This window comes from Sphingobium ummariense RL-3, assembly GCF_000447205.1.
In the GTDB taxonomy this organism is placed as follows: Bacteria; Pseudomonadota; Alphaproteobacteria; order Sphingomonadales; family Sphingomonadaceae; genus Sphingobium; species Sphingobium ummariense.
This window is the reverse complement of record NZ_AUWY01000120.1, coordinates 1-112,277: the sequence shown is the minus strand read 5'-3', so window position 1 is coordinate 112,277 and position 112,277 is coordinate 1. Positions and strand designations below refer to the sequence as shown.

Here is a 112,277-nt window from a genome sequence, read left to right as displayed (position 1 = left end):
AGGACGAACGGATGGGAGCCCCCCCGACCCTTCCCCTTTTCGGCACATTGCTCTAGGCGCATCCCCATGAGCGACACCGAATCCTACAGCTACGCCAAGGCTGGCGTCGACATCGCCGCCGGCAACGCGCTGGTCCGCGCCATCGCCCCGCTGGCGAAGGCCACCCGCCGCCCCGGCGCTGATGCGGAACTGGGCGGCTTTGGCGGTTTCTTCGACCTGAAGGCCGCCGGCTATGACGATCCGCTGCTCGTCGCCGCCAATGACGGCGTCGGCACCAAGCTCAAGCTTGCCATCGACCATGACCGCCATGACGGCGTCGGCATCGACCTGGTCGCGATGTGTGCCAACGACCTCATCGTCCAGGGAGCGGAGCCGCTCTTCTTCCTCGACTATTATGCCACCGGCCGGCTGGAAAGCGGCGTCGCGGAACGGGTCATCGCCGGCATCGCCGAAGGATGCCGCCAGGCCGGCTGCGCCCTCATTGGCGGGGAGACCGCCGAAATGCCGGGCATGTACGCCGATGGCGACTATGACCTCGCCGGCTTCTGCGTCGGCGCGGTGGAGCGCTCCAAGGCGCTGACCGGCAATCGCGTGAAGCCCGGCGACATATTGCTGGGCCTCGCCTCCTCGGGCGTCCACTCCAACGGCTATTCGCTGGTCCGCCGCCTCGCCGCCGACAAGGGCTGGAAGCTCGATCGCCCGGCCCTGTTCGACAATGAGGTGCTGCTGATCGACGCGCTGATGGCCCCGACGCGCATCTATGTGAAGAGCCTGCTGCCGCTGGTGCGTGCGGGCATGATCAACGCGCTCGCCCATATCACCGGCGGCGGCCTCCTCGAAAACATCCCGCGCGTCCTGCCGGACGGCGCCCACGCCGTCGTGAATGCCGACGCCTGGCCGCAACCGCGCCTGATGGCCTTCCTCCAGGCGCAGGGCCATATCGAGCCGGAAGAGATGGCGCGTACCTTCAACTGCGGCGTCGGCATGGTGCTGGCCGTGGACGAAGTCCATGTCGCAGCCGTCGCCAAGGCGCTGGAGGATGCGGGCGAAACCGTCTTCACCATCGGCAAGGTAGAGGACGGTGACAAGGGCTGCACGGTCAAGGGCAGCACCGAGACTTGGAGCGCAAAGGCCGACTGGTCGGCGACGCATCTGGGCTGATTATAAGAACCGTTCGTGCTGCGTAGGGACTGAGCGAAGTCGAAGGCCCGTATCGAAGCATCGCGCGGAACCTACCCTTCGATACTTGAGCGACTGCTGCAAGCAGTCAGTCGAAGGGCTCAGCGGCTACTCAGGGCGAAAGGAGGTTGTGATGACCAAAGCAAAAGTCGCCGTCCTGATTTCCGGCCGCGGGTCCAACATGGCCGCGCTGCTCTACGCCGCCAAGGCGGAAAGCTGCCCCTATGAAATCGTGCTGGTCGCCGCCAACGATCCCGATGCCCCCGGTCTCGCATTGGCCGCGGCGGAGGGGATCGCGACCTTCGGCCACAGCCACAAGGGCCTGAAGCGCGCCGAATTCGACGCGATCATCGACGCGGAACTGAGGAAAGCGGGCGCGCATTATGTCGCCCTCGCCGGCTATATGCGCCTGCTCTCGCCGGAATTTGTCGCCGGCTGGGAAAACCGGATGCTGAACATCCACCCCAGCCTGCTGCCGAAATATAAGGGCCTCGACACCCATCAGAAGGCGATCGACGCGGGCGACAGCCATGCCGGCTGCTCGGTCCATATCGTCACGGCGGAGCTGGACGACGGCCCTGTCCTCGGCCAGACGCCGGTAGCGATCCTGCCGGGCGACACCGCCGACACGCTCGCCGCGCGCATCCTCATCGCCGAGCACCAGCTCTACAGCCGCGTCCTCGCCGACTTCGTCACCCGCGAGCGCCAGCCCGCCTATATCCTCAACCAGGTGCGCGAACGCGCCCTCGCCCTGCCCCAGGCCGATGAGGTCACCTCGCATGGCATGCCCTGCTTCGGCATCGTCAAGGGCAAGAAATTCGCCTGGTTCACCCAGGACCATCATGGCGACGGCGTCGTCGCGCTGATCGTCAAGACCACCGCGCCCGAGGAGCAGGCAACCCTGATCGAGGCCGACCCCGAACGCTATTACCGCCCCGCCTATTTCGGCGACGGCTGGATCGGCATCCGGCTGGACCGGGGCGACACCGACTGGGATCATGTCACCGACCGCCTCCACCGCAGCTGGCGCACGGTCGCGCCGAAGAAGCTTCTCGGCCTGATGGACATCGCGGATCAGTTCTGAACCTGCCGAAACGCCGGCCTTGGCGGAAAACCGACTGGATCGGCCGCTTTTGGGTGGTTAGCCGCCATTACCCCCGTCATCCCGGGCTTGACCCGGGATCCCGCTTTCTTCCTCTACGCGCCGTTGGAAAGGAAGCGAGACCCCTTCCAAAATAGGATTTCCCCTGATCTACCCTCGGCAATGAACCAGCCCAATCCGCCCTGCACCCTGTCGCCTATGTGTCGCGTCGGTGGCGCGAACCTGTCGCGTCACTGTCGCTTCACTGTGGCGTCAGCGTGACCCAACTGTCGCGTCGGCGTGACTTTGCCGGTACTTTTGCCCCGTATCCGGCCCGAACAGCCCGACAACACTGTGAACTTCGAACTGGCGCGTCGCCGATCATGCCGGCAATGCAATGAGAGCCCTTCCTTTCGCCGCCTTCGATCCCCATAGAGATCAGCCATGACCGACAGCCCCGCCCCAGTCCCCGCTATCGAGATCACCGACCTCACCAAGGTCTATGCCGGCGGCAAGCGCGCGCTCGACGGCATCAACCTCACCATCCCCCGCGGGCAGATCTACGGCCTGCTCGGTCCCAACGGCGCGGGCAAGTCGACGACGATCAACATCCTCGCCGGGCTGGTCAACAAAACGTCGGGCACCGCGCGCATCTGGGGCTTCGACATCGACCAGAACCCGCGCAACGCGAAGAACTCGATCGGCATCGTGCCGCAGGAAATCGTCTTCGACCCCTTCTTCACCCCGTTCGAGACGCTGGAGAACCAGGCCGGCTATTATGCCGTGCCCAAGGAGCGCCGCCGCTCGATGGAATTGCTGCGCGCGGTGCATCTGGAGGACAAGGCGAACGCCTATGCCCGCACCCTGTCCGGCGGCATGAAGCGCCGCCTGCTGGTCGCCAAGGCGATGGTGCATTCCCCACCGATCCTGGTGCTGGACGAACCCACAGCCGGCGTCGACGTGCAGCTGCGCCAACAACTCTGGGCCTATGTCCGTGAACTCAACCACCAAGGCGTCACCATCGTCCTCACCACCCACTATCTGGAAGAGGCCGAGGAGCTGTGCGACCGCATCGGTATCATCAACCACGGCCGCGTCATCACCGACAAGCCCACCCGCGAGTTGATCGCCATGGCGCAGGAGAAGGTCGTGCAGGTCACCGTCGACCGCGACGTCGCCGTCCTCCCCGCCGATCCCAGCTTCGAGAAAGTCGAGCTGGCTGACGAGCGCACGCTTACCATCACCTATCTCAAGAACCGCGCCAATGCCGGCCAGGTGCTGAACGCCGTGCAGGCGAGCGGCCTCTCGATCGTCGACGTGGTGACCCGCGATCCGGACCTGGAGGACGTGTTCCTCAACCTGACGGCGGCGGCGTGACAAGCTGATCCTTCTGCACCGTTCGCCCTGAGCTTGTCGAAGGGCCTCCTTTTCTTCAAGACAGGGTGGGGCTTCGACAGGCTCAGCCCGAACGGATCAAGAAACCAGAACAAAAATGACCACCACCACCCACGACGTCGTCATCATCGGTTCCGGTGCCGCCGGCCTCACCGCCGCTATCAACCTGGCGCAAGACCGCAAGGTCGTGGTGCTGGCAAAGGGCGCACTCGACGGCGGCTCGACCAACTGGGCGCAGGGCGGCATCGCCGCGGTGCTGGACGCGGGCGACAGCTTCGAGGCACATGTCCACGACACCATGGTCGCCGGCGCCGGCCTCAACAATCGGGAAACCGTCGAGTTCGTCGTGTCCGAGGCCCCGGCGGCAATCGACCGGCTGGCGCAGCTCGGCGTTCCCTTCAACGGCGGCGAGGAATTCGGCGAGCGCTGGCACCTGACTCGCGAGGGCGGGCACAGCCATCGCCGCATCGTCCATGTCGACGACGCCACCGGCCAGGCGGTGCAGGTCGCATTGCTCAAGGCGGCACGCGCCAATCCCAACATCACGCTGCTGGAGGACATGGTCGCCATCGACCTCATCACCTCCCGCCATGGCGAGCGTTATTCGGGCGACGGCCATGTCTGGGGCGTCTACGCCTTCAACAAGCGGACCAACCATGTCGACGCGCTGCTGGGCAAGGCGACGATCCTGTGCACGGGCGGTGCTGGCCGCACCTATCTCTTCTCCACCGCGCCGCGCGGGGCGACCGGGGACGGCATCGCCATGGCCTGGCGCGCGGGCTGCCGCGTGTCGAACATGGAGATGAACCAGTTCCACCCGACCTGCCTCTACAATCTGGAGGTCAAGAATTTCCTCATCACCGAAGCGGTGCGCGGCGAGGGCGGCCACCTCAAGCTCCCCCCCGGCGTCCCCGGTGGCGGCGAGCGCTTCATGCCCCGCTTCGACCCGCGCGCCGAACTCGCGCCGCGCGACGTGGTGGCGCGCGCCATCGACCATGAGATCAAGCGGCTCGGCCTCGACTATGTCCATCTGGACATCAGTCACAAGGATCCCGAGTTCGTGAAGCACCACTTCCCGACCATCTATTCCCGGCTGCTCGACCTCGACATCGACATCACCAAGGAGCCGATTCCGGTGGTCCCGGCCCAGCACTACACCTGCGGCGGCGTCATCATCGACCTGGACGGCCGCACCGACCTGCCAGGCCTCTACGCCGCCGGGGAAGTCAGCGAGAGCGGCCTGCATGGCGCTAACCGCCTCGCCTCCAATTCGCTGCTCGAATGCTTCGTCTTCGGTGAGGCGGCGGCGAAGCACATCCGCGCCAACTGGAACGACCTCCCCGCCCCGCCGCCGATCCGGCCGTGGGATGAAAGCCGAGTCACCAACAGCGACGAGGAAGTCATCGTTCAGCACAACTGGAAGGAAATCCGCCGCTTCATGTGGGACTATGTCGGCATCGTCCGCACCACCAAGCGGCTGGAGCGCGCCCAGCATCGGGTCGCGCTGCTGGCGCAGGAAGTGGACGATTATTACGGCAATTTCCGCGTCACGCCGGACCTCATCGAGCTGCGCAACCTGCTGGAGGTGGCGCGCCTGGTCGTCCGGTCCGCCCTGCACCGCAAGGAAAGCCGGGGCCTGCACTATACGCTCGATTATCCCGACACCCTGCCGCAGGCGGTGGACACGGTGCTGGCGCCCTGAAAAAAATGGCGCGGCGCCAAGGAAGGCGTCCGCGCCGAGAGGGAGGGGTTGACACGCGGGAAGCGCATCGGGGCCTTCCTTCTCTCCCGCAACCGAACGCGCCGCATTGACCCCGATCAAATCGGCTCGAGAAATTTCCGCAGCGCGGCGTTGAAACGATCCCGCTGGTCCGCCATCACCAGATGCCCGCTCGGCCCCAGCGGCAACAGCGTCGCGCCCTTCTTGCCCGCATAGGCAGCGCGGAAGCGGCGGGTGATCTCCACCGCCTGGCCCTGGTCCGCGCCGACGGCATAGACCACCTCCAGCGGCACCGTCATCCGCGGCAGCTGCGGGCCCAGATCCGTATTGGCAAGGTCGCGCAACGCATTGGCGATGACGTCGGGATCGCTTCCCTGCGCGCCCGGCGTGCGCGCTACGATATCGGCCAGATAGCGCCGCCCGGCACTTGTCTGCGTGAAATACAGGCTGAGCTGGTCGGCAAGATAGCCCATGCCCCCCGCCGTGCCGCCCAGCATCGCCGCGCCGGCGGGCAACATGTCTACCACCATCACCCTGCCAACGCCGCCCTTCAGGCCCAATATCATCGCCAGCATGCCGCCCATAGAGTGCCCTACCACCGCCGGGAGCTTCAGCCCGGACAACGCCGCATAGCGCGCGATTTCGTCGGCCACCGGCTGGAGCAAAGGTCCGCTGCGGTTGATTCCGGGCGGCAGGCCGGCAAAGCCCCGGACCTGGATCAGGTGCAGGCGGCGGCCCGGCAGCGATCCGACGACACCGTTCCACACCCCGGGCCCGCTGGCGAGACCCGGGATCAACAGCACATCCTTTCCCTGCCCCCGCACCGTCACGGCAATGCGCTGGGACGCAAAGGCCGGCTCCGCAGCCACGGCTCCGGTGCTGTGCAGCACCAGCATCCCGGCGCCCGCTCCAAGCAGCCACTGCCGCCTGTCCATCATGATATCGTTCATACCATTCCCCTGCAGGACTGCGGCTTAACCCCTTCTGAGCGGCCACTTTCCTCCATTCAGACTCCTTACATCGCAAATGGGGAATCATTCGTCGCATGAATCTTGCCAGCGTCCCGGCAACAGGCCGTTACTATGCCCTCGGAGAGCGGGGAAATAGATGAGTTCTCATGATGCCCGGGGCGGTTCCGCACGCCTCGTCCTGTTGATCGCTGCACTGTCGGCCTGCGTCAGCGCGCCGCCGCCCCCTCGCGCGCAGGCTGCTGCAGCGCGGCCGGCGCAACGGGTCCAGCCCACGACCAATACATGGCCGATCAAGCCGGTCGCCAACCCGCCGCGCCCCTTTCAAGAAATCGACCAGCGCGAAACGCCTTCACCCGCGCTGGTCAGCGTGGTGCGGAACCTGGGGCAGAGCTTCAACGGTAAAGTCGGCATCGCCGTCCGGCGGATCGGCTCGGACTGGACCGTTGCCTGGAACGGCAACCAGCTTTTCCCGCAGCAGAGCGTGTCGAAGCTTTGGGTATCCATGGCCTTCCTCGACGCGGTGGACCGGGGCAAGTTGCGCCTTGCCGACACGACGACCATCACGAAGAAGGATCTGACTCTCTTTCACCAGCCGACTGCCGCGCTGGTCGGCAACACGGGTTGGACGACCACCTATGCCGACTTGATGAAGCGGGCGATGACGCAGAGCGACAACACTGCCAACGACACGCTGCTGCGCGCCGTGGGTGGCCCCGACGTGGTGCGCGGCTTCCTCGCACGGCGGCTTATCAAGGATATCCGCTTCGGACCGGGCGAACGGCTGCTCCAGGCGACCACCGCCGGACTCGACTGGCGGCAGGATTATTCGCTCGGCCGGAATTTCTACGCGGCCCGCGCGAAGCTGCCTATGGCAGTGCGGGTCAAGGCGCTGGACAATTATCTCGCCAATCCGCCGGACGGCGCGGCACCCAGCTCGATCGTTGCCGCGCTCGCGAAGCTCAAGGAGGGAGACATGCTTTCCGCCGGTTCCAGCCGGCTGCTCCTTTCCCTGATGGAAGAGGCCAAGACCGGGCCGCAGCGGATCAAGGGCGGCGTCCCGGCCGGATGGCATTATCTGCACAAGACCGGCACGGGGCAGGATCTGCCGCCGCGCTCGACCGGCTTCAACGATGTCGGCATCATGACCGCGCCGGACGGCACCAGCTATGCGGTCGCGGTGATGATCGGCAGCACCACCGAGCCGATCCCCGTGCGCTGGCAATTGATGCAGGCCGTCGCGAAGGCGGTCGCAGCGAACCACGAGAAGCGGTAGGCCTCGGCCCCTCCCCCTGGGGAGGGGCAGCACAGCAATTGAGCCAGGATTCGAGCCCGGCGCACTGGAGCCTGCGCGCCCAAGCCGCTATCTCCCTCTCCATGTCCCAGAATCATCTCTATCTGGTGGACGGCTCGGGCTACATCTTCCGCGCCTATCACCAGCTCCCGCCCCTCACCAATAAGCATGGCCAGCCCGTCGGCGCGGTCTATGGCTATACCACCATGCTCTGGAAGCTGGCGGAGGAGCTGGGCAAGGCGGAGGGGCCGACCCATCTTGCCGTCGTGCTCGACAAGGGCAGCCATACCTTCCGCAACGACATGTACGACCAGTACAAGGCGAACCGCCCGCCGCCGCCGGAGGATCTGGTTCCCCAGTTCCCTATGATCCGCGACGCGACTCGCGCCTTCTCCCTGCCCTGCATCGAGGAGGAAGGCTTTGAGGCGGACGATATCATCGCCAGCTATACCAAGGCTGCGGTTGCCCAGGGCTGGCATGTCACCATCGTCAGCTCCGACAAGGATCTGATGCAACTGATCCAGCCTGGCGTCGACATGTACGACACCATGAAGAACGAGCGGCGCGGGCCTGACTATGTCGTGGGCAAGTTCGGTGTCACTCCCGACAAGCTGGGCGATGTCCTCGCGCTCATGGGTGACAGTGTCGACAATGTGCCGGGCGTCCCCGGCATCGGCCCCAAGACCGCAGCCAAGCTCATCACCGACTATGGCAGCCTGGAAGCGGCGCTGGAAGCCGCGCCTTCGATGAAGAAATCGAAGATGCAGGAAAACCTGATCGCCCATGCCGACATGGCGCGCCTTTCGCGCCGGCTGGTAACGCTGCACGATGCCATGGATCTCCCGGAACCGCTGGAGGATTTCAGCCTCAAGGGCATTCCGACGGAGCCGCTCCAGGCCTTTCTGGAGCATCACGGCTTCCGTTCGCTGCTGACCCGCCTTGGTGCGCCCGCCGCCGCCGTGGCGGTCGCGACCGCCGCCGCGGCCATGACCGAGGCGACCCCGCCGCCCAAGCCACAGGTCGCGCCGGAGCCGCCGATCGACCGCAGCCTCTACGAGACGGTGGTGACGGAGGACGCGCTCGATCGCTGGATCGCTGCCGCCCATGCGGAGGGCGTGGTAGCGGTCGATACCGAAACCGACATGCTCGACTGCGTGTCCTGCGCGCTGGTGGGGATCAGCTTCGCGGTCGGGCCCAACGCCGCCTGCTACATTCCGGTGGGCCATGGCGGCAGGGACATGTTCGCCGAGCGGCCGGCGCAGCTTCCCAAGGAGCTGGTGCTGGCGAAGCTCAAGCCGCTGCTGGAGGACGACAGCGTCCTCAAGGTTGGCCAGAACCTCAAATACGACCTCACCGTCCTGCGTCGCCACGGGATCGATATCGCGCCCTATGACGACACCATCGTCATGAGCTTCGACCTGGACGCCGGGCAGAGCCTGGCTGGCCACGGCATGGACGAGGCGGCGAAGGTTCATCTCGACCATGTCTGCATCAGCTTCAAGGACGTGACAGGCACCGGCAAGAGCCAGATCAGCTTCGCCGAAGTCCCGCTCGACAAGGCCACCGAATATGCGGCCGAGGATGCGGACGTCACGCTGCGCCTGTGGAAGCTGTTCAAGAACCGCGTCGCGAACGAAGGCGCAACCCGTATCTACGAGTTGGTCGACCGCCCGCTCGTGTCGGTCATCGCCCGGATGGAGCATGAAGGCATCAAGGTGGACCGCGAAGCTCTCTCGCGCCTGTCGGCCGAATTCACCGCGGGCATCGCTGCGCTGGAGACGGAAATCCATGCGCTCGCTGGCCAGCCCTTCGCGATCGGATCGACCCAGCAGCTGGGCGCGATCCTGTTCGACAAGCTGGGCTATAAGGGCGGCCGGAAGGGCAAGTCGGGCGCTTACTCTACTGACGTCAATATGCTGGAGCAGTTGAAGGCACAGGGCGCGGAGATCGCGGGCAAGGTGCTCGATTGGCGCCAGCTTTCGAAGCTCAAGTCCACCTATACCGACGCGCTACAGGCGCAGATCAACAAGGATTCGGGGCGCGTCCATACCAGCTATTCGCTGTCCGGGGCACAGACCGGGCGCCTGTCCTCGACCGACCCCAATCTCCAGAACATCCCGATCCGCACCGAAGTCGGCCGCCAGATCCGCCACGCCTTCGTCGCAGAGCCGGGCAACGTCATCCTGGCCGCGGACTATAGCCAGATCGAGCTGCGGCTCGCCGCCCACATGGCCGACGTTCCGGCGCTGAAGGAAGCGTTCGCCAACGGCGAGGACATTCACGCAGCGACCGCCCAGCAGCTCTTCGGCGAGGTCAACCGCGACACGCGCGGCCGCGCCAAGACGATCAACTTTGCCATTCTCTACGGCATTTCCCGTTGGGGGCTCGCCGCCCGGCTGGAGATCGGCGCCGACGAGGCGCAGGACATGATCAGCCGTTACTATGAGCGCTTCCCCGGCATCAGTCTCTATATCACCGAAACGATCGAGAAGGCGCGCTCACGCGGCTATACGGAGACACTGTTCGGCCGGAAGACCTGGTTCCCGCGCATCAAGGCGCCGGTCCAGCACGAGCGCCAGGGCGCCGAGCGCGCGGCGATCAACGCACCGATCCAGGGCACCAGCGCCGACATCATCAAGCGCGCAATGGCCCGGATGGGCCCAGCGCTGGAGCGCGAGGGGCTGGAGAATGTGAAGATGCTGCTCCAGGTCCATGACGAACTGGTGTTCGAGCTTCCCGAGGCCGATGTGGACGCCGCCAGCACGGTCATCCGCCATGTGATGGAAAGCGCCGCCGAGCCGCTGGTCAAGCTGAGCGTGCCGTTGGGCGTGGAGATCGGGTTTGGCGCGAGTTGGGGGGCAGCGCACTGATACGAGCATATCGCCCAAGAAAATGGGCAGGCCGCACTCGCTCCACGGAAAAGGCCGGTCCCTTTAGAGTCTGTCCTGATGAAGCTGAATCGATTGGGGATTCTCAAGGCGGTTGGATTGTGATTCAAGCTGCTGGCTGGGCAGGAGGCCAGCAGGGATGGCACGAGCCTATTCTGACGATCTTCGGGAACGGGTGGCGGTGGCGGTTTTGTCAGGCCGATCAAGCCGCGAGGTTGCAGCGACTTTTGGGGTAAGCGTGGCGAGCGCGGTGAAGTGGTCGCAGCGGTTGCGCGATACCGGCAGTGCCGGTTCCCGGCCGATGGGCGGTCACAAGCGGCGGGTTCTGGCGGGCGAGCAGCAATGGATGCTGCTGCGGCTTGAGGAATGCCCGCATCTGACGGTTCGGGGGCTTGCAGTGGAACTGGCCGAGCGCGGTTACCAGGTCAGCCCGAACACGGTGTGGTCGTTGCTGCGCAAGGCCGGTCACAGCTTCAAAAAAAAGCCTGTTCGCCAGCGAGCAGGATCGCCCGAAGGTGGCGCGGCGGCGGACGCAGTGGAAGAAGTATCAGGGTCGGCTTGATCCCCGCAAGCTGGTCTTCATCGACGAGACCTGGGTCAAGACCAACATGACCCCGCTCAGGGGCTGGTCAAAACGCGGCAGCAAGCTCGTCGCCAAGGCCCCGTTCGGCAAGTGGAAGACGCTGACCTTCGTGGCGGCGCTGCGTTGTGACCGGATCGACGCACCATGCGTGCTCGACGGCCCGATCAATGGCCAACTCTTCACCGCTTACGTCGAGCAGTTCCTCGTGCCGACCCTGTCGCCCGGCGACATCGTGATCATGGACAATCTGGGCAACCACAAGGGTCAAGCCGTGCGAAAGGCGATCCGGGCGGCAGGTGCCAAGCTCCTGTTCCTGCCGCCCTACAGCCCCGACCTCAATCCGATCGAGCAGGTCTTTGCCAAGCTCAAGCTGCTCCTGCGCAAGGCCGCCGAACGAACCGTCGAGGCAACGTGGCAACGCATCGGCCAACTGCTCGACGCCTTCCCGCCCCATGAGTGCGCAAACTACCTCAGGAACAGCGGCTATGCTTCAATATAAACAGGACAGACTCTAGACCGGCCTTCCTTCAATCGAACAGTTCTTCCAGGAAGCTCTTCTTCCGTTTCCTGTGATAGTGCCCGTCGTCACGATAGTCCCGGTCCGGCCGATAGCTCGCCGAGGGCGGGGGCGGCGCCTGTCCCGCCGACCGCTCGATGATCTTGTCGAGCTCGCCCCGGTCAAGCCAAACGCCGCGACATTGCGGGCAATAGTCGATCTCGACCCCCTGCCGGTCCGTCATCTGGAGACCCACATGACAGACGGGGCAGAGCATCGCCGATACCGCAGCCTGATCGCGCATCCGGGTTACTCCCGCTCGCCGGTCAGGCTGAGCAGCATCTGGAACAGGTTGACGAAGTTCAGGTACAGCGACAGCGCGCCCATCACCTGCATCTTCTCCGCCACTTCATGGCCGGCATAGGCAAAATATTCCGACTTGATGCGCTGCACATCCCAGGCGGTGAGGCCGGTGAAGATCACCACGCCCAGGATCGAGATCACCATCGCCATCGCCGAAGAGCCGATGAAGAGGTTGATGAGGCTCGCCACCAGGATGCCGATCAGGCCCATGATTAGGAAGCTGCCGACCTTCGTCAGGTCGCGCTTCGTCGTATAGCCCCACAGCGCCATCGCAAGGAACATGACGGCCGCCGAGAAGAAGGCCTGCGCGATGCTGCCGCCGGTGAACACCAGGAAGATGCTCGCCAGCGATACGCCCATCACGGCAGAGAAGGCCCAGAAAGCCATACGCGCGCCGGCGGTCGTCATCTTCTCGATGCGGAAGCTGAAGAAAAACACGAAGGCCAGCGGCGCGAAGATCGCGACCCACTTGAGCGGCGTGCCGAAGATCGCGGCGGCCAGCACCGGCGTATTGCCAATGAAGGCAGCGACCAAGCCGGTGATGACCAGGCCGATGCCCATGTTGCGGAAAACGCCCAGCATATGCGCGCGCAGCCCGGCGTCGGTATCGACCGTCCGGCTCGCACCATAGCCCGGCATGCGTACGGGATTGTTCACGTCAAAACTCCATCCAACAAAGCGTGGATCGAGTGGCCCGGCGCGGTCTTCGGAGGATCATAGGGGGGCGTGATCCCCCGAACCTGCACCGAGCACACTCGATGCGGTCCGACATCGCGGCGGATTTGCATCCACCGCCAGAGGGGCCCGGCCCGCATCGGCAATATCGTGAAGGGAACGCCGTCGCGCAAGGGATGGGACCGTTGGAAATCTTTTGTTACAAAGCGCTGCGCCATCGGCACAACAGCGGCGAAGGACTGTTGACCACTGCCCCGTCTCGCCGCATGGCTCGGGCCATGTCCGAAGACCAGCACAACGCCGCCCCGCTGCGCCTGTTCAACAGCCTGACCCGCACGGTCGAGCCCTTCGTGCCGATCGAAGCCGGCCATGCCCGCGTCTACAGCTGCGGACCGACGGTCTATAACTATGCCCATCTAGGCAACCTGCGTGCCTATGTCTTCACCGACACGCTCCGCCGCACCCTGCTGTGGAAGGGGCTGGACGTCACCCACATCATCAACATCACCGATGTCGGCCACCTGACGTCGGACGCGGATGCAGGCGACGACAAGATGGAGGCTGCGGCCCGCGCGCAGGCCAGGTCCATCTGGGACATTGCTGCCCATTATACCGACGCGTTCAAGCGGAACATCGCCGATCTCAACATCATCGCGCCCAGCGAGTGGACGGTCGCCACGGACTATGTGCCGCAGATGATTGCTTTTGCGGAGAAGATCGCACCCGCCCATTGCTACGAGCTGGAAAGCGGCCTCTATTTCGACAGCGGCAGCGTGCCCGATTATGGCGCGCTGGCCGGAGGCCGGGACGATGCGGCCCATGGCCGGATCGATCCTGTGGCCGGCAAGCGCAACCCCAGCGACTTCGCCATCTGGCGTAAATCGCCTCCCGGCGAGCAGCGGCAGATGGAATGGGACAGCCCCTGGGGCAAGGGCGCGCCGGGCTGGCACCTCGAATGCTCGGTGATGAGCGAGGCGCGCCTAGGCCATCCGTTCGACATCCACACCGGCGGCATCGACCATCGCGAAATCCACCATCCCAACGAGATCGCCCAGAACCAGGCCTTCCATGCCGTCTGCTGCGGCGTGCCCGATGCGGCGACGGCGGGCTTCACGGGCGCGCGCTGGTGGATGCACAATAATTTCCTGGTCGACAGGCAGGGGAAAATGTCGAAGTCCAAGGGCGGCTTCACCACCCTGTTCTCGCTGATCGACGCCGGCGTGCACCCCCTTGCCTACCGCCTGCTGTGCCTGGGGGCCCATTATCGGAGCGAGCTGGAATTCAGCGCCGAAAGCGTCGGCGCGGCCCTTACCCGCCTCAAGCGCCTGGTCATGGGCGTGGAGAACCTAAAGGCGCGAGCGGAGGGGATCACCTGGCAATCGCCCCGGCTCGACTATCTCCGGGCGAACCTGCACCCGAAGCTGGTGCCGCTGCTGGAGCAGTTCGACGCCGCGATCAGCGACGACCTGATGACTCCGCGCGCCTTGCCGCTGCTGGAGGAGACGATCGGGCTGAAGAAAGTGCCGGCGGATGAGAAGCTCTGCCTGCTGGCCGCCTTCGACCGGGCGCTGGGTCTCAACCTGCTGAATCTGACCCGGGCCGAGCTGCGGCTGCAACCCAAGGATGCGCAGATCACGCCCGAAGAGATCGAAACTGAACTCGATCGGCGCCAGACGGCACGGGCGGACAAGGATTTCGCGCTGTCCGATGAGATCCGCGACACCCTCATCGCGCGCGGTGTGGAGGTGATGGACGGCGACCCGCTACGCTGGGACTGGCGCCTCGCTCTGGGCTGATCGGCGGGGCTCAGGCATAGCAGCCAGGGCCAACGCGCTTTAAGGTCACGAGCGAGGGACGCGGCGGTTCGGCGGTTCGCACCGGCCGATCGCGCAGCACCGCCAGTGGCTCGACGCCCTGCTCGAGCAGCAGGCCGCATTGCTCGCCGCGCAACCAGATGATCGAACCGCACACCTCCAGCCCGTCCGTGATCAGCACGATTCGCGTACCGACCGGGGGCAGAAGGGCACCCACCAGCATGGCGCCGTAGATGGAGATGTTGCGTATCCGCACGGGCTGGCTCACGCTATCCCACACCAGCCGTCCTTCAAGATCCGCCAGGTAGCGGCGTTCCTTGCGTCGCTCCTGCATCAACTCAGTTCTCGTCAATCCCATGGCACTCTCCAAGTGCCCCCTGGGTAAGGACTTTCCTCCTATTGGCTTACCACCCCGATAATCTCCAAGGTTAAGCGGGAAGATAGGATAAAACCGCGGTTTTCTGCGCCCATCCGTGTCGTCTCAGCGCCGGACCGGCATGGACAGGCTGCCATGATCGCTGCACATTCCGCCGCGATCCCAAATGGTTTGGGCGGGAAATCCTTCATCATGTCTGCGCTTCTGCTTGCGTTGCTGGCTGTCGTTGCTGGTCAGCCCCAGCCTGCTGAGCCTTCCTCGGGAGGACGCGCCGTCATGTTCGAAACCGGCGCCACCCTGCTTGCCAAGTGCCGCAACAAGGCGCCCGAATATGCTCTGGCCTGCACCGCCTATGTCGTGGGAGTCGTGGACGGCATCCGCAAGGACGTATTCATCGGCCGCGCCCGCCCCGTCTGCTGGCCCGACAGTATGTCCGCTGTCGAAGCGCGCCGTCTGACCGTCGCCTATCTCGAACGCTGGCCCGACCAGCGATCGGCGCCTGCCTCCGTGCTGGTCAGCGTTGCGCTGAACGAGCGCTGGCCCTGCCAGAAATAGCCGCGTCCGATCAGACTGATCGGACAAATCCTTGCGTGTTCAGGGGCCTTGACCGCTATAAACTTGCCTTGATCGTCGCATCGGCGTAGGTGCGGCGCCTATTTTTATCTGTGAAGGAGACTCGACGTGGCGGCGAAGTGGACGCCGGAAAGCTGGCGCAGCCATAAGGGCATCCAGATGCCCTTCTATCGGGACGCGGAAGCGCTCGCCTCGGTCGAAAGCCAGCTCAGCCAGTTTCCGCCGCTCGTCTTTGCGGGCGAGGCTCGGCACCTGAAGGCCGACCTTGCGAAGGTCTCGGCCGGCGAAGCCTTCCTGCTTCAGGGCGGAGACTGCGCCGAAAGCTTCGCCGAGTTCCACCCGAACAACATTCGCGACACCTTCCGCGTACTGCTCCAGATGGCGGTAGTGCTGACCTTCGCGTCGAAGCTGCCGGTCGTGAAGGTCGGTCGCATGGCAGGCCAGTTCGCCAAGCCCCGCTCGGCCGACACCGAGACGATCGGCGGCGTCGAGCTGCCCAGCTATCGCGGCGACAATGTCAACGACATCGCCTTCACGGCCGAGGCCCGCGAGCCGGATCCGTCGCGGATGGTCCGCGCCTACAACCAGTCGGCCGCGACCTTGAACCTGCTGCGCGCCTTTTCGACCGGCGGCTATGCGTCGCTCGACCGGGTGCATGGCTGGATGCTCGATTTCATGGGCCGCTCGCCCTGGGCCGCCAAGTTCGAGGCAATGGCCGACCAGATCGGCCAGGCGCTCGACTTCATGCGGGCCTGCGGTCTGGACGCCGATACCGTGCCGCAACTCGGGGGCACCAGCTTCTACACCAGTCACGAAGCGCTGCTGCTGCCCTTCGAGCAGGCGCTGACCCGGCAGGATTCGCTGACCGGCGACTGGTACGATACGTCGGCGCACATGCTCTGGATCGGGGACCGGACCCGGTTCGAGGGAAGTGCCCATGTCGAATATCTGCGCGGCATCGGCAATCCGATCGGTATGAAGTGCGGGCCTAGCCTGGAGCCGGATGCGCTCATCCGCCTGCTCGACGTGCTGAACCCGTCGCGCGAGGCCGGGCGCATTACGCTCATCACCCGCTATGGCCACGACAAGATCGAGGCAGGCCTACCGAAGCTTGTCCGCGCCGTGCTGCGCGAAGGGCATCCGGTGGTGTGGTCCTGCGACCCGATGCACGGCAATGTCATCAAGGCGGCGAACGGCTACAAGACCCGCCCCTTCGATCGCATCCTGGCCGAAGTGCGCGGCTTCTTCGCCGTTCACCGGGCCGAGGGCAGCTTCGGCGGCGGCATCCATGCGGAAATGACCGGGCAGAACGTCACCGAATGCACCGGTGGCGCCGTGGCGATCACCGACGAAGGCCTGGCGGACCGCTATCACACCCACTGCGATCCGCGCCTTAACGCGGCGCAGAGCCTGGAACTCGCTTTCCTCCTCGCCGAGATGCTGAACGAGGAACTGAAGGAACGCCGCGCGGCGGCGTAGAAGCGTTCGCTTACTTTCTCCGCCCGTTCGGGCTGAGCTTGTCGAAGCCTTCTTCTCTTCTTCAGAGGAAGAAAGGTCCTTCGACAAGCTCGGGACGAATGGACCAATTTAGGACGCAGGCCTTACCGCCCCCGGATGAATGAGCGGATATCACTGCTCAGCTTCGCCAGATCCTCGGGCCGCACGTACATCATGTGGCCCGCATCATAATAATGGAACTGGATGCGCGCCGGGTCGAAGCCCGGCCGGTTCATCGCATATTCCGCGCCGAAGAAGGGCGTGGCGAAATCATACCAGCCCTGCCCGACGAAAACGCGCAGCCCGCTATTCTCCCGCATCGCGCGGCTGAGATAGGGGGCGACGTTCACATAGACCTCGCCGTCGCGGCCGCCCTGCCCCTGGAGCTTCCAGTCCCAGCCGCGCACCCCGCCGATGGTCACATAGTCGCGTTCCATCTTCAGCTTCAGGTCATCGCGCAGGTAGCTGTTGATCGCTGCCGTATAGGCGCCGTCGATGGCATAGAAGCTGGGGTCGTTGTCGGGCTCCTCGCCCGCCCGGTCATAATCGACGCCGGTATAGCGGGTGTCGAGCCGGCCGATGGTAAGCCCCCGGTCGCGCAGCAACTCCTTGTAGAAACGCCCCGGCGTCACGCGCAGGTTGGCGTTATCCACGAACTGTTCGGAAAGGCCCGTCAGCCGCGCCAGCTCCGCCCGAACCCGCGCCCGCTCCTCGCCGGCCAGCGCGTTGCCCTTCAGCAGCGCGGCGGCATAGGGGCCGATCGCGAAATCGCGCGCCTGCTGGGCGATCTCCGCCGGCGTCGCGGGCGGGTTGGCGATCTTGTGGTGATACAAGGCAGTCGTCGCCATCGAAGGCAGGTTCAGCACATAGGGCATTTCGTTGCCCTGCACTTCCGCGGGCGCGGCGAAGTCGAGGATCGTCGAGATGAGGATGATGCCGTTGACGGCGACGTCGTTGTAGCTGGACTCCAACTCGTTGATGAGCGCGACGGAGCGCGTCGTGCCATAGCTTTCGCCGCCGATATATTTGGGCGAATTCCAGCGGCCGTTCTCGTTCAGCCAGATGCGGATGAATTCCGCGATCGACTTGGCGTCGGCCGACACGCCCCAATAATCCTTGGGATCCTTCTTGCCGAGCGCATGGGCGAAGCCAGTGCCGACCGGATCTATGAAGACGATGTCGGTGACGTCCAGCAGCGATTCGGGGTTGTCGACGATCGGATAGGGCGGCGCGCCATCGTCCTTCGCATCGGGCAGCACCACCCGCTTGGGACCGAAGGCACCCATGTGCAGCCACAGTGACCCCGATCCGGGCCCGCCATTGTAGAGGAAGGTGATCGGCCGCGTCTTCGGATCGCCGCCGTCCTTCACATAGCTGGTCGCAAAGATCGCGGCGAGCGGCTTGCCGTCCTTGTCCTTGAGATAGGTTTCGCCGGTTGTGGCGGTGTAGCTGACCGCCTGTCCACCGAACATGCCCTTGTGCTTCGTCACCGACACAACGGGCGGGGGCACGTCCTTTTCGGGCGCACTTTCGGCCGCGTCGGACTTCTTTTCGTCGGCGGCGAGCACGGGTTGGACGGCGAAGGCCAGCGCGACGGCGGCCGGGCAGAGCGGAAAGCGCATGGAAGGACCCCTTGTTTGCGAAGAGGTTAGCGAAGCCAGGGAAAATGGGAAAGGGGCTGCAACCGAGAGATGTCGAGCCGCGGTAAAGCAAATGTCAGGGCTTTGGGGATACACCCGCCCGATGCACGGCGCGGCACCCCCAGGACAGAGCAAGGCGGAGAGCGAGGCGGTCACTTGTTATCGCTCCGACATCGATGGCCTGCGGGCGCTCGCGATCCTGCCGGTGCTCCTATTTCATGCACATATTCCTGGTTTTTCAGGTGGTTATGTCGGCGTCGACATCTTCTTCGTCATTTCCGGCTATCTGATCACCGGCATCATCGCGCGGGAAGTGGACGGCGGGACTTTTTCGCTGGTCCGGTTCTACGAGCGGCGCTTCCGCCGGATCATCCCTGCGCTCAGCCTCATGATCCTGGCGGTGCTGGCGGCTGCCGCCTGGCTCTATCTTCCCGGCGACTTGGAGGGCGTGCCGCGATCCGCGCTGGCAGCGACGCTCTTCGCCGCCAATCTCTGGTTCTTCACCGACACCGGCTATTTCGCGGGCGGCGCCGACGTGAAGCCGCTGCTGCACACATGGTCGCTGGGTGTCGAAGAACAATTCTATATCGGCCTGCCCATCCTGCTGCTGCTCCTTGCCCGCTTCGCACCCCGTCGGCGCAGCATCGTCATCGGGATCGTCGCCCTGCTCTCCCTCGGCCTGGCGATCGCGTTCCAGCGCGACACCAGCGGCTTCACCTTCTATCTCCTTCCCGCCCGCGCCTGGGAGTTGCTGGCGGGATCGCTGCTGGCGCTCGGCGCGGTGCCAATGCCGCGCAACCGCGCTCTGCGGGAAGCGATCGCCTGGGCCGGTCTTATGGCCGTCTCGCTGGCCGTCTTCTGCTACGACCGCGACACGGTCTTTCCCGGCATCGCCGCCATGGCGCCGGTGCTGGGAGCCGCCGCCCTGCTGCATTGTGCGCCCGGCACCACCGCCGGGCGCGTGCTGACGCTGCCGCCGCTCACCGCCACCGGCCTGCTCTCCTACTCGCTCTATCTCTGGCACTGGCCGCTGATCGTCTTCACAGAATATGCGACCGACGCCCCCTTGTCCGGCTGGACGCGGCTGGCGGTGATCGCGGCGGCCTTCCTCGCCGCCTTCCTGTCCTGGCGCTATGTCGAGCGACCTTTCCGCGATCACCGCCGTTTCTCCTCCCGCGCTATTTTCCGTTTCACGGCGGCGGCAATGGCGCTGCTGTGCCTCCTCTCGACTGCACTGATGGCGGCGGGCGGCTGGCCGCAGCGTTTCCCGCCCCACGCGCTGCGCCTCGCCGAAAGCCGCGCCGATATCAGCCCGGAGCGCGGCCGCTGCCACGACACATTCGCGCGGAGCGCCGCGCCCTGCATCCTCGGAGCGCCGGTGAAGCCCGACGCTATGCTCTGGGGCGACAGCCATGGCGTAGAACTCGCCTATGCCCTGTCGCTGCGCGCAGCGGCCGGGGGCCGTTCCCTGGTCGAACGCACGACCTCCAGCTGCCCGCCGGTGCTGGGTTATGACCCGCCCAAGGATCCCCGCTGCGCCCGCGCCAACCGCGCCGCCTTCGACGCGATACGGGCCGATCCGGGCATCCGGCAGGTCTATCTCGTAGCCTTCTGGGCCAATGGCCAGTTCGACGATCCCGCCTTCGTCGCTGCGCTGGACCGCACGATCGGCGCGATCCGCGCACAGGGACGGGAAGTCGTGCTGATCGGCCCGGTCCCGCCGCAACCCTTCGACGTGCCGCGACGGCTGGCGCATCTGGCCCTTTCGGGCGATCCGGGACGGGCGACAGGCGCAGCGCGTTCAGCGATCGAAGGGCGCACGGTTCATCTGCGTGCCCTGTTCGCCCGGCTGCGTCGCAACGGCGTGCAGGTCGTCGAGCCGATGGCCGCACTGTGCACCGATGGGCATTGCGCCCTGATGCGGGACGGACGGCCGCTTTATTTCGATTCGCATCACCTGAGCGTCGCCGGTGCTCGGCTGGTGGTGAATCAGTCGCGCCTGCGTTGAGGCGGCCTTACTCCGCCGCCTGGGCGTAGCCCGTGCGCGGCAGTTCGTTCGCCAGCGCCTGGACGATGCCGGCCACCAGCACACGCGTCCGCGCCAGCCCCGGCCCCGGCTGGTCGAGCGCGGCATCGAGGTACAGCGCGCGGTCGATCTCCAGCTGCACGGCATGCATGTCCCTTTCGGGCCGGCCGTGCCGTTCGATGAGGTGATCGCCGGCATAGGGATGATTCTGCGCCGCGAGCACTCCATGCCCCGCCGCGACGTCCGCCGCCAGCGCCAGCAGGCGCGGCGAAGCCGACCGGCCGAATCGGTCGCCAAGGACCAGCCCCGGCGCCCGCTGCCCCGCGCCGGGCGGCGGCAGGGGCGGCATCGAGTGCAGGTCGATCAGGATCGCATGGCCGTGCACTTGCCGCGCCGCCGTCATCAGCCGCGCGACGGCGGCATGATAGGGGCGATGGAGCCCTTCGACACGCCGCTGCACCTCGTCCCACGGGATGGGGCCGCGCCAGAGTTCGGGCGCCCCCACGATGCGGCGGGGAAGAAGACCAAGGCCGCCGCGCAGCTTCTGGCTGCTCTGCAATGCGATCGCGTGCGGCACACCGGTCACCATCGCAGGGTCGATCTCCCGCTCATGCCGGTTGAGGTCGATGCAGGCGCGTGGCGCACGCGCGACGAGGACGGAAAAGCCCGCGGCGATCAGCGGGTGGACCAGCAGGTCGGACCAGCGATCCTCCAGCCGCCGCAACATTTCGGGCCGGACGCGTGCCTGTGCCAGCAGCGCCGGATCGTAGAGGCGGCCGGCATGGGGAACCGACAGGATGATCGGCATGTCGGGAATGTCGGGGCCAAAGCGGTCATAGGCCAGCATGCGCTCGGCAGGCTCGGCCGGAGCGGCGTGGTCGATGTCCGGCGCTATGCTCATCGGCTCCAAAAATGGTTACCCGGCTGGATAATATTAAACGCTTGTCGCATATATCACGGCTTCGCGCCACCCGCGTGGGACGGCGGAATGCAAGGGCACTGGGGAGTGGCCCGTTCGGGGATGAGTTGGGATGGTTCGGATCCTTCTGGCGGAAGATGACGAGAGCATGCGCGCCTATCTGGCGCGCGCGCTGGAACGGTCGGGCTATGAGGTGATCGCCGTGGCCACCGGCACGCAGGCGCTGCCGCACATCGAATCCGACCGCTTCGACCTGCTGCTGACCGATATCGTCATGCCGGAGATGGACGGAATCGAACTTGCCCAGCATGCCGCGTCGGTCGCGCCGGACATGCGGGTCATGTTTATCACTGGCTTTGCCGCCGTGACGCTGCGCGCAGGCAAGGCCGTGCCGCAGGCGAAGGTGCTTTCCAAGCCCTTCCACCTGCGCGACCTGGTGCTGGAGGTCGAACGCATGTTCGGCAGCGAGAGCGTGACCGGCCTCAGCTGAAGCCGGGTCAGTCGGGGATCACTTCCTCCGTATCCGGGGTGGGTTCCAGCGGCAGGCCCGCCATCGCCGCGTTGAACCGCTCGCGATCCAGCCCCTTTTCCCAGACCGACACCACGACCGTCGCCACGGCGTTGCCGATGAAGTTGGTGAGGCTGCGGCATTCGCTCATGAAGCGATCGACCCCCAGGATCAGCGTCATGCCCGCGACCGGCACCGACGGTACGATCGAGAGCGTGGCCGCCAGGGTGATGAAGCCCGCTCCCGTTACGCCCGCCGCGCCCTTGCTGGAGATCATCGCGACCAGCAGCAGCAGGATCTGCTCCTCCAGGCCGAGGTGGACGTTGGTCGCCTGCGCGATGAACAGCGCCGCCAGTGTCATGTAGATGTTCGTGCCGTCGAGATTGAAGCTGTATCCGGTGGGGACGACCAGGCCGACCACCGACTTGCGGCACCCCGCCCGCTCCATCTTCTCGATCAGGCTGGGCAGCGCGGCTTCGGACGAGGACGTGCCGAGCACCAGCAGCAGTTCCGCCTTCAGATAGCGGATGAGGTGCAGGATGTTGAAGCCGACGAGGCGCGCCACGGCGCCGAGTACCAGGACGACGAACAGGATCGACGTCAGGTAGAAGGTCGCCACCAGCCCCGCCAGATTGGCCAGCGTCCCGACGCCATATTCGCCGATGGTGAACGCCATCGCCCCGAAGGCGCCGATCGGCGCCGCCTTCATCAGGAAGGCGACGAGCTTGAAGACCGCATGGCTGGCCGATTCAAGCACTGTCATCAGGGGCTGCGCCTTCTCCCCGATCATGGTGAGCGCGATGCCGAACAGGATCGCGACGAACAGCACCTGCAGGATATTGCCGTCCGCCACGGCCGACACGAGGGTGGAAGGGATCACGCTGAGCAGGAAGCCGGTGAGCGTACGCTCGTGCGCCTGGTGCGCATATTCCGCCACCTTGCCGCCATCCAGCGTGGCGGGGTCGATGTTGAGGCCGTGCCCGGGCTGCACGACATTGGCGACGATCAGGCCGACGACCAGCGCAAGGGTGGAGAAGGTCAGGAAATAGGCGAAGGCCTTGGCCGCGACCCGGCCGATCGCGCCCAGTTCCTTCATCCCCGCGATACCGGTGACGATGGTGAGGAAGATGACCGGCGCGATGATCATCTTGACCAGCTTGATGAAGGCTTCACCGAGCGGCTTGAGCTGCACTCCGGCCGAGGGGAAGAAGTGGCCGATCAGCACGCCCAGCGCGATCGCCACGAGAACCTGGACATAGAGCTGGCGATAAAGGGGCAGGCGCTGCGCCGTCTGAACTGGCGACGTGGTCGATGGCATCATGAGTGTGGCGTCCCCCTGTTTGCACCGCAACATATGGCCTCCATCGACCCTGTCCAGCCGATAAGGCACAAGCCCGCAAATTCCCGCTTGCGCAAGCAACAGGCCAACGCTATTGGCCCAACTCCCGTGGGCGTGTAGCTCAGTGGTAGAGCACTGTGTTGACATCGCAGGGGTCGCAAGTTCAATCCTTGCCACGCCCACCATTACAAAGCCCGCCAGTCTCCGGACCGGCGGGCTTTCTCTTTTGCACCAGAGAAGGTCGTGGGTTCCGGCTATTCCTCGGTGAACTCGTCGGGCGTGCTGCGCGCCCTTTCTGCCAGTTCCAGTTCCGCGGCCAGCAACAGCCCGTCCGCGGCGGTAAAGCCCGAAGCCTCGTCGATGGTGCTCACCGGATCGTAGCGATCCAGAAAGGCCTGAAAGCGGCCCAAGGCAGCGGCGATGTCGTCGGGCATGGGAATTCTCCTGCAATCGAGCCCCGGCTGGTGTTTTCGAATCGGAAGGCTTGGGGCCCAGATCACCCTGCGCTATCAGCGGCGGGATCAACATAGGAACCATGCATGGCAGAATGCGAAATCGTCGCGGGCCGCCGCCTGCTGTTCGTCATGGCGCTGGAAGCGGAATATGGCACGCATCTGCGACGCCGTTTCACGCCGCTGATGACCGGGGTGGGGCCGGTCGAGGCCGCGATGGTGGCCGGTATCGCGCTCGCAGAACTGAAGCGCGGGGATGCGCTGCCCGATCTCGTCATCTGCCTGGGCTCCGCCGGATCGCGCCAATGTACGCTGGGCGAGGTCTATCAGGTGTCGAGCGTCTCGTGGCGCGACATGGACGCCTCGCTGCTGGGCTTCGCCAAAGGGGTGACGCCATTCCTGGATCATCCCGTCGACCTGCCGCTGGAAACGCCGCTCCCGCTGCCCACCGCGCGCCTGTCGACCGGCGCGAACATCGTGGGTGGGGATGCCTATGCGGCGATCGACGCGGACATGGTGGACATGGAAAGCTTCGCCGTCGCGCGCGCCTGCCAGCGGTTCGGCGTGCCGATGATGGGCCTGCGCGGGATTTCGGACGGTCCGGGCGAACTCACCGGCATAGCGGACTGGACGCAATTGCTCGCGCTGCTGGACGAAAGGCTGGCGGCGGCGGTGGACATGCTGCCGGATGCGCTGGCATCGCAAGCTCTTTCGCAGGCGATGGCGGGACAGGGCTAACTTCCCCCGCTGTCACGCAATGATCCACGGATGGCGCGTTCAAGCGCAAAAAAGGGGCCGCCGGGCAGGCGACCCCTTTTCTATTCTTTCATCCCGGCGGGAGGATGAGGAACGATCAGTCCGCCTTCGCCTGAAGGTTGACGGCCGCATATTTGCCGCGGCGGTCGACTTCCAGCTCGAAGTCGAGGCGATCACCCTCGTTGAGGGCGGACATGCCCGCCCGCTCCACGGCGCTGATGTGGACGAAAGCGTCCGGCTGGCCATCGTCGCGCTGAATGAAGCCGAAGCCCTTCATCGCGTTGAAGAACTTAACCGTGCCGCTGGCACGCTCACCGGTCAGCTGGCGCTGCGGGCCGCGATCGCCGCCGCCGAAGCCGCCGGCGCCACCAGGAGCACGGGGCTCGCGCGGAGCGCGGTCGGTGACGGGAAGCGGCTCGCCCTCGATCTTGAGGTCGGTCGCCGAGACCTTGCCGCCGCGATCGACGAGCGTGAAGCCGAGCGGCTGGCCCTCGGCAAGGCCGGTGAGGCCAGCCTGCTCGACCGCACTGATGTGGACGAACACGTCCTCGCCGCCATCGTCACGGACGATGAAGCCGAAGCCCTTCTGTCCGTTGAAGAATTTGACGACGCCCTTGCCTTCGCCGACGACCTGCGCGGGCATGCCGCGACCACCGCCGCCGCCGCCGCCAAAGCCACCGCCGCCGCTGCGGAAGCCGCCGCCGCCGCCGCCGAAACCACTGCCACGGTCGCCGCCGCCGAAGCCGCCGCGATCACCGCCGCCGAAACCACCACGGTCGCCGCCGCCAAAGCCGCCGCGATCACCGAAGCCACCTCGATCGAACCCGCCGCCGAAGCCGCCACGACTACCTTCGTAGAAACTGTCCTCGCCGAAACCGTCGCGCTTGTCCTTGCCGCGCCCGCCGCGGCGCCCTCTGTCAAAACTCATGCCCTGTTAGTCACTTTCGCTTCGCCCCAAGACAAATCGGACAAACATGTCGGGCGAATGACATGCAGAATCCACCGCAAAGACGCGGTTTGGGAATCACTATATCAAGTTTTCAGGGCAGCGCGAATGATTTTAGCCCGATTGCCGCCACATTCCTGAACGGCCTGTTTTCGGGGCGAGCGGGCGAAAAGCGCCGATTGCGGCAGGACCGCTTTCGCCATAAGGGGGTAGGATGACCGTACACTTTCATGAAGAGGATCTGCCCGAGGGCGTGCTCGCCCCCGGCCCCGTCGCCATCGACACCGAGACGATGGGCCTCATCACACCGCGCGACCGGCTGTGCGTCGTCCAGATCAGCGACGGCAAGGGCGACGAGCACCTCGTCCGCTTCAACCCCGGCAGCGACTATGCCGCGCCCAACCTGAAGGCGGTGCTGGCCGACCCGGCGCGCCTGAAACTCTACCATTTCGGCCGCTTCGACATCGCCGCGCTGCGCCATTATCTGGGCGTGGTGGCCGCGCCCTGCTATTGCACCAAGATCGCCTCGCGCCTGGTGCGGACCTATACCGACCGCCACGGCCTGAAGGAGCTGGTGCGCGAACTGCTGGGGCAGGAGCTCAGCAAGCAGCAGCAGAGCAGCGACTGGGGCGGCCCGGTGCTGTCGGACGCGCAGAAGGATTATGCCGCGTCCGACGTGCGCTACCTGCACCTGCTGAAGGCGGAGCTGGACAAACGGCTGATCCGCGAAGGGCGAATGGAACTGGCGCAGGCCTGTTTCGATTTCCTGCCGCATCGCGCGGAGCTGGATCTGGCAGGCTGGCCGGAGATCGATATCTTCGCGCATATGTGAGGGGGAACGGATGTCCGTCCAGGCCGAACAGCAACGCCACGCGCGCCGGCATTGGGCGCGGCCGGGCGGCAGCCACGACCGGCTGGTGCGCCTGCTCAAGAACTGGCTGCCCGTCGCGATCGGCGTGCTGGCGGCGCTGCTGGCGACCGCGCCCTTCACCGGGCGGGACAAGGTGAGTTTCGTCCTGGACAAGAACAAGGTCGAGGTGGCGAAGGAGCGCATGCGCGTGACCGAGGCGCTGTATCGCGGCGAGGACAGCAAGGGCCAGCCCTTCTCGCTGCGGGCCGGATCGGCCGTGCAGAAGAGCTCGCGCGAGCCGATCGTCGACCTCAATGACATGTCGGCGCGAATCCTGCTGCCCGAAGGGCCGGCGGTGCTGACGGCGCAGACCGGCCGCTACGACATGGATACCGAGCGGGTCGCGATCATCGGACCGGTCCAGTTCCAGGCAGCCAACGGATATCGGCTCACCACGCGCGACGTCGGCGTCGACCTCAAGACGCGGCGGATGCGCAGCGCAGGGCGAGTGGACGGGCGGATCCCGATCGGAACCTTCAGCGGGGATCACCTGGAAGCGGACATGACCGCGCGGACGGTGACGCTCAATGGCAGGGCGCGCTTGCGTATCGAACAAAATGGCCTCAAAGGGCGGAACTGATGAGACGGCCTCTCTTTCTCCTTTCGCTGGGCGCCCTCTGCGGCGCCGGTGCGCTGTTCGGCGGCGCGAGCGCGCAGGTCCTGAGGAATCATGACAGCAATGCGCCGGTCAACTTCTCCGCCGATCGAATCGAGGTGCAGGACCGTGCGGATCGCGTGGTCGTGTCCGGCAATGTCGAAGTGACGCAGGCCGGAATGACGCTGACCGCGGCGCGCATGACGGTTGCCTACCGCCAGCAGCCAAACGGCGGAAGCAGCGGCAGTTCAGGCACAAGCGGTGTGGAGATCGACCGGATCGACGCGTCGGGCAATGTCGTGGTAACGAAGGGCAATGAAGTCGCACGGGGCAATGTCGCGATCTACGACCTCAACAGCCGGCTGATTACGATGCTCGGCAATGTATCGCTGACCCAGGGCGCCAACCGGCTGACCGGCGGACGGCTGGTGATCGATCTTGCCAGCGGTCGCTCCACGGTCGACGGCCGCTCTTCCGGCGCGCCCGGCGTCGCGGGCAGCGCCGGCGGGCGGGTTTCCGGCACCTTCACCGTGCCGCAGCGCCAGACGAACTAGACTCGATCGAGCTCTGATCGAAGCAGATCGAGTTCATAGCGCGTTTCCTTCGGTTTGAACCTTGCCGTTCACCGGCGAAGGACGGGGCTCGGTCCCGCGCTCTGAACTGGACCCCGGTCTTCGCCGGGGAACGATTCATCCGAGTGGAACAGGCCCTAAGGCCGCACGTCCCAGCGAACGAGGTGAGCCGGGCCTTCAGGCGCGATTTCCAGTTCGCCGAAGGCGCCGGTGCGCAGCTTCAGCGTGGCGGGCGCGAGGCCGAGAGCCAGAAGCGCGAAGCGAGCCGCGCCGTTGCTGGTGACGAGCAGGTCAGCCCCCTCCCCTCCTTCCGCGAAGAAGGCGCGCCAGGCAGTCAGGCGCGCGTCCGAGTCCACGATCCAGTGCTTCGGGGCGATCCCCTGCTCGTCCCAGGCGGCGAGAGCATCCGCGCCGACGCGGGCGACGACCTCCGTCTCGGGCAAGCCCTCGTCCGGTCCATGGTCGATCTCGCCCAGCCAGGACAGGGCGCCCTCAGGCGCTTGGCCGATCGCGGCACCGATGCGCGCAGCGGTCTGGCGGGTGCGGAGCAGCGGGCCGGAGAAGAGGCGGACGACGGGAAACGCCTGCGCAGCGAACCAGGCACCCAGCGCATCGGCCTGGACCTCGCCGCTTTCCACGAGCGGGATGTCGGTGCGGGCACCGATGCGGCGCGGGCTTTCACCCGGCGCGAAGGTGTTGCCATGGCGGATGACGAAGATGCGGCGAGTCACGGCAGAGGCGGCGTAGGATCACCGTGGAGAGCGATCAGCGCCTCCACGCGCGTGATGTCCGCCTCCGTATCGATGCCGGAACTGTCGAACAGCGGCGGGTCGATGGGAACGGTAGTGACCGGAATGCCCAGCTCCAGCAGGCGGAGCTGTTCCAGCCCCTCCAGCCTTTCCAGCGCGGTGGGCGGCGTCGCCTCGAACCGCTCCAGCGCGGCGCGCGCATAGCCGTAAAGGCCGACATGGCGCCATACAGGCGAGAGCGGTTGCGCCTCCCGCCGCTTCGCTTCGTCGCGAATCGCAGGGATGATCGCCTTGGAGAACCAGAGCGCACGGCCGTCCTCCGCCCGAGCGCAGGTCGTGCCGCTGAACGGCGATCGGACCTTGTGGTCGCGCAGCGCATCCAGCGCCGACCAGCTGAGGGCGATGACGGGCGTCGCCACCTGCGCCCCTGTCCGCAGCGCCGTGATGACGGCCCCCAGCGCGCCGTCCGGCTGGAAGGGCGAATCGCCCTGAAGATTGACGACCAGATCGGGTAGTTCCGCCTGTACCTGCGCCGCAGCAAGCGCGCGGCCTGACCCGGTGCTGATGGCGCTGTCGGTCATAACGGCCTGGCACCCCACCTCTTCGGCATGGTCGGCAATTTCCCTGTCGTCCGTGGCGACGACCAGGCGGACATCCGCTAACCCATGCGTGGCCGCGCGCGCCATGGCGATGGTCCGGTGCAGCAGGGTGCGCCCTGCGATCAGGCGGAGCGGCTTGCGCGGCAAGCGGGTCGATCCGGCCCGCGCGGGGATGACGACGAGTAGGCTCAGGCGACCCCGGCGTGCAGCAGCTCATGCATGTGGATCGCGCCGATCAGGCGATCCTTTTCGCAGACGAAGAGCAGGGTGATATTCTTTTCATGCATGATGCGCAGCGCATCGGATGCGAGCTCATCCGGCCCGATGGATAGCGGGGTGACCGTCATGAAACGGCCGACCGGATCGGTGAGGTTCTGCTTGCCTGTGACGGTGCGCCGCAGATCCCCATCGGTAAAGGCGCCGATCAGCCGCCCCGCGCGGTCGACGATCGCCGTGCCGCCCAGCCGCGCCCGCGTCATCTCGATAGTGGCGTCGAGCAGCGAGGCATCTTCCGGCACCGTGGGCACGTCGCCATTGGTGACCATGAGTTCGCGTACCTTGACGAGCTGCGCGCCCAGCCGGCCATTGGGATGGAATTTGTGGAAGTCGTCGGCAGAAAAACCGCGCATTTCCATGAGCGAAACCGCGAGCGCGTCACCGAACGCCATCTGCACCGTCGTCGACGTGGTGGGCGTCAGTGCGTTGGGGCAGGCCTCCCGCACCTCCGGCATGTCGATGCAGATGTCCGCCGCGAGCGCAACGGTACTGTCCGGTCGGGCAGTCATGGCGAGCAGCGGAATGGAGAAGCGCTTGCAATATTGGATGATCGGACCGAGTTCCGTCGACTCACCCGAATGGGAAAGCATCAGCACCACATCGTCCGGCGTGACCATGCCAAGGTCGCCATGGCCCGCATCGGCGGGATGAAGAAAGATCGCGGGCGTGCCGGTGGACGTCAGGGTCGCGGTCATCTTGCGCGCGACGATACCGCTCTTGCCTATGCCGGTGACGATCACCCGGCCGCGGACATTCATGATGACGCCGACGAGGCGGAGGAAAGTCGCTGCAAAATCCCGCCTGGAGAAGCGGGCTTCCAAGGCTCCCAACCCTTCGGCTGCCGTCGAAAGGCTCTGGCAGGCCATTTCAACAATGCGCCCCCCGGAACCGAATGGCACAATCTTCGATGCTGTCGACACGCGTTTGCCCTTTTTTCCGCACATCGACCAAGGTCGCAACCATGGACGATGGACGGCCGAGGATCCGCCGCTGTTCGGCGTTTCACCCTGTTCCCTTGTTCCGCGACCGAGCCAGTTTCCCTACCAGCCGGCAACTGTCTACGCCGTTTCAGGCACTTATGGCAATCTATTTTGCAGATGCGAAGGGCGTTCCAGCAAAAAATCCGCTTAATTTACAGCAAGGTCACTAGGCGAAACGAGCCTTGATAGCGATCAGTCGAGGAACTTTTTCAACGGTGGAGCGTGCAATGGCGGTTTTCTAGGCGCTGTGATAGGCGCGATACCAGGATACGAATCGCGGAACGCCCTGTTCGATTCCCATGGTGGGGGCGAAGCCGATATCATCCGCGATCGCCCCGATGTCGGCGAATGTGGCATGCACGTCTCCCGGCTGCATCGGCTGGAAATCCACTTCTGCCTTCCGGCCGCAGGCGTCCTCAAGGACGGCAATCAGGTGCATCAGCTCTTCGGGTCGGTTGTTGCCGATATTGTAGAGCCGATGAGGCGCACGGCTGCCGCCCGCCTTGGGAGAGCCATCGTCGGGCGGCGGGCTTGCGAGGCAACCCAATATGCCGCTGACGATATCGTCGATATAGGTGAAGTCGCGTTGCATGCGGCCATGGTTGAATACCGGGATCGGCTCTCCGCGCAGAATCTTCGACGTGAAGATCCACATGGCCATGTCGGGCCGGCCCCAAGGACCGTAGACGGTGAAGAAGCGCAGGCCCGTCATGGGGATGCGGAAAAGATGGGCGTAGGTCTCGCTCATCAGCTCGTCGGCACGCTTGGTCGCAGCGTAGAGCGAAACCGGATGGTCGGCGCGATCCTCGACCCGGAAGGGCAGACTGTCATTGCCGCCATAGACCGAGGAGGAAGAGGCATAGACCAGATGGCGCACCCGCCGCTCCCGCGCCAGTTCCAGCATGTTGACATGGCCGGCGAGGTTCGAACGCACATAGGCATGCGGATTGATCAGGGAGTAGCGCACGCCGGCCTGTGCCCCCAGGTGCACGATCGATTCGATCGTCTGGTCGGCCAGTGCGGCCTGAAGCGCGCCCATGTCGGCAAAATCGAGCTCCAGGAAGGTGAAGAGCTTGCCATGCCTTTCCGACAGCGCGGCGATACGGTCGCGCTTCAGCGAAACGGCATAATAGTCGTTCATATTATCGATGCCGACGACGGCGCTCCCGGCGGCCAGCAGGCGGTCGGCGACATGCATGCCGATGAAGCCGGCGGCGCCCGTCACCAGGATGGTCATCGGGCGGTGTTCCCGCAACGACCGGTCGATAGTCCCATGTTCCTTTCCCCCTGATGCGCCTGCATGCCTTCCTGTCGGCCAAGGCCGAGGGGCGTGTAAAGCCCTTTCGATGGGAAGCCTTGCCGTGATCGGCCTTCCCTGCCGGTCGAACTTAGGCTTTCCCTAATCTTTGGCGGCTAAGGCGGAGCGATGGACATGGCATCGCACCCCCTGCCCCCGGCCGCGCGACCCTTTGGCCCTGCGCAGCGCGCCCGCTGGGCGGGGCTGGCGCAGGATGCCGCCGAATCCAACGCTTTCTATGCCCCCGACATGCTGGGCGCGGCGCTCGACCATCTGGAAAGCGGGTCCGTCAAACTGGTGGAGGCGCTGAAGGGCGAGGTGCTGATCGGGCTGCTGCCGGTCGCCGTCACGCCGCGCCATGGCCGGCTGCCGATCGCCTGCACCGCCAACTGGATGCATGACCATTGCTTCTTCGGCGCACCGATCCTGCGAAAGGGGCAGGAGATGGAAGCGTGGCGGAGCTTTCTGGAACAGCTCGACGCGGCTCCCTGGGCGCCCTCCTTCCTCCATCTGCAGGGACTGGACGCAGCGGGGGCCAATGCCGCCGCGATCGAGGCGCTGTGTGTCGCCGATCGGCGCGGCTGGCGCGAGATTCACCGTTATGACCGCGCGATGCTGCGGTCCACGCTCGCTGCAGACGCCTATTGGGAAACCCATGTGCGCGCCAAGAAGCGCAAGGAGCTGCGGCGTCTTCAGAAACGGCTGGCGGAGTTGGGGACGGTCGAAACGCGGCAGCTTGCTGCGCGCACCGAGCTGCCGCGCTGGTGTGCGGATTTCCTGGCGCTGGAGGCATCGGGATGGAAGGGGCAGGAAGGAAGCGCGCTCGCCTGTCGCCCATCCCATGCTGCCTTCTTCCGCGCGGCCTGCGCCGCCGCCTTCGACGGGGGGCGGCTGCATTTCCTGCGTATCGACCTGGACGGGCGTGCCATCGCCATGCTCGCCAACTTCCGCCATGGCGAAGGCGCCTTCTCCTTCAAGATCGCCTTCGACGAGGAGCTTGGCCGTTTCTCGCCCGGCGTGCTGATCGAGATCGCCAACCTCCACGCGGTGCAGGGTGATCCGGCCATTGCCTGGATGGACAGCTGCGCCGCCGCCGACCATCCGATGATCGACAGCCTGTGGGCAGAACGTCGCAGCATCGTGCAATATCGCATCGCCCTGCGCGGCACCGGCATGCGACGGGTGCGGCGCTCCGCCGCCTTCGCGATCGCCAACGGGGTCGAGCGCATCGCCAGCTTCGTGAAAGGACAGAGATGAACGCCCATAGCCCCATTGCGCCGGCACCGGCGCAGCCGCTCTTCCCGGAGGACGCGCGCGCGGCCTTCGCCGCCGCCTATCCCGACCGGCCGGTAAAGCTGAGCCACAGGCTGATGGATCATCCGCTGCTGAGCCTCGACGCGCTCGCCGCGCTGGCGGAGCGCATGCCCGCCGACCGGGTCGAGTATAATCTGGGCAGGATGCCGTTGGGCGTCCGGCCGGAGGACACCCCGGAAAACGGGCTGACGCTGGGCGAGACGATCCGCACGATCGAAACCAACGGCAGCTGGGCGGTGCTGAAGAATGTCGAGGCCGATCCCGCCTATGCCGCGCTGCTGGATTCGGCGCTGGATGAGATCGCGCCGATCGTGGCGCGCAGCACCGGACCGATGCTGCATCGGGAAGCGTTCATCTTCCTGACCTCGCCGGGCAGCATCACGCCTTTCCACATGGACCCGGAGCACAATATCCTGCTGCAGATCAGGGGCAGCAAGACCATGACGGTCTTCCCCGCCCGCGACGAGGAAATGGTGCCCGCGCAGAAGAGCGAGGATTTCCACGGCGGCGGGCATCGCAACCTGGAATGGAAGGACAGCTTCCGCGCGCGCGGCATAGCCGTGCCGCTGGCGCCTGGGGACGCGATCCACATGCCGGTCAAGGCGCCACATTTCGTCGAGAACGGCCCCGCCGTCTCGGTCAGCCTGTCCGTCACCTGGCGGTCCGAGCGCAGCGTGGCGGAGGGCGAACTGCACAGTTTCAACGCGCTTCTTCGGCGGCGTGGCCTGCCGGTGGGCAGGGTCAGCGATAGGCCCGAGGAGCAGGGCCTGCGCCGCTTCGTCTATCGCGTCATGCGGAAGCTGGGCGCCTGAACAGGCGGCGCAGCAGCGCTTCCGCCTCCAGACGCGGCGAGAAGCGTTCGATAGCCCACCATTCCAGGCTCTCCTCGCGGGTAGCGAGGCTCTGCTTGTAGCGGTCCTTGCCTGCGAGGAGAGAATATAGGGCGAAGCCGCGCCCGGCATAGTCGGCGACGGCGGCGGCGTGGCAGAGCAGGCCCGGCTTGTCCTTGGCCGAGCGCGGGGCCGCGAAGGCGGACTGATAGTTGAGCGCCGCTTCCCGGTGGAGGAAGTTCAGCAGCAGGCCGACCGTGCCGCCCGCATCGGTAAAGCGGAGAAGATCAACCTCTCCGGTCGGTACGCCTCGTGCCGCGATTGCGGCGACGAAGCGGCGGAATCCCTCATCTTCCCAGGCATTATCTTGGTGGCGCCCGCTGTTGAGGGCGCGCATTTCCTCCAGCCAGGGCAGGATGTCATCCGACGTAGCGCGATGGATTGCGGGAAGGCCGCCACCATGGTCCTTCATCGCACGGCGGATCTGGCTGCGCGTGTTGGCGCTCAGCAAGGCGAGATAATCGCCGTCCGCCGCGCGTACCGCTTCGAGGTCGACCTGATAGACCGGCGACACGTCGCGGCGGACCTTGCGCCGGGCGGCCAGCTTCAGCAGCGCGGAACCCGGCGCGATGCCGGAAAGACGAAGCACGCGCCAGTCGCGGCGGGTGGCGGCGGCGGCCAGTGCCGCGCGCGTGGCCTCCCCTTCCTGGCCCGCCGCAGCGAGCAGGCCGTTATATTCGATGAAAGGCCGGTCGGAGACGGGATCGCCGCTCTGGTTAAGGCTGAGCGTGGCCGCCGGGCCGAGCAGGCGCGGCACCATTCTGTGACCCATCAGCGCCAGTGCGATGTCCTGTCCTTGCCTGTCCGTCACCGCCAGCAGGGTTACGTCCGGGCGATAGCTTTCCAGCCAGGAGGCCGTCCATGTCCAGCCGAGAAAGAAGGAGGCGTCGGCCCGTGCCTCCAGCGCCTGCCAGCGGTGGCCCAGCGCCGCGATGTCGGCAAGGCGGGAAAAGTGCGCGACGAGAGCCATCGCCTCCCTTGTGGCAGAGGCGCCAAGAGGGTCAAGCCGCTTGGTCGCTGTCAGGCGATAAGGCGGCGTCGCGGGTCGACCGTGCCGTCCCGCCTGACCCCGGCCCGCGTCAGGTCGGCGCGCATGTGGCCGGTCACAAAGCGGAACCACATCAGGAAATCAGCGCCAAGAGACCAGAGCGGATAGCGGAACGTAGCCGGACGGTTGCGTTCCACCGCATAGTGGCCGACCCAGGCGAAGCCATAGCCCGCCACCGGCAGGGTCGCGGCAAGCCACCAACGCCCGGTCAAGGGCATGGCGCCCAACAATCCCATGACAAGGCTTGTCCCGGCATAATGGAGCGCCCGCGTGGCGGGTCGCGCATGTTCCTGCAGATAGAAGGGCCAGAATTCCCGGAAGCGAGTGAATTGCGCCACTATTCTCTCCTATTTTTTCCGGAGCTTAGTGTAAAAGGACGTGGAGCATAAGGGGGTATGGCGGGGAGATCAGGGCCCGTCGGTCAAGCCGCCCGTCGATCGGGGGCGAACAGGAAATAATCATAAGCCGCCCGCGCCGCCTCCGCCATGATGCGGTCGCGCATCGCATGGCCCTCATGATCCTTCATGACGAAGACGGAAATGGCGAATATCCGGCCATCGGGCAGCGAGACGATGCCGACATCATTGCCCAGGCCGTTGAGCGAGCCCGTCTTGTGCGCGAGCCGCGTGCCGGGCGGCAGCATCGCCGGCAGCCGCCCCTGGCCCGTGCGGCAACGCTCCATGATGGCGAGCAGCGCAGCGGTGCTGGCGGGCTTGAGCGCCTTGCCCAGCTGGATCGCGCTCAACAACTGGTTCATGGCGCGCGGCGTGGCCGTGTCGCGGGGATCCTGCGCAAAGGTCATGTTGGGCAGGTCGCGCGCATCGCGTTCCCGCAGGGATGCGTCCGCCTCCATCGCCGCCTCGACATTCTGGTGGAAGCTGCCGGATCCGGGAGCGATGCCCATGGCGCGGTAGAGCAGGCCGGCCGTGTTGCTGTCGACCCGCAGGCCCTTCACCCCGATCCCGTGCACCCAGGCATTCACCGCCTGCGGCCCGCCCGCCCGCGCCACGAGCACGTCGGTCGCATTGTTGTCGCTGCGCGTCAGCATCAATTCGAGGAAATTGTGGACCGAAAGCGCCGCGCCCGGATGCGGCAGCAGGTCCGCCACACCACCTTCGCTGACCAGCGCCGGATCGAGCGGCAGCATGGTGTCGAGCGTCATCTGGCCCGCGTCGATCAGCGAGAAGATCCTGCCCGCCACAGCGACCTTGTAGGTGCTGGCCATGGGAAAAAGTGTGTCGCCGTTGACCGCCAGCTCCTCGCCCGAGGAAAGATCCCGAACGGCGATGCCCACCGTGCCATCGGACAGCTTCGTGAAGCGTTCCAATTCAGCGATCAGGCGATGCTGCGCGCCCTGCTGTACCGGATTGACCGGCGGGCCGAAAGCATCGGCAGCCGGCAGAGGCGCAAGGAACAGGCCGAAAGCGGCGGCAAGGCCGAAAAAGGTTCGCAGCGGCAGCATCGCCCTTCTCTTCCCGATCTGCCGAACGGTGGCAAGCGCGTTTAAGGCGATCGGGCGCTTGGTTCGGTAAATGGCAGCTGATGGCCCAGAGCGAGACATTCCCTGCAACCGTTCGCCCTGAGTAGGGACTGAGCTTGTCGAAGGCCCGTATCGAAGGGGCAGCGCACGACATCGGTCCTTCGATACGCCATTTCGACAAGCTCAATGGCTACTCAGGACGAACGGAGGTTATGGCCGTCCCCCACCCAGGCCAGCCATTCTCACTCCCCTTCCGGTTGACAGACCACCGCCCGCCCGTTCATGTCCCGATCTCATGAACGACATGGTCAAGCTGCATGAGAGCTGGCGCACGCCCCTGGCAGCCGAGTTCGAAAGCGCGCGGATGCAGGCGCTCAAGCAGTTCCTGCTGGGTGAAAAGGCGGCGGGCAAGCGCATCTTTCCCAAAGGCAGCGAATATTTCCGCGCGCTGGACCTGACACCGCTCGATAGGGTGAAGGTCGTGATCCTGGGGCAGGACCCCTATCATGGCGAGGGGCAGGCGCACGGCCTGTGCTTCAGCGTGAGGCCGGGGGTGCGGACGCCCCCGTCGCTGGTCAACATCTACAAGGAGTTGCAGGCCGACCTTGGCGTCTCACCTCCGCGCCACGGCTTCCTGGAGCATTGGGCGCGGCAGGGCGTGCTGCTGCTGAACAGCGTGCTGACAGTGGAAATGGGCCGCGCCGCATCGCACCAAGGGCGGGGTTGGGAACAGTTTACCGACGCCGTGGTGCAGCTGGTGAACCGGCAGGCCGAACCAGTGGTGTTCCTGCTGTGGGGTTCGCATGCGCAGCGCAAGGCCGGATTCGTCGACCAGAGCCGCCATCTGGTGCTCAAGGCGGCCCACCCTTCCCCCCTGTCGGCGCATAACGGGTTCCTGGGATGCCGTCACTTTTCCCAGGCCAATGCCTTTCTGGAAGCGAAGGGGCGCGGCGCGATAGACTGGGCGCTCCCGGCCGATCCGATGGCGGCACCCGCGACCCCTTGAGAGGAAAGTGGCGGGCGAAACGCTGCTCAGTTCTTCCGCTGCTGCATGCGGTCGCGCATCTCGGCGCGGCTCTCGTCAAATTCCGCGCGGGTGACACGGCCGTCGCCATTCGCATCGGCCAGCTCGAACATGGTGGGCGGCGAGGCGGCCAGTTCCTGGCGTGAGATGGCACCGTCACCATTGCTGTCGGCCCGGCCCAGCATCTGCGTCAGCCGGTCCATCGCCTGCGGGCGGAAGCGCGCGAGACGCGGGAAATCGGCCGGGCTGACGACCCCGTCCTTGTTGCGGTCCATCTCTCCGAAATTGCGGTCGCGATAGGCAAGGAACTCATCGCGCGTGACGATGCCGTCGCGGTTGGTGTCGGCCTTGTCGAACCAAGGTTCACGGCCCTTGCCGAGTTGTGCGGCGGCGGGGACGGCCGGCAGGAGGGCGAGCAGGAACGAGGTGAGAAGAAGTGATCGTTTCATGGCAATATCCTGAGGGAAGAGAGAATGGCGGGCCCGGCCGGGAGGGGGCTGAGGAGGAGCTGCCGCCCGGACCCGCCACGCACCGTCAGTTGCGGCTGCGGGTCACCGTGCGGGTGCCGGTCGAACCGTCCGGACGGGTGCGGGTGACGGAGCCGGTATAGCTGCCGTCGCCATTGTTGACGACGCTGGTGGAGCGCCCGAAGGTCGTGCCGTTATTGGTGGTGTGGGTGGCGCCGCCCTGATAGCTGCCATTGCCCCAGCTGCCGTTGCGATCGGACACCATGCCGCGCCCATTGTTGAACTGGGTGTTGCGATGGGCCGATACCGCGCCGGGCTGGCGCGAGATGCTCCGGGCGTGGCGATAGCCGTGGCCGCCCGATCCCTGGACGGAGACATAGCGGCCACGGGTCCGGGCGTCAGCCTGGGGCGCGGCGGCGGTGGCGATGGTGCCGGCAAGGACGAGGCCCAGCGTGGCGGCGGTCAGGAACTTGGTCATGGGGGTCATCTCCTCTTGTCGTGAGCGATGCAGTCCTTTTGCCGTCCGATAGTAAGCCGGGTGCGACGCATCGGGATCATTGAGTGACAAAATGTAACGGCGGCTTCCGGGTTGCCGCCCGCAATGGCATGGTTCGCCTCATGGAACCCGATGCACGTCCGCAGATCGCGCTGGTCGAGGACGACGATGAAATCCGCGAGCTGGTCGTCTCGCTGCTGGAGCGGGAGGGCATGGCCGCCCATCCCTGCCGCACCGCGGCCGAATTCGACGCGCTGGTCGCCGAGCGGCCGGTGGACATGGCGCTGGTCGATATCATGCTGCCGGGCGAGGACGGGCTGTCGCTCTGCCGGCGGGTGCGGGCGATGGGCAACCTGCCGCTGATGATCGTGTCGGCGCGGAGCGACGATGTAGACCGGATCGTGGGGCTGGAGATCGGCGCGGACGATTATCTGCCCAAGCCGTTCAATCCGCGCGAACTGACGGCGCGGATCAAGGCTCTGCTGCGCCGCGCGCGCGGCGCTGACACCACCATCCTGCCGCCCGGCGAGCATCGCTACGCCTTTGAAGGCTGGCTGTGGGATGCCGACGCCAGGCGGCTGGCAGCGCCGGACGGGCAGACGGTGGAGCTCACCGGGGGCGAGCATGACCTGCTGCTGTGCCTTGTCCAGCGGCCGCAGCGCGTGCTGTCCCGCGATCAGTTGCTGGACTGGACGCGCGGGCGCGAAGCCATGCCCTTCGACCGGACGATCGACGTGCAACTGGGTCGGTTGCGGCGCAAGCTTGCGGCGCACCCCGGGGGCGAGGCGCTGATCAAGACGGTGCGGGGCGGCGGTTATGTCTTCGTCGCGCCGGTGCGGCGGGCATGACCGGCACGCTGACCTTCCGCATCGGCGCGATCCTGCTGGGCGGTTTCCTGCTGCTGCAGCTGGCATTGCTGGTGGCGCTGATGCTGCCGGGCCCGGCGAGCGACAATGGCAGCCATGGCTTGCCCCCTCCCCCGGCCTTCGCGGAGATGATCGACGCGGTTGAGCGCGCCGGGCCGGCAGGCGCGGACAGGCTGGTGCGCAGCTATGACGGGTCGTTGTTCACGGTCGAGATCCGGGCCACCCCGCCAGCCGAATTTCGCGAGGTGCCCGACAGCATGGCCGCGCTGGCGCGGGCCTATCGCAACGCGGTGTCGGACCATAATATCGTGGTCGATGGCGGGCCGGGGCGGCGGCGCAGGCTGCTCGCAAACAGCGTGCGGCCGATGCGCTTCATGGTGCCGATCCGGCTGACCGTCTGGCTGCGCGACGGTCGGGTGCTGGTGCTGACCGGGCGGCCCTCCACGGCGCTGCGCCATTATCTGCTGCGACGATCGATGCTGGCCTTTGGCGGGGGCCTGGTGCTGCTGCTCGTGCTGGGCCTGGCGCTGCGCCAGACGACCCGGCCGTTGCGACGGCTGACGCGCCATGTCCATGCGCTGGGCGAATATCTGAACGCGCCCGATGCGCCGGTCGAGGGCAGCCGGGAGGTGCGCGCGCTAGGCACCGCGTTCAACGCCATGAAGGGCAGGATCACCCGGCTGGTGGAGGAGCGCACCTTCATCCTGGCGGGCATCGCCCATGACATGCGCACCTATCTGACCCGGCTGCAGTTGCGGGCCGACTTCATCGTGGATCCGGACCAGCGGCGACGCGCGATGACCGACCTGGAGCAGATGGGCACGCTGCTGGACGACAGCCTCCTCTTCGCCAGCGCCGGGCGCCGCCCCCTGTCGATCGAACGGCTGGACCTGTCGCGGCTGACCCGCGACCTGGCGGAAGGACATATCGACGCGGAACGGATCACGCTCGATCTGCCCGAGGGTGTCGAGGTCGAGGGCGAGGAAGCGGCGTTGCGCCGCGTCTTCGGCAATCTGGCCGATAACGGCCTGCGCCATGGCGAGCGGCTGCACATATCGGCGATGCCGGAGGGGGACCATATAGCCTGGATATTCGAGGATGACGGCCCCGGAGTGCCAGACGGGCAGATGGCGGCGCTGGGACAGGCCTTTGCCCGGGGCGACACCTCCCGCGATCGGCGCACGGGGGGCGCCGGGCTGGGCCTCGCCATCGTGCAGGCGCTGACGGAAGCGATGGGAGGCAAGGTGCGTTACGGCGGCGCCACCACCGGGGGGCTGCGCGTTACCATCCTGCTGCCCGCTTCGCCCCAGAATCATTGAGGCCCGGTCCTGCCGAGACAGTCCGGGCCTCATTCCCTCTCCAAAGCGTAAGGCGATCAGCCGTCGTAGTCACCGCCGATATTCTGGTTGCGCGGCGGCGCTGCGGCGGTGAGGCGCAAGGCCTCCGCCGACTGGGCGATCGAGCCAATTTCATCAGGGGTATCGTCGTCGTCGATCTGCACCTTCTGCAGCGATCCGACGAGCGAATCATGCAGGTCGTCGGGCAGGATTGTCTCTTCGGCGATCTCACGTAGGGCAACGACGGGATTTTTGTCACGATCGCGGTCGACCGTCAGCTCGGCGCCGCCGGAAATCTCGCGGGCACGCTGTGCCGCGAGGAGGACGAGATCAAAGCGGTTGGTAACCTTGTCGACGCAATCTTCGACAGTAACGCGGGCCAACAGGGCCTCCTGGGCAAATAGGACTTGGACTGGCGCACTAGCAAGGGCTGCGGCAGGAGTCAACGGAAAGCCCCGAAAGACGGTAGCCATTCCGACCAAAGGAGGGCATGGAGAGACATGGCGAGCGAAGCCCGCACCCAGGCGCCCCGAGAGCCGGCCGCCATCGAGGTTACCCTGGCGGGCAACCGGCTGACCGTGATCGAGACCGGGCCGGAGTTGCGCGCGGCCCTGATCGCGCTGATCGACGGTGCGCGAAAAAGCCTGAAGTTCTATTATTACATCTTTGCCGGTGACGAGAGCGCGCGCCTTGTCCTCGAACGGCTGACGGCAGCGCAGGCGCGCGGTGTGGCGGTGACGCTGATGATCGATGCCTTTGGATCGGCCCGTACCCCGGACGCCTTCTTCAATCCGCTGGTGCAGGCGGGAGCCCGCTTCGCCCGGTTCGGAACGCGCCGGTCCACCCGCTACCTGATCCGCAACCACCAGAAGATGGCGATCGCCGACGACACGCGGCTGCTGATCGGCGGCTTCAATGTCGAGGACGCCTATTTCGGCCCGCCGCCCGCAAATTGCTGGAACGACCTGGGCCTGCTGGTGGAAGGCTCACAGGTCGAGGCCATGACCCGCTGGTATGCGCAATTGTGGCGCTGGACATCGACCCGGGGCCAGCGCTTCCGGACTTTGCGGGCGATGGTGCGGCGCTGGCATCCGGTCAGCCGTCACGATCCCGATTCTCCCTTTCGCTGGCTGATCGGCGGGCCGACCCGGCGCCTCAGCCCCTGGGCGCAGGTGGTGAAGAACGACCTGGAGCGGGGCCGGCGCGTGGACATGGTCGCGGCCTATTTCTCGCCGGGGCGCGGGATGCTGAAGCGCATCGCCCTGGCGGCCCGGCAATCGGGCGCACGCATCATCCTGGCGTCGAAGTCCGACAATTTCGCCACGGTGGAAGCAGCGCGGCTGCTCTATGGCCCGCTGCTGAAGCGCGGGGTTGAGATATTCGAATATCAGCTATGCATGCTGCACATGAAGCTGGTGGTGATCGATAACGCCGTCTTTATCGGATCCGCCAATTTCGACATGCGCAGCCTGTTCCTGAACCTTGAAATCATGCTGCGGATAGAGGATGCGGGCTTTGCCGATGCAATGCGCGGACTGATCGACCGCAGGGCGGCGGACAGCACGCCCGTCTCGCTGGAATCCCATCGGGCGCGGCGCACGTTCCTGACGCTGGCGAAGCAATGGATCAGCTATCTGCTGGTCGGTGTACTGGATTACACGGTGACGCGGCGACTAAACTTCCGGGACCCGAATGTGGATTGAGCAACCGATATCATCCCGCCTTTCTCCGGGATGATATCGGTCGGCGTTGGTAATCACTGCCTGCCGGACGCTCAGCGCGCCGGGCCCACCAGCCGGACATCTCCGACCGGATAGCCCTTCTCGGCCATTTCCTTCGCATAGTCGCCGCGGGCATCCGCGAGTTCCGCGCGATATTCCTCCCAGGCGTCACGATTATCTTCAGCGTCGCTGGCGCCGCGCAAATCCTTCTTCAACTCCTTGCGCGCCTCGGCAAGGTCCGTCTCGTAGTCGAACCAGGCGTTGTTCTCCACCCCGGCAATGGGAGCGCGATAGACCAGCTGGTCCTCCACCCGAGCCAGTTGTTCCTCATAGCTGACGGCACCCTCGGGGTGAGGCTGCGCCAGCGCAGGCATCGATGTCAGGCCCAGGATAGCGAGGGCCGGGACAAGCATATTGCGGTGCATGAGCTCTCCTCTTTTGCTGTCTCACACACAAGCCCAACGCCTGAGCCCCCCACCCTTTCGCCTGAACGGCTGTGCAGAATGGACGGAGAGAGACGGGGCGGCGGCGAACCGAGCCGGAAGGAGGAGTCAGAAGGAGGCAGAATATCGCGAAATTGCCGAAAAACCGGGGCCATCGGCCCCGGCCTGCTCTGTCACATCTTCAGCGCGTTGCGGAACATCACGTAAGCGATGATGATCAGATAGATGCCGAACACCCGCTTCAGCAGATGCGCGGGCAGGCTGTGCGCAGCCGCAACGCCGAGCGGCGCGGTAAGGATCGACATGGACGCGATTGCCAAGGTCGCGGGCACGTTCACATAGCCGAGCGAGCCCCAGGGCAGGCCGGTTTCCTTGAGCCCGATCAGCGCGAAGCCGATGGCACTGGGGATGGCGATCAGCGTGCCGACGCCCGACGCGGTAGCGATGGCACGGTGAATCGAGCGGCCGCACAGGGTCATCACCATGATGGCGATCGTGCCACCGCCGATGCCAAGCAGCGCGGAGAAGGTACCAAGGCCGCCGGCGATGCCCACGCGCGCGATACCCGAAGGCATTTCCTCGCTGATCACCTTGCCGCCGATCTTGGGCAGCAGGAAGTTCAGCGACATCAGAAACACTCCCACCGCGAAGATCATCGTCAGTACGCGGCCGTCGACATGGCCCGCCAGCAACACGCCCACGCCATCGCCCACGATGATCCAGGGCGCCCAGGTCTTCAGAATCTCGAATTCCACCGCCCCACGCTTCGCATGCGCGAGCAGCGAGCGGATAGAGGTGACTATGATCGTCGCGGCTGACGTGCCGATCGCGACGTGGGCGATCGCGTCATGGGTTCCGCCCAGCAGCGGCAGGACGACAAACAGCGCGGGTACGACGACGAATCCGCCGCCAATGCCGAAAATGCCCGCCGCGAAACCGGCGAAGAGGCCCGCCGCCAGCATCGCGATCAGAGGAACGAGCCAGGTCACCACATCGCCCTGCATCAGCGTGCCCCCCCGTTCTTTCCGGACCAGACGGACATGCTGCTGCCTTCGCCTTCGCGGGTCAAGGCGGCGAATGTTTTGCGATCGACCATGACGTGAAACGTGCCTCTCTTCGGCGGAAATACAAGCCGGAAACATCGCGATACAATGTCCCCGGCTGGCAAGACGAACGAGGCAGGCGAACCCGCATATGTTTTGAAAGGGCTTTTTAGCTCCCCGCCTCAGCCGAGCGCTTCCTCCGCCGGCGTCCAGGGCAGGTCGAGATCGCGGGCGACGGCTTCATAGGTGACCTTGCCGTCCCACACGTTGAGCCCGGCGCGCAAGTGCGGATCGCGGCGAAGCGCCTCGCGCCAGCCCCGGTCCGCAATGCGCAGCGCGTGCGGCAGGGTGACGTTGTTGAGGGCATAGGTGCTGGTCCGCGCGACCGCGCCCGGCATGTTGGCGACGCAATAATGGACGATCCCGTCAACGACATAGGTAGGATCGGCATGGGTCGTGGCGTGGCTGGTCTCGAAACATCCGCCCTGGTCGATCGCGACGTCGACCAGCACCGCGCCCTTCTTCATCGTCTTGAGCATGTCCGCGCTCACCAGCTTGGGCGCTGCGGCGCCCGGTATGAGCACCGCACCAATCACCAGATCCGCATCCGCCACGCATTCGGCCAGGTTCGCGCGATTGGAGAAGCGGGTCTTCGCCCGCGCCTCGAAATACATGCCGAGCCGTTCGAGCACCTCCGGATTGCGGTCCAGAATGGTGACGTCGGCGCCCAGGCCTGCCGCCATCTGCGCCGCGTTGAAGCCGACCACGCCACCGCCGATCACCGCGACCTTCGCCGGCAGCACGCCCGGCACCCCGCCCAGCAGCACGCCGCGCCCGCCATGCGCCTTTTCGAGCGCGGTGGCCCCTGCCTGGATCGCCATGCGCCCGGCGACCTGGCTCATCGGCTTCAGCAGCGGCAGACCGCCCGCCGCATCCGTCACCGTTTCATAGGCGATGCACACCGCGCCCGACGCGATCAGGTCGCGGGTCTGGCCCGGATCGGGGGCAAGGTGAAGATAGGTGTAGAGGATCTGGCCGGGGCGCAGCATGGCGCGCTCCGTCGGCTGAGGTTCCTTCACCTTCACCACCATCTCCGCTGTCGCAAAGACCTCCTCCGCGGTGGCAACGATCTGCGCCCCCGCCTTCTCGTAGAGTGCATCATGGGCGCCGATGCCCTCGCCCGCGCCGGTCTCGACGAGGACGGTATGGCCATGCGCGGTCAGTTCATGCACGCTCTCCGGCGTCAGGCCGACGCGATATTCGTGGTTCTTGATCTCCTTGACGGTGCCGACGATCATTGCGCTCTCCATGTTCCAGGCGGCGCGCCGCCGGGCACGCCATATATGGCGCGAGCATATCGCGGAATCAGCGGTGCAGGTTCCCCAATTTCTGCTTGCGCCTTGCCCATGGCGGAATGCTATCCCGAACAACTGTCATTTTAAGGGATCATCTTGCATGGATCGCTTCGATATTGCGCTGTTGGAAGCACTGCAGACCGACTCGCAACGGTCCATGGCGGAACTGGGAGAACAGGTCGGCCTCTCCTCCTCCGCCTGCCACCGACGCATCAGGGCCCTGGAGGAGTCGGGTCATGTCGAAGGCTATTCGGCGCGGCTCAATCCGGCAGTGCTCGGCCTGGCCTTGCAGGCCTTTGTCGAGATCTCGCTCACCAGCCAGAGCCGCGAGGCGATGGAACGCTTCGAACAGGCGGTCGCAGACTTTCCGGAAATACTGGAATGCCATTTGATGGCAGGACAGGCCGACTATCTGCTGCGGGTGGCGGCCACCGATCTGAAGGGATTCGATGCGATCCATCGCGACTGCCTGGCAAGGCTGCCGGGGGTGTCGGCAATCCGCACCAGCTTCGCCATCCGCTGCATCCGGGACTGGCGCGGCTACCGGTTGCGCGGGATCAGCGCGCCGGCCTGACCGGGACCGGCACGTTGCACAGGTCCACGCCGCCGGCGGGACGGATGTAGAAATCGTCCTTCCGGTTGGCACGCAGCCGCAGATAGTCCGCGAAGCTGGACGAGGTCACGTCCATCACTTCAAAGGCCGGGCGCTCGGCAGGCGGCAGGTCGCTGGCGAGGCGGGCGGAAAGGATCGGCACCTTGTGCTCCTGCGCTGTGTAGAAGCCGATTTCCCCCGTACCGCGCGGCAGGCCGGCGAGGCTGGCCATGCCCTCGATCACCCGGCCGACCACGGCGATGTTTCGGTCAAGCTGGCGCGGGGCATGGCCGATGACGGCATAGAGCTCGGCCCCGGTTCCTGCATCGGGTGCGTTGTTCCGCCCCACTCCCACAAAGCTGTAGCAATGGGGCAGCCAGGCCGCCTGCCCGTCCATCGCGACCGGCCAGCCGTCGACGAAGCCGGTGGCGGGCGCGTAGGAATCAGGATAGGGCAGTCGAACGAGGCCGGAGCGAAATTCGTCGAGCGGGCGGGCATAGTCAGGCTTGAGGTCCGTGGGCATGCCGGGCGGCAGCGGCTTCCTCTCGGTCACGTCGCCCCATTGCACGACATAATTGTCCTGCACCCGGTTGATGCTGGTGCCGTCCCACCAGCCGGCCTTCGCCAGCGTGCGGATATTGGCGACATGCCCCGGATCGAAGCGCGGCGCGAGCTGGATCACGATCCGACGCTTGCCTTCAATCGTCATGACGAGCAGCTCGTCGGCGGGGATCGCGCGCCATGCTGCCGCGGGCGCCCGCGATACGGCATCGGCCGGCGTGGCCGGCGGATCGGCCGCCGGCGCTGCGGTGACGAGAACGGAGGCGAGCAGCGCTGCGGCGAAGCGAGAGGTCATCGGGCGATCAAACAGGGCATGCGCAGGAATGTAAAGCATCCCCTTGCGTGGTGCCCCGCCGCACGATAGGGAGCCGCCTTCCAGTGCATGCGGAGCGGTGGCCGAGTGGTCGAAGGCGCTCGCCTGGAAAGTGAGTATACGTCAAAAGCGTATCGAGGGTTCGAATCCCTCCCGCTCCGCCACGGACCATTCCACAGAGGTCCGCAAAAGACCACTGGTCTCAACTTTTTCTCCTGAAAACCGACGCTTAACAGACCTGTTCGGCCTCGGCATCCATGCCCACCCAGCGAATCGGAGGGGCGAAAACGAGGTACGCGCGGTCGAAAAACGAGGTACTTTTTGGAGACCGAACCATGCTGACTGCGCTGTCAAAGCAATCGACGTTGTGGTAACGATACGCATGAGCAAGCACCCTGCCAGCCCATTCCGGTATTTCAACTCGTCGCCCGAGGTGATCCGCCTAGGGCGGATCGACATTTAGGATTCCCAAGCGAGAGGCTGTCTGATTCATGGGGTTCCGTGTTATGGCACGGAGCGGGTGATGGGCATCAAGCGATACGAGTTGAGCGATGGGCAGTGGCAGCGGATCGAGCCGTTGCTGCCTGGCAAGGCGGGGGATCGTGGCCGGACGGGATCGGATAACCGATTGTTCGTGAACGGTTGTTTGTGGGTGCTACGGTCGGGCGCCCACTGGTGCGATCTTCCGGAACGCTATGGCAAGTGGAAGACGGTGCACAGGCGGTTCAGCCGCTGGTGCCATGCCGGGGTATGGGAGCGAGTGTTTGCCTCGCTGGTGGCCGACCGCGACAATCAGTATCTGATGCTCGATAGCACCATCGTTCGTGCCCACCAGCAGGCGGCGAGCGGGAAAGGGGGGCCTGCGACCAGGCGCTGGGGCGTTCCCGAGGCGGGCTGACCACCAAGATCCACATGCTCGCCGACACGTTCGGCCGGCCGCTGCGCTTTATCGTCACCGCCGGCCAGGTCGGCGACATTACCACTGCACCGGCCTTGCTCAACGGCCTGCAGGCCGAGGCCGTGCTTGCCGATAAAGCCTACGACAGCAATGCCTTACGCGCACTGATCGCCGATATGGACGCCATCGCGGTGATCCCGTCGAACCGCTGCCGCAAGGCCGTAATCCCCCACGATGTCGCCATCTACAAGCATCGCAACCAGATCGAGCGATGCTTCAACAGGCTCAAGCACTACCGCCGCTTCGCCACCCGATATGAACGCCGAACCATCCACTTCACCGGCTTCATACACCTCGCCGCCGCCATGATCTGGCTACAATAAATGTCGATCCGCTCTAGTGGTGCTGATGTATGTCCGGTACCCGCTGTCGCTGCGGAACGTAGAGGGTCTGTTTTTTCGAGCGCGGTATCGACATATGTCATGAGACGGTGCGGCTCTGGTGGAACAGGTTCGATCCGCTTTTCGCCAGCAACGTTCGCCGACAGCGGATCAGCCGGATGAGAGGCTTTCGCCACTGGCGCTGGCACCTGGATGAAATGTACGTCAAGATCAACGGCGAGATGGTCTACCTCTGGCGCGCTGTCGATCAGGAAGGCGAGATTCTGGAGAGCTACGTCACCAGAACGCGCGACAAGAAGGCGACGCTTGCCTTTATGAAGAAGGCGCTCAAGCGCCATGGCTCGCCCGAGGCGATCACCACGGATGGCCTGCGCTCCTACAGCGCGGCCATGAATGAGCTAGGGAACCGCGACAAGCAGGAGGTCAGACGCCGGGCCAACAACAGGGTGGAGAACAGCCACCTCCCTTTCCGACGACGAGAGCGGGCGATGCTCCGCTTCAGGCAGATGAAGGCTCTACAAAAGTTCGCCTCTGTTCATGCCAATCTCCACAACCACTTCTCACTGGAACGCCATCGCGGAGTGGCGGTCGGTCGCGAGCTAGGCCCCTGCCCTTCCCAACCCCGTGCATCCAGTGGCGACGAGTCCGCGTTAGACTGGCCGAAACCGCATCGAGATCGTGGCCTTGCTGGTCTCGCGCTCACATATGCACGGCGCAGGATCGCGCCCATCACGTTGGCGGCCCTGGCCCGATGAGATGCGCTTGCCGGCAACGGGGTAGATACTCCCCTCCTCCCGCGCGGCGGCGGAAGACAGCAGGATGGATTGCAGGTCAGACAGCTTGGTCATGGATGGTGCTCCTTTGTGGAGCGGCGCCAGTGCCGCTCCCACCACCAGATCCGCCCGCGCCCGCCGCGGTTTTGCGCGTATGAGAGAACCGTCATGCTCCCCAAGATGTTTCTGCCGCGGGAGCACGCTTTCCAGGCCTAATATTCCAATCGTTTCAAACAGCTACAGCTTGAGGAGTCGCATTCCTTCCTCGCCGACACGCTCCGAACGGGGATCTCTCACTTCTCTCCCGCGATCTCGGTCCAATCCCCATTCGTCCGGCGGATCAGATAGGCGCGGATCGCTTCCGCATCCGCCTGGGTCAACAGGTCGCCAAAGCTCGCCATGCCTGTCTCGCGCCGCTTGCCGCGCAGGACTATGTCGTAAAATTCGGCGCGGGTCGCGGGCGTCATCCGCCGCAAATCCTTGACCCCGCCCCGTGCCCGTTCGCCATGGCAGGTGGCGCAATGCTGTGCATAGAGTCCTTCGCCATGCGCGATCACCTCGGCGCTTGCGCCGGTTTCGGCCGGGCGCTCCAGCGACGGCCCGGCATCTTCCAGCGCGGGCAAGGTGGCATCGCCCCCCAGCTTGAAGACGAGCAGGCGCGGCTTCGACAAGGGGAAACCCAGCGACTTGGCGCTGGTCGAATGGCTCAGCCCTCCGCCCCAACCGGCATTCACCGCGATATATTGGATGCCCTTCACGTTATAGCTGATCGGCGCTGCGATGGGCACTTGCTGGACCGGCATCTCCCAGAGCTTTTTACCGTTGTCCGCGCGATAGGCGGCAAAAGTGCCGCCAACGGTGCCCTGAAAGACAAGATTGCCCCCGGTCGCCAATATGCCGCCGCTGCCGCGCATCGGATAGGGCACGCGCCAGCGTTCCTGTTGCGCCACCGGGTCCCAGGCGGTCAGCCACGCCTTGTTGTTCGCCGCCGCATAATCCGCCGCCGCCTTGCGCGACAGTTCATAGCCGGTGGTCGAAATGCCGAGCTGGCTCATATTGCCCAGCGTCTGCTTGAAATCGGGATTGAGCGAGTAAGCGGCATACATTTCCGTGACCGGGAAATAGGCAAGGCCGGTCTGGGGGCTGAACGCCATCGGGTTCCAATTATGCCCGCCGCCCGGCCCCGGCGTCAGCATCACCGGCACGACGCCATAGCGCGCCTCCGGATTGACGATGGCCTGGCCGGTTGCCGGGTCGATCCCTTTGGCCCAGTTCATCGCAACATAGGGCTTGGCGGAGATGAGCTTGCCGGTCGCGCGATCCAGTACGTAGAAAAAGCCGTTCTTGGGCGCCTGCATCAGCACCTTGCGTGGCTTGCCCCCGATGCTGAGGTCGGCCAGGATCATCGACTGGGTGGCGGTATAGTCCCACTGCTCGCCTGGCGTGGTCTGGTAATGCCACACATAATCCCCGCTGTCGGCCTTCAGCGCCACGATGGAGGAGAGGAACAGATTGTCGCCGCCGTCCGGACTGCGATAGGCCTGCGGCCACGGGCCACCATTGCCAACGCCCAGATAGACGAGATCAAGTTCCGGGTCGTAGACGATCGAGTCCCAGACGGTGCCGCCCCCGCCGCGTTTCCACCATTCGCCGGTCCATGTCCTGGCCGCCATGTCGAGTATGGGATTTTCCTGCGGCTTTGCGGGATCGCCGGGCACCGTGTAGAAACGCCACAGCTTCCTGCCCGTCTCCGCATCATAGGCGGTGACATAGCCGCGCGCCGCCCCCTCCGCGCCCGCATTGCCGATAAGCACCTTGCCGTCGAACACGCGCGGCGCGCCGGTGATGGTATAGGGCCAGACCGGCTCCAGCGTGTCGACGCTCCACACCGGCTTGCCGGTCTTCCCATTGACCGCGATCAACCGACCGTCGAGCGTGGCGAGGATGATCTTGCCCTTCCACGCGGCCAGCCCGCGCGTCACGATGTCGCAGCAGGCCAGCCGACCCTTGTCGCGATCCACCTGCGGATCGTAGCGCCACAATTGCCGCCCGGTCGTCGCGTCATAGGCGGTGGTGACGTTCCACGGCTCAATATTGTAGAGGATGCCGTCGATCATCAGCGGCGAAGCCTCCACCCCGCGATCCACGGGCAAGTCGGCATACCAGGCAAGGCCGAGCCTGCTGACGGTATCGGCATTGATCTGGGACAGGGGGCTGAAGCGCTGCTCGCCATAGGTGCGGCCCGGCGCCATCCATTCGCCGGCATTCCTGTCCGCCGCGACCAGCCGCGCATGATCGACGGCCTGGCCAAAGCCCTGCGCCGCCATCGCCCCACAGCCCAGCGCGAGCGCCATCCGCCAGATAGTCGATGCCATGCCCTACTCCCCTTCCCCGCCGATATGGACCCGGCCGTTGCCGGTCGCCAGCCGCCGATGCAGCGCCATCAAATCCCGCCGGTTGCTGACGCCCAGCTTGCCATAGGCGCGTCGGCGATAGGTCACGACGGTCGCAGGCGAAATATGCTTCATCCGTGCGATCCCTTCCTGCGTCTCGCCCAGGATCATGCCCGCGACCACCTCCGCCTCCCGCGCGCTCAGGCCGCAGTCTAGCGCACACAGCCGCCCCGCCAGCCCCGCTTCATCCACCAGCGGCGTGGCCGCGCACAGATGCTGCCGCAATGCCGCGAGCAACAGCCTCGCATGCACATCCAGACGCTCGACATCCGCCGCCGCAAAGGGCGCACGTTCCGCCGTGCGATAGCCATTGATCATCAGGCTGGATCGACCCGGCGACAGGATCGACACCCGCTCGATTACCTTCGCCCTGTCATAACAGGCCGCGCGATAGGCCGGGTCCGCAATGTCGGCGGCACGGCGGCGCACCACCACCGGCGCCCCGGCGGGCACCTTGGCCAGCAACGCCATCTGCCGGTCGGAACGCCAATAAGCCTGTGCATAGTCATGCGACGCCCGCAGGGTGAAGCCTGGAACATCGGGCAGGTCGCCACAGGCGAAAATCAGCTCGATATGATCGCCCCCCTCCCGCAGGAAGGCGGAGCAAAGATCGACGCCCGCCAACAGTCGCAGCGCATCGAGCAGGCGATGCGGAAAGGACGGCATCCCGATCGCCGCCACCAGGTCGCCCAGCGCCTGCACGACCTCGCCCGCAGGCACATCGGGCGTGGCGGCAAGCGGGCTCATCCCTCCAACAGCCCTTTCCGCCGGCTCCATCCCGTCACCGCAACGATGCAGCGCGCGAGCAGCTCGGGCTGGCCGAGATAATAATGCGTCGCGCCCTCGAGGCGGACATATTCCTTGTCCGGCGTGGCCAGCGCCTCGAAGATCGCGGGATTGTGCGTCGAAGGAACCGCCTCGTCCGCGGTGTTCTCGATGAGCAGGATCGGCGTGCGGTGGATCTTCGCGGCGTTGAGGGGGCCTTTCGCGTTCGATTTGTCATAGCTCCACTGGCTGAGCCAGGATCGCAAAGTGGTGAAGCGGGCGAGGCCTACCGGCCCCACGTTCACGGCGCGCGGATCGCCCATATAGGACCAGCCCGGCCGCCGGTCGGAAGGATCGACGGCAGGATCGAACCAGCGCACGTCGCACATGGTACGGTGGACGACGAAGGCACGTTCCTGCTCCGGCCCGCCGGCCGCCTTCAACCGCGCCAGCATGTCCTCAGCCCAGGCGGTGATCCTGCGGTTGCGGGCGACCTGCGCCGCGCGAAAGCGGGCCACGAATGCGGGGCTGTAGGGCGGCTGGCTGGGACAATCGGGCGAGTAGATGTCGAGTTCCGGATCCCGGTTATCGGGGTCGAGTTCGTCGATGACGGAGGGATCGAGCCATTCGGTCAGCGTCTCCGCGCGCGAGAGATGCGCGGCGATGAAGATCACCCCGTCGGCCGGCTGGAGTCCCGCCCCGACCAAGTCGACCGGGTCACCCGCCGGCGTGTGGGTGATGCTGGGCGTCTCCGCCTGCGCCTGGTAGAAGAGCGACAGCGACCCGCCGCCCGACCAGCCGAGCAGCACCACCTTTTCATAGCCGAGCACGGTACGCGCATGGGCGATCCACTTGCCCAGGTCGATCGCGACCTTCTCCTGGATCAGCGCGCTGTCGTTGCGCGGGTAGCGGCTGGCCGCGCACAGCACGTCGAGCCCCGCATCGGCGAGCGCGACGGGCATCGGGAGCAGATGCAGCACCGATGTCGGATGCATGAAGACATAGACCGTGCGCGAACGGGAATCGGGGCTGCGCATCAGCTGCCCTTCCAGGTTCACATGTCCCGAATTGCCGGCAAAGCCGTAGGTTTCGGTGAAGTTCGGATTGTCCGGGAAGGACAGGATCAGTGGCGTGCGGGTCCATTCGGCCTTGGCGGGTGCGGAAATCATGGGCGATCCTGAAGGGAAGGTCATGCGACGGAAGCCATGGAAGCGCGGGTGGCGTCATATTCGAACAGCCATTCGTAGCGGTCGACCACCTTGTCGGCCGCCCATTGCTCGTCGACATAGATCTGCGCGCCCTTGGGGTCGGCCAGCGTCGGGTTGTGGAACCGCTCTGTGTTCGCGATCGCGCCCTCGACGGCGCGCGTGGTCCGCGGGATGCGCAGCTTCTGATAGCGGTCCAGCGCCTCCTCGACGGTATCGAATTCGTCGAACGCCCGGCCGAGAATGCAGGCATCCTCCAGGGCCATCACCGCGCCCTGCGCCAGGAAGGGCAGCGAGGGATGGCAGGCGTCGCCCAGCAGCGCCACGCGGCCACGCACCCATTCCTGCATCGGCGGACGAGCGATCAGCGCCCATTTGAAAGGCTGCGGGATCGCCTCGATATAGGCGTGCACATCCGCGTGCCAGCCCGGATAGTCGTCATGATATTCCTGGTTGGTGCCGGCCGAAGTCCAGGATTCGGTCTTCCAGTCCTGCCGCTCGATCACGCTGGTAAAATTGATGAGCTCGCCACGGCGGATCGGATAGTGGATGACGTGGCCGCCCGGCCCGATCCAGTTGGTCCCGATCGGCCGCGTCAGCCGATCCGGCAGCAACTCGGCCGGGATCACCCCTCGCCAGGCGACGATGCCGGTGAACCGGGCGGGCCCCGATCCGAACAGGATCTCTCGCATCTTCGAATGCACGCCATCGGCACCGATCACCACGTCGAAGCTGGCCGGCGGCTTGTCGTGGAACGACAGCTGGACGGTTCCGCCGGTCTGGTCGACCCCGACGAACCGGTGGTCGAGCCGGATCGCACCGGGCGAGGCCGCCTCGACGGCCCTGACCAGTATCTGGTGCAGGTCGTTGCGATGGATGGTGATATAGGGAAAGCCGTAGCGCGCCTGGGATTCGACGCCCAGGTCGAACAGCTTCCATGTGTCGCCCGTGTTCCACAGGCGTATTTCCTTGCCCGCCGGCTCGAAGCAGACCTTGCGGATCTCTTCCTCCAGCCCCAGGCCGAACAGCACGCGCACACCGTTGGGGCTGATCTGCAGCCCTGCGCCGACTTCCTGCAGCTGGCTCGCCTGCTCGAAGATCGTGACGTCATACCCCCTGCGCAGCAGCGCCAGCGCAGCCGTCAAGCCGCCGATGCCCCCGCCTACGATTCCAATCCCCGGGTCGTTTCTCAAAGCCTTCCCCTCCTCCTGTGCGCGATGTCGCCATGACGAACGACATTCGTCACGATCGGCGAGCGCGAGAGATATTGCCTGTCCATCCGCTGTCTGCCGTTCCTGTCCCGTTGCCCCGTCCGGCTCAGATCGCGATCGCGACCGCCTTGGTCTCGGTATAGGCCTCGATCCCCTCGCGGCCGTTCTCCCGGCCCCAGCCGGACTGCTTGAAGCCGCCGAACGGCAGCGCGGGATCGAGCCCGCCGCCGTTCACGCGCACCGTGCCGGCCTTGATCCGGCGCGCCAGTCGATGGGCGGCGGAAAGATCGTTGGTCCACAGCACCGCGCCCAGCCCATAGTCCGTGTCGTTCGCCTCCGCGGCGATGCGGTCGAGGTCCGCGTCGCCGAACGGCATGGCGCACAGCACCGGCCCGAAAATCTCCTCGCGCCGCACCGCCATCTCCGCGCTGGTGCCGGTCAGGACAGAGGGAGCGACGAAATATCCGCCGTCGTCCACAGCACGGCTGCCCGCCTGCAATGCGGCCCCCGCCTCGATCCCCTGGCGGACATAGCCGCGGACCCGATCGCGCTGCGCGGCGGAGATGACCGGCCCCATCTGCGTGTCCGCGTCTAAGCCCGAACCCAGCTTCATGGCGTCGGCGATATGCGCGACGCCCTCCACGACCTCGTCGAACAGCCGGTCGTGCACGAACAGGCGCGATCCGGCGTTGCAGACCTGTCCGGCATTGGTGAAGATGGAGCGCGCTGCGCCCTGGATCGCCCTCGCAGGATCGGCGTCAGGCAGCACGATCACCGGCGTCTTTCCGCCTAGTTCCAGCGTCACGCGCTTGAAATTGCCCGCCGCGGCGCGAAGGATCAGGCGGCCCACCTCCGTCGATCCGGTGAAGGTCACCTTGTCCACCCCCGGATGCGCGGTCAGCGCCGCGCCGGCGCCTTCGCCGAAGCCCGTGAGCAGATTGAAGATACCATCCGGAAAGCCGACCTCCGCGACGAGATGGGCGAGGCGCAGCGCCGTGAGGGGCGTTTCCTCCGCCGGCTTCAGGATCACGGCGCACCCCGCCGCGATCGCGGGTGCGACCTTGGCGACCGCCATAGCCAGCGGCGCGTTCCAGGGAACGATCTGCGCCACCACCCCTACCGGCTCGCGCAGCGTATAGGCGTGCCAGTCCCCCATGCCGGACAGCGCGATCGTCTCGCCATTGAGCTTGGTCGCCCAGCCGGCATTGTAGCGCAGCGTCTCGATTGCATGCGGAATATGGAAGTAACGCGCGTCCCCGCGCGGCATGCCGTTGTCGAGCGTCTCGAGCGCGGCGAATTCATCGGCGTTCGCCTCCAGCGCATCGGCCAGGCGGTTGAGCAGGCGCGCGCGCGCAGCCGGCTTCATGTCGCGCCAGTCGGAGCAGTCCATCGCCCCGCGGGCTGCCCGCACGGCAGCATCGACATCGGCCTCCCGCGCCTCGGCCACCTGGGCGAGGCGCGCCATGGTGGCGGGATCGTGGGTATCGAACGAGCGGCCTTCGACCGGTTCCACCCATCGGCCGCCGATGAAGAGCGCGTGCTTCTGCGCGGCAAACGCCCGGGCCCGGTCCAGCGAAGGCACCTGCTGCCCATCCAAGATTGCCGTGCTCGCCATCTTCCGTCCCTCTCCGTCCTCTGCCCTGGCGTCGTTCAACCACGCCGAACGACATGCATCATAACCAACGGCATTATATCTTGTCGAATGCTATTTGCTATGTCAGAACGAAATCCATCAACGGGATGGAACGAAAATGACGGAAATCGGGGAGAGACGGGCCGGATCGGCCGTGCAGTCGGGGCGTGCCTGAAATGGAAGCGGAGTTCGACTATGTGATCGTCGGGGCCGGCTCTGCCGGCTGCGTTCTCGCCCATCGGCTCAGCGAAAGCGGCCGTGATTCGGTCCTGTTGCTGGAGGCCGGCGGGAGGGACGACAGCTGGCTGTTCCGCATGCCGCTGGGCTTCATGATGGCTGCCGCCAACCCGGCCTATGATTGGGGCTATGCTAGTGAACAGGACGCGAAGCTCGCGGGCCGCTCGCTTCCCGTGCCGCGCGGGCGCGTGCTGGGCGGATGCTCCTCGGTCAACGGCATGATCTACATGCGGGGCCATGCGCGGGACTATGACGAATGGCGGCAACGGGGCGCGGTGGGATGGAGCCATGCCGATGTCCTCCCCTATTTCCGGCGCATGGAATCGAGCTGGCGGGGGGCCGGCCCCTGGCATGGCGACGCCGGCCCGCTGGCCGTGACGCCGGTCCGGGGCGATCATCTGCTGACCGAGCCGATCCGGCGCTCCACCCTCGCCGCAGGCTTCGAGGAAAGCGACGATCTGAGCGGGACGCGGCAGGAGGGCTTCTCCCCCTGCGAGGTCACGGTCGACCGACGGGGCCGCCGCGCCAGCACCGCCGCCGCCTATCTGCACCCCGCGCTGAAGCGGTCCAACCTGACGCTGCTTTCCAACGCGCAGGCGACGCGCGTCACGGTCGAGCAGGGCCGCGCCACAGGCGTGGACTATCTGCGCGACGGGCGGATCGCCCACGTCCGCGCGCGCAAGGAGGTCGTGCTGAGCGGCGGCGCCTATAATTCGCCCCAGCTGCTGATGCTGTCCGGCATCGGCCCCGCGGCGGAGCTCGCGCATCACGGCATTCCGCTGGTGGTGGACGCGCCAGGCGTGGGACGCGATCTGTCCGAGCATCCGCTTGTTTATATGAGCTTCGCCGCGCGCGAGCCGACGACATTCCTGCGCGCGCTGCGCGTCGACCGGGCGGCGCTGTCGGTGCTGCGCTGGGCGGCGACGGGCAAGGGCGCTTTCGCCAGCCAGATCACCAGCGGCGTCGTGATGCTGCGCAACCGTCCCGAGCTGGAACGCCCCGACGTCCAGCTCGTCTTCCTGCCCGTCCGGCTCGACGCGAAGCTCTGGCATCCGTTCGGGCCGCGCCAGTCGCACGTCCTTTCCGTGATGGTCATGCAGCTCCATCCCGAAAGCCGGGGGACCGTGACGCTGCGCTCCGCCGATCCCCTGGACAAGCCGCGCATCGACCTCAATCTGCTTTCCACGCCGGCCGACTTCGCCGACATCCGGGAAGGCATCTCGGCCGTGCGCCGGATATTCGCCCAGCCGCCCCTTCGCGACATGGTGGATGCCGAGATCGCACCCGGCAGGGGCACGGACCTCGACGATTTCATCCGCCATAACCTCAAGATCACGCAACACCCCGCCGGCACCTGCCGGATGGGCGGGGACGCGGCGGCGGTGGTCGACAGCGACCTGCGCGTCCGGGGCGTTGCGGGCCTGCGGGTCGTCGACGCATCGGTCATGCCGACCATCCCCGGCGCGAACATCAATGCGGCGGTCATCATGATCGCCGAGCGCGCATCGGACCTGATCCGCGGACTCCCGCCATTGGCCAAGGCCGACTGACGCGCGAAGGACGCGAGTCCCACGCCGGGGGCGCGCCCGCCCGGCGTGGTGGCCTCTCGCGGCGGATCGCCGGGCTGACGGCTCAGCCCTGTTCCGCCTCCCGCTTCTTCACGATATCGAACAGCATGCGCGAAGCCGTCACCGAGGCCGGCCACGAGGCATAGAAGGCAAGGTGCAGCAGCGCTTCCCCCAGTTCCTCGACCGTCAGCCCGTTCTTGAGCGCCAGGCCCAGATGCGCCTCGAGCTGCTGGTGCCGGTTGGCGGTCATCAGCGCCGCCACGGTGAGGAGGGAGCGGTCGCGCCTGGACAGGCCCTCGCGCTCCCATACCTCGCCGTAGAGCACCCTGTCCGTCATCTCGACGAAGGCGGGAACCACGCTGGCAAGTTCGTCGCCACTGGCTGCGCTTGGTCGCTTCACTGGCTTACTCCTCGTCGCGGCGGTAGGTGCCGTGACCGGGCTTGTAGGTCTTCTCGTCGAGGAACTGCTTCATGCCCTTCTCGCGGCCCTTCTCGCGATCGACGAAGGTGGTCTGGTCGCCCTTCGCCGTCAGATATTCGGCGGCCAGCTCCCAGTCCATCTCGCGCGCATATTTATAAGCCATGCGCGCCTGGCGCAGCGTCGTCGGGTTCTTTTCCAGCAGCACCTTCGCCAGTGTGCGGGTACGCTCCTTCAGCGCAGCCCCCGGAACCGCCTCATTGACCAGCCCCAGCTCCTTGGCCCGGCGGCCGTCGAACTTCTCGCCGGTCATGACATAGTACATCGCCTCGCGATCGCCCATCAGGGTCGAGATCGCCTTGGAGACGACACCGCCCGGGATGATGCCCCAGTTGATCTCCGACAGGCCGAAGGTCGCGTCCTCGTCCGTGATCGCGAGGTCGCAGCAGATCAGGGGGGTGAAGGCGCCGCCGAAGCACCAGCCGTTCACCATGGCGATGGTTGGCTTGGCGTAGAACATCAGCGTGCGCCACTGCCAGGCGCGCGTTTCGCGATAGGCACGGTGCCGCTCGACATCGCTGACCGCATCGGATGCGCGGAAAAAGCCCTGAAGGTCCATGCCGGCGGAAAAGGCGTCCCCCTTGCCCGTCAGGACGATGACGCCCGCGCGGTCATCCACCTCCAGCGCGTCGAGCACCTGATTCATCTCGCGCGCCAGCTCGATGCTCATCGCATTGCGCTTTTCCGGACGGTTGAGGTGCACCCAGGCGATGCCGTCCTCGAATTCCACCAGCACATTGTTTCCACCGGGCACAGGCTTGTTCTCGGTCGCTTCCATCGTCGTTTCCATGTCTTGCCTCTCGATTATGCGTCGGTGACGATCAGCGCGTCGAGCGCGACTGCGCCCTCGCCTTCCGCCAGCACCATCAGCGGGTTGATGTCGATTTCCTGAATTCCAAGGCCGGCACGCATCGCCGCGCCGACCTTCACCACGACATCGGCCACGGCATCGATGTCGCGGGGAGGACGGCCGCGGAACGCGCCCAGCAGCTTCGCGCCGCGCAGGGACAGGATGCGCTGTACCGCCCGCGCATGGGAAATGTCCGCCGGCAGCAGTTCGGCGGCGTCCAGCGCCTCGATCAGCACGCCGCCAAGGCCGACCATCACGGACGGACCCCACTCGGGATGATGACGAGCACCCACCACCAGCTCCAGCCCGGGCACGGACATCCGCTCCACGAGCACACCGTCAATTGGGGCGCCGTCGAGATTGGCTAGCAGCCTGTCCCAGGCTTCGCGAAGCGCCGTCTCGCCCCCGATGTTCAGCAACACGCCGCCGACGTCGCTCTTGTGACTCAACGCGGCCGCCTGCGCCTTGAGCACCACGGGAAAGCCGATGTCCGTCGCAATGCGAACCCCTTCATCCGCCGTCGTCGCGAGGGTGCCTTCGGGCACGCGCACGCCGATGCTCCGCAGGAACGCCTTGCCAAGATATTCGGGCTTCACGCCTCCCTCGTCCCAGCCGGTCAGGCCAGCGGCGGGTGGCGTGCGATCGCGCGCGCCCTCCAGTGCGGCGGCATAGCGCCGCACCGCGCCAAAGGCGCGCATGGCTCTTTCGGGCGAGCGGAACAGCGGCGTCTCGCTGTCCCGCATCGCCGCGACGAAATCGGGATCGAGCGGAGAGACGTCGCCGGTGATCGCGACGACCACCGGCTTCGCTGATCCCAGCGCCTCCGGGATGATCGCCTCCGCCTTCGCCCGCTGCTGCATCGGCCCGCCGCCAGCCATGGGGAGCAGCACGCCGCTCACCGCCGGGTCCGCCAGCATCGCCGCGGTCGCCAGGCCGAAGATATCGGCCTTGGCAAAGCCCGTCGTGCCGACGTCGAGCGGATTGTCGATCTCCATGCCTTCGGGCAGCAGGGCAGCCAGCCGCTCTAGAGTCTCCTTCGACACGTTGGCGATCGGCAGGCCGATGTCCTCGGCGAAATCGAAGGCGGTGCCGCGCAGCGCGCCCGAATTGGTAATGACGCCCAGATCGCCGGGAACCGGCTTTGGAAAGCGATGGAGGATCGCTACGGCATCGAACAGCTCATCCATCGTGTCGACCATCACCACGGCTTCATTCTCGACCGTGACGCGCATCAGGGCATAGTCGCCGACCATCGCCCCGGTGTGGGACTGGGCAGCCTCCTGCCCCCGCTTGCTGCGGCCGGGGTGCAGCATCACCACCGGTACCCCGGCTGCGCGCGCGCGGCAGACCGCCGCCAGGAACGCCGCCGGCTCGCGCACCTGCTCGCAATAGAGCGCGATGGCATTGGCCGTTCCGTCCTCGACGATGAAATCGATCATGTCGCTGGCGCGCACCACAGCCTCGTTGCCGGTCGCCGCCTGGAGCCTCACCGATATGCCGCGGCCCTGCATCGCCGCCCGGATGCTGGAGGCCATGGCGCCGCTCTGCGCCACCACCGCCACGCTGCGACGCGTGCCCAGCGGCTGCGGATGCGCCGGCTCGAACGTCAGCGCCATGCCGTCGCCATAGTTCACATAGCCCATGCAGTTAGGCCCCATCAGCGCCATGCCCGCCTCGCGGCAGATCGCCGCGATGCGATCCTGCTCACGCCGTCCCTGCGCGCCGCCCTCCGCAAAGCCGGAGGCGAAGATGATCGCCCCGCCCACGCCGCGCCTTGCCGCTGCCTCGACCGCCGGCAGGATCGCGGCGCGCGGTACGTTCAGCACCAGCGCGTCCACCCCCTCCGGCAGATCGTCCACGGAACGGACACATCGCAGCCCGTTGATCTCATCGCGGGTCGGGCTGATCAGATGGATATCGCCGGAAAAGCCGAAGCGCTCGCAATTGGCGAGGATCACGCCGCCCATGGTGGCCGGATCGGGCGACGCCCCGGCAATCGCTACGGATCGCGGCCGCAGCAGCCGCGCCAGGCTCGTGCGGGGCTCTGCTTCCGCCTTTTGCCGGTCCGCCACCACATCGCTCCCGTCGGGCGATTCAATGCCTTCGGACAATCCGCTCCTCCCCGCTTCGATATCAGCTTGACTGTTATCATGGACCGGATCGCAGAAACGTCCAATGCCTATTTTGCAGGCGTATCATAAGATCGCGGCATGGGTCTCCAAACCGCCCATCCGATACTTCCCGGTTATCGGGGGCTTTCCGATAAGGAATTAGACGCGTGTGCGTCCCCGGTTCTACATATATATAAGCCAGGGTGATGACCGACTCGCCGACGACACGGCAAGCGACAGAAAATGAGGAGAGCCGATGTACGGGCGCAACGATCTAAGGGCCAGCCTCGCCCCGCAGCCCAGGGCGCCCGCGCCGACCGGCTTCAAGAAGGCAAGCTATGCACGCTTCTATGACGAAGCGCCGCAGGAACGGTCGGAGCTTGCGGACAGCTGGTACGCCCGCGGCCAGACGATGATCGTGGGCTATAGCGAAGCGAAGGCCGGTGCCGTGTTCGAACGCATCGGCCAGCCCGACGAATATGCGATCATCCTTCCCGACGATGGTGTGGAGATCGAGATCGGCATCGCCGAGGGCAGCATGGTAGCGGAAGGCAAAAGCGTCGCCTTCGTGCCGGCCGGCGACAGCAGTGTGAAGGTGCTCAAGGGCGGGCGCATCCTGCGCCTGTTCACCGCCCGTGCCGAAGACTTGGCGCAGAAGTGCTGCAACGCGGCCGATTACGCCACGGATGATCCCAACGTCCCGCCGCTGGAGGCATGGCCCGATCCGGTCGGAGGCCGCAGGGTCCGCGTCTATCCGGGCGATGTCGCACCACAGCAGGGCCGGTTCGGCCGCATCTATCGCGGCTCCACGATCATGGTGAACTTCGGCGACGGCCGTGTCGGCCCCCGCGCGCCCGACAACCTGTCTCCCCACCATCATGATGATTTCGAGCAATATTCGATCGCGCTCGACGGCGACTATATCCACCATCTGCGCTGGCCGTGGATCAGCGATTCCACGCAATGGATAGCGGACGATCACGAGCGGTGCGCCGCGCCATCGGTTGCGGTCATTCCGCCACCCGCCACGCACACCTCACAAGGGATCGCGCCCGGTCTCAACCGCCTGCTCGACGCTTTCTGCCCGCCCCGCCTCGACTTCTCGCTGAAGCCCGGCTGGGTGCTCAACGCCGATGACTATCCCATGCCAAGCCCCAAGGAAGGTGCAGAATGAGCGACCGCATCACCGAACTGCTGAAAGGCGCGATCGACCTGCACTGCCATAGCGGCCCGTCGGTCATGCCGCGCCGGCTCAACCATGTGGAGGCGATCAGGGAAGGCGAAGCGGCGGGGCTGCGCGCGATCCTGTTCAAGGACCATTATTATTCGGTCACCCCCGTCGCGGCCCTGCTCGACGAGATCATGCCGGGCAAGGTCAGGCTGCTGACCGGGGTCCCGTGCAACAACACGACCGGCGGCCTCAATCCCTATGCGGTCGAACATGGCTTCAAGCTCGGCGCACGCCTCGTCTGGATGCCGACCTTCTCGGCGGCGAACCATATCCGCCATTCGCATCGCAAGCAGTTCCTGCCGACCAAGGAGAAGATGCTTGAGCCGACGATGCTCACCGTCATCGACGATCGCGGACGGCTCAAGGAGGAGGTGCTGCCGATCCTCGACCTGATCGCGGAATATGACGCGATCCTTTCGGCCGGCCATCTGCACATCAGCGAGATCTGGCCGCTGTTCATCGAGGCGAAGGCGCGCGGGATCACCCGCCTGCTCGTCAATCACCCCACCTTCCTGATCGGCTGCACGCCCCCGGACATGGCGGAGCTTGCGAAGATGGGCGCCTATCTGGAGCACAGCTGCTGCATGTGGGCGGGGGTGCAGGGAAAGAATTATTCGCACGACAGCCTCCGGATGTGCATCCAGGCGGGCGGCGTGCCCCATACGATCATCGGATCGGACCTTGGCCAGGTCGGCAATCCGACGCCGGTCGAAGGGCTGCGCTACGTCATTCAGATGCTGATCGACCTGGGCTATGATGATGCCGATATCCGGGCGATGATCGGCGGCAACGCTGCGAAGCTGATCGGCATGGAAGAAGCCGATGCCGCCGCCGAACCCCTTGCCCAGACAGTGACGGCATGAACCCCATGACGCATGAATTCCGCCTCCTGATCGATGGCGCGCTGGTGCCCGGCGCCTCCCGCTTCGATGTCGTCAACCCGGCCACCGGCCAGGCGTTCGCCCAGTGCCCCAAGGCCGACGCCGCCATGCTCGACGACGCCGTCGCCGCGGCGAAGCGGGCCTTCCCCGCTTGGGCGGCGACACCGATCGACGCGCGCGCGGCGCTCGTCGATCGTATCGCCACGGCGCTGGAAGAGCGGACGGCAGAGTTCGCTGCACTGCTGACGAGAGAGCAGGGCAAGCCGCTGGACCAGGCGACGAAGGAAGTGCGAGGGTCCGCCTTCGTCCTGCGTGCCTTCTCTCAGATGCGGATCGAGCCGCGCGTGCTGCGGGAGGAAGGCGACTCCCGGGTGATCGAGCATCGCATGCCGCTGGGCGTGATCGCCGCCATCACGCCATGGAACTTCCCGCTTATCCTGCTGGTCAACAAGGTCGCACCGGCACTGGTGGCGGGCAACACGATGGTCTGCAAGCCGGCGCCCACGACCCCGCTCACCACCTGCCTTTTCGGCGAATTGTGCCAGCAGATCCTGCCCGCCGGCGTCGTCAACATCCTGTGCGATGAGAATGAGCTTGGCCCGTCGCTGACGACGCATCCCGACATCGCGAAGATCGCCTTCACAGGATCGACCGCGACTGGCAAGCGGGTGATGGCGGCGGCGGCCGGCGATCTCAAGCGCGTGACGCTGGAACTCGGCGGCAACGACGCCGCGATCGTGCTGGACGATGTCGACGCGACGCAGGTCGCCGCCAAGGTATTCGAAGGGGCGATGCGCAATGCAGGACAGATCTGCGTCGCTATCAAGCGCGCCTATGTGCCCCAAACGCTGTACGATGAATTCTGCGACGAGTTGGCGCGCCTGGCGCGCGAGGCCGTAGTGGACGATGGCGCCAACCAGGGCGCGCAGATCGGCCCGATCCAGAACCGCCAGCAATATGAGAAGGTCGCCGCGCTCATCGAGGAGAGCAGGGCATGGGGCACGGTGATCGCCGGCGGCGCACCGCTCGACCGGCCGGGTTATTTCATTCCGCCGACCATCGTGCGCGACATCGGCGACGACGCGCCGCTGGTGCGGGACGAGCAGTTCGGCCCGGTGCTCCCGGTGCTCAAATATGATGATCTCGACACGCTGATCGGTCGCGTGAACGGTACCGAGTTCGGCCTGGGCGGGACGGTCTGGAGCAACGACCTGTCGCGCGCCACCGAGGTCGCGAGTCAGGTGACGACCGGCACCGTGTGGATCAACCAGCTCATGTCGATCGATCCTCGCATCCCTTTCCGCGGGCTCAAGCAATCCGGCATGGGCACCGAAATGGGACAGGAGGGGCTGGAGGAATATACCCAGGCGCAGGTCATCCACGCCGTGCCGCTGGGCACGGCCTGACGACCGCTAGAAGAAGTAGAAGCGCAAGGCGGCATCCGACATCTGCCGCCTGATGCGCGCGTCGGGAACGATGCGGTAGAGGGTATCGAGCGTCTGCGCATAGGTGACGCGATCCTCCACCCCCACGAACGGCGCGTCGCTGCCCCAGAACAGCCGGTCCGGCCCCGCTTCCGCCAGCAACCTCTGGGCGTAGGTCTGGAGCCGTTCCGCCGGGAGACGGAAGCCCGCCGAGATCTTCACCCAGGTTCGCCCCAGCGCGACCGAGCGCAGCAGCGCCCCGAACCCCGGCCCTTCCATCTCGCCCTCGCCGCGAAGAAGGCCGAAATGGTCGACGACCACCGGGACGCTTGCATCGGCGAGTGCCGGCAGCATCTGCGACAATTGCTCGCCGCCGAGATTGAGTTCGAGATGCATCCCGGCATCGGCCAAGCGGGTGACGAAACGCCGGAAGCGATAGCCGCCCAGGTCGGGTAGCGTCGCGCTCAGGGGTATCTGGAAGCGCACGCCGCAGACCCCCTGCCCCCTCAAGACCGCAAGTTCGGCCGGGGCCGTGTCCTGGTCCAGCATCACCGTGGCGCGCAGCCGCCTGTGGCGGGCCAGGGCCGCCAGCGTATAGTCATTATACTCGCCGAACAGGCTGGCGGCGGTGACCACGCCGAAGGCTATGCCGTGCGCATCGAGATCGGCCAGATAGGCCTCGACCGGATAGTCGTAATCCGGCCTGGTCCAGGCGGTGTCGGTGAACGGCATCGCCCGGGTGAAGACATGCGCATGCGCGTCGATCGCGGGCGGTTCGGGTCGTTCGGTCACGGGCTATCGGCCTGCGAACAACCGGGCCCCGTTCGCATGAAGGACCTGATCGCGCTCGCCCTCGTCGAGCAGGCCCGTCGCCTTGATCGCCTCATGCACCATCTCGACATAGGAATTCTTGGTGTTGCCGTAGTCGGAGCCCCACATGACTCGGCCTGCCCCGTAGCTGTCGACCAACAGTCGCACAAACCCCGCCGGATCGATCCCGGCCTCGGCGAAGCGGTTGAAGTTGATCTGCGTGAACTTGAAATGGATATTGGGCACGTCGGCGAGAGCGCGATGCTCAGGCCCGATCGTCCCTGCCACGCCATTCTCGATCCCCGGCCAGCCGCAATGGTCCAGCGCGATCACGGTGTCGGGATAGCGCCGCGCGAGCGCCACGATCCTTCCCAGCGCGGCTTCGGACGGCACGCCCGGCGCATACATGAGCACCATGTGAAGGCCAAGGTCAGCCGCCACGTCCCAGGTCGCCAGCGCGGCCGGGGAATCGAGCCAGGGATACTCGCCCTCGGCATCGGGATAGCCGAACAGGCGCAGTCCGCTGACATTGTGTCCCTGCGCGGTGAGCCGCAGCTTTTCGGGCGTGGCCGGGTCCGCGGCAGCGAGAATCAGGACCGCAGACGTCCGGTCACGATGCGCGTCCGCCACATCGACCGTATAGCTGTTGTCGGTCTTGTACACCGTATTGTACTGGACCGCCGCGCCGCCGGTGACGCCGCTCACGTCCCAGAGCGCGAACACGCGCTCGGCGGTCGCGGGATCCCGTTCCAGCCGCGCCAACAGCGCGTCCCGCCCCTCCCGGGCGCCGGTCAGGTCGACCGGATAGCGGTCTATGTCGTTAGTGAAGAAATGGGCGTGAGCATCGAACAATTTAACGCGCGGGTTCGGCATCGAATTCTCCTAAAGGCATCCGGCCGGACCGGAGCGGGGTGTTGCCTGCCGCGCGGCAGGCGAGATACATGGTGACGACCGGGATCACCGCGATCGCCGAGAAAACGAAATAGGTATCCATCCGGCTCAGGCCCGCGCTCAGCAGGACCCCCCCTATGGCCGGCCCGATGATCGCCCCCACCCGGCCGAAGCCGACGATGAAGCCGACGCCGGCATTCTGGATGCTCTGCGGGTACATCACCACCGAAACCAGGAAGAGGCCGGTATAGGCGCCGACGACGAAGAAGGTCGTGATCCCCGCCATCGCCAGCAGGGCGATCGGCACCGGCGGCTGGACGCCGAAGATCACGAGCGTGATGGCCCCCGCGCCGAAGAAGATGGTCGTCAGCCGCCCTTCGCCCACGCGCCGGCTCCATGCCCCCATGGCGAGATGCCCCAGCGTCCCGCAGGCCCCGGTGATGATGCCGCTGGCCGCCGCCAGGGTCGGGCTGAGCCCTGCATTGGCGAGGATCGTCGGTTTCCAGTTCAGCAGGAAATAGCCGACGATCGCGTAGGTCGCCGACGCAATCCACACCAGGATCGTCTGGGTCCGCATTTCCGGCGACAACATCACGCGCAGCGCAGCGCCGCGATCCTTCGATCGGTCAGGCCGGGGCGGCATGGCGGCAAGCTCCGCGATCTCCATCCTGCGATTCAAGCGGTTGAGCCGGTCAAGATCGCCCGGCGCCTGTCGCCGCACCAGGAATTCGCGCGACTCCCCCAGCAAAAAGAGGCTGAGCATGAAGGTCAGCACGTTGAGCGCCCCGGCCGCCAGGAAGATCAACCTCCATCCCGACGTCTGCAGCGCATAGGCCGCGATGCCGCTTCCCAGCATCATCCCCATGGTGAAGCCGATATGGAGGACGGCCAGCGACATGTTGCGCGCCTTCTCGCTCGCATGTTCGGCGACCGTGGTGTTGAGGCACACCACCAGCGTGCCGAGCCCGATGCCGGTAATGGTGCGCAGGATGAAGAGCTGCCATATGTTCGCCGCGACGCCGCTGGCCAGCAGCGCGACGGCCAATGTCCCGAGCGCCCCCAGCATGACCGGCCGCCGTCCGATCCTGTCCGCCATGGGACCGATCACGAAAGCGCCGATTACCAGGCCCCCCGCCGCAGCGCTGAACATCGCGCCCAGCAGGGCGGGATCGACGTGCCATTCGCGCGTGAGCACGGGGGCCGCGACGGCCAGGGACACCACATCAAACCCGTCCGCGATGTTGATGAGGCAGCACAGCGCGACGACCGCATATTGATAGACGCTCATCTTCGCCGGCAAACCCAGCGTTCCTCCCGGATTCACAGCCGCTGCCACCATCGCTCTCCTTGTTCGAAGGGGCAGCGTTCGCTTGGTCACCGCCCTCTGGATTCGCATGCTTATTTCTAATGACGTTCAGCAATATATGATTTTCTTCTTGCCGCCTAGACCATATGTGCGACAAAAGAGCGTCCGAAACCGGTGAGGAGAACGGGCGATGTCCGTCAGATTCATTCTTTCCGCATGGCTGGCCGCGTTCCCCCTCGCGGCGATTCCATGCGCCGCGCAAACCGCGCGCCCTGCGCTCGACTATGGGAGTGCAGCCGCCATCCGGGACAGCTGCCTCGCCTGGGCGAGGCAACGCGGCATGAAGGTCACGATCGTCGTGCTGGAACCGCACGGCATGGCCGTGACGCTGGCGCATATGGACGGGGTATCGACCGCCGGGGGCGAGATCGCGCAATGGAAGGCGGTCTCGGCTGCCAAGTTCGGCCGCGCGACGGCGGACATCGCCGCCATGAACCCTCCCGCCGGAATGCCGTCCGTCGCCGCTCTGCAGGGAGGTGTGCCGATTTATACGGCGGAAGGGGCCTTGCTGGGCGGCGTGGGCGTGTCGGGCGGAAAGCCCGCGGAGGATGCCGCCTGTGCCACGGCGGGGGTCGAGGCGGCGGGCCTCAAGGCGGCCCGCCCCGCCCCCACGGCTCAATAGGCGTCGATTTCCTTCAGTGCCTCGGCCGCCAGGCCCCAGCTTTCGACCCCGCCGGCGACCCCGATATACAATGTCGTCTGCAACAGCACTTCGCGAATATCCTCCTTGGTCGCGCCGTTCTGCACGGCGCATTTGACGAGCCGCTTGAGCGGCGTGTGCCGGTTGAGCGCCGCGCAGATCGCCATCGTGATCAGGCTCCGTTCGCGCAAGGTCAGGCCCGGCCGGGTCCAGGTCTCCCCGAAACAGGCGGCGGTGACATAATTTTCCAGCGGCTCGTGGAAATCGTCGGCGGCATCGAGGCGCTCGATGCTCCCCGCCCCGAACAGCTGCTTGCGCATCTCCCGACCGGCCTGGAATGCGGGGTCCTCTTTCTTCAGCGCCATCATTCTATCCTTGTCGTCTCAACTGTTGGTGAAAGGCGGTTGCCAGCCAGCGCATCTCGTCCCGCGCGGGGCCGGAAAAGCGGACGGCACGCAGAAAACCGTGGCACATGCCGGGCGCCACCCGCTCCACGACCGGAACGCCGGCCGATCGCAGGGCCGCGGCATATTCCCGTCCCTCCTGGGCCATGGGATCATGTTCTGCCCCCAGCAGCACCGTCGGCGGAAGGCCCGACAGGTCCGGGATGCGCAGCGGCGCGTCGGTGGCGGCCCCGTCCTTCGCCTCGCAGGAGCGATAGGTCGCGATGATTGATTCGATCACTGGCCGGGCAAGCGCGGGATCCCGCGCCCGGGAATAGGCCTCCCGCGCCGGATCGAGATCGTAGACGCCATAGCACAGGATCTGGCAGGCGAGCGCCGGACCATCGCGGGCCAACATGGCCAGGTGCGTGGCAAGGAAGGCGCCCGCGCTGTCGCCGGCCACGGCCAGGCGCCGGGGATCGATCCCCAGAAGCCCCGCCATCCGGCGAACCCAGCGCAGCACCTCCAGGCATTGGGCCAGCGTGGCACGCGGTGTCGATTCGGGCAGCCGGGCATAATGGACGCTGATGACGCTCGCGCCCGTCGCCTCCGCCAGCGCCGTGGCCAGGCAATCATAGCTTTCTATGCTCCCGATGGTGAAGCCGCCGCCGTGGAAATAGAGGATCGCAGCCCGCGCGCCCCCCCCTTCCGGCCGATAGATCCGCACCGGAATCTCCATCCCGACGCTCACGACATAGCTGTCGGAGACGACCATTCCCGCCGGCCGGGGATAGGCCAGTTTTCGCGCGTCCCGATCGGCGATCAGCCGCGCCGCTTCCAGCGACGCTGCAGCCTCCGGCGGTCGCCGCACCGCGGCGAGATAATCAGCGAGGCCGTCGGCCAGTGCAGGAGCCTCCGGGTCGGTCCCGCCATTGCCCGGATGCGGGGCATTTGCCACGCTGCACATACTCCCCTGTCGAGACCGCCCATGCATCTGCTATGAAAGCTTGGCTTATGAAGATTTGGCTGCCATGTTGAACGTCGTTTGTAAATAGCAACTGAAAAGGGAGAGGTGCGCGGTGTTCCATTCGGCAGTGAAGCGGAAGCTCGATGCGGGGGAGACGGTGTTCGGCAGCTTCCTCAAGGTGGATGCGCCTTCGATCGCCGAGCTGTACGGGCTGGCCGGGTTCGATTTCCTCATCGTCGATGCCGAACATGGTTGCTTCACCCATGGCCAGATCGAGAACCTGATCCGCACCTGCGAAAGAATGGGCATGAGCAGCGTCATCCGCACGCCCGATGCGCAGGAAGCCAATATCCTGCATGTGCTCGACAGCGGTGCGAGCGGGATCCAGGTTCCCTCGCTCAAGAGTGCGGCGGAGGTGCGCGAGGTGATCAACAAGGCGAAATACTGGCCGGTGGGGGAGCGCGGATCGGCCAGGGCATGCCGCGCCGCCGGCTACGGCACGGTCCCAGACTATGAGACTCGCGCCAATGCGGAAACGCTGGTGGCGGTGCATATCGAGAACAAGGAAATGGTGGAGGAAGTGGAGACGCTGTGCGCGATCGATGCGCTCGACGTGCTGTTCATCGGCCCGGGCGATCTCAGCCAGTCGCTCGGCCATCCTGGCAATGCGGGGCATCCGGACGTCGTCGCGGCGATCGACCGGGTGATCGAGGTCGCGGCCGGGCGCAAGCATATCGGCACGGTCGTCGGCAACGCCGCTCAGCTGGAGGCCTATGTTGCACGCGGTGTCCGCTATATCGCCTGGCTGTCAGACCTGGGCATGATCCGCGGCGCGTTGAATGCGGCTGCAGCGCATTTCGTGCCCTACCGACAGACGGGAGAAAGCCTGTGAAGCGTCCTTCGGGCGGCCGCGGCCGCGAACTGGCAAGCGTCGCACCGCTGCTCGACGAACTGACCCAGGACATCCTCTACGACAAGGTGTGGGAGCGCTCGGAGCTTTCGCCGCGCGACCGCAGCCTGATCACCATCACCTGTCTGGTCGCCCTCGATCGCGATCAGGCGCAGGGCCATATGGAGCTGGGGCTGGAAAACGGCCTGACCGTGGAGGAACTGGGCGAAGCGATCGCGCACATCGCCTTCTACGCCGGCTGGCCGGTCGCGGTGAGCGCCGCGCGCAAGCTCAAGACGCTGGTGGATGCGCAGGCGCAAGACGGATAGGCGTCGCCTATCCCCGGCCGAGGAACGGGATCTTGTTCTGCACCACCAGTGCTTCGTAGAAGTTCAGATGGTCGGGCAGGTCGGCCATGTGGACGATCACGCCCGCCGCATCCTCGGGCCGGGCGACCAGGTCATCGGGCAGGCTGCTGATCCCGCCGCCCAGCTCCGTCGCGACGATGCCGGGATGGAATATCGACACGGCGATATTATCCGCGCGGCAATCGATCGCCAGCGCGCGGGTCAGGCCGTCCAGTCCCCATTTGCTTGCCGTATAGGCGGGGCTTTCCTTGCGCGGCACCCGGGCGGAGATCGATCCGACATTGATGATCCGGCCATGGCCCCGCGCCCGCATCAGCGGGATCGCCGCCCGCGCGCAGAGGAAGGCGGATGTCAGGTTGGTGTCGATTACCCTGTGCCACAGCGCAAGGCTGGCGTTCTCGGCGGGCGTGCTGTCGGCGATGCCGGCGTTGTTGACCAGCACGTCCACGCCGCCGAAACGCTCGACCGTCCGGGCAAAGAGGGCGGCCACCGCGTCCTCGTCCGTGACGTCGGTTGTCACGGCCAACGCCTCGCCGCCCATCGATTCGAGTCGCGCCACCAGCGATTCCAGCCGTTCGGCCCGGCGCGCTGCGAGCACGACCTTCGCGCCCGTTTCGACGAAGGCGATCGCGCAGGCTGCGCCGATACCGGAACTCGCGCCCGTGATCACGACCACCCGACTGCGCAAGATGCTCATCCCGCGGCTTTTTCGGCCTGGCCCGAAACCAGCGCGAGCGGATCGTCGGCGACCACCGCCAGCCCGCCACCGCGATCCGACCGCGTATTCTCGAACGTCCCGGCTTCCTTCTTGCGCAGGCCATAGGACCGCACCGGCTCGACATCCTCGATCGCGACCGGCGCCATATAGTTCTTCCGCGCCAGCGCCGCCTCGATATAGGGCGCCAGTTCGGCCTGCTTCCTGGCCAGCCGCTCCTCCTCGCCTTGCTTCAGCCGCGGCATCGCGGTCGTGGCGAACAGCTCCAGCGACTGCCGGATATGGTCGTGATTGGCCGGCCCGGTCTGCTGCACGAAGATGATCTGGTCGACGCCGACATCCGCATAGGCCTTGCAATGCGCATAGACCTGCTCGGGCGTGCCGATGCCGCCATTGCCATGATTGTCCTCGATCCCCGCCTCGGCCCTCTTGAATCCTTCCCACACCGTCGAATGACCGGGCACATGGCGCCCGAAGGAGGCATAGAAGCCCAGCGAATAGCCGAAATATTTGAAACCCTCGGTGCCGCGGGCAATTGCTTCGGCCTCATCCTCGTGCACCGACAGCGCGGTGACGATCGCGAAATTGGCGTTCACGGCATGGCCGATGGGGACGCATTCCTCCGACCGGATGATGTCGTAATATTCCTCGACCCATTTGCCCGCCTGCTCGGGGGCGGCGAAACCGAAGACCAGCGCCCCCATCCCGTTGCGGGCGGCATGGAGGATGGTGTCGCGCCGCGAGCAGGCGACCCACAGCGGCGGATGCGGCGCCTGGAGCGGCTTGGGCACGATGTTACGCGCCGGCATCGAGAAATGGTCGCCCGCAAAGCCCGGATAGGGGGTCATGGCGAGCATGTTGGCGCACTGCTCGGTCGCCTCCCGCCACATGTCCTTCTTCTGGTCGGGATCGACGCCGAACCCTTCCAGCTCCACAGCGGTGCCGCTTTCCCCGGTCCCCCATTCGACGCGGCCGTTCGACAGCAGGTCCAGCGTGGCGATGCGCTCCGCGACGCGCGCGGGATGGTTGATCTTCGGCGGCATCACGCAGATTCCGTGCCCCAGCCGCATCCGCTTCGTGCGCTGGCTGAGCGCGCCCAGGAACACCTCTGGCGCGGAGCTGTGCGAATATTCCTCGAGGAAATGATGCTCGACCAGCCACGCATAGTCGTAGCCCAGGCGGTCCGCGAGCTCGAGCTCGTCGAGCGCATTGTGAAAGATCTGGCGATCCTTCTCCGCCGTGAACGGCGCCGGCGACTGATGCTCGTAGAACAAGCCGAACTGCATGGCGATATCCTCCGCTATCCTCTCCCGCCCGGCTCTTGCGACCGTGCGAGATATCAAATGACAGCTTAGCTTATAACAGTCCAACTGACATATGGGAAGAGAGAAACAGCCAGGCTGATATCAGAGCGCCGCCGCCCGCACATATCCGCCGTCCAGATATATCAGCGGGTCGACGTCGCCCGCGATCTCGACCTGCTCGACGGCGCCGATCACGACCGCGTGCGTGCCATAGTCCAGATGCGTCTCGTACCGGCAGAAGAAGCTGGCCTGGGCGTCGCGCAGGAAAGGCGTGCCGGACGGTCCCGCCCCCCATTCACCCTCGCGAAAACGGTCCTCGCCCTTCAGCTTCCCGCTGCAGGCGTGCGACACGTCAAGCTGGTCGCGATGGAGGATGTTGACGCAAAAATGCGCACGCCCCGTCAAAGGGCCGTGCAGGCTGGCATTCCTGTTCACGCAGACGAGCAGCGACGGCGGCTCCATGCTGAGCTCGCTGACGGCCGTCGCGGTCATCGCCCAGCGGCGCTCCTCATGCCATGCGGTGATGACCACCACGGCTTTCCCCAGCCGGCGCAGCCCCTGCTTCAGTTGCTCCGCCACGCCCAGGGGCGCTGCGACGGCGCTTGCTGGCTCACTCATCTCCACTCAATCCTTCCCTGCCGATGATGCGCAGCCCGTAGCCCTCGATGCCCGACAGCCGCGCTTCGCTGTCGGTCATCAGCACGATGTCCCTGACGCCGAGGTCGAGCAGGATCTGCGCGCCCATGCCATAATCGCGAATGCGCTGGTCGCGGGTCGGGACGGCGCCGTTGCTGCGCCGGTCGGAGATCGCGCTGGCCGAAGGGTCGCGGATGAACACGATGACGCCAGCGCCCTCATGCAGTCCGATCCGGGTCAGCGCGCGCTGGACATATTCGCGCCGATCGTGCGGAGGACCCAGCATGTCCGACACGAAATCGAGCCGGTGCATCCGCACCAGCGTCGGCTGGTCCGGGGCAATGCGCCCTCGCGACAGCGCGACATGCTCGACATTGTCGACCAGGCTGCGGAACACCGACAGCCGGAATCCGGTGCCGTAGACCGTCTCGAACGCTTCCTCGTGCACGCGGGTGACGCAGCGCTCCGTCCGGCGGCGATAGCTGATCAGGTCGGCGATCGTGCCGATGGGCAGGCCATGCTCGCGGGAAAAGCGGACCAGGTCCGGCAGCCGGGCCATGGTGCCGTCGTCGTTCATCACCTCGCAGATCACGCCCGCCGGCATCAGCCCGGCAAGGGACGACACATCCACCGCGGCCTCCGTATGCCCCGCTCGCACGAGCACGCCACCCGGGCGCGCCACCAGTGGAAAGACATGGCCCGGCGAGACGATGTCGTCGCATCCGCGGGTCGGGTCGATCGCCACCGAGACGGTATGCGCGCGGTCATGCGCGGAGATGCCCGTGGTGATGCCCTCCCGCGCCTCGATCGACACGGTGAAGGCGGTGCGCAACCCCGACCGGTTCTCCGCCACCATTGGCGGCAGGCGTAATTCCCGCGCGCGATCCTGAGTCATCGCCAGGCAGATCAGGCCCCGCGCATGGCGGGCCATGAAGTTGATCCGGGCCGGCGTCGCGAACTGGGCGGGGATGATGACGTCGCCCTCATTCTCCCGATCCTCGGCATCGACCAGGATATAGGCGCCGCCGTTGCGCGCCGTCTCGATGATCTCCTCGATGGGGGCGATGTCCCGCGTGTAGCCATGCCCTGCGCTTTCAATAGGCATCGGCCGCCTGCAGCGCTTCGCGCGCGTGGCGCCAGCTGTCCGTTCCGGCGGGCAGTCCGACATAGAGCGTCGCATGGAGCAGGATCTCCCGGATCTCCTCCTTGGTCACGCCATTGGCCAGGGCGCCGTTGATATGGTTGCGGAGCTGGTCGGGCCGCGACTGGCCGACCAGGATGGCGATCGTCAGCATGGATCGCGTCTTGCGGTCCAGGCCCGGCCGGCTCCACACGTCCCCGAAGCACAGGCGCGTCACCAGGTCCTGCAGCGGTTCGCTGAAATCGTCGGCATGGTCCAGGCTCGCCACTCCGGGTTCGCCGAACATGTCGAACCGCATGGCGCGGCCGCGTTCATAGCTCTCGTCCTTCTTCATGCTCACCAGCCCTCGACAAGAGCGCGCACCGCCTCGGCCGCGCTTTCCAGCTCCCCGCGCGCGGCCGGCGACACGCCGACGGCGCGCAGGAAGCCATGGATCATGCCAGGCGCCACTCGAAAGGTGGTCACGACACCCGCCGCCGCCAGCCGCTCTGCCAGTTCCTGCGCTTCACCGCACAGCGGATCATGTTCGGCGGCGACCAGATGGGTCGGGGGCAATACCGCGAGATCGTCGCGATCGACCGGCGAGGGATAGCGCGAAAGGCCACCGCGATCCCGGAACAGCGCGATATAGTGCCCGATCTTCTCCCCGGTCAGCAGCGGATCGCGGCTGGCGGCATAGGCCGGCCGCTCCGGGTCCATGGCGAAGGCGCCGTAGAAAAGCAGCTGGAAGGCGGGCAACCCGACTCCCGCATCGCGCATATTCGCGCTGCAGGCCAGAGCGAGCAGCGCGCCGGCGCTGTCGCCGGCGATCCCGGCGCGCGCGGGATCAATACCCAGCACGCCGGCCTGGCGCAGCATCCATGCGAAGGCCCGATCGCAATCGTCCTGCGCGGCGGCATAGTCCGCCTCGGGCAGCCGGCGATAGTGGACGCTGACGACCACCGCGCCGGTCGCTTCGGCCAGCGCCGCGCAGGCGATGTCGAAGCTCTCGACGCTCCCCATCGCGAAGCCGCCGCCGTGGAAATAGCATATTGCCGGCCGCGGCGCATCGCCGCCCGGATCGAAGACACGCACGGGAATCTCCCGACCGGGCGCGGCGACATAGCTGTCGAACCGTTGCACATCGGGCGCATATCCCTGTGCGAAGCGCCGCGCCGTCAGGTCGCCGACAAGGCGCATCCCCTCCCTGTCCGCGGCGGGCGGCTGTGCCAGGAACAACTCCACATAGCGGGCCATGCCCTCGCCCAGCACCGGCGGGCAATCCACGGGATCAGCCCACGGCCTCATAGCGCACCTCGAGATTATGCTCCGGCAGCTCCGCGAGCCGCGGCGCGACTTCGCGGGCCACCAGCGTCAGGTTGTCGGCGGTTTCCGCATGATCGAGCTCGCCCGCCTGCCCCATCATCAGCAGGTTGCCGAACCCGCCGGTTTCGCCATGGAACCGGGCGAGCTGCGAATAGACCTCGTCGGGCGTGCCGACGAAGAACAGCCCCGCATCCATATATTGCTCGATCGACCCGTCGACCGGCAGCGGCTCGCCGTTGCGCATCCGCGGCCGCATCGCGGCCGGGCCGGCCTGCAGCATCCGGACATTGGCCTCCACCGCGTTGAAGCCCCACGGATTGCGGAACTGGGGATCGAGCCTCGCCGCCGTGGTGAAATAGCTCTTCATCCGCTCGGCGCGGCGGAATGCGGTGGCAGTATCATCCGCACACGCCACCAGCGCGAGATAGGCAAGCTTGTCCTGCGAGGGCTGGCGCCCATGCGCCTCGGCATAGGCCTCGCGATAGCCCGCGAAGACCGAGCGGGCCACGGCGCCCGACAGGAAGGTCGCGCAATGATAGTCGCGGCGGCCATATTCGCGCGCGCTCGATGCGCTGGATGCCGTGCCCCAGATGGGCGGATGCGGCTGCTGGATGGGACGCGGCCACAGGCTGACGGTGCGATAGTGGAAATGCTCGCCTTCCCAGGAAAAGTTGTCGCCCTGGTTGGTCAGCGCCGCCAGGATCAGGTCATGGGCCTCCCAGAAGCGGTCCATGAAGCCGGTCGGCTGGCGATTGGACATGAACAGCTCATAGGCCGCGCCCTTGACCAGCCCGACCTCGAGCCGCCCGCCCGACAGGCAGTCGACCATGGCGATCTCCTCCGCCACGCGCAGCGGGTTGGACCGGTTCGCCAGCGGGACGCCCAGCGCCAGCAGGCGCGCCTTGCGCGTCTGCCGCGCGAGGATGGCGAGCGTCGTCATGCAGGATGTCGACATGCAGGTGGCGGCCGCATGGTGCTCGTTCACCATGATGTTCAGCCCCAGCTCGTCGGCCAGCAGATATTCGTCGAGATACCGGTTGAGCAGCTGCCCGGCCTCGACCGGATCGCAGAGATGCTGCGGCAGCGTCACCCGCATCGACCCGGGCGCCTGGAAGGCGGGATGATAGGCCTGCTCGCTGAATTGCCAGATCTTCATATCATTCTCCAGACAGGCGTCAGCAGCCGACGAAGGCGGCCAGGCGCGAAGCGAAGGCGGCCGGCTGGTCGGCATGGAGGCGGTGTCCCGCCCCGGCGATGCTCTCGACCTCCGCCTGCGGCAGCGCGGCCCGCCATGCTTCGCGATAGGCGGAGCTGACGATCGCGTCCTCCTCGCCCCACAGGACCAGCGCGGGGGCCGCGATGCGGTGAAGCCGGTCGGGCAGCTTGGGATTCGACATATAGGGCGTCCACCCATAGAGGCTCGCGGCCTCGTCGTTGCGCATCAGTCGGCGGATTCGGTCTTCGGGCATCTTCGTGAGCGCCGCCATGTCACTGCCCGGCAATGGTGCGCCCCGCTGCATCCGCGCGCCCAGCGCCTGGCGGGACAGCATGAAGATATCGGCCACATACTGCTCGCGCCGGTCGGCGGTCGGAAGGCCGAGCGGCGAGGCCAGCACGATCCCCGACGCGCGCGCGGGCTCCTTGGTCAGCGTCTCCGCCGCCACCCATCCGCCGAAGGACGTCCCCACGACCAAGGGTCGATCGAGCGAGAGGAGGTCCATCAGGTCCAGATAGAAATAGCCGAGATCGTCGACCCGGTTGAGACGCGCCGGCCGGGCGGAAGCGCCGAAGCCGGGATGCGAGGGCGCGAAGACGGTGAACGACCCGGCCAATTCGCGCAACGCCGCTGCCGACCCTTCCAGGCCATCCAGCCCATGCAGGAACAGCAGCGGCGCACCCTGCCCCGCCGTGAACATTTCCACTTCCGTTCCAAGCAGATCGACAACGGACAGCTTGCCAAAATCCAATTCGTCCAGGCCTGCTGTGCCCATCGCTCTCCACTCACGCTTAGTTGGCTTTGATGGAAACTGTTTCAGGCGGACTGATAGGTCCAATTCTTTGTTCTTGAGCATTCGATGCCCCACAAGTATGGATCGGCGATGGAGCTGAGGCATCTGCGCTATTTCCGGGCGATCGGGCGAGAGGAACATTTCGGGCGGGCGGCGCTCGCGCTGCGCGTCGCGCAGCCGGCGCTCACGCGCCAGATCCGGGATCTGGAAGCCGAGCTGGGCGTGGAACTGTTCGAACGGCTTCCCCGCGGCGTCCGCCTGTCAAGCGCGGGCCGCGCGTTCCTGGAAGAGGTCGAGGATATCCTGAAACAGGTAGACCGCGCGGTGGACCGGGCGCGCGGCATGGGCAGCGGGCATCTCGGCACGATCCGGGTCGGGCTGAGCGAGATCATCGCCGCCTATGACTACATATCCTACGGCCTTTTCCACTTCCGGGAGAATGAGCCGTCGGTCGTGCTCGACCTGCGCTCCATGGGATCGCTTCACCAGGTGGCCGCGATCAAGGAAGGGACGCTTGACGTCGGCCTGGTCTATGACGCGCATATCGACGATCGCGACCGGGACGTTCTGGAACGCGCGCCGATCGGTACGGGAGAAACGCTGCTCGCGGTCCATCAAAGCCATGCCTTCGCGCAGCGGGACAGCGTGACGATGGCAGAAATTGCCGGAGAGTCCGTGCTGGGGCCTGCCCGGGCCACCGCTCCGGGCTATTATGACCGGATGATGGCGGCCTGCATCCGCACAGGCAATGCCCCGCATTTCACGCAGGAATGCACCACCCATTCCATCCTGTTCAGCCTCGTTGCGGTCGGCATGGGGGTGGGGATCGTCACCACGGCGGGCACGCGCGCGCCCAACCCCAATATCCGGCTCATCCCGATCTCCGACCTGGACCTGCAATTCCATGTGATGCTGGTCTGGCGCGCCCGCGACCGCTCCGTTGCGCTGCGCCGCTTCGTCGACATGATGATGCAGCAGGCGCAGACGCGCTGAACCCCGGATCCCGCCGCGTCATCCCGCCGGGATGACAATGCCGTGCGGGCAATGCTGCTATCCTGCGGGCGAAAGGAGAGCATCATGACCGATCCGAGGCCGCTTAACGGCTTGTACCATTTCGCCTATCCCTGCCGCGATGCGGAGGAGACCCGCCATTTCTACGAGGATATCCTGGGCCTGCCGCTGGTGAACTGCATGCTGTCCGAACGGGTGCCGAGCACCGGCGAGGAGCAGCCCTATGTGCACTTCTTCTTCCAGCTCGGCGACGGTTCCTACATCGCCTTCTTCGACCTGGGCGGCGACGAGAAGCCCGCGCCCTCGCCCAACACACCCGACTGGGTCCAGCATTTCGCGATGGAAACCAATTCGGTGGAGGATGTCGAAGCCATGCGCCAGCGGCTCGCCGACCATGGGGTGCAAAGCACGCCGCTGGTCAATCACGGCTTCGTCCGTTCGATCTATTTCTTCGATCCCAATGGCTTGCGGCTGGAAATCGCGGCACGCACGGAGGCGCCCGGCTTCCTGGAGCAGGCCGCGGGCGAGGCCCATGACACGCTGGAGACCTGGAACCGGCGCAAGCGCACCTGACGACACCGCCCCGATCCGTCGCGCCGCAGCAACTGCCGCGTGGACAGGGCGCCCCCCGCTTGGCAGGAAGGAACGGAGACAAGTCAAACCTTTTGGGGAGCCGAATGGCAGATACCGAGCAATCCCGCAGGCGGGTCCAGTCGATCGAGGTCGGGTTTCGCGTCCTGCGTGTGCTGCGCATGGCGGAGGGGCCACTGCCGCTGCGCGAGATCGCGGCCCGTGCGGGGATGCCGCCGAGCAAGGTGCATCTCTATCTGGTCAGCTTCGTGCGCGAGGACATGGCCTATCAGGATGCCCAGAACGGCCATTATGGCCTTGGCTCCTTCGCGATCCAGCTCGGCCTGGCCGCGATCCGCCAGCTCGACGTGGTCGCGCTCGCGTCGGATTCCCTGACCGAGCTGTGCGACAAGACGGATTGCGCCATCTACCTGTCCGTCTGGGGCGACCGAGGCCCCTGCATCGTCGCGAAGGCGGACGGCGCGCTGCAGGGCGCCTTCTCGGTCCGGCTCGGCTATATCCTGCCGGTGACGACCACCGCCACCGGCCTCGTCTTCCTGGCGCACCTGCCCGAATATGAAACCATGCGCGCGCGCGCCGCGCAGGACGCCTATGACGCGGCCCGCAATGCACGCACGCCGTCTGAGGAGGAGATTGCGGAAGCCGTCGGGAAGGTCCGCACCCTCGGCTATGCCTCCACAATCGGGATGCTCAACCGCAACTTCGCGGGCATCGCCGCCCCCATTTTCGACTACAGCAACAAGCTGGCCGCGACGCTGACGATCCTTGGCCCCAGCGAATATATGAGCCGGGCGAAGCACAAGGAGTTCGTTCGCCTGATGCTCGACGCCGCCCAGAACGTGTCGCAACGAATGGGCGCTCTCACGACGTCGAAGCCCTGAGCGGACCGCGCTCGTCCGGGCCGTTACGGTATAAAGGCTGAACGGCGTGGACGAATTTCAGTAGAATGGCGGCATGGGCGGGCTCGCAATTTCCATCCTCCCTGTAAGGGGAGGTGGCAGGCGCGGAGCGCCTGACGGAGGGGTGTCCCGCTATCGGGAGGGTTACACCCCTCCACCACTTCATGGTCCCCTTCGGCAGAGTCACGTGCCTCTGCCGAACCTTACAGGGGAGGATGCTGTGGCCGCCCTTGGCCGCCCGCCCGGCTTTTCCGCGGTCCCTAAAGCCGCTGGACGCCGACCCGACGATATTCGGGTGTCAGTTCCTCGATTTCATCGCCTTCCGCCTTGTCGTCGCCTGCTCCGCTCAGTGACTCCAGCAGGCGGAGCAGATAGCCGCGAAGGTCCGCCTGCTCGTCGGCGGAAAGCGGCTTCAGCAGCTCCTGCTCGAGCGCGCGAGTATCCTTCTGCAACTGCTTGAGGCTCGATGCCCCCAGCTCGGTCAGGCGGACTTCCAGCAAGCGCCTGTTCGTGTCGCTCACCCGGCGTTCGATCAGCCCCTTGGCCTCGAGCAGGGCGATCTGCTTGATCATGGTCTGCGGCTTGACGTCATACAGCCGCGCCAGATCCGCGGAGGTCATGTCCGGCCGCGTCGAAAGAGTGGTGAGGATGCGGAACTGCACCGCCGTCACGTCCAGCGGGTTGAGCACGGATTCCAGCCGGACATAGGCCTTGTACTGGACCTGCTTGACCAGGTGGAGGATCGAATGCGCGCTGTTGCCGGCTGAAGGGCGACTTGATTTCCCCATAAGACCCAAATGTCCGATCCGTTCCCGCCTGGCGACGGCGGCATGTTGACAGGCTGCCGCGCAGCGCGCGTCACGAAATGTTCCTATAGACGATCAGTTGATACTAAGCCAAGCTGACAAATAAATCGACTTGCCTGTTTGCATATGTCAAACAGCATATGATATAAGCGATTCACGTGCCAGCGCCCCCTGTCATTGCGGGCCAGCGCAGCGAGGGGAGGAAGAGGATGGCAACGACCAGCCGGCCTATCGACGTAGACAGCTTTCTCGACGGGCTGAAATTCAACCATTTCCATTTTACCATCCTGATCCTCTGCACGATCCTGGCGGCGATCGACGGCTATGAGCTGTATATCGTCGGTTGGGTGCTGCCCGACCTCGCCCATGACTTCGGCGTGCCGCGCACCGCCATCACATCGGCAATGGTCGCCCAGCAGATCGGCATGCTGGCGGGCGCCTTCGTCATCCCCCCGCTTGCCGACCGGATCGGCCGGCCGCGGCTGCTGCTCTTCTGCTACGCCGGCATGGCGCTCAGCGCCTTCGCGATCCTGTTCACCACCGCGCTGACGCCTTTCGCCATCTGCCGCTTCATCGCCGGCTTCTGCGGCACCTCCATGATCCCGATCCTGGTGTCCCTGGTCTCGGAGACGGCGCCGCAGCGCATGCGCTCGACCGTCAGCACCATCACCGTCAGCGGCACGATGATCGGTGCGCTGCTCGGCGCGCTGATGCAGGGCTTCATCCTCGAGCCGTTCGGCTGGCGCGGCGGCTTCTGGATCGCGGTGGCGATGCCGGCGCTGATGCTGCCGCTGATCTATTTCCTGCTGCCGGAATCGCTGCGCTCGCTCGCCGCGCGCGACCCCGGCGATCCCCAGATCCAGTCGCTCGCGCGCCGGATGGACCCCGGCCGGGAAGAGCCGGTGACGCTGGTCGCGCCGCCCCGGCCGGAACGCGCCGCGAGCGCGGTCCTGTTCACCGACGTCCTCGGCCCGGGCCAGCGGCTCAAGACCTTCCTGATGTGGGCGATCACCATATCCAGCTTCGTTTTCATTACCGCAGGGGTATGGAAGACCACGATCTTCAAGGACGTCGTCGGCCTGCCCTGGTCGCAGGTGGCGCTCATCAACGGGGTGAACACCGTCGCCGGCTTCATCGGCATGGTGTCGATCGGCTTCTTCATCGACCGGTTCGGCTTCAAGCGCGTGATGGTATCAACCTTTCTACTGGCCGCCTTGTTCTCCGTGTTGATCGGCGTGCTGGCGCCCACCATCGGCATGTTCGTCGCCGTCGCGTTCATGGCGATGTTCCAGCATGGCGGCCAGGCAAGCATCGCCGCGCTCGCCGCGTCGCTCTATCCGCCGCGCAGCCGCGCCACGGGCGTCGGCTGGGCCTATGGCGCCGCGCGCGTCGCGTCGATCTTCGCCCCGCTGTTCGGCGCCTTCGTGCTGGGCGAGGGCTTCGGCCCCATCATGATCTTCGCGCTGCTCGGCGTGCCGCTGGCGTCGGCGGGCATCTTCACCTTCCTGCTGATGAGCCTCAAGGGCGCGCCGAAGCCGGTGCGCGCCGGTCATGGCCATTGAGGAAGGGGCGGTCCCAGCCGAGGCTCCCGCCGTCGACGCGCATGCCCATGTCTTCACGCGCGCGATGCCTTTCGCAGCGGAGGCGCATTCGCGACCGGACTATGACTATGGCGTCGAGGCCTGGCTCGCCGATCTCGACCGCCATGGCATTTCCCATGGGGTGATCGCCGCCGCGAGCCTCTTCGACGACGGGAACGCCTATACGCTTTCGGCGCTCGCATCGCATCCCGGGCGCCTGCGCGCCACGGTGATCGTGCCGCCCGAGACGGATGCTACCACGCTCGCCGAGATGGCCGACGCGGGCGTCGTCGGCGTCCGGCTCGCATGGCGGCGCGTGGAGGATCTGCCGGATATCGCGCGCGAACCCTATCGCGGCTTCCTGCGCCGCATCGCCGATCGCGGCCTGCATGTGGAGCTGCTGAGCCGGAGCGCCAGCCTGCCCCGCCTTCTCCCGGCACTTGACGCTTCGGGTGTGCGGATCGTGGTCGACCATTTCGGGGTGCCCTCGCGCGATCCGGAGGAGCGTGGCGCCGGCACCGACGCGCTCTGCCGCGCCATCGACGGCGGCCGGACCTGGGTCAAGCTGTCTGCCGGTTTCCGCATGCCCTTCGCCATCGCGGCGGAGGTCGCCGCCCGGCTGCTCGCCCATGCCGGCCCGGAAAGGCTGCTCTGGGGCAGCGACGCGCCCTTCGTGAACCATGAAGGCGATATCCGCTTCGCCGACACGCTGGACCTTTACCGCCGCCTCGTCCCCCATCCGGCCGTCCGCGCCGCGATCGACCGCGCGGCGCTGTTGCTGTTCTTCAATCAGGAAAGCGAATGATGATCCGCCCAACGACCAACCGCGAACGCGCGATCGCCGCCGCCGAGCTCGAGCAGGGGCTGGCGGATTTCTGGCATGATGTCGACACCAATTGGGGCCGCAACGCGGGCAGCTATTACGCGCCGGACGCGGTCTACAGCTCCGGCAAGCTGCATCTGGAAGGACGGGAGGCGATCCAGGGCTTCTACAGCTGGCGCGAGGCGCGGGGCGAACGGGTCGCGGTGCACGCCTTCAGCAACTTCCGCGCCGAATTTGATGGGGACGGCGGTGCGACCGCCAGCTGGTACATGTTGCTCTGGGCGGCCGACGGCGCCGCTCCGCAGGAAAGCACGGCGCCCGCGAGGATCAGCCGGGCGACCGAGACCTTCCGCTGGGACGAGGACGAGCAGCGCTGGCTCTGCACGCGGCGGGAACTCGTCAACCTGTTCCGCGGCGGCGCCCAGCTCAACTTCTCCTGATAAAAAAGGGGGCGCCCACCGGGCGCCCCCTCCCCCTTTCCGACCCGGTTCGCGATCAGAATTTGAACCGCGCGCCGATGACGAAGCTCCGTCCCACCTTGTCGTAATATTGGCCGTTGGTGGGGAAGTTCAGGATCGTATAGGGAACCGGCGGCGGATCCTTGTCCAGCAGGTTGTTCACCGCCCAGAACAGCTCATACTGCTTTTCGTCCCCAACGAAGATCTTCCCGAACAGGTTGAAATAGGTGACCGCCGGCACGCGATTGTCGTTGATCGTGTTGGTGGGCGCGGTGTTGTAGGTCACGTCCTGCTTGCCGGCGCTGATGAAAATCGTCTGCAACGTCAGTTCCCACGCCCTGTTACCGATCGTCTGCGACAGGTTGCCACGGAAGGTGGGGATCGACCCCAGGTTGGACCAGCCGTTCTCCCCGGCGCGATCGACGGGCGCGGCGCCGGTGCCGGAATCCACCAGCGCGCTGAAGATGTAGGTACCGCTCGCCGACACCCCATAGCGCCCGCCATCACCCAGGAAGCCGACGGAGGTCGAATAGTTCAGCGTCATGTCCACGCCTTCCTGCTCGAACGCGCCGACGTTAAGCGATCCCGCATTCAGCCCGGTGTGAATCCGGTCGTTGGGGTCCGCCGTGCTGGTGTCGGGTCCATAGGTGAACAGACTGCAGAAATAGCTGTCGCCCGCGCCACACAGATTGGCGATGTTCACCGTGGACAGGTTGGTGATCGCGTCCTTGATCTTGATATTATAATAATCGACCGACAGTCCCAGCCCGCGCAGCGCACCGGTGCCGCGATAGGCGAAGCCCGCCGTCAGCGTGTCGGCGAATTCGGGACCGACGTCGGGATTGCCCATGCTGGTGTTCTGCGGGATGTTGGCGTTCTTGGTCACCCCGTCGACGAGCAGCGTCACATTGTTGCGGACATTGCTGCCGGGACTGTACAGTTCGTTGATCGCGGGGGCTCGAATATCGCGGGACCGCGCGACACGGACGTTCAGTCCCCGGATCGGTTCCCAGGTCGCGCCGACCTTCCACGCCGTCTGGCCTCCGACCGTGGAATAGTCCGCATAGCGGAAAGCGCCGTTGACATCGAGCGTGTAGAGGCCGGGCGTATCCTTCGCCAGCGGCACCGTCACCTCGACATAGGCCTCCTTGACGTTGAAGTCGCCGCTATAGGGCACGGCATTGCCTGCGGTCAGGAAGCCGTTGCTCGAGCCGACCGGGTCGGCCGTCAGCTTGGAGGTCTCGCGGCGATACTCGCCACCGAGCGCCACGGCGACCGGCCCTGCCCAGGTATCCACCGGCTCGCCGATCACGTTGAAGGCGGCGGTGACCTGGTCATATTTCACCTTCGACCATGCTTCGCCCTGCACATAGTCGCGCGCCGCCTCGCTGAAATTATTCTCGCCGAACAGGTTCAGCGGCTGGCACCCGGCTGCCGCGGGATTGTTCTGCAGCACCGCGCGGCAGACGATCTGCCCGGTCGCGGGATTCACCACGGCGTCGATCGCGAAGCCGAGGTTCGCATTGACCGGGTTGTTGTAGGTCACCGAGGAATAGTTGTTCACGCCGTAGGAGGCATGGGCGTCCCATTTCCAGCCGGCGCCGAGCTTTCCTTCCAGGCCGACGGTGGCATGGGGCGTCTCGTTGACGACCTCATAGTCGTTCTTGCCCATGTCATAGGCGATGCGGCTGATGTTGAAGGACTGCACGTTCGCGGGCAGCAGCGCGCGCACCGAGGCGGGAATGAAGGCGTTGTCGCGCTGGATCGTCTGGCTCGCCAGGCGGATCGCGATACCGTCGAGGAAGCCGACCGAGCGCGAATAGCCGCCCTCGATATAACCCGTCACCGAGTCCGAGAAGTCGTAATAGATGCTGCCATAGGTGGTGAAGCGACGGACGTCGGGCACCTGCGCCACGCGCTTGATTATCGATTCGCCCTCGCCGCCGATCATCACCTGCCCGCCGAATATCGACCCCTTCTGAAACGGGCGGATCGAGCCATCCTGGTTGAAGGTCATGTTGGTGAGGCCGGGAATGTTGCTGATGATCACGCCGCCCGCGCCCAGGCTGTTGTGCACGTTGGGCGAGAGGATCAGCGCGGGCTGGCCGAAGCCCGGCGTGCCGGGGACGGTGCGCTGCGCATTGCTGACGATCATCCATTCCTCGCGCCCCCAGTCGCGGCTATAGATGTCGCCCATGCCGTTGTTGTTCGAATAGTCGGCGCTGATGACGATGTTGCCCCGGTCGTCGTCGAAGCTGGTGCCTGCGATAAAGCCGATGCGCTGGGTCGAGGAATCGCCCCGCTGGGAGATGCCGGTCTGGGCTGTGACCTCCAACCCCTTATACTTCTTCTTCATGATGATGTTGACGACGCCCGACACGGCGTCCGAGCCGTAGAGGGCGGATGCGCCACCCGTCACCACGTCGACACGCTCGATCATGTTGGTCGGGAAGAGGTTCAGGTCTGTGGTCGTGGGCACGCCGAGGTTGCTGGCAGGCGCGAAGGGCACGACGCGCGACTGGTTGACCAGCACCAGCGTGCGCTGGCCGCCCAGCGCGCGCAGATCCGCCGTCGCCTGGGCAGGGCTGGAGGTGTTGGTCGCATTGGCGCCGGGGGAACGCGTCGCCTTGAACGCAGGGTTCTGGTTCAGGACTTCCATCACCGTGGTCGCCGCCTGCCGCTCGATCACCTCGACGCCGACGACCTGCGTCGGGGTCGGCGCCTGAAGACCGTTCTGCGCGGTGCGCGACGCGGTGACGATGATGTCGGCAGCGGTGCCCGCTTCGGCAGAAGACTGATCGGGCTGCGGCGCTGCATCCTGTGCAAAAGCGGACCCGCCCACGAAGGCGGCCGTCGCCAGCGCTGTCGTGACCATCAGCCGGCGAAACGGTGTCGCGGAACTCCGATTCTCAAACTTTGCCATCTCGGCCTCCCCTATCCCAGAAGTTGTGGGTCCGGCCTGTCGCCTTCGACCCTCTGCTTTCTTCTCGCGTCCGCCTCGCGGCATGGATCGGCCCGCTCGCGCCGATTTTCCCGCTGACGAATCTCATTCTAAATTACCGAACGTCGATTGCTTATGACAAATCAGCTAAGCTGACAACCAAAAATGGCACAATTCTGAACGTCGTTTGTTTTTAGCAACTCCTGGCGGCGTTCACGGTCGCAAGGCCTCCTCGTAGACGCTGGCATCGATGAGCTGGGCCAGCGTAGCGCGGGAGCGTGGCGGGCGCTTGTCCTGCGCCGCCAGCCATTCTTCCTCGGCGACCAACACATCGAGCAGATCGGGGGCGAGCCGTGCCGGAAAGGCCAGGGTCGGCCAAGCGCGCAAGACCTCATCGGAGGAAAGCCCGGATGTCTCGGCCACCAGCGCCTGCGCCGGGGCCGGATCACGGCGGGTCCTTTCCGCAGACGCCCTCACAGCCCGGATAAAAGCGACGATGCCCTTCCGTTTCTGGGGATCGGCCAGAGTCGCCGCGGTCGTGTTAAGGTTGAAAAGTTCACGGTAAACGCCCTCCCCCGCAAATTCGATCGAGTCATCCCCGATCGCATGCACCGCGTTGCCGGCATGCGGCTCCCAGATCGCGACGGCATCCACCTCCCGCCGCGCGAGCGCGCCTGCCATGTTTTCGATCGGAGAAATCCGTACCGGCTCGATATCGGCAAAGCTCAGCCCTGCCTGCGCCAGCATCCGGGCCAGGAAATATCCAGCGGACGTCGTGGCGAGCGTGGCGACGCGCTTGCCCTTGAGGTCGGCAAGATCGGCAATGCCCGCCGAACGCCGCGCGACGATGCGGTAGCGCCCCTCCGTCACCGTCAGGATGATGCGGATATCCGGACGAGACACCGAATAGCGCAATGCCTGCGTTTCGGCATGGGTCGCAAGGTCGACGCTCTCCCCAACGCCCTGCCCGGATGGCCCCGGCGCGGCAAGGTCGCCGATGCCGCCATTCTTCACGGTCGCGCCGGGCCCATAGTGATCGCGCGCCGCCAGCAGCACGGGGGCAATCTCCAGGGTTGCCGTGCTGCCGCGAATGGCCAGCGGCGGCAGGCCCGATTCCGTACCCATGGTGCTGCATCCGGTCAGCAGCGCCCATGACAAGCCCGCAACGGCGCGCATTCGCCCACCCCGCATCCCTCTCTCCCTTATATCAGCCAGGTTGATATCATATTTCTCGCCATCGCCGCCACAACAATATAAGCGTAGGTGACATACACATATGTCACCGGCGCCGCGCCGGCATAGGAGAAGGCTATTGTCCCAGGCACAGGCGTCGAACCCCGACCTGGAAGCGCTGGCAGCGATCCTGGGCCCGGAGCTGGCGCATTTCGCGCCGCTGATCCCGCAGGCCATGGCGCAGGAATTGCTGCGCGACGACCGAGGCTTCATCGCGCGCCATCAGCTGGGCGAGGCGCTGCTGGCGCGCTTGCGTCCGGAGATGCGGCACTGGACGACGCCCGATGTGCTGCGCACCCTCGATCCCCAGAGCCCATTCGCGCGGAACCGGATGCAGGCGGTGGCCGGCGCGCTGGCGCCGGTCGCATGCCGGGCATTTCCCGGTTTCTGCTATTACCCCTATGTACCCTTCGGCCATGTCGCCGAGGGACGAAGCGAAGCGCCGCTGATTGTCGCCGTGCACGGATCGAACCGCAATCCGAAGGACTTGCGCGACGCTTACGCCACGTTCGCCGAGCGCCTCGGCTGCTTCGTGCTGGCGCCGCTTTTCCCGCTCGATCTCACCACGCGGGTGCCGGACGAGGAATATAAGCAGCTCATCGGCGACAGGGTCCGGTACGACCGGCTGCTCTGGGCGATGGTGGAGGAACTGGCCGCCATCACGACAACGCGCTTCAGCCGGATCCTGCTGTTCGGTTTCTCGGGAGGGGCGCAGTTCGCGCAGCGGCTGCTCCATGTCGACCCCGGCCGGCTCGACGGGGTGGCACTGGGGGCGCCGACCTACGTCACCCTGCCCGACCGTGACCGTGCCTGGTGGAGCGGCATCGGCGATTTCGAGCGCCTGTTCGGCAAGCCGCTCGATTTCGAGGCGATGCGCAGCGTGCCGATCCAGCTCCTGTGCGGCAGTGCCGACGAGCTTGATTGCGATATCTATGACGCGGAAGAGATGGGTCTCGATGCTGCGGCCTATGCCGGCTATGGCCGCAACAGGCAGCAGCGCATCGCCGTCCTGGCGCGGGCATGGGCTCGGATGGGAATTCCGACCGAGCAGGTCCGCATCGAAGGCGCGGGCCACGCCTTTCTTCCCCTGCTGGAAGCGTCGAAGCCGTTTTTCGAGCGCATCCTTCTGGGAGCGGGTGTTCCCTGGTCCCTGACGGCGCACGCACCTCCATCATTTTCCTTTCCCGGTCATTCGGAGCCAATCCGATGCCTTCAGGATATCGGATGGCGGTGGATAAAGAATTGGAATGTTCGTCATAAACAAACAAAATATGACATATACAAAATTGACATTGGAGGGGAGTGATGGCGAGCATGGCGGAGCAGCAGCAACGCGTCTTGCGAAGAGCGGGTGCCGGACCTGTCCCACGCCGCCTGCGCCTCCTCGACGCCCCCCTCCCTCTGGCCACATCGCTCGCCATGCTTTCCGGCGTGCCGATGCTCGCCATCCCGATTTCAGCCGCCGCGCAGGACATCGCCGCTCCGCAAGCCTCGGCCATCGAGGCCGCGCCCGCGGAGAACCAGGAGATCACCGTTACAGGCACGCGCATCAGCGGCTTTACCGCGCCGACACCCGTGACCACGCTGGGCGCGGCCGACCTCGAAGCCAAGGCCGTCAGCACCGTCGCCGATCTGCTTGACGACGTGCCGCAACTCCGCATCAACCAGAATATCGGCCGGTCGAGCGAACCGATCGGCGCGTCCAATGCGGACCTGCGCGGGCTCGGCACGCAGCGTACTCTGGTGCTGATCGACGGGCGGCGCGTCGCCTTCACCGACCCGGCCGGCACGATCGACACCAATATCATACCGGTCGCGCTGATCAGCAATGTCGAGATCGTCACTGGCGGCGCGTCCGCCGCCTATGGCTCGGATGCAGTGGCAGGCGTCGTCAACTTCATGCTCAACAAGAATCTGAAGGGCCTGAAGCTCGACGTCTCCTATGGCCAGACCATCTATGACGACTTTCACCGGCCATCCGTCAGCGCCGCCTATGGCACCAGCCTGATGGACAGCCGGCTGCATCTGACCGTCGCCGGGGATTATCTGCGCAACAGCGGCCAGACATCCCAGGCGGAGCGCCCCTGGGGCGACGACCAGACCGCGCTGCTGACCAATCCCGCCTATACGCCCACCAATGGCCAGCCGCGCCTGATCATCTCCGACAATGCCCGCTTTACCCAGATGACCGCGGGGGGCGTCATCACCCGCACCAACCTCAATCCCAACGCCAGCGGCACGGCACTGGCACAGCGCCTGGGGTTCGCGCCCGGCACCGGCGTGCAGTTCGACAGCAACGGCAACCCCGTCCCCTTCACCTACGGCACCAATATCGGTGGCACCTTCATGACCGGGGGCGACGGCGCGCAGGTCACCGACGGTGGCAACATCATGCCCGAAATCGAACGGTTCACCGGCTATGGCGGGTTGCGCTTCGACATCAGCGACAATGTCACCTTCTTCACCGACTTCCTCTATTCGCGCGTGGACACGCTGTCGGACCTGACGCCGAATCCGGACAATGGGGGCCTCACGATCCGCGCCGACAATGCCTTCCTCGCGGCGTCGATGCGCAACGCGATGACGGCCGCGGGCATCACCAGCTTCTCTCTCGGGCGCATGAACTATGACGATGGCGACTCGCTGTTCGAGAGCAGGACGCAGGCCCGCCGCCTGACCTTCGGACTGGAGGGCAAGTTCGGCACGGGCTGGACCTGGAGCCTGTCCGGCCAGATCAGCCGCAATGACTATGAGCAGTTGAGCCACAACAACCGGATCAACAACCGCTGGACGCTGGGACTGGACAGCGTGATCAATCCGGCCACCGGCCAGCCCATTTGCCGCGCGCTGCTGACCAACCCCAGCCCCACCGCCGCGCAGGATCCCTTCGGCGACATCCGTAACTGCGTGCCGATCAACCCGTTCGGGGCGGGATCGGTCAGCGATCAGGCGCTCGCCTATTATCGCGGCACGTCGTTCACGCGCTCGCGCCAGAAGCAGGACGTGTTCGCCGCCAATCTTTCGGGCAGCCCCTTTTCGACATGGGCAGGCGACGTGAAGCTCGCCGTCGGTGCGGAGTATCGCCGCGAGGCGACATCCCTGCGGGCCGACGCGGATTCGGCGGCACGCCGCTGGCGTTCGGTCAACTCGCAGCCCTTCTCCGGCGAATTCGACGTCAAGGAAGCCTATGCCGAGATCGTGGTGCCCCTGGCGCGCAACGTCCCCTTCGCCGAGAATCTCGATGTCAACGGCGCGTTCCGCTACACCGACTATGAACTGAGCGGCGGCGTCGAGACATGGAAGGTCGGCGCCAACTATGCGCCGGCTGCCGATGTGCGCTTTCGCGCGACGCTTTCGCGCGACATCCGCGCACCCAACAACTGGGAACTGTTCTCGCGGGGCAACCAGGTGATCAATGCGATCATCGATCCGCGCACCAACACATCCCGCCAGACGGTGCAGATCACCAGCGGCAATCCGGAGCTCAGGCCCGAAAAGGCCGACACCTTCACGGCGGGGGTGGTGTTTCAGCCCAGCTTCCTGCCGGGCTTCCGCGCCTCGGTCGATTATTATCGCATCAAGATCAAGGGAGCGATCGCCACGGTCGCACCGCAGAGCATCGTCGATTTCTGCGAGCAGGGAAGGACGGAATTTTGCAGCGGCGTCATCCGCGACCCGGTCACGCAGATCATCACGCAGGTCAACGTGATCCCGTTCAACGCGGACTCGCTGAAGACGAGCGGCGTCGATGTCGAACTGCAATATCGCTTTCCGTTGCTGGGCGGCGACCTCAACCTGCGCGCCCTTGCAAACCATGTGTCCGAACTGTCGACCACGTCGAACGGCGTGACCAACGACTATGTCGGCCTGGCCGGCATCTCGCCGCCGCCCCAGGGCATCCCGGAATGGCGCGTCAACCTCGACGCCAATTATGCGATCGACAAGTTCAAGCTCGGAGCGACCTACCGCTATATCGACGGCGGCAAGTTCGACACGCGGTTCAACACGACAGTGCTCGACATTGCCGACAACACAGTGAAGGGCCGCGGCTATGTCGACCTGTCGGCATCCTATGAGCTGACATCGGCGATCGAGCTGTACGGTCGCGCGGAAAACCTTTTCAACGTTCGTCCGCCGATCACCCCGAACGGCATCACCCAGCCGACCATCGCCAATTCCCAATTCTTCGACCGGCGCGGCACATTCCTCGTCATCGGTGGCCGCCTGCGTCTCTGATCGGGACAAGCTGTGGTGAGCACGCTTTTCGAGGGCGCGGCTGGAACGGTCATGGCTGAAGCGGGCGCGGCGTCCGCGAAGACGAGCGACACATCTTCACCAATGAAGCCGTTCACCTGCGATCCGGGCGCTGGTGCCTGAGATTGAATTGCTCTCGCCAATGCAGGACGGGAAAGCGACTTGTCTGCTCCCGGGATTTCCAAATTCGAAGCTGAATGGAGGCAGAGGGACGGCCGCGGCGACGGCAGCTGCCGCCACATCTCGCACAAGCCTATTTGACGTAGCGCCCCCAGGCTTGGACAAGATATCAAGGCTAGGCGGATTAGCGCTTCTTCGGTCCCACATCATCTCTTGGCTTACTGCCTTTAGTCCGCTGCGCTGCCGCTCCTGCACCAGCCAGCACAGGACCACAGGCCGCGGCCTTGGCGTCACCGATATCCACAAACGCAAGCACCGCGGCAGGGGGGCTGGCCAGCAGGGCCAGACCGAGCCCAGCGCCAGATCGCCCCAAAAGTTCAGGGCTGATGACGTTCAGCGACGGCGCGCCGAAATGGCCGCCAATGCCGACCGGCGATTGCCCGGAGAACAGGCTGAACTTCTTGCCATCGGCCCGCACTCCAATGTCCAGTGCCTCCGTTTTGAAGCTGAAACCGCCTCGCCCGGCAATTACATTCTTGCGGGTATCGATCAATATGGGGTCTGTACTGGCCAAGCCGTCGCGAACGGTGAAGGCGACGAGTCCGCAATTGATCTGTACCGGCTCCTTCAGCCGCCCCTGAAACATTTTATAGGCAAAGGTGCCGAGGTCCAGTTCAGAGAGCTGTACATTGCGTGTCCAGAAACTGCCTTGAGGAATGATGAAGGCTATGCGCCCCGTTGCGCTTGCCAGACTGTCATGGATGGTGTCGCCGCGCCCTGCCAACTTTATCCGCCCATGGATCGTGCCGGAGGTTCCTGCTTCGGCAACTCCATATCCGGCCAGCAGCTTTGCAAGGGGCGTAGGAGCCAGGCGAATGTCGTAGCTGTCGGCAGCCGGGCGCTGCCGTGCATCCAATATGATGTCTGCCGCGACCTTTCCTCGGGCCATGACAAACGTGAGAGGCGACAGGGCAAGGCGTCCCTTGTCGAGCGCAAGGCTGAGATCGATGTCGGAGACGGGCACGTTGCGTGATCGTACGACGCCGATCTTCCATTTCAGCGCTGCATCGAAAGCCCGCATGGTGTTCACCGGGAGGGCTGCATCCGGCAGAATGCGGTTGGGCGCGGCACCGGTTGCTGCTGCTGCCGCCGCGGCGCCCTTCGCTTCGATGATGTCCGGATTATACCCGATGAAGGGTGCAGCATCGATGATGTCGAGACGCCGGGTGGTCAATTCGGATTCCAGCCGGATCCGGTCTCCATGGGTGATGGTCAGCTTGCCCGTGAGATCGCTATTGCCGAATGTGCCGCTCAGGTCCGTGAAACGATAAACATCGCCGTCCTTCACAAGCTGGCCCTTGAGACGGTAGGTTCGCGTTTGGGGAATGGCGACGCCGATGATCGCCAGCAGGTCGGACAAATCCCGGCCGCTGGCCTGCGTCTGCAACGGCACATTTTCTATATCTGCGACGGAAGGGAGGTTGCCTTTCACATCGATGACATTGGTTCCTGCCCATGCACGCAAACTCAACCGGTTGCGGCCGCGATTGGCCGTCTCATCGGGCGAATGGAGCTGAGCTGTCATGCGAAAGGGCGTGTCGCGGATGCGTCCTGTGCCCTTGACGCCCACGGCCTTGCCAATGCGGGCATCGACTGAATTGATCGTGTCGAACGCAAGGTCGGCAAGCAGCCTCATGCGCGGATCGAAATAGCGCAGTCGCGTGCCGGCGACGCTGGCCCTGTCGATCCGGGGGAAGGTAAGCGGCTTGCCCCCATTGCCGTTGCCAAAGGTCCAGCTGTTGGCGTCATGGGCGCGATTCCATTCAAGATCGATCGCCGCATCATTCAGCACCAACGAATAAAACCGCCGCTTTCCGAACAGCAGGGAGAATGGGGCGATCCGGGCATCAACCTCTCGCGCAGTGAAGAGGAAAGGTCTTTCAGCCCATGCAGGATTGGCAAGTGTCAGCCCCTGGGCGTGAAATTGGATGCTGAACGGTGCGAAATAGAGCTGGAAGTCACCTTTAACAGCTGTGTGCCGTTGCGTAAGTGCTGTCACTGTCCGTTCAAAGGGACCTTTGAGAAATCGGCCTTTGGTGATGAAAAGGATGAGCCAGACAGCAAAAATCGCGATCAGGATAGCGACACCGAACTTGGCCAGCGGATGGAGCCGGCGCCATGTCGGGGTGACATGGAAGCGTCTCTGATCAGGTGAGAGATGGGGCAGCGCGTTTTCCATCAGGCGTGAACGGCGAAGATAGGTAAATGTTGCCGCGGAACTTGCATGCAGAGCGGCGGACCGGACTTCGGAAGAGAGATTCCGTTGCTGAGAATCCGATGGCAATGGCCGGGGCCGATCTGTACCCGTAACTATGCCGCTCCGCGCTTCGCGTTCTTGCTCGTTCTACTCTTGCTCTTTTTCAATTTGGTTCAGCACGTCTATCGGGTCGACATGCTGTTCGACCGGTTGCAGTTCCGACGGGTCCAGATCCAGCTTGCGCGCGATCGCATCCGCCATGCGGGCCAGGCGCGTGATCTCATGCTCGGTCAGCAGATTGATGTGCAGGTCGAGGTCTGCGCGCCGATCCGCCTCGCGGGCCATGCGGTTCTGGCTGATCAGCACGAAGGTCGACAGGAAGATGGCTTCCACGGACGCCTCGGTCGCCAGCAGAACCAGCGAGGGGTCGAAGGGACGGATGCCAGGGATGCCCACCCGATTCGCCACCACCCAGCTGCCGTAGACAGCGAGGTGAAGGCAGACGAACGTCATGCTGCCGGTAAAGCCGGTGACGGCATCGGCGATCCTGTCCGGCAGGCGATCGCGGGCATGCTCCCGTCCGCGGCGCGCCCGCAGGGCCTGGATGTTCGCGCTCAATCGTTGGTGAAGAGCGCTATCGTCCGGCATAGATGCGATCAAGGACCCGTGCGACCTCAAGCAGCTCCGTGGAGGCTGGATCGAAGCCCCGTCCTTCCGCCAGCCGCCTTGCCCAATCGATCGCGGCGCGACCGCCCCAGTCGTCCGGTGGCAGGGAAAGCGGCACGCACTGCGTGCCTTGCATATGTTCACCCATGAAATCGTAGAAGGATCCGCCGATATTGCGCAGGCGCGCGCCGCCCTGCGTGCCGTAGAAGGCGGCGGAAATGACGGCATCCTGCCCGGCATGCAGCCCCCAGGAGCAGGCGAGCCGGACGGTCGCTCCATCGGCCAGGCGGAGCGTCGCGAAGGCGTGATCCTCGCAAGCGCCCCCGGGCTCGCAAAGGGGTTTACCGCCCTGCTTCAGGTCGCTTTCGACAAGGGTCACAGCGGGAAAACCAAGTGTCCACAGCGCCAGGTCGACCAGGTGGATGCCAAGGTCCATGACGCATCCACCGCCGGACTCGAGCGGGTCGTAGAACCAGGGCTTGTCGGGGCCATAGGCATTGTGAAACTGCAGGTCGATACTGTGGACTCGTCCCAGGGCCTGCTCTCGAACAAGTCCGCGGATCGCCTTCATCGCCGCGGTGAAGCGGTAGGACATATCGACGCCGAGCAGGCGGTCGTTGATCCGTGCGGCCTCGATCACGTCCTCCACTTCTGCGGCATTTCGACCCAGTGGCTTCTGGCAGAAGACGGCGACCCCGGCGCAGAGCGCCTTGATCGCCTGCGCGGCATGCAGTGCGCTGGGCGTTGCGATAACGATGCCGTCCAGGTCCATCGCCAGCAGTTCGTCCAGATCGTCGGCCACGGCGGCGTCCGCCGCCACGGCCTGTGCCGCCGCCAGGCTGACCGGATCCCGATCGGAAAGCGCCGCAACCTCCACGCCTGCCTGCCCGGCGAGCGCCGCCATGCGGTGCCTGCCGATCCAGCCGGTCCCGAGGAAGCCGAGGCGGAGCGGCTTTGGCTGCGTCAGGAGCGTGAGAGGGGTGGCAGAGGGCATCACGGACATATCAGCGCCTTCATGAAGCCATCCGGACGATCGCGGGTCGCGTCGAGCGCGTCGCCCAATCGTTCGAGCGGATAGCGATGGGTGTAGAGACGGGAGGGATCGATGATCCCGCGCGCAACGGCGTCCACCGCATCCCGCATCCCCTGCACATAAGTTGCGGGATCGCGCTCATGGGCGTTGACGACGTCGATGCCGCGCCAGTTCCACAGCTGCATGTTGACCTGCCGTGGTCCGTCCTGATGATAGCCGGCGACGATCAGCCGCCCGCGTTCGGCCGTGAGTTCGCCGGCAAGGTCCAGCGGCCACTGCTTGCCGACCGCCTCGATCACCCGCTCGCAGAAGCAGCCTTCGGTCAGGGCGGCGACCTGCTGGATGATGGCATGATGGTCGTTCATCGCGATCGTCTCGGCCGCTCCGAACTGCCTTGCGATCGACAGGGCGAAAGGGCGGCGGGCGATGGCGACCACGCGCGCGCCCGCGTTCGAAGCCAGGCGGACGAGCAATGCGCCCAGAAATCCGATGCCGACGATCGCGACCGTCTGCCCGGCCTCTATTCCCGATCGCCGGAAGATGTTCATCGCGCAGCCCAGCGGCTCACCGGGGAAGGGCTGTCCCGCCAGGCTCTCGGGCAGGGGTACGATGGCGTCCGCCGCTACCAGATCCTGCTCGGCATAGGCATTGTAGGACAGCGCGGCGACCCGGTCGCCCGCCCTCAGCCCGCCGACGCCCGGCCCGACCGCGTCGATGACTCCCCAGCCCTCATGGCCGAGCGCCCCGGCCTCGGTCGGGAAGCGCATCCACTCCGGCCCCGCCCATGGGGTCAGGTTGGACGCGCAGACGCCGCATCCCTCGAGCTTGATCCGCACCTGCCCGGCCTTCGGCGCCGGCAGCGGCACATGCTCTATCTCAACCCGCCCGGGCCCGGTGACGACGGCAGCCCGCATCGCCGGGCCGGTCATGCACAGACCTCGCGCAGCTTCGTGGCGGGCCGCTCTGCGAGAAAGGCCTCCATCGCCGCATGGGCCGCATCGTCGGTCATCTGCTCGGGCGGATGCTTGCACAGCCAGGCCGAGGCGGGGATGATCGCGCCGCCGATGCCGCGGTCGAGCGCCAACCGGGCGCAACGGATCATGTCGATCGCCACTCCCGCCGAATTGGGGCTGTCCTCGACCGACAGGCGCAGTTCCAGGTTCATCGGCACGTCGCCGAACAGCCTGCCTTCCATGCGGACGAAGCAGACCTTGTTGTCGTTCTGCCAGGGCACATAGTCGGACGGACCGATATGGATATTTTCATCCTCCAGCCGGGTCTTCGCCACTGCCTGCACGGCTTCGGTCTTGGAAATCTTCTTGGACTTCAGCCTCGAACGGTTGGACATGTTGAGGAAGTCGGTGTTGCCGCCGGTGTTGAGCTGATAGGTCCGGTCGAGCGACACGCCGCGCCGCGCGAAGAGATCGGTCAGCACGCGGTGGACGATGGTCGCGCCCATCTGCGCCTTGATGTCGTCGCCGATCAGCGGCACGCCTGCCGCGGCGAAGCGCGCCGCCCAGGCGGGATCGCTGGCGATGAAGACGGGGATGGCGTTGACGAAGGCGACGCCTGCCTCCAGAGCGCAACCGGCATAGAACTCCGTCGCGCGTTCCGATCCCACCGGCAGGTAATTGATCAGAACGTCCGCCCGGCTCTCGCGCAGCCGGGTGATCACGTCCTGCCGGCGTGGCTCTGCGCCATCGGCGGGAAGGAAGGTGCGGTGCTCCGCGGCGTCGGCCATATGGTCGGCCACGCCGTCGAATATCGCGCCCATCTCGACCGTGACGCCGCTCGCCGGCACTTCCGCGCAGAAGCGCTGCGTGCAATTGGGCGGGGCGAAGATCGCTTCGGCAACATCGCGCCCCACCTTGCGGGCGTCGATGTCCCAGGCGGCGGCGATCTCTATGTCGTCGGGGCGGTAGCCGCCCAGATCCCAGTGCATGAGGCCGCTCGCGTCATTGCGGCCCGCATAGTACGCGAGCCCCTGCACCAGCGAACTGGCGCAATTGCCGACGCCTGCGATGGCGAGGCGGATCGGCCCTTTGGTCGTGGCAGCCATGCTTTCCTCCTTGTTCAGCCGATGGCGCGCGATGTCTGCGGCACCGCAGGCGCGTAGCGTTCGATGGCCCAGCCGCAGAAATCGGCGAAGCCCTGCGGGTCCAGCGGCGCGCTGCTATGATGCGGCGCCAGCCCCAGATGCTCGGGCGTGAAGCAGAAGGTGAGCGTGACGTCGAACGGCTCCAGCGCGGCCATCATCCGGTCGAACCACTCTGTGGCGCCGGGGCGGAAGCTGTCCGCCCAACTCAGCCCCGTCCTCAGGTGCCGGACGCCCAGCCGTCGCATCGTCTGTACCGTGTCGTCGAGCCGGGGATCCTCGAAATGGAACCATTGCATCAGCCCCATGCGGTCGGCGATCGTGGCGTAATCGGCCAGCGCCGGCTTGGGCGTGCCGTCCTCACGGATCAGGCCCATGTAAAAATGGCGATAATAGCTCGACCCTTCCGCCTCGCGATGGCGGGTGGTCGCGCCCCAGGCCCGTGGAAGGTCATGGAGCGAGTACCAGAATATCCGTGGCACCCGGCCGATCAGCAGTTCCGCCGTGCGACGCAGACCGAAGACCTGCACCTCCTCGGCGCCAAAGGAGCCGACCCCGACCTCCGTCACCCAGACCGGCTTGTCGGGCACGACCGCTTCGATCTCCGCGATCTTGTCGGGCCAGGCGTGAATCGGCCACAGGTTCCAGTCGAGCGGAAAGCCATGCACCGCGACCACATCCACCGAGTCCAGCGCGCCAAGTTCCCCCATGCGCAACGTCCAGGCAGGATCGATCGGCGACATGCCGCCCAGCACCCGGGTTACGGTGGGGTTCGCGGCCTCGATCGCCGCGCCCGCCCGCACCACCATATCGGCATAGCGTATCCATTCCGGATCAAGCTCCGGATCCCAGTGCGACTTGTTGTTGGGTTCGTTCCAGATCATCGCGGCTTCGATCATTCCGCTTGCTCCTCTGTTTCGCTGTTCGGGTGCGGCGCTGCGGCGGGATAAACCGCGGCAGCGCCCCAACCGGCATAGGGCACGGGCGCCGCGCGGCAGAGATAGACCTCCGCCTCCGGCCGGTTCTCGATGGAAAAGCCGGCGGCGCGCAGCATCGCTTCCGTCGCGGCATGGTTGGGGATCCACCAGTTGGTCCAGTCGCCGGCATAGGCGCGCTCGACGAAATGCAGGCGCGGATAGCCCGGATCGTCAAAGATGGGCGGCAGCTCGGTCGTGCCCTCGATATGGAACGGATGGTCGTCGGGCACCGCGGCCACCGCCTCGCTGCCGCGCTGCATCGTCTGGAACAGCAGCCAGTCGCTCGCGACATGCTCACGGATCAGGTCGAGCGCGAGCAGCGGATGGCGCAGATGATAGAGCACGCCCATGAAGATCACGAAGTCGAAGCGCTGCCCCAGACGAGCGACGTCGTAGACCGATAGCTGTTCGAAGCGGATGTCGGTGAAACCCAGCGTATCTGCCGCCAGCCTCGCCTGCGCCAGATAGCGGGCGTCGCTGTCGATGCCGACGACCTGCGCCGCGCCGCGCCGCTTCATCTCGATCGAATAGAAGCCGGCGTTGCATCCGATATCGAGCACCGTCTTTCCCGTCAGGTTCTGCGGCAGCGCATGGGCGAAGCGCGCGAACTTGAACGCGGGATAATCGCCCAGGAAATGGTCAGGCGCGGTATGAATCCCCATCAGGTCGATATTGTGGAACCAGGGCGCCAGCTCGGTGATGCGGGTCTGGAGGTCGGCCTCCACGCTCTTGCGAGCCGCCTGCACCGGGCTCATGCGAAGGCTCGGTTGATATAGGACAGGCGCGCCGCGCCCGGAAATAGTTCCAGACGCGTGACCGAAGCCGGATCGACGTCGAAACGGTGGATATGATCCAGGTCGACGCCCAGATAATGGCACACGACCCCGCGGATCACATCCCCATGCGTCACGCACAGGGCCGTTCCCTCGTCGGCGCCCGCCTTGCCTTCCAGATGGGCCACGGTTCGTTCGACGGCAGCCGCCATGCCTTCCCCGCGCGGCGGTACGGCGGTCGCGCGGGCGCTGTTCCAGGCATCCCATAGCGGATCGTCCGCCAGCTCCGAGAAGGTCCGGCCGGTCCATTCGCCGAAATCGATTTCATCCAATGCCGCCACCGCCTTCACCTCCAGTCCGATCTGCCCGCCGATGATCGAAGCGGTCTGCTGCGTGCGCAGGCACGGGCTTGCCTCGATCCTTCCGATCATGTCCTGCTGAAGATGGCGGGCCAGGCGCAGCGCCTCGCGCTCTCCGTTCCGGTTCAGCGGCGTGGACGACCGGCCGCTCAGCACGCGCCCCAGATCATCATGCGCTGCGTGGCGAACCAACAGGATGGTCGTCACGACCGGCTGTCCAGCATCTTCAACATAGATGCCCGCCAACAACAGGCTTCCACCGCTTGTTCCGAAGCACAAGGGTTTAATCGATGCCATGGATACATGTATCAGGACACGATAACCTGGATCATTTATTATCTGCTCCTGCCGGAACATGAAGAAGATGCTTTTGGTTCGACCGCCCTGTTGCTCATCGGCGGGAGTAGAATTGCATGGAACATGTCCTGGTGACTGGGGGAGCCGGCTTCATAGGCCGCTTCGTCTGCGATGAGCTTCTGCGACGCGGCAAGAAAGTGCGCGTTCTCGACAGCCTGATCGAACAGGTGCACGGGCCCGGCGAGCGCCCGACCAGCTTTCATGGCGACGTCGAACTGATCCGTGCGGACATCCGCAACGGCGCCGCGGTCGAAAAGGCGCTGGCCGGCATCGATGCCGTCATCCACCTCGCCGCCGAGGTCGGGGTGGGCCAGTCGATGTACGAGGTGGAGCGCTACACCTCCGTCAACGAAGTGGGGACCGCGGTCCTGTTCGAGAAGCTGCTGGAGCGGCCCGTGCGGCGCGTCGTCACCGCGTCCTCGATGAGCATCTATGGCGAGGGCCTCTATGAGGACGCCGATGGCAGGCTGCTGCAGGAGGTCGCCCGATCAGGCATAGGCGATGGCCTGCGCCAATGGGATCCGACCGACGAGCAGGGCCGGCCGCTCCGTCCGCTCCCGACGCCCGAGTGGAAGCGTCCGAACCTCGCTTCCATCTATGCGCTCGGCAAATATGCCCAGGAACGCGCGACTCATATCATGACCGCGCCCTACGGCATGGAAGGCGTCGCGCTGCGCCTCTTCAACGTCTATGGGCCGGGGCAGGCGCTGTCCAACCCCTATACCGGCGTGCTCGCCATCTTCGCGTCCCGCCTGCTGAACGGTCAGCGACCGATGATCTTCGAGGATGGCGACCAGCGCCGCGATTTCGTCCATGTTCGCGATGTCGCGCGCGCCTTCGCCGATGCGCTGGACATTCCGGCGGCAGCGGGCGGCACTTTCAACATCGGCTCTGGCCACGATCGTTCCGTGAGGGAAGTGGCAACGGCGCTGGCGGCGGCGATGGGCCGCGACGACCTGAAGCCGGAGATCGTCGGCCGCGCTCGCATTGGCGATATCCGGCACTGCTTCTGTGACACGGCTCAGGCGGAAAGGGCGCTTGGCTTCACGGCGCGGGAGGACTTTTCCTCCCGCCTGGCCGAACTGGCCGAATGGGTCGCCTCCCAGACCGCGGAGGACCGTGTCGACGAGGCACGGGCGGAGCTGGAGAGCCGGGGGCTGGTCGCATGACGGCACCGGACAGCGACCGCCCGGTCCTGATCACCGGAGGCGCGGGCTTCATCGGCGCCAACCTTGCCGACCGGCTGGCTGCGGAAGGGCATCGCGTGATCGTCTATGATTCCCTCGCCCGGCCGGGGGTTGAGGATAATCTGTTCTGGCTCACCCGGCGCCACCCGGAAGCGGTGCAGCCCGTCATAGCGGCGCTCGCCGACCGCCCGATGCTGCGGGACTGCGTCAATGCCAGCAAGGCAGTGTTCCATTTGGCGGCGCAGGTGGCGGTGACCACCAGCCTGGACGATCCCCGGCAGGATTTCGAGGTCAACCTGCTGGGAACGGTCGACCTGCTGGAACTGTTGAGAGCGCATGCGGATGACGTTCCGCTGGTGTTCGCATCGACGAACAAGGTCTATGGCGACCTTGCCGACGTCGATCTGGAACTGACGAAAGAGGGATATCGCCCGGTCGACTCGAGCCTCGCATCGGCCGGGGTCGACGAGCGGCGACCGCTCGATTTCCACACGCCCTATGGCTGCTCCAAGGGCGCCGCCGATCAATATGTCCTGGACTATGCGCGCAGCTTCGCGCTGCCGGCCGCCGTGTTGCGGATGAGCTGCATCTACGGCCCGCTGCAGCGCGGGACGGAGGACCAGGGCTGGGTTGCACATTTCGCGCTGCGGGCGCTCGCGGGCGATCCGATCATGCTCTACGGCGACGGCCATCAGGTCCGCGACATATTGGAGGTGTCGGATGCGGTCGCCGCCTATATCGCGGCCTGGCAACGCATCGATCGGATCAGCGGGCGCGCGTTCAATCTGGGGGGCGGCCCCGACAATGCTGTAAGCCTGCGCCGTCTGATCGCGCATATCGAAGCGCTGGTCGGCCATCCCGTCCCGGTCCGTGAGGCCGAATGGCGGGCGGGCGACCAGCGCTACTTCGTGGCGGACGCACTGGCGGCCCGAACGGCGCTGGAGCTGCCTGCACCGACCGGCTGGCGACAGGGAGTGGCCAACCTCGTCCATTGGCTCGCCGCCGCGCGTGAGACGCTGCGGGAGGAGGCGGCATGAGCCTTCCTCGTCACCTGCTTCTGACCACCGATACCGTGGGCGGCGTGTGGACCTATGCGCTGGATCTGGCGCGCGGGCTGGTGCAGCATGGTTATCGGACCACGCTGGCGATCCTTGGCCCCGCGCCGGATGCTGCCCAGCGTCAGGCGCTGTCGGAGGTAAAGGGCCTATCCTACGTGGTGACGGGTCTGCCGCTCGACTGGACGGCCCCCGACGAAGCAAGCCTGCGTGCCGCCGCCGGCGCGATCGCGGCCATGGTGCCGGCCGTCGGCGCCGACATCGTGCAGGTGAACGCGCCTGCCCTTGCCTGCCTCCGCGATGCCCGGACACCCTTGGTGGTCGCGACCCATAGCTGCGTCGCGACCTGGTGGGATGCGGTGGAAGGCGGTCCGATGCCGGAGGATTTCCGGTGGCGCACGCAGCTTGCGGCGCAGGGATTGGCCCAGGCGGACCGTTGCGTTGTCCCCAGCGGCGCGTTCGGCCGCGCCGTCGCGCGCTGCTACGGCCTGTCGCGGCCTCCGGTCACGGTTCACAACGGGCGCTTCGCCTCGCCTCCTGCGTCCCATGCGCAGCACGACTTCGCGTTCACCGCCGGCCGGCTATGGGACCGGGCCAAGAACGCCGCCACCATGGATGCCGCTGCCGCTCGGCTGGCCGTCCCGTTCAAGGCAGTGGGCGCCGTTAGCGGGCCCCATGGCGAAAGGGTGGAACCGCTTCACCTCTGCCTGAAGGGACAGGTTGGCGCCGTCGAGGTGTCGCGCTACCTCGCTGCCCGCCCGGTATTCGTGTCTGCGGCGCGCTACGAACCTTTCGGCCTTGCGGTGCTGGAGGCGGCGGCGGCGGGCTGCGCGCTGGTTCTGTCGGACATTCCAACCTTCCGTGAATTATGGGATGACGCCGCGATCTTCCTGCCGCCCGGCGATGATCGCGGCTTCGCCCAGGCCATCGATTCGCTGGTCGGCGACATGCGCTGGCGAGAGGAGCGAGGCGCTGCTGCGGCGGCGCGCGCAGCGCGTTATCACGCCCAGTCCATGGCCGACGCCACCGCCCGGCTCTATGACGCGCTGTTGCCGTATCCGGCGCGGGTGGCGGCATGAAGATCGTCTATTTCACCCATTCGCTCCTGTCCTGCTGGAACCATGGGAATGCGCATTTCCTGCGCGGCGTGCTGCGGGAACTGATCGCGCGCGGCCATGACGTGACGGCGTGCGAGCCGGCGGATGGATGGAGCCTGTCGCAGTTGCTCGCCGATCATGGCGAGGCGGGGCTGATCCCCTTTCGCCGCGCCTATCCCGAATTGGGCTCGCTTTCCTTCGCCGATGCCGGGCAATGGCAACCGTCGGTGGCCGCCGCCGACCTGGTGATCGTCCACGAGTGGAACGACCCCGAACTGGTCGCTGCTGTCGGTCGGATGCGGCGCGACGGTGGCCGCTTCCTCCTCCTGTTCCACGACACGCATCACCGGGCCGTCAGCGATCCGGATGCGATCCGCGCCTTCGACCTCCAGGACTATGACGGCGTGCTGGCGTTCGGCGAGGCTCTGTCGGAGGTCTATCGCCGCTGGGGATGGGGAAGCCGGGTCTGGACCTGGCACGAGGCGGCAGACCGGCGCCTCTTTCACCCGCCGGTTCATGAACAACCGCGGGAAGGGCTGGTGTGGATCGGCAACTGGGGTGATGGGGAGCGGACGGCTGAATTGGAGGAATATCTCTTCCGCCCCGCGCAGGCGGCGGGTCTGTCGCTGGACATTCATGGCGTGCGCTATCCGGCGGAGGCGCTGCAGATGCTGGAGCGGCTGGGCGTCCGCTATCATGGCTGGGCGGCCAATGCGCGTGCTCCGGCGATCTTCGCGCAGCATCTGGCGACCGTGCATGTGCCCCGACGCCACTATGCGCGGCAGCTCCCTGGCATTCCCACCATCCGCGTGTTCGAGGCGCTGGCCTGCGGCATTCCGCTTGCCTCCGCGCCATGGGACGATTGCGAGGGGCTGTTCCGGGGCGGCGAAGACTATCTGATTGCCCGGAACGGCCAGGAAATGGCCGCCCATCTGCGCGCGCTCGCCGCCGATCCGGACCTGCGCGCCAGCCTGGCGCGCAGCGGCCTGGAGACGATCAAGGCGCGCCACAGCTGCGTCCACCGCGTGGACGAGCTGCTGGCCGTGATCGCCGGCCTGCGTGGCGCGGTCTTGGAGGAAGAGAGGATGTCCGCATGAAGATCGCCTTTTACGGTTCGAGCCTGCTGTCCTCCTACTGGAACGGCGCCGCCACTTACTACCGCGGGGTGCTGCGGTCGCTGGCGGCGCACGGCCATGCGATCTGCTTCTACGAGCCCGACGCCTTCGACCGGCAGCAGCACCGCGACATCGATCCGCCGGACTGGGCGAAGGTAGTCGTCTATCCCGCAACTGCGGACGGTCTGGCCTCGGTCCTCGACGGCATGGGTGACGCGGATGTCGTCGTGAAGGCGAGCGGCGTCGGCATATTCGACAGGGAACTGACGGAGGCACTGGTCGATCTGCCTCGATCCAATGCGCTGCGCATTTTCTGGGATGTCGACGCGGCGGCGACGCTGGACGAAATGGCGCAGGACCCCGATCATCCGGTGCGGCAAGCATTGCCTGCGCTCGACATGGTGCTGACCTATGGCGGCGGCCCACCCGTGGTCGATGCCTATCGTGCGCTTGGCGCGGCCCGTTGCGAGCCGGTCTATAATGCGCTCGATCCTGACACCCATCATCCGGTGCCCCCGGACGAGCGCTTCCGCGCCGACCTGGCCTTTCTCGGTAATCGGCTGCCGGACCGGGAAGCCCGGGTCGAGGAGTTCTTCCTGAAGCCTGCGGCGTTGCTTCCGGAGCGGCGCTTCCTGATCGGCGGCAACGGATGGAGCGACAGAGCGCTGCCGGGCAATGTCCGGACGCTCGGCCATGTCTATACGGCCGAGCACAACGCCTTCAACGCTACCCCGCGCGCGGTGCTCAATATCGCGCGGGACAGCATGGCCCGGGTCGGCTTTTCGCCCGCCACCCGCGTGTTCGAAGCGGCGGGTGCAGCCGCCTGCCTGATCACCGACGCCTGGGAAGGCATCGAGATGTTCCTGGAGCCAGGAAGTGAGGTGCTGGTCGCGCGGGACGGGCAGGATGTGGCCGACCTGCTCGCCGGGCTGACAGCGGAACGGGCGGCGGAGATCGGCGCGGCGGCGCGGCAGCGCATCCTGTCACATCATGTGTACGAACAGCGCGGCGCACAGGTCGACGCCTTGCTGCGCGCGCCCATCCGCAGGGCATTTGCGGCATGAAGCTCGTCGTCCTCGGGCTCAGCCTTTCCTCGTCCTGGGGCAATGGGCACGCCACCACCTACCGCGCGCTGCTCTCCGCCTTTGCGCGGCGAGGGCACGACATCCTGTTCCTGGAACGGGATGTGCCCTGGTACGCCTCCGCCCGCGATATGGCCGACCCGGCTTTCTGTCGGCTGGCACTCTATGAGGATGTCGAGGGGCTGGCCGCATGGCGCGACGAGATCGCGCGAGCCGATGCCGTGATCGTCGGGTCCTATGTGCCCGATGGCGTGCGGGTCGGCGCACGGGTGCAGGCCTGGGCGGGAGGTGTCACCGCCTTCTACGACATCGACACGCCCGTCACGCTGGGGCTGCTGGAAAGCGGGCAGCATGACTATGTCAGCCCGGCGCTCATCCCGGGCTACGACATCTATCTGTCCTTCACCGGCGGCCCGACGCTGCGGCGGATCGAGGGGCGGCACGGTGCGCCGGCGGCGCGTGCGCTCTACTGCGCGGTCGATACGGATGCTTATCTGCCGACGGGCGCGGCGCCGCGCTGGGACCTCTCCTATCTCGGTACCTACAGTCCCGACCGCCAGCCGACGCTCGAACGGTTGTTGATCGAGCCGGCCCGGCAAATGCCGGAGAGCCGCTTCGTGGTGGCAGGCCCCCAATATCCCGCCGATATCGACTGGCCGGCGAATGTGGAGCGGATCGAGCATCTCCCGCCCGCCGATCACCCCGCCTTCTACGGCGCATCCCGCTACACGCTGAACGTGACGCGGGCAGACATGATTGTGGCCGGCTGGTCGCCCTCGGTCCGGCTGTTCGAGGCGGCGGCGTGCGGCACCCCCATCATCAGCGACATCTGGCCGGGCATCGATGAGTTGTTCGAGCCGGCCCGTGAGATCGCCCTTGTCACCGAAGCCGTCGAGGTCGTCGACCTGCTTGGCCGGAACGGGAGAGCCATGGGCGCGGCGGCGCGACGGCGGGTGCTTGCCGAACATAGCGGCGAACGACGAGCCGCGCTGCTGGAGCAACTGATCGGCGAGGCGTCGAACCGGCGCCTTGAACCCTCCCTGACGACCGGAAAGGACGCTGCATGACGAACAGAGGAGTTGCGCTGGTCGCGGGAGGCGCGGGTTTCATCGGGTCGCATTTGTGCACCGCCCTTCTCGATCAGGGGTGGGAGGTGCTGTGCCTCGATAATCTGCTGACGGCCCGTCCCGGCAATCTGCGCGCGCTGAAGGGCCGCCCCGGCTTCACTTTTCTTCGCGCGGACGTCACCGAACCGCTGCCCAGGGACGTCATGGGCCGGGCAAAGGAGATCGACAGGATCTACAATCTTGCCTGCGCAGCTTCCCCGCCGCTGTATCAGGCCGATCCCGAGCACACGATGCTGACCAACGTCATCGGTACGAGCGGGTTGCTCCGTCTTGCCGAGCAGGCGAATGCCCGGTTCCTGCTGACATCGACCAGCGAGGTCTATGGCGATCCCGAACAGCATCCCCAGCGGGAGGATTATCGCGGCTGGGTGAACTGCACGGGTCCTCGCGCCTGCTATGACGAAGGCAAGCGTGCGGCGGAGGCGATCGCCTTCGACTTCGGCCGGATGCGCAGGGCGGAGGTGCGCGTGGCGCGGATCTTCAATACCTATGGCCCGCATATGGACCCCGGTGACGGCCGGGTCGTGTCCAACCTGATCTGCCAGGCGCTCGAAGGACGGGAGGTCACCATCTATGGCGACGGGTCCCAGACGCGCAGCTTCTGCTATGTGTCGGACCTGGTCGAAGGACTGATCCGGCTGATGGAGGCGACGGACGTGGCGCTGACCCCGGTCAACCTGGGCAATCCGGAGGAGTTCACCATTGGGGAACTTTGGGATCGGGTCCGCTTCCTGACGGGAAGCAAGGCGAAGGCCGTCTATCTCCCGTTGCCGGTCGACGATCCGCGACGCCGGCGGCCGGATATCGGGCGCGCGCGCGCTCTGCTCGGCTGGCTGCCGCAGGTGCCGCTGGCACAGGGGCTGGCGGCCACAGTGGAATGGTTCGATGGGGAATTGCGCGCGGCAGGACCGTTGGGCGTTTCATCACCCCGCGTCACCGGCGACGCACGGCTGTCCGCCTGACTTCAGGCCATAACTTGGTGCTGTCGAAGCAAATGCACCAGCCGTTAGGAGGTCGACGGTAGCGGCGGATCCATGTCTCGCCCCCGGCAAGCCAACCAATCCATTCACATTACCAATCATTGACGTCGACGAGCACGCAGAATGTCCTCGCACGAGCATGCGGGCCGTTATCTCCGCCACCCCCGGTGCCTCGGAACGGAGACCTCGGCCAGCATTCTGCCTTCGAGGATCATGGGCCTTCGTCATTCGCGCATAAAATCATGTTAGGCTCAGGACTCGTTGATCACAGCCAGAAGAGCACGGTAGCTGCGAGGGCGATGGCGGAGAAGAAGACGGTTGGGCAGCGGTCGTAGCGGGTTGCCACACGGCGCCAGTCTTTCAGGCGGCCGAACATGATCTCGATGCGGCTGCGGCGTTTGTATCGGCGCTTGTCGTATTTCACTGGAAAGGAACGGGATTTCCGGCCCGGGATGCAGGGCGTGATGCCCTTTTGCTCGAGCGCGTCCCTGAACCATTCGGCGTCATAGCCCCGGTCAGCCAGCATCCACTGCGCCTTGGGCAGATCATCGAGCAGGGCTGCCGCGCCGGTGTAATCGCTGATCTGGCCGGCCGTGATGAAGAAGCTCAAGGGGCGGCCGTTGGCATCGGTGACGGCGTGAAGCTTGGTGTTCATGCCGCCCTTGGTCCGTCCGATCAGGCGGCCGAGATCCCCTTTTTTACCCCAAGGCTGGAAGCCGTGCGGTGGGCCTTGAGATAGGTCGCATCGATCATGAGGGTCTGCGGTTCGGCTTTCTGGGCGGACAGACCCTCCATCATCCGGCCAAACACGCCCATCTCGCCCCACCGTTTCCATCGGTTGTAGAGCGTCTTGTGCGGACCGTATTCCCTGGGCGCGTCTCGCCAGCGCAGCCCGTTGCGATTGACGAAGATGATCCCGCTCAGCACCCGCCGGTCATCAACCCGAGGCTTGCCGTGACTCTTGGGAAAATACGGCGACAAACGCGCCATCTGCTCGTCCGTCAGCCAATACAGGTCGCTCATGCTCAGTCTCCTCGCGGAGCCTGAATCACATCGCTCTCAGCCAATCAATGGGTCCTGAGCCTAATCCGGATCAGTCCGCGCATCCAATCGGCACGCCATGCATTCCGATGGCCATGCAACGCATTCTGCGGGGACACCATGTCGATCGAAATCCAGGAACGAATTCGCCGAAGAGCCCATGCGATCTGGGAAGCCCAAGGCCATCCCGACGGGCTGGCCGAAGAACATTGGCATCAGGCGGAGGCCGAGATCGCGCAGGCCGATGCCATGAGCCAGACCTCCAGTCCGCTCGCGACCGGCGTGGTGAGAAAGGAACCGGGCAAGTCGGCCAAAGGCGAGGTAGCCGCCTAGACCGGCACGTCTTCTCCTCTGAACGAATGGGGCGCCCTTGACCTTTCTTCCCGACCGCCTCGAAGGCGGATCACCCTATCCCTTGGGCGCCAGCTTCGACGGGCTCGGTGTCAATTTCGCCATCTTCTCCGCCAATGCCGATCGGATCGAATTATGCCTATTCGATCCCAGCGGTCGCAAAGAGATCGCCCGCCTGCCCCTCCCCGAATGTACGGACGAAGTGTGGCACGGCTACCTTCCCGACGCGCGTGCCGGCCTGCTCTACGGCTATCGGGTCCACGGTCCCTATGCGCCTGAACAGGGCCATCGCTTCAATCCCAACAAGTTGCTTCTCGACCCCTATGCCCGGCGTCTTTCTGGCAGCCTGCGGTGGAACGACGTGCTGCATGGTTATCCGGTGCGCGGCAAGCGCGCGGATCTAGCCCGCCTTATTCACCAAAAGTGTCCTGAAGGGTTGGCGGGAGTGGCGTAAGCCTCTGATCTGAATTAGGAACTGGGTGTCTAAGCCGAACCTGCCGCAGGGCAGAAAATGCCACGGGCCACACCCGCCATGAACGATGATATCGCAAGCTCATTTGGATTCCCAGCAGTCGGCCGCAAGAAAATCACAGCTGCGTTCGACGGTGGCCGGCTTACCTCGGATGGCGGTGTTCTACTGCTTGCACAGGCCGAGCGCGCGATGGGGATTTGCCAGCGCCTGGCGGCTTGTATTGCCGATCCGCGCGATCCAGCGCGGGTGATCCATCGCCTGGATGACATTCTGCGTGCCCGTGTGTTCGCGATTGCGTGCGGCTATGAGGATGCCGATGATCTCGATGCTCTGCGCGACGATCCAGGCTTCCGCCTGGCGCTCGGCAAGCTGCCGGAATCGGGCGCGGGGCTGGCCAGCCAACCGACGATGAGCCGGTGGGAAAATGCACCGACTACGCGCGAACTGGCCAGCATGATGGCCGCGATGATCGACATCTACTGCGCCAGCTATCCCGCCCCTCCGACAGCGGTCACGCTGGATATCGACGACACGTGCGACGTCGTGCATGGCTATCAACAGCTCTCGTTCTGGAACGGGCATCATGGGGAGCGCTGCTTCCTACCGATCCATATCTACGACACCGCGACCGGCAGGCCGGTGGCCATGCTGCTGCGCACAGGCAAGACGCCTTCTGGAAAGGAGGCGGCGGGGCACATCCGACGCCTGGTGCGTCACCTGCGCCGTAATTGGCCCGATACCCACATCACTATCCGCGGCGACGGGCACTATGGTCGACCCGAGGTCATGGCCTACTGCGATGCGGCCCGCGTCGATTACGTGTTCGGCCTGCCCACCAATTCAGCGCTGCGCGCCGATCCCGCCATTGTTGCGGTCGCCGATGCCTGCGCGGTCAAGCGCGCCCAGCGTCAGTGTCCCGTCCTGCGCAACTATGCCGAGACCCGCTATGGGGCAAAGACCTGGAAGTGCCAGCGTCGCGTCGTTGCACGGATCGAGGCCAGCACGCTGGGCATGGACATCCGCTATGTCGTCACCTCGTTGGCAACAGGATCGGCCGAGCACATCTACGACACGCTCTACTGCGCGCGTGGTCAGGCCGAGAACCTGATCAAGCGCCACAAGTCCCAGCTCGCCAGCGACCGAACCTCGTGCCGCTCGGCCAATGCCAATCAGATGCGCCTGATACTGCACACTGCCGCATACTGGCTGCTATGGCGCATCCAGCAGGCGATGCCCAGGACCGCTGCTCTGGCAAGCGCGGAGTTTACCACCTTGCGCCTGCGGCTGCTCAAGGTCGCTGCGCGCGTCGTAGAAAGTGCTAGCCGCATCCGCATTGCCTTCGCTTCCGCCTGTCCGGATGCCGACCTGTTCCGCGCCCTCGTTCTCCGGCTGAAGCCTGCGCCGACGTAGCCCATGCGGCAGCGCCGCAGAACTCCGAGCCCAGCCCTTCAACCCGAAAAGCCCATCAATCCGAATGCGGTGAAACAAACGCCAGCGATGCCGGTCGTCCGCGCAATACAGCCAGCCGCAGCAAATGCCCAGAGCGGGCCCGAAACCGAGCGTCGTGAATAAGAGAGG

Annotated in this window: 107 protein-coding genes, 2 tRNA genes and 1 pseudogene; 54 read left to right on the top strand and 56 right to left on the bottom strand. The window is 65.7% G+C overall.

Annotated elements, in window-relative coordinates:
* Window positions 1-66: 66 nt before the first annotated feature.
* From purM to nadB, 4 genes are all read left to right on the top strand, one after another.
* A complete protein-coding gene (gene purM / locus M529_RS43270; RefSeq protein ID WP_021319459.1) occupies window positions 67-1,161 on the top strand; it encodes a phosphoribosylformylglycinamidine cyclo-ligase in 1,095 nt (364 codons plus the stop codon).
* Between the two features lie 151 nt (window positions 1,162-1,312).
* Window positions 1,313-2,263 carry a phosphoribosylglycinamide formyltransferase gene (purN, locus tag M529_RS43265; RefSeq protein ID WP_021319458.1) on the top strand — a complete coding sequence of 317 codons (951 nt, stop codon included), beginning with the start codon at window positions 1,313-1,315 and terminating at the stop codon, window positions 2,261-2,263.
* Window positions 2,264-2,704: 441 nt separating this feature from the next.
* Complete coding sequence (locus M529_RS43260) at window positions 2,705-3,637, top strand: ABC transporter ATP-binding protein (RefSeq protein WP_021319457.1); 933 nt, start codon at window positions 2,705-2,707, stop codon at window positions 3,635-3,637.
* A gap of 115 nt (window positions 3,638-3,752) precedes the next feature.
* Entirely contained in the window at window positions 3,753-5,357 is a 1,605-nt protein-coding gene (nadB, locus tag M529_RS43255) for an L-aspartate oxidase (protein WP_021319456.1), read from the top strand.
* 116 nt (window positions 5,358-5,473) lie between these two features.
* Here the strand turns inward: nadB and M529_RS43250 are convergent, their stop codons facing one another.
* The gene (locus M529_RS43250) at window positions 5,474-6,325 is read right to left on the bottom strand and encodes an alpha/beta fold hydrolase (protein WP_021319455.1); all 852 of its coding nucleotides are present in this window, start codon (window positions 6,323-6,325) and stop codon (window positions 5,474-5,476) included.
* 157 nt (window positions 6,326-6,482) lie between these two features.
* Here M529_RS43250 and M529_RS43245 point away from each other — a divergent pair, with 157 nt between their 5' ends.
* From M529_RS43245 to M529_RS48640, 3 genes are all read left to right on the top strand, one after another.
* The gene (locus M529_RS43245; RefSeq protein ID WP_021319454.1) at window positions 6,483-7,619 is read left to right on the top strand and encodes a serine hydrolase; all 1,137 of its coding nucleotides are present in this window, start codon (window positions 6,483-6,485) and stop codon (window positions 7,617-7,619) included.
* Between the two features lie 101 nt (window positions 7,620-7,720).
* Complete coding sequence (gene polA / locus M529_RS43240; protein WP_021319453.1) at window positions 7,721-10,507, top strand: DNA polymerase I; 2,787 nt, start codon at window positions 7,721-7,723, stop codon at window positions 10,505-10,507.
* A gap of 157 nt (window positions 10,508-10,664) precedes the next feature.
* Window positions 10,665-11,607, top strand: a protein-coding gene (locus tag M529_RS48640) for an IS630 family transposase (protein WP_152522647.1) whose coding sequence is annotated in 2 segments (ribosomal slippage) — window positions 10,665-11,000 and window positions 11,002-11,607 — 942 coding nt in all. Because the reading frame shifts where the segments join, the coding sequence is not laid out codon by codon here.
* Between the two features lie 28 nt (window positions 11,608-11,635).
* Here the strand turns inward: M529_RS48640 and M529_RS43230 are convergent.
* The gene (locus M529_RS43230) at window positions 11,636-11,908 is read right to left on the bottom strand and encodes a TFIIB-type zinc ribbon-containing protein (protein ID WP_021319451.1); all 273 of its coding nucleotides are present in this window, start codon (window positions 11,906-11,908) and stop codon (window positions 11,636-11,638) included.
* 5 nt (window positions 11,909-11,913) lie between these two features.
* Entirely contained in the window at window positions 11,914-12,606 is a 693-nt protein-coding gene (locus M529_RS43225; protein ID WP_021319450.1) for a Bax inhibitor-1/YccA family protein, read from the bottom strand.
* Window positions 12,607-12,920: 314 nt separating this feature from the next.
* On the opposite strand from M529_RS43225, the gene M529_RS43220 reads away from it, so the two are divergent.
* A complete protein-coding gene (locus M529_RS43220) occupies window positions 12,921-14,438 on the top strand; it encodes a cysteine--tRNA ligase (RefSeq protein ID WP_031295430.1) in 1,518 nt (505 codons plus the stop codon).
* Between the two features lie 10 nt (window positions 14,439-14,448).
* On the opposite strand, the gene M529_RS43215 is transcribed toward M529_RS43220, so the two are convergent.
* Entirely contained in the window at window positions 14,449-14,814 is a 366-nt protein-coding gene (locus M529_RS43215) for a hypothetical protein (RefSeq protein ID WP_031295428.1), read from the bottom strand.
* A gap of 294 nt (window positions 14,815-15,108) precedes the next feature.
* On the opposite strand from M529_RS43215, the gene M529_RS0125045 reads away from it, so the two are divergent.
* Both M529_RS0125045 and M529_RS43210 read left to right on the top strand, forming a co-directional pair.
* On the top strand, window positions 15,109-15,387 hold the full coding sequence (locus M529_RS0125045) for a Rap1a/Tai family immunity protein (RefSeq protein ID WP_021319447.1): 279 nt from the start codon (window positions 15,109-15,111) through the stop codon (window positions 15,385-15,387).
* 126 nt (window positions 15,388-15,513) lie between these two features.
* Window positions 15,514-16,884, top strand: coding sequence for a class II 3-deoxy-7-phosphoheptulonate synthase (locus tag M529_RS43210; protein ID WP_021319446.1), 1,371 nt, complete (start codon window positions 15,514-15,516; stop codon window positions 16,882-16,884).
* A gap of 122 nt (window positions 16,885-17,006) precedes the next feature.
* On the opposite strand, the gene M529_RS43205 is transcribed toward M529_RS43210, so the two are convergent.
* Window positions 17,007-18,524, bottom strand: coding sequence for a S10 family peptidase (locus M529_RS43205; protein ID WP_021319445.1), 1,518 nt, complete (start codon window positions 18,522-18,524; stop codon window positions 17,007-17,009).
* Window positions 18,525-18,645: 121 nt separating this feature from the next.
* On the opposite strand from M529_RS43205, the gene M529_RS43200 reads away from it, so the two are divergent.
* Window positions 18,646-20,550: an acyltransferase family protein gene (locus M529_RS43200; protein WP_021319444.1), complete on the top strand. Its 1,905-nt coding sequence runs from the start codon at window positions 18,646-18,648 to the stop codon at window positions 20,548-20,550.
* Window positions 20,551-20,557: 7 nt separating this feature from the next.
* Here M529_RS43200 and M529_RS43195 read toward each other — a convergent pair whose 3' ends face one another.
* The gene (locus tag M529_RS43195) at window positions 20,558-21,415 is read right to left on the bottom strand and encodes an N-formylglutamate amidohydrolase (RefSeq protein ID WP_051184096.1); all 858 of its coding nucleotides are present in this window, start codon (window positions 21,413-21,415) and stop codon (window positions 20,558-20,560) included.
* Between the two features lie 184 nt (window positions 21,416-21,599).
* Between M529_RS43195 and cpdR the strand changes: the two genes are divergently transcribed.
* Window positions 21,600-21,977: a cell cycle two-component system response regulator CpdR gene (gene cpdR, locus M529_RS43190; RefSeq protein ID WP_021319442.1), complete on the top strand. Its 378-nt coding sequence runs from the start codon at window positions 21,600-21,602 to the stop codon at window positions 21,975-21,977.
* Between the two features lie 7 nt (window positions 21,978-21,984).
* Here cpdR and M529_RS43185 read toward each other — a convergent pair whose 3' ends face one another.
* A complete protein-coding gene (locus M529_RS43185) occupies window positions 21,985-23,316 on the bottom strand; it encodes a dicarboxylate/amino acid:cation symporter (RefSeq protein WP_021319441.1) in 1,332 nt (443 codons plus the stop codon).
* 128 nt (window positions 23,317-23,444) lie between these two features.
* Here M529_RS43185 and M529_RS43180 point away from each other — a divergent pair.
* Window positions 23,445-23,519, top strand: a tRNA-Val gene (locus M529_RS43180).
* 69 nt (window positions 23,520-23,588) lie between these two features.
* Here the strand turns inward: M529_RS43180 and M529_RS43175 are convergent.
* A complete protein-coding gene (locus M529_RS43175; protein ID WP_021319440.1) occupies window positions 23,589-23,768 on the bottom strand; it encodes a hypothetical protein in 180 nt (59 codons plus the stop codon).
* Between the two features lie 105 nt (window positions 23,769-23,873).
* On the opposite strand from M529_RS43175, the gene M529_RS43170 reads away from it, so the two are divergent.
* Entirely contained in the window at window positions 23,874-24,524 is a 651-nt protein-coding gene (locus M529_RS43170) for a 5'-methylthioadenosine/S-adenosylhomocysteine nucleosidase (protein ID WP_021319439.1), read from the top strand.
* A gap of 115 nt (window positions 24,525-24,639) precedes the next feature.
* Here the strand turns inward: M529_RS43170 and M529_RS50670 are convergent, their stop codons facing one another.
* Window positions 24,640-25,470, bottom strand: coding sequence for a cold-shock protein (locus M529_RS50670; protein ID WP_031295423.1), 831 nt, complete (start codon window positions 25,468-25,470; stop codon window positions 24,640-24,642).
* A gap of 232 nt (window positions 25,471-25,702) precedes the next feature.
* Here M529_RS50670 and M529_RS43165 point away from each other — a divergent pair, with 232 nt between their 5' ends.
* The 3 genes from M529_RS43165 to M529_RS43155 are packed head-to-tail and all read left to right on the top strand — an operon-like array spanning window position 25,703 to window position 27,547.
* A complete protein-coding gene (locus M529_RS43165; RefSeq protein WP_021319438.1) occupies window positions 25,703-26,320 on the top strand; it encodes a ribonuclease D in 618 nt (205 codons plus the stop codon).
* A 10-nt stretch (window positions 26,321-26,330) separates the two neighbouring features.
* Window positions 26,331-26,978, top strand: coding sequence for an LPS export ABC transporter periplasmic protein LptC (gene lptC, locus M529_RS43160; protein ID WP_021319437.1), 648 nt, complete (start codon window positions 26,331-26,333; stop codon window positions 26,976-26,978).
* Window positions 26,978-27,547: an LptA/OstA family protein gene (locus M529_RS43155; protein ID WP_021319436.1), complete on the top strand. Its 570-nt coding sequence runs from the start codon at window positions 26,978-26,980 to the stop codon at window positions 27,545-27,547. The genes lptC and M529_RS43155 overlap by 1 nt, the downstream gene beginning before the upstream one ends.
* A 155-nt stretch (window positions 27,548-27,702) precedes the next feature.
* Here M529_RS43155 and M529_RS43150 read toward each other — a convergent pair whose 3' ends face one another.
* The 4 genes from M529_RS43150 to M529_RS43135 all read right to left on the bottom strand — a co-directional run bounded on the left by M529_RS43150 (window position 27,703) and on the right by M529_RS43135 (window position 31,406).
* Window positions 27,703-28,296 (bottom strand): histidine phosphatase family protein, encoded by a 594-nt coding sequence (locus tag M529_RS43150; protein ID WP_021319435.1) that lies wholly within the window; start codon window positions 28,294-28,296, stop codon window positions 27,703-27,705.
* Window positions 28,293-29,105 (bottom strand): 3-deoxy-manno-octulosonate cytidylyltransferase, encoded by an 813-nt coding sequence (locus M529_RS43145; RefSeq protein ID WP_031295421.1) that lies wholly within the window; start codon window positions 29,103-29,105, stop codon window positions 28,293-28,295. The genes M529_RS43150 and M529_RS43145 overlap by 4 nt, the downstream gene beginning before the upstream one ends.
* Window positions 29,102-30,109: a KpsF/GutQ family sugar-phosphate isomerase gene (locus tag M529_RS43140; protein WP_031295419.1), complete on the bottom strand. Its 1,008-nt coding sequence runs from the start codon at window positions 30,107-30,109 to the stop codon at window positions 29,102-29,104. Before M529_RS43140 ends, M529_RS43145 begins: the two co-directional genes overlap by 4 nt.
* Window positions 30,110-30,407: 298 nt before the next feature.
* Window positions 30,408-31,406 carry an NAD-dependent epimerase/dehydratase family protein gene (locus tag M529_RS43135; protein WP_031295417.1) on the bottom strand — a complete coding sequence of 333 codons (999 nt, stop codon included), beginning with the start codon at window positions 31,404-31,406 and terminating at the stop codon, window positions 30,408-30,410.
* A gap of 189 nt (window positions 31,407-31,595) precedes the next feature.
* Here M529_RS43135 and M529_RS43130 point away from each other — a divergent pair, with 189 nt between their 5' ends.
* Both M529_RS43130 and M529_RS43125 read left to right on the top strand, forming a co-directional pair.
* A complete protein-coding gene (locus M529_RS43130; RefSeq protein WP_021319431.1) occupies window positions 31,596-32,723 on the top strand; it encodes a GNAT family N-acetyltransferase in 1,128 nt (375 codons plus the stop codon).
* The gene (locus tag M529_RS43125) at window positions 32,720-33,592 is read left to right on the top strand and encodes a cupin-like domain-containing protein (protein WP_021319430.1); all 873 of its coding nucleotides are present in this window, start codon (window positions 32,720-32,722) and stop codon (window positions 33,590-33,592) included. Before M529_RS43130 ends, M529_RS43125 begins: the two co-directional genes overlap by 4 nt.
* Here M529_RS43125 and M529_RS43120 read toward each other — a convergent pair.
* The 3 genes from M529_RS43120 to bla form a co-directional block, all read right to left on the bottom strand.
* Window positions 33,570-34,640 (bottom strand): GNAT family N-acetyltransferase, encoded by a 1,071-nt coding sequence (locus M529_RS43120; RefSeq protein WP_021319429.1) that lies wholly within the window; start codon window positions 34,638-34,640, stop codon window positions 33,570-33,572. The two genes, M529_RS43125 and M529_RS43120, sit on opposite strands and share 23 nt — an antisense overlap.
* 50 nt (window positions 34,641-34,690) lie before the next feature.
* A complete protein-coding gene (locus tag M529_RS43115; protein ID WP_021319428.1) occupies window positions 34,691-35,056 on the bottom strand; it encodes a DUF962 domain-containing protein in 366 nt (121 codons plus the stop codon).
* An 83-nt stretch (window positions 35,057-35,139) separates the two neighbouring features.
* Window positions 35,140-36,180 (bottom strand): class A beta-lactamase, encoded by a 1,041-nt coding sequence (bla, locus tag M529_RS43110; RefSeq protein ID WP_021319427.1) that lies wholly within the window; start codon window positions 36,178-36,180, stop codon window positions 35,140-35,142.
* 313 nt (window positions 36,181-36,493) lie between these two features.
* Here bla and ung point away from each other — a divergent pair, with 313 nt between their 5' ends.
* The gene (ung, locus tag M529_RS43105) at window positions 36,494-37,204 is read left to right on the top strand and encodes a uracil-DNA glycosylase (RefSeq protein ID WP_021319426.1); all 711 of its coding nucleotides are present in this window, start codon (window positions 36,494-36,496) and stop codon (window positions 37,202-37,204) included.
* Window positions 37,205-37,230: 26 nt separating this feature from the next.
* On the opposite strand, the gene M529_RS43100 is transcribed toward ung, so the two are convergent.
* Both M529_RS43100 and M529_RS43095 read right to left on the bottom strand, forming a co-directional pair.
* Window positions 37,231-37,671, bottom strand: coding sequence for an EF-hand domain-containing protein (locus M529_RS43100; protein WP_021319425.1), 441 nt, complete (start codon window positions 37,669-37,671; stop codon window positions 37,231-37,233).
* 85 nt (window positions 37,672-37,756) lie between these two features.
* Entirely contained in the window at window positions 37,757-38,167 is a 411-nt protein-coding gene (locus M529_RS43095) for a hypothetical protein (RefSeq protein ID WP_021319424.1), read from the bottom strand.
* Between the two features lie 128 nt (window positions 38,168-38,295).
* On the opposite strand from M529_RS43095, the gene M529_RS43090 reads away from it, so the two are divergent.
* Together M529_RS43090 and M529_RS43085 are read left to right on the top strand one after the other, a co-directional pair.
* A complete protein-coding gene (locus tag M529_RS43090; RefSeq protein ID WP_021319423.1) occupies window positions 38,296-39,033 on the top strand; it encodes a response regulator in 738 nt (245 codons plus the stop codon).
* A complete protein-coding gene (locus M529_RS43085) occupies window positions 39,030-40,370 on the top strand; it encodes an ATP-binding protein (RefSeq protein ID WP_021319422.1) in 1,341 nt (446 codons plus the stop codon). The genes M529_RS43090 and M529_RS43085 overlap by 4 nt, the downstream gene beginning before the upstream one ends.
* Before the next feature lie 56 nt (window positions 40,371-40,426).
* Here the strand turns inward: M529_RS43085 and rpoZ are convergent, their stop codons facing one another.
* On the bottom strand, window positions 40,427-40,771 hold the full coding sequence (rpoZ, locus tag M529_RS43080; protein ID WP_021319421.1) for a DNA-directed RNA polymerase subunit omega: 345 nt from the start codon (window positions 40,769-40,771) through the stop codon (window positions 40,427-40,429).
* Between the two features lie 117 nt (window positions 40,772-40,888).
* Here rpoZ and M529_RS43075 point away from each other — a divergent pair, with 117 nt between their 5' ends.
* Window positions 40,889-42,091, top strand: a complete 1,203-nt coding sequence (locus M529_RS43075) for a phospholipase D-like domain-containing protein (protein ID WP_021319420.1) — start codon at window positions 40,889-40,891, stop codon at window positions 42,089-42,091.
* A gap of 71 nt (window positions 42,092-42,162) precedes the next feature.
* Here the strand turns inward: M529_RS43075 and M529_RS43070 are convergent, their stop codons facing one another.
* The 3 genes from M529_RS43070 to ald all read right to left on the bottom strand — a co-directional run bounded on the left by M529_RS43070 (window position 42,163) and on the right by ald (window position 44,893).
* Window positions 42,163-42,534, bottom strand: a complete 372-nt coding sequence (locus tag M529_RS43070; protein WP_021319419.1) for a hypothetical protein — start codon at window positions 42,532-42,534, stop codon at window positions 42,163-42,165.
* A gap of 191 nt (window positions 42,535-42,725) precedes the next feature.
* A complete protein-coding gene (locus M529_RS43065; protein ID WP_021319418.1) occupies window positions 42,726-43,556 on the bottom strand; it encodes a sulfite exporter TauE/SafE family protein in 831 nt (276 codons plus the stop codon).
* A 221-nt stretch (window positions 43,557-43,777) separates the two neighbouring features.
* Entirely contained in the window at window positions 43,778-44,893 is a 1,116-nt protein-coding gene (gene ald, locus M529_RS43060) for an alanine dehydrogenase (RefSeq protein WP_021319416.1), read from the bottom strand.
* A gap of 157 nt (window positions 44,894-45,050) precedes the next feature.
* On the opposite strand from ald, the gene M529_RS43055 reads away from it, so the two are divergent.
* A complete protein-coding gene (locus M529_RS43055) occupies window positions 45,051-45,524 on the top strand; it encodes an Lrp/AsnC family transcriptional regulator (protein ID WP_021319415.1) in 474 nt (157 codons plus the stop codon).
* Here the strand turns inward: M529_RS43055 and M529_RS43050 are convergent.
* Window positions 45,508-46,437, bottom strand: coding sequence for a peptidylprolyl isomerase (locus M529_RS43050; protein ID WP_021319414.1), 930 nt, complete (start codon window positions 46,435-46,437; stop codon window positions 45,508-45,510). The two genes, M529_RS43055 and M529_RS43050, sit on opposite strands and share 17 nt — an antisense overlap.
* 52 nt (window positions 46,438-46,489) lie before the next feature.
* Between M529_RS43050 and M529_RS43045 the strand changes: the two genes are divergently transcribed.
* From M529_RS43045 to M529_RS43030, 3 genes and pseudogenes are all read left to right on the top strand, one after another.
* Window positions 46,490-46,580 (top strand) — tRNA-Ser (locus tag M529_RS43045).
* A gap of 365 nt (window positions 46,581-46,945) precedes the next feature.
* Window positions 46,946-47,697, top strand: a protein-coding gene (locus tag M529_RS48635; RefSeq protein WP_152522588.1) for an IS5 family transposase whose coding sequence is annotated in 2 segments (ribosomal slippage) — window positions 46,946-47,264 and window positions 47,264-47,697 — 753 coding nt in all. Because the reading frame shifts where the segments join, the coding sequence is not laid out codon by codon here.
* A 16-nt stretch (window positions 47,698-47,713) separates the two neighbouring features.
* Window positions 47,714-48,290: pseudogene (locus M529_RS43030) on the top strand (IS6 family transposase); the annotation flags it as partial.
* Between the two features lie 491 nt (window positions 48,291-48,781).
* Here the strand turns inward: M529_RS43030 and M529_RS43025 are convergent.
* From M529_RS43025 to M529_RS43010, 5 genes are all read right to left on the bottom strand, one after another.
* Window positions 48,782-50,863, bottom strand: coding sequence for a PQQ-dependent dehydrogenase, methanol/ethanol family (locus M529_RS43025; protein ID WP_021319412.1), 2,082 nt, complete (start codon window positions 50,861-50,863; stop codon window positions 48,782-48,784).
* 3 nt (window positions 50,864-50,866) lie between these two features.
* Window positions 50,867-51,688, bottom strand: coding sequence for a helix-turn-helix transcriptional regulator (locus M529_RS47850; protein WP_021319411.1), 822 nt, complete (start codon window positions 51,686-51,688; stop codon window positions 50,867-50,869).
* On the bottom strand, window positions 51,685-52,875 hold the full coding sequence (locus tag M529_RS43020) for an alpha/beta hydrolase (RefSeq protein WP_021319410.1): 1,191 nt from the start codon (window positions 52,873-52,875) through the stop codon (window positions 51,685-51,687). Before M529_RS43020 ends, M529_RS47850 begins: the two co-directional genes overlap by 4 nt.
* Before the next feature lie 20 nt (window positions 52,876-52,895).
* On the bottom strand, window positions 52,896-54,104 hold the full coding sequence (locus tag M529_RS43015; RefSeq protein ID WP_021319409.1) for an FAD-dependent monooxygenase: 1,209 nt from the start codon (window positions 54,102-54,104) through the stop codon (window positions 52,896-52,898).
* A 124-nt stretch (window positions 54,105-54,228) separates the two neighbouring features.
* Complete coding sequence (locus M529_RS43010; protein WP_021319408.1) at window positions 54,229-55,737, bottom strand: aldehyde dehydrogenase family protein; 1,509 nt, start codon at window positions 55,735-55,737, stop codon at window positions 54,229-54,231.
* Window positions 55,738-55,931: 194 nt separating this feature from the next.
* Here M529_RS43010 and M529_RS43005 point away from each other — a divergent pair, with 194 nt between their 5' ends.
* Window positions 55,932-57,542, top strand: coding sequence for a GMC family oxidoreductase (locus M529_RS43005; RefSeq protein ID WP_021319407.1), 1,611 nt, complete (start codon window positions 55,932-55,934; stop codon window positions 57,540-57,542).
* A gap of 82 nt (window positions 57,543-57,624) precedes the next feature.
* On the opposite strand, the gene M529_RS43000 is transcribed toward M529_RS43005, so the two are convergent.
* From M529_RS43000 to M529_RS42990, 3 genes are read right to left on the bottom strand one after another with little or no spacing between them, the layout of a single operon-like run.
* On the bottom strand, window positions 57,625-57,960 hold the full coding sequence (locus M529_RS43000) for a carboxymuconolactone decarboxylase family protein (protein ID WP_021319406.1): 336 nt from the start codon (window positions 57,958-57,960) through the stop codon (window positions 57,625-57,627).
* Window positions 57,961-57,964: 4 nt separating this feature from the next.
* Window positions 57,965-58,828, bottom strand: a complete 864-nt coding sequence (locus M529_RS42995; RefSeq protein ID WP_021319405.1) for a p-hydroxycinnamoyl CoA hydratase/lyase — start codon at window positions 58,826-58,828, stop codon at window positions 57,965-57,967.
* A 14-nt stretch (window positions 58,829-58,842) separates the two neighbouring features.
* Window positions 58,843-60,999: an acetate--CoA ligase family protein gene (locus M529_RS42990; RefSeq protein WP_021319404.1), complete on the bottom strand. Its 2,157-nt coding sequence runs from the start codon at window positions 60,997-60,999 to the stop codon at window positions 58,843-58,845.
* A gap of 256 nt (window positions 61,000-61,255) precedes the next feature.
* Here M529_RS42990 and M529_RS42985 point away from each other — a divergent pair, with 256 nt between their 5' ends.
* Genes M529_RS42985 through M529_RS42975 form a run of 3 tightly spaced genes read left to right on the top strand, consistent with a single transcriptional unit; the run spans window position 61,256 to window position 64,517 of the window.
* Window positions 61,256-62,173, top strand: a complete 918-nt coding sequence (locus M529_RS42985) for a cupin domain-containing protein (RefSeq protein ID WP_021319403.1) — start codon at window positions 61,256-61,258, stop codon at window positions 62,171-62,173.
* Entirely contained in the window at window positions 62,170-63,093 is a 924-nt protein-coding gene (locus M529_RS42980; RefSeq protein WP_021319402.1) for a DUF6282 family protein, read from the top strand. The genes M529_RS42985 and M529_RS42980 overlap by 4 nt, the downstream gene beginning before the upstream one ends.
* 5 nt (window positions 63,094-63,098) lie before the next feature.
* Window positions 63,099-64,517, top strand: a complete 1,419-nt coding sequence (locus M529_RS42975; protein WP_021319401.1) for an aldehyde dehydrogenase family protein — start codon at window positions 63,099-63,101, stop codon at window positions 64,515-64,517.
* Between the two features lie 6 nt (window positions 64,518-64,523).
* Here the strand turns inward: M529_RS42975 and M529_RS42970 are convergent, their stop codons facing one another.
* The 3 genes from M529_RS42970 to M529_RS42960 are packed head-to-tail and all read right to left on the bottom strand — an operon-like array spanning window position 64,524 to window position 67,575.
* Window positions 64,524-65,327: an amidohydrolase family protein gene (locus tag M529_RS42970; protein WP_021319400.1), complete on the bottom strand. Its 804-nt coding sequence runs from the start codon at window positions 65,325-65,327 to the stop codon at window positions 64,524-64,526.
* Window positions 65,328-65,330: 3 nt separating this feature from the next.
* Complete coding sequence (locus tag M529_RS42965; protein WP_031295400.1) at window positions 65,331-66,197, bottom strand: amidohydrolase family protein; 867 nt, start codon at window positions 66,195-66,197, stop codon at window positions 65,331-65,333.
* 1 nt (window position 66,198) lies between these two features.
* On the bottom strand, window positions 66,199-67,575 hold the full coding sequence (locus tag M529_RS42960) for an MFS transporter (RefSeq protein ID WP_021319398.1): 1,377 nt from the start codon (window positions 67,573-67,575) through the stop codon (window positions 66,199-66,201).
* Between the two features lie 157 nt (window positions 67,576-67,732).
* Between M529_RS42960 and M529_RS47845 the strand changes: the two genes are divergently transcribed.
* On the top strand, window positions 67,733-68,224 hold the full coding sequence (locus tag M529_RS47845) for a heme-binding protein (protein ID WP_021319397.1): 492 nt from the start codon (window positions 67,733-67,735) through the stop codon (window positions 68,222-68,224).
* Here the strand turns inward: M529_RS47845 and M529_RS42950 are convergent.
* Both M529_RS42950 and M529_RS0125025 read right to left on the bottom strand, forming a co-directional pair.
* Window positions 68,218-68,610 (bottom strand): carboxymuconolactone decarboxylase family protein, encoded by a 393-nt coding sequence (locus M529_RS42950; protein WP_084491279.1) that lies wholly within the window; start codon window positions 68,608-68,610, stop codon window positions 68,218-68,220. The two genes, M529_RS47845 and M529_RS42950, sit on opposite strands and share 7 nt — an antisense overlap.
* Before the next feature lies 1 nt (window position 68,611).
* The gene (locus M529_RS0125025; RefSeq protein ID WP_161626373.1) at window positions 68,612-69,583 is read right to left on the bottom strand and encodes an alpha/beta hydrolase; all 972 of its coding nucleotides are present in this window, start codon (window positions 69,581-69,583) and stop codon (window positions 68,612-68,614) included.
* A gap of 121 nt (window positions 69,584-69,704) precedes the next feature.
* Between M529_RS0125025 and M529_RS42945 the strand changes: the two genes are divergently transcribed.
* Window positions 69,705-70,484 (top strand): HpcH/HpaI aldolase family protein, encoded by a 780-nt coding sequence (locus M529_RS42945; protein ID WP_021319394.1) that lies wholly within the window; start codon window positions 69,705-69,707, stop codon window positions 70,482-70,484.
* Complete coding sequence (locus tag M529_RS42940) at window positions 70,481-70,810, top strand: carboxymuconolactone decarboxylase family protein (protein WP_021319393.1); 330 nt, start codon at window positions 70,481-70,483, stop codon at window positions 70,808-70,810. Before M529_RS42945 ends, M529_RS42940 begins: the two co-directional genes overlap by 4 nt.
* 7 nt (window positions 70,811-70,817) lie before the next feature.
* On the opposite strand, the gene M529_RS42935 is transcribed toward M529_RS42940, so the two are convergent.
* From M529_RS42935 to M529_RS42905, 8 genes are all read right to left on the bottom strand, one after another.
* Entirely contained in the window at window positions 70,818-71,546 is a 729-nt protein-coding gene (locus M529_RS42935) for an SDR family oxidoreductase (protein WP_021319392.1), read from the bottom strand.
* Window positions 71,543-72,850 (bottom strand): LLM class flavin-dependent oxidoreductase, encoded by a 1,308-nt coding sequence (locus tag M529_RS42930; RefSeq protein WP_021319391.1) that lies wholly within the window; start codon window positions 72,848-72,850, stop codon window positions 71,543-71,545. The genes M529_RS42935 and M529_RS42930 overlap by 4 nt, the downstream gene beginning before the upstream one ends.
* Window positions 72,851-72,970: 120 nt before the next feature.
* Complete coding sequence (locus tag M529_RS42925) at window positions 72,971-73,486, bottom strand: flavin reductase family protein (protein WP_021319390.1); 516 nt, start codon at window positions 73,484-73,486, stop codon at window positions 72,971-72,973.
* Window positions 73,479-74,609 carry a 3,4-dihydroxy-2-butanone-4-phosphate synthase gene (gene ribB, locus M529_RS42920; protein ID WP_021319389.1) on the bottom strand — a complete coding sequence of 377 codons (1,131 nt, stop codon included), beginning with the start codon at window positions 74,607-74,609 and terminating at the stop codon, window positions 73,479-73,481. The genes M529_RS42925 and ribB overlap by 8 nt, the downstream gene beginning before the upstream one ends.
* Window positions 74,599-74,979: a carboxymuconolactone decarboxylase family protein gene (locus M529_RS42915; RefSeq protein WP_021319388.1), complete on the bottom strand. Its 381-nt coding sequence runs from the start codon at window positions 74,977-74,979 to the stop codon at window positions 74,599-74,601. Before M529_RS42915 ends, ribB begins: the two co-directional genes overlap by 11 nt.
* 2 nt (window positions 74,980-74,981) lie before the next feature.
* Window positions 74,982-75,932, bottom strand: coding sequence for an alpha/beta hydrolase (locus M529_RS0125020; RefSeq protein WP_021319387.1), 951 nt, complete (start codon window positions 75,930-75,932; stop codon window positions 74,982-74,984).
* Window positions 75,916-77,106 (bottom strand): LLM class flavin-dependent oxidoreductase, encoded by a 1,191-nt coding sequence (locus M529_RS42910; protein ID WP_021319386.1) that lies wholly within the window; start codon window positions 77,104-77,106, stop codon window positions 75,916-75,918. The genes M529_RS0125020 and M529_RS42910 overlap by 17 nt, the downstream gene beginning before the upstream one ends.
* 19 nt (window positions 77,107-77,125) lie before the next feature.
* Window positions 77,126-77,941, bottom strand: a complete 816-nt coding sequence (locus M529_RS42905) for an alpha/beta fold hydrolase (RefSeq protein ID WP_021319385.1) — start codon at window positions 77,939-77,941, stop codon at window positions 77,126-77,128.
* An 84-nt stretch (window positions 77,942-78,025) separates the two neighbouring features.
* Here M529_RS42905 and M529_RS42900 point away from each other — a divergent pair, with 84 nt between their 5' ends.
* The 3 genes from M529_RS42900 (at window position 78,026) to M529_RS42890 (ending at window position 80,442) form a co-directional block, all read left to right on the top strand.
* Entirely contained in the window at window positions 78,026-78,952 is a 927-nt protein-coding gene (locus tag M529_RS42900; protein ID WP_084491272.1) for a LysR family transcriptional regulator, read from the top strand.
* 84 nt (window positions 78,953-79,036) lie between these two features.
* On the top strand, window positions 79,037-79,543 hold the full coding sequence (locus M529_RS42895) for a VOC family protein (protein WP_021319383.1): 507 nt from the start codon (window positions 79,037-79,039) through the stop codon (window positions 79,541-79,543).
* A 104-nt stretch (window positions 79,544-79,647) separates the two neighbouring features.
* Window positions 79,648-80,442 carry an IclR family transcriptional regulator gene (locus M529_RS42890; protein WP_021319382.1) on the top strand — a complete coding sequence of 265 codons (795 nt, stop codon included), beginning with the start codon at window positions 79,648-79,650 and terminating at the stop codon, window positions 80,440-80,442.
* A gap of 278 nt (window positions 80,443-80,720) precedes the next feature.
* Here the strand turns inward: M529_RS42890 and M529_RS42885 are convergent, their stop codons facing one another.
* The gene (locus M529_RS42885; RefSeq protein ID WP_021319381.1) at window positions 80,721-81,248 is read right to left on the bottom strand and encodes a MarR family winged helix-turn-helix transcriptional regulator; all 528 of its coding nucleotides are present in this window, start codon (window positions 81,246-81,248) and stop codon (window positions 80,721-80,723) included.
* Window positions 81,249-81,475: 227 nt separating this feature from the next.
* On the opposite strand from M529_RS42885, the gene M529_RS42880 reads away from it, so the two are divergent.
* The 3 genes from M529_RS42880 to M529_RS42870 are packed head-to-tail and all read left to right on the top strand — an operon-like array spanning window position 81,476 to window position 84,109.
* A complete protein-coding gene (locus tag M529_RS42880) occupies window positions 81,476-82,828 on the top strand; it encodes an MFS transporter (protein WP_021319380.1) in 1,353 nt (450 codons plus the stop codon).
* Complete coding sequence (locus M529_RS42875) at window positions 82,818-83,651, top strand: amidohydrolase family protein (protein WP_021319379.1); 834 nt, start codon at window positions 82,818-82,820, stop codon at window positions 83,649-83,651. The genes M529_RS42880 and M529_RS42875 overlap by 11 nt, the downstream gene beginning before the upstream one ends.
* Window positions 83,648-84,109, top strand: a complete 462-nt coding sequence (locus M529_RS42870) for a Cif family virulence factor (RefSeq protein ID WP_021319378.1) — start codon at window positions 83,648-83,650, stop codon at window positions 84,107-84,109. Before M529_RS42875 ends, M529_RS42870 begins: the two co-directional genes overlap by 4 nt.
* Before the next feature lie 55 nt (window positions 84,110-84,164).
* On the opposite strand, the gene M529_RS42865 is transcribed toward M529_RS42870, so the two are convergent.
* Entirely contained in the window at window positions 84,165-87,002 is a 2,838-nt protein-coding gene (locus M529_RS42865) for a TonB-dependent receptor plug domain-containing protein (RefSeq protein ID WP_021319377.1), read from the bottom strand.
* Window positions 87,003-87,281: 279 nt separating this feature from the next.
* Window positions 87,282-88,244, bottom strand: coding sequence for an ABC transporter substrate-binding protein (locus M529_RS42860; RefSeq protein WP_021319376.1), 963 nt, complete (start codon window positions 88,242-88,244; stop codon window positions 87,282-87,284).
* 136 nt (window positions 88,245-88,380) lie between these two features.
* On the opposite strand from M529_RS42860, the gene M529_RS47840 reads away from it, so the two are divergent.
* Genes M529_RS47840 through M529_RS50625 form a run of 3 tightly spaced genes read left to right on the top strand, consistent with a single transcriptional unit; the run spans window position 88,381 to window position 92,678 of the window.
* Entirely contained in the window at window positions 88,381-89,607 is a 1,227-nt protein-coding gene (locus M529_RS47840) for an alpha/beta hydrolase (protein WP_021319375.1), read from the top strand.
* Window positions 89,607-92,537, top strand: coding sequence for a TonB-dependent receptor (locus tag M529_RS42850; protein ID WP_236617721.1), 2,931 nt, complete (start codon window positions 89,607-89,609; stop codon window positions 92,535-92,537). Before M529_RS47840 ends, M529_RS42850 begins: the two co-directional genes overlap by 1 nt.
* Window positions 92,538-92,552: 15 nt before the next feature.
* Window positions 92,553-92,678: a hypothetical protein gene (locus tag M529_RS50625; RefSeq protein WP_269078888.1), complete on the top strand. Its 126-nt coding sequence runs from the start codon at window positions 92,553-92,555 to the stop codon at window positions 92,676-92,678.
* A 181-nt stretch (window positions 92,679-92,859) separates the two neighbouring features.
* Here M529_RS50625 and M529_RS42845 read toward each other — a convergent pair whose 3' ends face one another.
* From M529_RS42845 to M529_RS42810, 8 genes are all read right to left on the bottom strand, one after another.
* On the bottom strand, window positions 92,860-94,914 hold the full coding sequence (locus M529_RS42845) for an AsmA family protein (RefSeq protein ID WP_021319373.1): 2,055 nt from the start codon (window positions 94,912-94,914) through the stop codon (window positions 92,860-92,862).
* Between the two features lie 165 nt (window positions 94,915-95,079).
* Window positions 95,080-95,550, bottom strand: a complete 471-nt coding sequence (locus M529_RS42840) for a DUF1003 domain-containing protein (protein WP_021319372.1) — start codon at window positions 95,548-95,550, stop codon at window positions 95,080-95,082.
* 16 nt (window positions 95,551-95,566) lie between these two features.
* The gene (locus M529_RS42835) at window positions 95,567-96,601 is read right to left on the bottom strand and encodes a Gfo/Idh/MocA family protein (protein ID WP_021319371.1); all 1,035 of its coding nucleotides are present in this window, start codon (window positions 96,599-96,601) and stop codon (window positions 95,567-95,569) included.
* Complete coding sequence (locus tag M529_RS42830) at window positions 96,592-97,560, bottom strand: MDR/zinc-dependent alcohol dehydrogenase-like family protein (RefSeq protein ID WP_021319370.1); 969 nt, start codon at window positions 97,558-97,560, stop codon at window positions 96,592-96,594. The genes M529_RS42835 and M529_RS42830 overlap by 10 nt, the downstream gene beginning before the upstream one ends.
* A complete protein-coding gene (locus M529_RS42825; RefSeq protein ID WP_021319369.1) occupies window positions 97,557-98,690 on the bottom strand; it encodes an inositol-3-phosphate synthase in 1,134 nt (377 codons plus the stop codon). The genes M529_RS42830 and M529_RS42825 overlap by 4 nt, the downstream gene beginning before the upstream one ends.
* A 14-nt stretch (window positions 98,691-98,704) precedes the next feature.
* Window positions 98,705-99,625 (bottom strand): glycoside hydrolase 5 family protein, encoded by a 921-nt coding sequence (locus M529_RS42820; protein ID WP_021319368.1) that lies wholly within the window; start codon window positions 99,623-99,625, stop codon window positions 98,705-98,707.
* The gene (locus M529_RS42815) at window positions 99,622-100,458 is read right to left on the bottom strand and encodes a TIGR04290 family methyltransferase (protein WP_021319367.1); all 837 of its coding nucleotides are present in this window, start codon (window positions 100,456-100,458) and stop codon (window positions 99,622-99,624) included. The genes M529_RS42820 and M529_RS42815 overlap by 4 nt, the downstream gene beginning before the upstream one ends.
* A complete protein-coding gene (locus M529_RS42810) occupies window positions 100,455-101,027 on the bottom strand; it encodes a histidine phosphatase family protein (RefSeq protein WP_236617720.1) in 573 nt (190 codons plus the stop codon). The genes M529_RS42815 and M529_RS42810 overlap by 4 nt, the downstream gene beginning before the upstream one ends.
* On the opposite strand from M529_RS42810, the gene M529_RS49930 reads away from it, so the two are divergent.
* From M529_RS49930 to M529_RS42775, 8 genes are read left to right on the top strand one after another with little or no spacing between them, the layout of a single operon-like run.
* Window positions 101,016-101,267 (top strand): hypothetical protein, encoded by a 252-nt coding sequence (locus M529_RS49930; RefSeq protein ID WP_162471682.1) that lies wholly within the window; start codon window positions 101,016-101,018, stop codon window positions 101,265-101,267. The genes M529_RS42810 and M529_RS49930 overlap by 12 nt on opposite strands.
* Complete coding sequence (locus M529_RS42805) at window positions 101,249-102,361, top strand: NAD-dependent epimerase/dehydratase family protein (protein WP_021319364.1); 1,113 nt, start codon at window positions 101,249-101,251, stop codon at window positions 102,359-102,361. The genes M529_RS49930 and M529_RS42805 overlap by 19 nt, the downstream gene beginning before the upstream one ends.
* Window positions 102,358-103,416 carry an NAD-dependent epimerase/dehydratase family protein gene (locus M529_RS42800; RefSeq protein ID WP_021319363.1) on the top strand — a complete coding sequence of 353 codons (1,059 nt, stop codon included), beginning with the start codon at window positions 102,358-102,360 and terminating at the stop codon, window positions 103,414-103,416. The genes M529_RS42805 and M529_RS42800 overlap by 4 nt, the downstream gene beginning before the upstream one ends.
* Window positions 103,413-104,513 (top strand): glycosyltransferase family 4 protein, encoded by a 1,101-nt coding sequence (locus M529_RS42795; RefSeq protein ID WP_021319362.1) that lies wholly within the window; start codon window positions 103,413-103,415, stop codon window positions 104,511-104,513. Before M529_RS42800 ends, M529_RS42795 begins: the two co-directional genes overlap by 4 nt.
* Window positions 104,510-105,628: a CgeB family protein gene (locus tag M529_RS42790; RefSeq protein WP_021319361.1), complete on the top strand. Its 1,119-nt coding sequence runs from the start codon at window positions 104,510-104,512 to the stop codon at window positions 105,626-105,628. Before M529_RS42795 ends, M529_RS42790 begins: the two co-directional genes overlap by 4 nt.
* The gene (locus M529_RS42785) at window positions 105,625-106,710 is read left to right on the top strand and encodes a CgeB family protein (protein WP_021319360.1); all 1,086 of its coding nucleotides are present in this window, start codon (window positions 105,625-105,627) and stop codon (window positions 106,708-106,710) included. The genes M529_RS42790 and M529_RS42785 overlap by 4 nt, the downstream gene beginning before the upstream one ends.
* On the top strand, window positions 106,707-107,795 hold the full coding sequence (locus tag M529_RS42780; RefSeq protein WP_021319359.1) for a CgeB family protein: 1,089 nt from the start codon (window positions 106,707-106,709) through the stop codon (window positions 107,793-107,795). Before M529_RS42785 ends, M529_RS42780 begins: the two co-directional genes overlap by 4 nt.
* Complete coding sequence (locus M529_RS42775; RefSeq protein ID WP_021319358.1) at window positions 107,792-108,817, top strand: UDP-glucuronic acid decarboxylase family protein; 1,026 nt, start codon at window positions 107,792-107,794, stop codon at window positions 108,815-108,817. The genes M529_RS42780 and M529_RS42775 overlap by 4 nt, the downstream gene beginning before the upstream one ends.
* Window positions 108,818-109,100: 283 nt before the next feature.
* On the opposite strand, the gene M529_RS48630 is transcribed toward M529_RS42775, so the two are convergent.
* Window positions 109,101-109,858, bottom strand: a protein-coding gene (locus M529_RS48630; RefSeq protein ID WP_128830903.1) for an IS5 family transposase whose coding sequence is annotated in 2 segments (ribosomal slippage) — window positions 109,101-109,525 and window positions 109,525-109,858 — 759 coding nt in all. Because the reading frame shifts where the segments join, the coding sequence is not laid out codon by codon here.
* 138 nt (window positions 109,859-109,996) lie between these two features.
* On the opposite strand from M529_RS48630, the gene M529_RS42760 reads away from it, so the two are divergent.
* From M529_RS42760 to M529_RS42750, 3 genes are all read left to right on the top strand, one after another.
* A complete protein-coding gene (locus tag M529_RS42760; protein ID WP_021319357.1) occupies window positions 109,997-110,209 on the top strand; it encodes a DUF2934 domain-containing protein in 213 nt (70 codons plus the stop codon).
* A gap of 37 nt (window positions 110,210-110,246) precedes the next feature.
* Window positions 110,247-110,681, top strand: coding sequence for a hypothetical protein (locus M529_RS42755; RefSeq protein WP_021319356.1), 435 nt, complete (start codon window positions 110,247-110,249; stop codon window positions 110,679-110,681).
* Window positions 110,682-110,759: 78 nt separating this feature from the next.
* Window positions 110,760-112,109, top strand: coding sequence for an IS1380-like element ISSp1 family transposase (locus M529_RS42750; RefSeq protein ID WP_013039775.1), 1,350 nt, complete (start codon window positions 110,760-110,762; stop codon window positions 112,107-112,109).
* Window positions 112,110-112,277 lie beyond the last annotated feature (168 nt).

What these genes read in the sequence shown, in the direction of transcription:
- purM (WP_021319459.1), top strand. Translation starts at nt 67, where the DNA reads ATGAGCGACACCGAATCCTACAGCTACGCCAAGGCTGGCGTCGACATC.
- purN (WP_021319458.1), top strand. Translation starts at nt 1,313, where the DNA reads ATGACCAAAGCAAAAGTCGCCGTCCTGATTTCCGGCCGCGGGTCCAAC.
- M529_RS43260 (WP_021319457.1), top strand. Translation starts at nt 2,705, where the DNA reads ATGACCGACAGCCCCGCCCCAGTCCCCGCTATCGAGATCACCGACCTC.
- nadB (WP_021319456.1), top strand. Translation starts at nt 3,753, where the DNA reads ATGACCACCACCACCCACGACGTCGTCATCATCGGTTCCGGTGCCGCC.
- M529_RS43250 (WP_021319455.1), bottom strand. Translation starts at nt 6,325, where the DNA reads ATGAACGATATCATGATGGACAGGCGGCAGTGGCTGCTTGGAGCGGGC.
- M529_RS43245 (WP_021319454.1), top strand. Translation starts at nt 6,483, where the DNA reads ATGAGTTCTCATGATGCCCGGGGCGGTTCCGCACGCCTCGTCCTGTTG.
- polA (WP_021319453.1), top strand. Translation starts at nt 7,721, where the DNA reads ATGTCCCAGAATCATCTCTATCTGGTGGACGGCTCGGGCTACATCTTC.
- M529_RS43230 (WP_021319451.1), bottom strand. Translation starts at nt 11,908, where the DNA reads ATGCGCGATCAGGCTGCGGTATCGGCGATGCTCTGCCCCGTCTGTCAT.
- M529_RS43225 (WP_021319450.1), bottom strand. Translation starts at nt 12,606, where the DNA reads ATGCCGGGCTATGGTGCGAGCCGGACGGTCGATACCGACGCCGGGCTG.
- M529_RS43220 (WP_031295430.1), top strand. Translation starts at nt 12,921, where the DNA reads ATGTCCGAAGACCAGCACAACGCCGCCCCGCTGCGCCTGTTCAACAGC.
- M529_RS43215 (WP_031295428.1), bottom strand. Translation starts at nt 14,814, where the DNA reads ATGGGATTGACGAGAACTGAGTTGATGCAGGAGCGACGCAAGGAACGC.
- M529_RS0125045 (WP_021319447.1), top strand. Translation starts at nt 15,109, where the DNA reads ATGTTCGAAACCGGCGCCACCCTGCTTGCCAAGTGCCGCAACAAGGCG.
- M529_RS43205 (WP_021319445.1), bottom strand. Translation starts at nt 18,524, where the DNA reads ATGCGCTTTCCGCTCTGCCCGGCCGCCGTCGCGCTGGCCTTCGCCGTC.
- M529_RS43200 (WP_021319444.1), top strand. Translation starts at nt 18,646, where the DNA reads ATGCACGGCGCGGCACCCCCAGGACAGAGCAAGGCGGAGAGCGAGGCG.
- M529_RS43195 (WP_051184096.1), bottom strand. Translation starts at nt 21,415, where the DNA reads ATGCTGGCCTATGACCGCTTTGGCCCCGACATTCCCGACATGCCGATC.
- cpdR (WP_021319442.1), top strand. Translation starts at nt 21,600, where the DNA reads ATGGTTCGGATCCTTCTGGCGGAAGATGACGAGAGCATGCGCGCCTAT.
- M529_RS43185 (WP_021319441.1), bottom strand. Translation starts at nt 23,316, where the DNA reads ATGATGCCATCGACCACGTCGCCAGTTCAGACGGCGCAGCGCCTGCCC.
- M529_RS43175 (WP_021319440.1), bottom strand. Translation starts at nt 23,768, where the DNA reads ATGCCCGACGACATCGCCGCTGCCTTGGGCCGCTTTCAGGCCTTTCTG.
- M529_RS43170 (WP_021319439.1), top strand. Translation starts at nt 23,874, where the DNA reads ATGGCAGAATGCGAAATCGTCGCGGGCCGCCGCCTGCTGTTCGTCATG.
- M529_RS50670 (WP_031295423.1), bottom strand. Translation starts at nt 25,470, where the DNA reads ATGAGTTTTGACAGAGGGCGCCGCGGCGGGCGCGGCAAGGACAAGCGC.
- M529_RS43165 (WP_021319438.1), top strand. Translation starts at nt 25,703, where the DNA reads ATGACCGTACACTTTCATGAAGAGGATCTGCCCGAGGGCGTGCTCGCC.
- lptC (WP_021319437.1), top strand. Translation starts at nt 26,331, where the DNA reads ATGTCCGTCCAGGCCGAACAGCAACGCCACGCGCGCCGGCATTGGGCG.
- M529_RS43155 (WP_021319436.1), top strand. Translation starts at nt 26,978, where the DNA reads ATGAGACGGCCTCTCTTTCTCCTTTCGCTGGGCGCCCTCTGCGGCGCC.
- M529_RS43135 (WP_031295417.1), bottom strand. Translation starts at nt 31,406, where the DNA reads ATGACCATCCTGGTGACGGGCGCCGCCGGCTTCATCGGCATGCATGTC.
- M529_RS43130 (WP_021319431.1), top strand. Translation starts at nt 31,596, where the DNA reads ATGGACATGGCATCGCACCCCCTGCCCCCGGCCGCGCGACCCTTTGGC.
- M529_RS43125 (WP_021319430.1), top strand. Translation starts at nt 32,720, where the DNA reads ATGAACGCCCATAGCCCCATTGCGCCGGCACCGGCGCAGCCGCTCTTC.
- M529_RS43120 (WP_021319429.1), bottom strand. Translation starts at nt 34,640, where the DNA reads ATGGCTCTCGTCGCGCACTTTTCCCGCCTTGCCGACATCGCGGCGCTG.
- bla (WP_021319427.1), bottom strand. Translation starts at nt 36,180, where the DNA reads ATGCTGCCGCTGCGAACCTTTTTCGGCCTTGCCGCCGCTTTCGGCCTG.
- ung (WP_021319426.1), top strand. Translation starts at nt 36,494, where the DNA reads ATGAACGACATGGTCAAGCTGCATGAGAGCTGGCGCACGCCCCTGGCA.
- M529_RS43100 (WP_021319425.1), bottom strand. Translation starts at nt 37,671, where the DNA reads ATGAAACGATCACTTCTTCTCACCTCGTTCCTGCTCGCCCTCCTGCCG.
- M529_RS43095 (WP_021319424.1), bottom strand. Translation starts at nt 38,167, where the DNA reads ATGACCAAGTTCCTGACCGCCGCCACGCTGGGCCTCGTCCTTGCCGGC.
- M529_RS43090 (WP_021319423.1), top strand. Translation starts at nt 38,296, where the DNA reads ATGGTTCGCCTCATGGAACCCGATGCACGTCCGCAGATCGCGCTGGTC.
- M529_RS43085 (WP_021319422.1), top strand. Translation starts at nt 39,030, where the DNA reads ATGACCGGCACGCTGACCTTCCGCATCGGCGCGATCCTGCTGGGCGGT.
- M529_RS43075 (WP_021319420.1), top strand. Translation starts at nt 40,889, where the DNA reads ATGGCGAGCGAAGCCCGCACCCAGGCGCCCCGAGAGCCGGCCGCCATC.
- M529_RS43070 (WP_021319419.1), bottom strand. Translation starts at nt 42,534, where the DNA reads ATGCACCGCAATATGCTTGTCCCGGCCCTCGCTATCCTGGGCCTGACA.
- M529_RS43065 (WP_021319418.1), bottom strand. Translation starts at nt 43,556, where the DNA reads ATGCAGGGCGATGTGGTGACCTGGCTCGTTCCTCTGATCGCGATGCTG.
- ald (WP_021319416.1), bottom strand. Translation starts at nt 44,893, where the DNA reads ATGATCGTCGGCACCGTCAAGGAGATCAAGAACCACGAATATCGCGTC.
- M529_RS43055 (WP_021319415.1), top strand. Translation starts at nt 45,051, where the DNA reads ATGGATCGCTTCGATATTGCGCTGTTGGAAGCACTGCAGACCGACTCG.
- M529_RS43050 (WP_021319414.1), bottom strand. Translation starts at nt 46,437, where the DNA reads ATGCTTTACATTCCTGCGCATGCCCTGTTTGATCGCCCGATGACCTCT.
- M529_RS43025 (WP_021319412.1), bottom strand. Translation starts at nt 50,863, where the DNA reads ATGGCATCGACTATCTGGCGGATGGCGCTCGCGCTGGGCTGTGGGGCG.
- M529_RS47850 (WP_021319411.1), bottom strand. Translation starts at nt 51,688, where the DNA reads ATGAGCCCGCTTGCCGCCACGCCCGATGTGCCTGCGGGCGAGGTCGTG.
- M529_RS43020 (WP_021319410.1), bottom strand. Translation starts at nt 52,875, where the DNA reads ATGATTTCCGCACCCGCCAAGGCCGAATGGACCCGCACGCCACTGATC.
- M529_RS43010 (WP_021319408.1), bottom strand. Translation starts at nt 55,737, where the DNA reads ATGGCGAGCACGGCAATCTTGGATGGGCAGCAGGTGCCTTCGCTGGAC.
- M529_RS43005 (WP_021319407.1), top strand. Translation starts at nt 55,932, where the DNA reads ATGGAAGCGGAGTTCGACTATGTGATCGTCGGGGCCGGCTCTGCCGGC.
- M529_RS42995 (WP_021319405.1), bottom strand. Translation starts at nt 58,828, where the DNA reads ATGGAAACGACGATGGAAGCGACCGAGAACAAGCCTGTGCCCGGTGGA.
- M529_RS42985 (WP_021319403.1), top strand. Translation starts at nt 61,256, where the DNA reads ATGTACGGGCGCAACGATCTAAGGGCCAGCCTCGCCCCGCAGCCCAGG.
- M529_RS42980 (WP_021319402.1), top strand. Translation starts at nt 62,170, where the DNA reads ATGAGCGACCGCATCACCGAACTGCTGAAAGGCGCGATCGACCTGCAC.
- M529_RS42975 (WP_021319401.1), top strand. Translation starts at nt 63,099, where the DNA reads ATGACGCATGAATTCCGCCTCCTGATCGATGGCGCGCTGGTGCCCGGC.
- M529_RS42960 (WP_021319398.1), bottom strand. Translation starts at nt 67,575, where the DNA reads ATGGTGGCAGCGGCTGTGAATCCGGGAGGAACGCTGGGTTTGCCGGCG.
- M529_RS47845 (WP_021319397.1), top strand. Translation starts at nt 67,733, where the DNA reads ATGTCCGTCAGATTCATTCTTTCCGCATGGCTGGCCGCGTTCCCCCTC.
- M529_RS42950 (WP_084491279.1), bottom strand. Translation starts at nt 68,610, where the DNA reads ATGATGGCGCTGAAGAAAGAGGACCCCGCATTCCAGGCCGGTCGGGAG.
- M529_RS42935 (WP_021319392.1), bottom strand. Translation starts at nt 71,546, where the DNA reads ATGAGCATCTTGCGCAGTCGGGTGGTCGTGATCACGGGCGCGAGTTCC.
- M529_RS42930 (WP_021319391.1), bottom strand. Translation starts at nt 72,850, where the DNA reads ATGCAGTTCGGCTTGTTCTACGAGCATCAGTCGCCGGCGCCGTTCACG.
- M529_RS42925 (WP_021319390.1), bottom strand. Translation starts at nt 73,486, where the DNA reads ATGAGTGAGCCAGCAAGCGCCGTCGCAGCGCCCCTGGGCGTGGCGGAG.
- ribB (WP_021319389.1), bottom strand. Translation starts at nt 74,609, where the DNA reads ATGCCTATTGAAAGCGCAGGGCATGGCTACACGCGGGACATCGCCCCC.
- M529_RS42915 (WP_021319388.1), bottom strand. Translation starts at nt 74,979, where the DNA reads ATGAAGAAGGACGAGAGCTATGAACGCGGCCGCGCCATGCGGTTCGAC.
- M529_RS0125020 (WP_021319387.1), bottom strand. Translation starts at nt 75,932, where the DNA reads ATGAGGCCGTGGGCTGATCCCGTGGATTGCCCGCCGGTGCTGGGCGAG.
- M529_RS42910 (WP_021319386.1), bottom strand. Translation starts at nt 77,106, where the DNA reads ATGAAGATCTGGCAATTCAGCGAGCAGGCCTATCATCCCGCCTTCCAG.
- M529_RS42905 (WP_021319385.1), bottom strand. Translation starts at nt 77,941, where the DNA reads ATGGGCACAGCAGGCCTGGACGAATTGGATTTTGGCAAGCTGTCCGTT.
- M529_RS42900 (WP_084491272.1), top strand. Translation starts at nt 78,026, where the DNA reads ATGCCCCACAAGTATGGATCGGCGATGGAGCTGAGGCATCTGCGCTAT.
- M529_RS42895 (WP_021319383.1), top strand. Translation starts at nt 79,037, where the DNA reads ATGACCGATCCGAGGCCGCTTAACGGCTTGTACCATTTCGCCTATCCC.
- M529_RS42890 (WP_021319382.1), top strand. Translation starts at nt 79,648, where the DNA reads ATGGCAGATACCGAGCAATCCCGCAGGCGGGTCCAGTCGATCGAGGTC.
- M529_RS42885 (WP_021319381.1), bottom strand. Translation starts at nt 81,248, where the DNA reads ATGGGGAAATCAAGTCGCCCTTCAGCCGGCAACAGCGCGCATTCGATC.
- M529_RS42880 (WP_021319380.1), top strand. Translation starts at nt 81,476, where the DNA reads ATGGCAACGACCAGCCGGCCTATCGACGTAGACAGCTTTCTCGACGGG.
- M529_RS42875 (WP_021319379.1), top strand. Translation starts at nt 82,818, where the DNA reads ATGGCCATTGAGGAAGGGGCGGTCCCAGCCGAGGCTCCCGCCGTCGAC.
- M529_RS42870 (WP_021319378.1), top strand. Translation starts at nt 83,648, where the DNA reads ATGATGATCCGCCCAACGACCAACCGCGAACGCGCGATCGCCGCCGCC.
- M529_RS42865 (WP_021319377.1), bottom strand. Translation starts at nt 87,002, where the DNA reads ATGGTCACGACAGCGCTGGCGACGGCCGCCTTCGTGGGCGGGTCCGCT.
- M529_RS42860 (WP_021319376.1), bottom strand. Translation starts at nt 88,244, where the DNA reads ATGCGCGCCGTTGCGGGCTTGTCATGGGCGCTGCTGACCGGATGCAGC.
- M529_RS42850 (WP_236617721.1), top strand. Translation starts at nt 89,607, where the DNA reads ATGGCGAGCATGGCGGAGCAGCAGCAACGCGTCTTGCGAAGAGCGGGT.
- M529_RS42845 (WP_021319373.1), bottom strand. Translation starts at nt 94,914, where the DNA reads ATGGAAAACGCGCTGCCCCATCTCTCACCTGATCAGAGACGCTTCCAT.
- M529_RS42835 (WP_021319371.1), bottom strand. Translation starts at nt 96,601, where the DNA reads ATGTCCGTGATGCCCTCTGCCACCCCTCTCACGCTCCTGACGCAGCCA.
- M529_RS42830 (WP_021319370.1), bottom strand. Translation starts at nt 97,560, where the DNA reads ATGACCGGCCCGGCGATGCGGGCTGCCGTCGTCACCGGGCCCGGGCGG.
- M529_RS42825 (WP_021319369.1), bottom strand. Translation starts at nt 98,690, where the DNA reads ATGGCTGCCACGACCAAAGGGCCGATCCGCCTCGCCATCGCAGGCGTC.
- M529_RS42820 (WP_021319368.1), bottom strand. Translation starts at nt 99,625, where the DNA reads ATGATCGAAGCCGCGATGATCTGGAACGAACCCAACAACAAGTCGCAC.
- M529_RS42815 (WP_021319367.1), bottom strand. Translation starts at nt 100,458, where the DNA reads ATGAGCCCGGTGCAGGCGGCTCGCAAGAGCGTGGAGGCCGACCTCCAG.
- M529_RS42805 (WP_021319364.1), top strand. Translation starts at nt 101,249, where the DNA reads ATGGAACATGTCCTGGTGACTGGGGGAGCCGGCTTCATAGGCCGCTTC.
- M529_RS42800 (WP_021319363.1), top strand. Translation starts at nt 102,358, where the DNA reads ATGACGGCACCGGACAGCGACCGCCCGGTCCTGATCACCGGAGGCGCG.
- M529_RS42795 (WP_021319362.1), top strand. Translation starts at nt 103,413, where the DNA reads ATGAGCCTTCCTCGTCACCTGCTTCTGACCACCGATACCGTGGGCGGC.
- M529_RS42790 (WP_021319361.1), top strand. Translation starts at nt 104,510, where the DNA reads ATGAAGATCGTCTATTTCACCCATTCGCTCCTGTCCTGCTGGAACCAT.
- M529_RS42785 (WP_021319360.1), top strand. Translation starts at nt 105,625, where the DNA reads ATGAAGATCGCCTTTTACGGTTCGAGCCTGCTGTCCTCCTACTGGAAC.
- M529_RS42780 (WP_021319359.1), top strand. Translation starts at nt 106,707, where the DNA reads ATGAAGCTCGTCGTCCTCGGGCTCAGCCTTTCCTCGTCCTGGGGCAAT.
- M529_RS42775 (WP_021319358.1), top strand. Translation starts at nt 107,792, where the DNA reads ATGACGAACAGAGGAGTTGCGCTGGTCGCGGGAGGCGCGGGTTTCATC.
- M529_RS42760 (WP_021319357.1), top strand. Translation starts at nt 109,997, where the DNA reads ATGTCGATCGAAATCCAGGAACGAATTCGCCGAAGAGCCCATGCGATC.
- M529_RS42750 (WP_013039775.1), top strand. Translation starts at nt 110,760, where the DNA reads ATGAACGATGATATCGCAAGCTCATTTGGATTCCCAGCAGTCGGCCGC.